Origin of the sequence: Paraburkholderia sp. 22098, assembly GCF_052045935.1 — a bacterium.
GTDB lineage: Bacteria > Pseudomonadota > Gammaproteobacteria > Burkholderiales > Burkholderiaceae > Paraburkholderia > Paraburkholderia caledonica.
Window position 1 is genome coordinate 56,615 of sequence record NZ_JBQEPV010000019.1, and the last position, 83,531, is coordinate 140,145.

69 protein-coding genes and 1 pseudogene (1 of these 70 cut by a window edge) are annotated in these 83,531 nt (G+C 61.4%); 41 read left to right on the forward strand and 29 right to left on the reverse strand.

Features of this window, described 5'->3' with window-relative positions; translation table 11 throughout:
* The 3 genes in view from folK to panB are tightly spaced (at most 33 nt apart) and all read left to right on the forward strand, a layout consistent with a single transcriptional unit that may run on beyond the window.
* A protein-coding gene (gene folK, locus ACTJLB_RS29075; protein WP_020069715.1) for a 2-amino-4-hydroxy-6-hydroxymethyldihydropteridine diphosphokinase crosses the window boundary here: on the forward strand, positions 1 to 184 show its end. Its footprint begins 350 nt before the window's first position; 184 of the gene's 534 nt are visible here — the last part of the coding sequence; the start codon falls outside the window, past its left edge; it ends in the stop codon at positions 182 to 184.
* Positions 181 to 861 (forward strand): deoxynucleoside kinase, encoded by a 681-nt coding sequence (locus ACTJLB_RS29080; RefSeq protein ID WP_408127425.1) that lies wholly within the window; start codon positions 181 to 183, stop codon positions 859 to 861. Before folK ends, ACTJLB_RS29080 begins: the two co-directional genes overlap by 4 nt.
* Before the next feature lie 33 nt (positions 862 to 894).
* Positions 895 to 1,710 (forward strand): 3-methyl-2-oxobutanoate hydroxymethyltransferase, encoded by an 816-nt coding sequence (gene panB / locus ACTJLB_RS29085; protein WP_020069713.1) that lies wholly within the window; start codon positions 895 to 897, stop codon positions 1,708 to 1,710.
* A 47-nt stretch (positions 1,711 to 1,757) separates the two neighbouring features.
* Here the strand turns inward: panB and pabB are convergent, their stop codons facing one another.
* The 5 genes from pabB to grpE all read right to left on the reverse strand — a co-directional run bounded on the left by pabB (position 1,758) and on the right by grpE (position 8,310).
* Entirely contained in the window at positions 1,758 to 3,647 is a 1,890-nt protein-coding gene (gene pabB, locus ACTJLB_RS29090; protein ID WP_440785310.1) for an aminodeoxychorismate synthase component I, read from the reverse strand.
* Positions 3,648 to 3,672: 25 nt separating this feature from the next.
* Entirely contained in the window at positions 3,673 to 4,815 is a 1,143-nt protein-coding gene (gene dnaJ / locus ACTJLB_RS29095; RefSeq protein ID WP_020069711.1) for a molecular chaperone DnaJ, read from the reverse strand.
* A gap of 269 nt (positions 4,816 to 5,084) precedes the next feature.
* Positions 5,085 to 7,043: a molecular chaperone DnaK gene (gene dnaK / locus ACTJLB_RS29100; RefSeq protein WP_088173103.1), complete on the reverse strand. Its 1,959-nt coding sequence runs from the start codon at positions 7,041 to 7,043 to the stop codon at positions 5,085 to 5,087.
* 152 nt (positions 7,044 to 7,195) lie between these two features.
* Positions 7,196 to 7,636 (reverse strand): thioredoxin family protein, encoded by a 441-nt coding sequence (locus ACTJLB_RS29105; protein WP_440785311.1) that lies wholly within the window; start codon positions 7,634 to 7,636, stop codon positions 7,196 to 7,198.
* 89 nt (positions 7,637 to 7,725) lie between these two features.
* Complete coding sequence (gene grpE, locus ACTJLB_RS29110; protein WP_027804896.1) at positions 7,726 to 8,310, reverse strand: nucleotide exchange factor GrpE; 585 nt, start codon at positions 8,308 to 8,310, stop codon at positions 7,726 to 7,728.
* 379 nt (positions 8,311 to 8,689) lie between these two features.
* On the opposite strand from grpE, the gene ACTJLB_RS29115 reads away from it, so the two are divergent.
* Complete coding sequence (locus ACTJLB_RS29115) at positions 8,690 to 8,851, forward strand: hypothetical protein (protein WP_006047884.1); 162 nt, start codon at positions 8,690 to 8,692, stop codon at positions 8,849 to 8,851.
* Here ACTJLB_RS29115 and ACTJLB_RS29120 read toward each other — a convergent pair.
* The 3 genes from ACTJLB_RS29120 to hrcA all read right to left on the reverse strand — a co-directional run bounded on the left by ACTJLB_RS29120 (position 8,823) and on the right by hrcA (position 11,502).
* On the reverse strand, positions 8,823 to 9,236 hold the full coding sequence (locus ACTJLB_RS29120) for an RNA-binding S4 domain-containing protein (RefSeq protein WP_440785313.1): 414 nt from the start codon (positions 9,234 to 9,236) through the stop codon (positions 8,823 to 8,825). The genes ACTJLB_RS29115 and ACTJLB_RS29120 overlap by 29 nt on opposite strands.
* A gap of 8 nt (positions 9,237 to 9,244) precedes the next feature.
* Positions 9,245 to 10,315: a ferrochelatase gene (gene hemH / locus ACTJLB_RS29125; protein ID WP_310354195.1), complete on the reverse strand. Its 1,071-nt coding sequence runs from the start codon at positions 10,313 to 10,315 to the stop codon at positions 9,245 to 9,247.
* A gap of 167 nt (positions 10,316 to 10,482) precedes the next feature.
* The gene (hrcA, locus tag ACTJLB_RS29130) at positions 10,483 to 11,502 is read right to left on the reverse strand and encodes a heat-inducible transcriptional repressor HrcA (RefSeq protein ID WP_020069705.1); all 1,020 of its coding nucleotides are present in this window, start codon (positions 11,500 to 11,502) and stop codon (positions 10,483 to 10,485) included.
* A gap of 330 nt (positions 11,503 to 11,832) precedes the next feature.
* On the opposite strand from hrcA, the gene ACTJLB_RS29135 reads away from it, so the two are divergent.
* Positions 11,833 to 12,735: an NAD kinase gene (locus ACTJLB_RS29135; RefSeq protein ID WP_027804895.1), complete on the forward strand. Its 903-nt coding sequence runs from the start codon at positions 11,833 to 11,835 to the stop codon at positions 12,733 to 12,735.
* A 66-nt stretch (positions 12,736 to 12,801) separates the two neighbouring features.
* Positions 12,802 to 14,472 carry a DNA repair protein RecN gene (gene recN, locus ACTJLB_RS29140; RefSeq protein ID WP_408193630.1) on the forward strand — a complete coding sequence of 557 codons (1,671 nt, stop codon included), beginning with the start codon at positions 12,802 to 12,804 and terminating at the stop codon, positions 14,470 to 14,472.
* 126 nt (positions 14,473 to 14,598) lie between these two features.
* Here the strand turns inward: recN and glnE are convergent, their stop codons facing one another.
* Complete coding sequence (glnE, locus tag ACTJLB_RS29145) at positions 14,599 to 17,451, reverse strand: bifunctional [glutamate--ammonia ligase]-adenylyl-L-tyrosine phosphorylase/[glutamate--ammonia-ligase] adenylyltransferase (RefSeq protein WP_440785314.1); 2,853 nt, start codon at positions 17,449 to 17,451, stop codon at positions 14,599 to 14,601.
* A 151-nt stretch (positions 17,452 to 17,602) separates the two neighbouring features.
* Here glnE and ACTJLB_RS29150 point away from each other — a divergent pair, with 151 nt between their 5' ends.
* The 4 genes from ACTJLB_RS29150 to aroG all read left to right on the forward strand — a co-directional run bounded on the left by ACTJLB_RS29150 (position 17,603) and on the right by aroG (position 25,815).
* A complete protein-coding gene (locus tag ACTJLB_RS29150) occupies positions 17,603 to 21,790 on the forward strand; it encodes a YhdP family protein (protein ID WP_440785315.1) in 4,188 nt (1,395 codons plus the stop codon).
* A 272-nt stretch (positions 21,791 to 22,062) separates the two neighbouring features.
* Positions 22,063 to 22,839 (forward strand): carbon-nitrogen hydrolase family protein, encoded by a 777-nt coding sequence (locus ACTJLB_RS29155; protein ID WP_374726832.1) that lies wholly within the window; start codon positions 22,063 to 22,065, stop codon positions 22,837 to 22,839.
* Positions 22,840 to 22,929: 90 nt separating this feature from the next.
* On the forward strand, positions 22,930 to 24,396 hold the full coding sequence (gene tldD / locus ACTJLB_RS29160) for a metalloprotease TldD (protein WP_088173110.1): 1,467 nt from the start codon (positions 22,930 to 22,932) through the stop codon (positions 24,394 to 24,396).
* 345 nt (positions 24,397 to 24,741) lie between these two features.
* A complete protein-coding gene (gene aroG / locus ACTJLB_RS29165) occupies positions 24,742 to 25,815 on the forward strand; it encodes a 3-deoxy-7-phosphoheptulonate synthase AroG (protein ID WP_020069697.1) in 1,074 nt (357 codons plus the stop codon).
* 237 nt (positions 25,816 to 26,052) lie between these two features.
* Here the strand turns inward: aroG and hmpA are convergent, their stop codons facing one another.
* Together hmpA and ACTJLB_RS29175 are read right to left on the reverse strand one after the other, a co-directional pair.
* Positions 26,053 to 27,258 carry an NO-inducible flavohemoprotein gene (gene hmpA, locus ACTJLB_RS29170; protein ID WP_440785316.1) on the reverse strand — a complete coding sequence of 402 codons (1,206 nt, stop codon included), beginning with the start codon at positions 27,256 to 27,258 and terminating at the stop codon, positions 26,053 to 26,055.
* Between the two features lie 103 nt (positions 27,259 to 27,361).
* The gene (locus tag ACTJLB_RS29175) at positions 27,362 to 27,916 is read right to left on the reverse strand and encodes a cob(I)yrinic acid a,c-diamide adenosyltransferase (RefSeq protein ID WP_440785317.1); all 555 of its coding nucleotides are present in this window, start codon (positions 27,914 to 27,916) and stop codon (positions 27,362 to 27,364) included.
* A gap of 506 nt (positions 27,917 to 28,422) precedes the next feature.
* On the opposite strand from ACTJLB_RS29175, the gene ACTJLB_RS29180 reads away from it, so the two are divergent.
* The 6 genes from ACTJLB_RS29180 to proC all read left to right on the forward strand — a co-directional run bounded on the left by ACTJLB_RS29180 (position 28,423) and on the right by proC (position 35,602).
* The gene (locus tag ACTJLB_RS29180; RefSeq protein WP_310354182.1) at positions 28,423 to 29,838 is read left to right on the forward strand and encodes an FAD-linked oxidase C-terminal domain-containing protein; all 1,416 of its coding nucleotides are present in this window, start codon (positions 28,423 to 28,425) and stop codon (positions 29,836 to 29,838) included.
* A 139-nt stretch (positions 29,839 to 29,977) separates the two neighbouring features.
* Positions 29,978 to 31,471, forward strand: a complete 1,494-nt coding sequence (locus ACTJLB_RS29185) for an FAD-linked oxidase C-terminal domain-containing protein (protein WP_020069693.1) — start codon at positions 29,978 to 29,980, stop codon at positions 31,469 to 31,471.
* A 136-nt stretch (positions 31,472 to 31,607) separates the two neighbouring features.
* Positions 31,608 to 32,696: a glycolate oxidase subunit GlcE gene (gene glcE, locus ACTJLB_RS29190; protein ID WP_020069692.1), complete on the forward strand. Its 1,089-nt coding sequence runs from the start codon at positions 31,608 to 31,610 to the stop codon at positions 32,694 to 32,696.
* Between the two features lie 7 nt (positions 32,697 to 32,703).
* The gene (gene glcF, locus ACTJLB_RS29195; RefSeq protein WP_020069691.1) at positions 32,704 to 33,930 is read left to right on the forward strand and encodes a glycolate oxidase subunit GlcF; all 1,227 of its coding nucleotides are present in this window, start codon (positions 32,704 to 32,706) and stop codon (positions 33,928 to 33,930) included.
* Positions 33,931 to 33,967: 37 nt separating this feature from the next.
* The gene (locus ACTJLB_RS29200; protein ID WP_440785318.1) at positions 33,968 to 34,666 is read left to right on the forward strand and encodes a YggS family pyridoxal phosphate-dependent enzyme; all 699 of its coding nucleotides are present in this window, start codon (positions 33,968 to 33,970) and stop codon (positions 34,664 to 34,666) included.
* A gap of 120 nt (positions 34,667 to 34,786) precedes the next feature.
* Positions 34,787 to 35,602 carry a pyrroline-5-carboxylate reductase gene (gene proC / locus ACTJLB_RS29205; protein WP_440785319.1) on the forward strand — a complete coding sequence of 272 codons (816 nt, stop codon included), beginning with the start codon at positions 34,787 to 34,789 and terminating at the stop codon, positions 35,600 to 35,602.
* A gap of 138 nt (positions 35,603 to 35,740) precedes the next feature.
* Here proC and ubiA read toward each other — a convergent pair whose 3' ends face one another.
* The 9 genes from ubiA to recG form a co-directional block, all read right to left on the reverse strand.
* Complete coding sequence (ubiA, locus tag ACTJLB_RS29210) at positions 35,741 to 36,604, reverse strand: 4-hydroxybenzoate octaprenyltransferase (protein WP_020069687.1); 864 nt, start codon at positions 36,602 to 36,604, stop codon at positions 35,741 to 35,743.
* 205 nt (positions 36,605 to 36,809) lie between these two features.
* The gene (locus ACTJLB_RS29215) at positions 36,810 to 37,019 is read right to left on the reverse strand and encodes a hypothetical protein (RefSeq protein WP_131317791.1); all 210 of its coding nucleotides are present in this window, start codon (positions 37,017 to 37,019) and stop codon (positions 36,810 to 36,812) included.
* Between the two features lie 179 nt (positions 37,020 to 37,198).
* Positions 37,199 to 38,221 (reverse strand): DUF6402 family protein, encoded by a 1,023-nt coding sequence (locus ACTJLB_RS29220; RefSeq protein ID WP_440785320.1) that lies wholly within the window; start codon positions 38,219 to 38,221, stop codon positions 37,199 to 37,201.
* A gap of 342 nt (positions 38,222 to 38,563) precedes the next feature.
* Positions 38,564 to 39,052: a Dps family protein gene (locus ACTJLB_RS29225; protein ID WP_006047907.1), complete on the reverse strand. Its 489-nt coding sequence runs from the start codon at positions 39,050 to 39,052 to the stop codon at positions 38,564 to 38,566.
* A gap of 264 nt (positions 39,053 to 39,316) precedes the next feature.
* A complete protein-coding gene (locus tag ACTJLB_RS29230) occupies positions 39,317 to 39,478 on the reverse strand; it encodes a hypothetical protein (RefSeq protein WP_440785321.1) in 162 nt (53 codons plus the stop codon).
* Positions 39,479 to 39,556: 78 nt separating this feature from the next.
* Positions 39,557 to 41,011 (reverse strand): catalase, encoded by a 1,455-nt coding sequence (locus ACTJLB_RS29235; RefSeq protein ID WP_440785322.1) that lies wholly within the window; start codon positions 41,009 to 41,011, stop codon positions 39,557 to 39,559.
* Between the two features lie 81 nt (positions 41,012 to 41,092).
* Entirely contained in the window at positions 41,093 to 41,230 is a 138-nt protein-coding gene (locus ACTJLB_RS29240; RefSeq protein WP_440785323.1) for a hypothetical protein, read from the reverse strand.
* Between the two features lie 195 nt (positions 41,231 to 41,425).
* Complete coding sequence (locus tag ACTJLB_RS29245) at positions 41,426 to 42,385, reverse strand: LysR substrate-binding domain-containing protein (protein ID WP_020069683.1); 960 nt, start codon at positions 42,383 to 42,385, stop codon at positions 41,426 to 41,428.
* A gap of 147 nt (positions 42,386 to 42,532) precedes the next feature.
* Complete coding sequence (gene recG / locus ACTJLB_RS29250; protein WP_440785324.1) at positions 42,533 to 44,923, reverse strand: ATP-dependent DNA helicase RecG; 2,391 nt, start codon at positions 44,921 to 44,923, stop codon at positions 42,533 to 42,535.
* 167 nt (positions 44,924 to 45,090) lie between these two features.
* On the opposite strand from recG, the gene queA reads away from it, so the two are divergent.
* From queA to secF, 5 genes are all read left to right on the forward strand, one after another.
* The gene (gene queA, locus ACTJLB_RS29255; protein WP_088173121.1) at positions 45,091 to 46,158 is read left to right on the forward strand and encodes a tRNA preQ1(34) S-adenosylmethionine ribosyltransferase-isomerase QueA; all 1,068 of its coding nucleotides are present in this window, start codon (positions 45,091 to 45,093) and stop codon (positions 46,156 to 46,158) included.
* A 103-nt stretch (positions 46,159 to 46,261) separates the two neighbouring features.
* Positions 46,262 to 47,452: a tRNA guanosine(34) transglycosylase Tgt gene (gene tgt, locus ACTJLB_RS29260; protein ID WP_020069680.1), complete on the forward strand. Its 1,191-nt coding sequence runs from the start codon at positions 46,262 to 46,264 to the stop codon at positions 47,450 to 47,452.
* Between the two features lie 198 nt (positions 47,453 to 47,650).
* Positions 47,651 to 47,980: a preprotein translocase subunit YajC gene (gene yajC / locus ACTJLB_RS29265; protein ID WP_020069679.1), complete on the forward strand. Its 330-nt coding sequence runs from the start codon at positions 47,651 to 47,653 to the stop codon at positions 47,978 to 47,980.
* Between the two features lie 117 nt (positions 47,981 to 48,097).
* On the forward strand, positions 48,098 to 50,158 hold the full coding sequence (gene secD / locus ACTJLB_RS29270; protein WP_087750842.1) for a protein translocase subunit SecD: 2,061 nt from the start codon (positions 48,098 to 48,100) through the stop codon (positions 50,156 to 50,158).
* An 18-nt stretch (positions 50,159 to 50,176) separates the two neighbouring features.
* The gene (gene secF / locus ACTJLB_RS29275; protein WP_020069677.1) at positions 50,177 to 51,127 is read left to right on the forward strand and encodes a protein translocase subunit SecF; all 951 of its coding nucleotides are present in this window, start codon (positions 50,177 to 50,179) and stop codon (positions 51,125 to 51,127) included.
* Positions 51,128 to 51,264: 137 nt separating this feature from the next.
* On the opposite strand, the gene ACTJLB_RS29280 is transcribed toward secF, so the two are convergent.
* The 4 genes from ACTJLB_RS29280 to ACTJLB_RS29295 all read right to left on the reverse strand — a co-directional run bounded on the left by ACTJLB_RS29280 (position 51,265) and on the right by ACTJLB_RS29295 (position 54,631).
* Positions 51,265 to 52,542: an MFS transporter gene (locus tag ACTJLB_RS29280; protein ID WP_440785326.1), complete on the reverse strand. Its 1,278-nt coding sequence runs from the start codon at positions 52,540 to 52,542 to the stop codon at positions 51,265 to 51,267.
* A 320-nt stretch (positions 52,543 to 52,862) separates the two neighbouring features.
* Positions 52,863 to 53,435 carry a YceI family protein gene (locus ACTJLB_RS29285; protein ID WP_020069675.1) on the reverse strand — a complete coding sequence of 191 codons (573 nt, stop codon included), beginning with the start codon at positions 53,433 to 53,435 and terminating at the stop codon, positions 52,863 to 52,865.
* Positions 53,436 to 53,498: 63 nt separating this feature from the next.
* Complete coding sequence (locus ACTJLB_RS29290; RefSeq protein WP_131317801.1) at positions 53,499 to 54,062, reverse strand: YceI family protein; 564 nt, start codon at positions 54,060 to 54,062, stop codon at positions 53,499 to 53,501.
* 8 nt (positions 54,063 to 54,070) lie between these two features.
* Complete coding sequence (locus tag ACTJLB_RS29295) at positions 54,071 to 54,631, reverse strand: cytochrome b (RefSeq protein WP_087750844.1); 561 nt, start codon at positions 54,629 to 54,631, stop codon at positions 54,071 to 54,073.
* A 374-nt stretch (positions 54,632 to 55,005) separates the two neighbouring features.
* On the opposite strand from ACTJLB_RS29295, the gene ACTJLB_RS29300 reads away from it, so the two are divergent.
* The 7 genes from ACTJLB_RS29300 (at position 55,006) to ACTJLB_RS29330 (ending at position 62,085) form a co-directional block, all read left to right on the forward strand.
* Positions 55,006 to 55,785 carry a paraquat-inducible protein A gene (locus tag ACTJLB_RS29300; protein ID WP_020069672.1) on the forward strand — a complete coding sequence of 260 codons (780 nt, stop codon included), beginning with the start codon at positions 55,006 to 55,008 and terminating at the stop codon, positions 55,783 to 55,785.
* A 7-nt stretch (positions 55,786 to 55,792) separates the two neighbouring features.
* Positions 55,793 to 56,443 (forward strand): paraquat-inducible protein A, encoded by a 651-nt coding sequence (locus ACTJLB_RS29305; protein ID WP_440785327.1) that lies wholly within the window; start codon positions 55,793 to 55,795, stop codon positions 56,441 to 56,443.
* Positions 56,436 to 58,094, forward strand: coding sequence for a PqiB family protein (locus tag ACTJLB_RS29310; protein ID WP_087750846.1), 1,659 nt, complete (start codon positions 56,436 to 56,438; stop codon positions 58,092 to 58,094). Before ACTJLB_RS29305 ends, ACTJLB_RS29310 begins: the two co-directional genes overlap by 8 nt.
* Entirely contained in the window at positions 58,091 to 58,873 is a 783-nt protein-coding gene (locus ACTJLB_RS29315; protein WP_408484381.1) for a PqiC family protein, read from the forward strand. The genes ACTJLB_RS29310 and ACTJLB_RS29315 overlap by 4 nt, the downstream gene beginning before the upstream one ends.
* A gap of 382 nt (positions 58,874 to 59,255) precedes the next feature.
* Entirely contained in the window at positions 59,256 to 60,545 is a 1,290-nt protein-coding gene (locus tag ACTJLB_RS29320; protein WP_020069668.1) for a THUMP domain-containing class I SAM-dependent RNA methyltransferase, read from the forward strand.
* Between the two features lie 333 nt (positions 60,546 to 60,878).
* Entirely contained in the window at positions 60,879 to 61,262 is a 384-nt protein-coding gene (locus ACTJLB_RS29325) for a VOC family protein (RefSeq protein WP_425181626.1), read from the forward strand.
* A gap of 82 nt (positions 61,263 to 61,344) precedes the next feature.
* Positions 61,345 to 62,085 carry a helix-turn-helix transcriptional regulator gene (locus ACTJLB_RS29330; RefSeq protein WP_087750849.1) on the forward strand — a complete coding sequence of 247 codons (741 nt, stop codon included), beginning with the start codon at positions 61,345 to 61,347 and terminating at the stop codon, positions 62,083 to 62,085.
* A 109-nt stretch (positions 62,086 to 62,194) separates the two neighbouring features.
* Here ACTJLB_RS29330 and ACTJLB_RS29335 read toward each other — a convergent pair whose 3' ends face one another.
* From ACTJLB_RS29335 to ACTJLB_RS29345, 3 genes are read right to left on the reverse strand one after another with little or no spacing between them, the layout of a single operon-like run.
* On the reverse strand, positions 62,195 to 63,649 hold the full coding sequence (locus ACTJLB_RS29335; RefSeq protein ID WP_087750850.1) for an NAD(P)(+) transhydrogenase (Re/Si-specific) subunit beta: 1,455 nt from the start codon (positions 63,647 to 63,649) through the stop codon (positions 62,195 to 62,197).
* Positions 63,649 to 63,978, reverse strand: coding sequence for an NAD(P) transhydrogenase subunit alpha (locus ACTJLB_RS29340; protein ID WP_006047931.1), 330 nt, complete (start codon positions 63,976 to 63,978; stop codon positions 63,649 to 63,651). Before ACTJLB_RS29340 ends, ACTJLB_RS29335 begins: the two co-directional genes overlap by 1 nt.
* Positions 63,979 to 64,004: 26 nt before the next feature.
* Positions 64,005 to 65,147: a Re/Si-specific NAD(P)(+) transhydrogenase subunit alpha gene (locus ACTJLB_RS29345; protein ID WP_020069664.1), complete on the reverse strand. Its 1,143-nt coding sequence runs from the start codon at positions 65,145 to 65,147 to the stop codon at positions 64,005 to 64,007.
* 292 nt (positions 65,148 to 65,439) lie between these two features.
* On the opposite strand from ACTJLB_RS29345, the gene ACTJLB_RS29350 reads away from it, so the two are divergent.
* The 10 genes and pseudogenes from ACTJLB_RS29350 to ACTJLB_RS29395 all read left to right on the forward strand — a co-directional run bounded on the left by ACTJLB_RS29350 (position 65,440) and on the right by ACTJLB_RS29395 (position 76,232).
* Positions 65,440 to 65,919 (forward strand): NUDIX hydrolase, encoded by a 480-nt coding sequence (locus ACTJLB_RS29350; RefSeq protein WP_440785328.1) that lies wholly within the window; start codon positions 65,440 to 65,442, stop codon positions 65,917 to 65,919.
* Between the two features lie 70 nt (positions 65,920 to 65,989).
* Complete coding sequence (gene mnmA, locus ACTJLB_RS29355) at positions 65,990 to 67,135, forward strand: tRNA 2-thiouridine(34) synthase MnmA (protein WP_440785329.1); 1,146 nt, start codon at positions 65,990 to 65,992, stop codon at positions 67,133 to 67,135.
* Positions 67,136 to 67,281: 146 nt separating this feature from the next.
* Positions 67,282 to 67,893: pseudogene (locus tag ACTJLB_RS29360) on the forward strand (glutamate synthase-related protein); the annotation flags it as partial.
* Between the two features lie 316 nt (positions 67,894 to 68,209).
* A complete protein-coding gene (locus ACTJLB_RS29365; protein ID WP_440785330.1) occupies positions 68,210 to 68,485 on the forward strand; it encodes a hypothetical protein in 276 nt (91 codons plus the stop codon).
* A gap of 767 nt (positions 68,486 to 69,252) precedes the next feature.
* A complete protein-coding gene (locus ACTJLB_RS29370) occupies positions 69,253 to 70,062 on the forward strand; it encodes a DNA adenine methylase (RefSeq protein WP_440785331.1) in 810 nt (269 codons plus the stop codon).
* Between the two features lie 13 nt (positions 70,063 to 70,075).
* Positions 70,076 to 71,257: a metallophosphoesterase family protein gene (locus ACTJLB_RS29375; RefSeq protein ID WP_440785332.1), complete on the forward strand. Its 1,182-nt coding sequence runs from the start codon at positions 70,076 to 70,078 to the stop codon at positions 71,255 to 71,257.
* A complete protein-coding gene (locus ACTJLB_RS29380; RefSeq protein WP_440785333.1) occupies positions 71,254 to 73,125 on the forward strand; it encodes an ORC-CDC6 family AAA ATPase in 1,872 nt (623 codons plus the stop codon). Before ACTJLB_RS29375 ends, ACTJLB_RS29380 begins: the two co-directional genes overlap by 4 nt.
* Position 73,126: 1 nt before the next feature.
* The gene (locus ACTJLB_RS29385; RefSeq protein WP_440785334.1) at positions 73,127 to 74,083 is read left to right on the forward strand and encodes a hypothetical protein; all 957 of its coding nucleotides are present in this window, start codon (positions 73,127 to 73,129) and stop codon (positions 74,081 to 74,083) included.
* Positions 74,084 to 74,217: 134 nt separating this feature from the next.
* Positions 74,218 to 74,706 carry a hypothetical protein gene (locus ACTJLB_RS29390; RefSeq protein ID WP_440785335.1) on the forward strand — a complete coding sequence of 163 codons (489 nt, stop codon included), beginning with the start codon at positions 74,218 to 74,220 and terminating at the stop codon, positions 74,704 to 74,706.
* A gap of 161 nt (positions 74,707 to 74,867) precedes the next feature.
* Complete coding sequence (locus ACTJLB_RS29395; protein WP_440785336.1) at positions 74,868 to 76,232, forward strand: FAD-binding protein; 1,365 nt, start codon at positions 74,868 to 74,870, stop codon at positions 76,230 to 76,232.
* Positions 76,233 to 76,386: 154 nt separating this feature from the next.
* Here ACTJLB_RS29395 and ACTJLB_RS29400 read toward each other — a convergent pair whose 3' ends face one another.
* Complete coding sequence (locus ACTJLB_RS29400) at positions 76,387 to 79,008, reverse strand: AAA family ATPase (protein WP_440785337.1); 2,622 nt, start codon at positions 79,006 to 79,008, stop codon at positions 76,387 to 76,389.
* A gap of 258 nt (positions 79,009 to 79,266) precedes the next feature.
* A complete protein-coding gene (locus ACTJLB_RS29405) occupies positions 79,267 to 79,902 on the reverse strand; it encodes a hypothetical protein (RefSeq protein ID WP_440785338.1) in 636 nt (211 codons plus the stop codon).
* Between the two features lie 201 nt (positions 79,903 to 80,103).
* On the opposite strand from ACTJLB_RS29405, the gene ACTJLB_RS29410 reads away from it, so the two are divergent.
* The 3 genes from ACTJLB_RS29410 to ACTJLB_RS29420 all read left to right on the forward strand — a co-directional run bounded on the left by ACTJLB_RS29410 (position 80,104) and on the right by ACTJLB_RS29420 (position 83,473).
* Positions 80,104 to 80,664 (forward strand): hypothetical protein, encoded by a 561-nt coding sequence (locus ACTJLB_RS29410; protein WP_440785339.1) that lies wholly within the window; start codon positions 80,104 to 80,106, stop codon positions 80,662 to 80,664.
* Positions 80,665 to 81,728: 1,064 nt separating this feature from the next.
* Entirely contained in the window at positions 81,729 to 82,457 is a 729-nt protein-coding gene (locus ACTJLB_RS29415; protein ID WP_440785340.1) for a haloacid dehalogenase type II, read from the forward strand.
* Positions 82,458 to 82,957: 500 nt separating this feature from the next.
* The gene (locus ACTJLB_RS29420; RefSeq protein ID WP_440785341.1) at positions 82,958 to 83,473 is read left to right on the forward strand and encodes a hypothetical protein; all 516 of its coding nucleotides are present in this window, start codon (positions 82,958 to 82,960) and stop codon (positions 83,471 to 83,473) included.
* Positions 83,474 to 83,531 lie beyond the last annotated feature (58 nt).

The following is an 83,531-nucleotide window of genomic DNA, read 5'->3' on the forward strand; positions in this document are numbered from 1 at the left end:
CGTCGAGCGTGCTTTCGCGCTGGTGCCGCTTGTCGAAATCGACGCTGCGCTGATCATTCCGCGACATGGGCGCGCCGACGCGCTGCTCGACGCCGTGCGCGATCAGCGCATCGAGAAAGTGAAAGGACCCTGCCAGTGCCCGATGCTGAACGCACTCGCCGCGGGCAAGGGCCGCTGCGAATGAATTCCACACCGCTTACCGTCACCGCGCCGCAATTGCGGCCTCCATTCGGCTATCTGGCGATCGAAGGACCTATTGGCGTCGGCAAGACCTCGCTCGCGCGGCGTCTTGCGCAACGCTGGTCGATGCAGGAACTGTTCGAGAGGCCGCAGGACAATCCTTTCCTCGAGCGCTTTTATCGCGACACCGCGCGTTATGCGTTGCCCGCGCAATTGCACTTCGCGTTGCAACGCGCGCAGCAGGCGCAGGAAGTGAACGCGGCGCAAGTGGCGGGCACGCCGCTCGTCGCCGATTTCATGACGCAAAAGAACGACATCTTCGCGCGCCTCACGCTGCAGGAAGACGAGTGGCATCTGTATCGCGCGCTCGCCGCGCGGCTGGAAGTGAGCGCGCCGTCACCGGACTTCGTCGTGTATCTGCAAGCGAGTCCCGAAGTGCTCTTCTCGCGCATTCAAAAGCGCGCAGTGCCGATGGAGTTGCAGATTTCCGATGCGTATCTGCATGCCCTTTGCGACGCCTACAACGAATTCTTCTATCACTACGACCGCACGCCGGTGCTGACGGTTAACGCCGAACATCTGAATCCGCTCGACTCCGACGCGGACCTTGCGCTGCTCGCCGAGCGCATCGAAACCATGCGCGGACGCAAGGAATTCTTTGTCAAGGGCACGTCGCTCTGAGCGGCGCGCGCCTCTCTCTTCAACGGATCGACCATGACCTATTTGCAGGAGACGAGCCGCAGCGCCGTCACCGTGCCGAAACTGCAGGCAATGCGCGATGCTGGCGAGAAAATCGCCATGCTCACCTGTTACGACGCAAGCTTCGCCGCGCTGCTGGATCGCGCGGGTGTCGACGTCATGCTGATCGGCGACTCGCTCGGCAACGTCCTGCAAGGACAGACGACCACACTGCCGGTTTCGCTCGCCGACATCGCCTATCACACGGCGAGCGTGGCGCGCGCACGACCGTCTGCGTTGATCGTCGCGGACCTGCCGTTCGGCACGTATGGCACGCCGGAAGAAGCGTATAGAAGCTCCGTCGAATTAATGCGCGCGGGCGCGCAGATGGTGAAGCTCGAAGGCGGTGAATGGCTCACGGATACTGTCCGTTTCCTCGTGGAGCGCTCAATTCCGGTGTGTGCGCATGTCGGGCTGACGCCGCAGTCGGTGCATGCTTTTGGCGGCTTCAAGGTGCAGGGCAAGACCGAGGAAGGCGCGAACCAGTTGCTGCGCGACTCGCTCGCCATGCAAACGGCCGGCGCGCAGCTCATCGTGATGGAAGCGATTCCGACGCTGCTCGCGAGCGAAGTCACGAAGCAGTTGCGGATTCCAACCATCGGCATCGGCGCGGGCCTCGACTGCTCAGGTCAGGTGCTGGTATTGCACGACATGCTGGGCATCTTTCCCGGTAAACGGCCGCGTTTCGTGAAGGATTTCATGGTCGGGCAGCCGAGCATTCTTGCTGCGGTGGAAGCGTATGTGCAGGCCGTGAAGGACGGGACTTTTCCTGGGCCTGAGCACTCGTTTTGAGAGTGCTTTCGCGGGGGCGATATTAGCGTGGCCGCGCTTCGGTGTTTCTAGCGGACGATCCGGGCCGGCAGCGCGCCGCGCAATGCATTGCAGATCAACAGCGCTTCGGCGTTCAGTACGTCAGCCTCTGTCAGCACCTTTTCAGCCGCTTGCAGATTAGCGTCGTCTTCAAGCAGGATGCTTCGCATCACACCGGGCAGCACGCCCGACGCAAGCGGCGGCGTCCACCACCGCCCCGCCAGCTTCACGAATACGTTTGAGCGCCCGCCTTCCGTCAACTCGCCCCGTTCGTTGAAGAACAACGTGTCGAAAGCGCCTTTTGCCTCGGCTTCGCGCCAGCCGCGATCGTACTGTGCTCGGTGCGTGGTCTTATGACGCAGCAGTAGATCGCCGGATTGGGTCGATGCAAAATCGTGATCCGTTGCGAGCAGAACGTTGACCGTCGAATCGGCCAACGGCACCAACACCGCCGCCGTGATTTGCGTCGCGCCGCTCTTGCCTAGCGCGACGCGCATGCGGTGCGGTGTGGCCGCGGGCAACGACGCGCATCGCTCCGCGGTCTGCGCGCGAATGCTTGCCGCATCGAATTGAAAGCCTAGCGTCGCTGCACTCGCCGACAGCCTCGCGAGATGGCGCGACACATGGCGCACGCCCTCTTCCCGCGTCGCGTACATGGTTTCGAACAGCTCGAAGCCGGGTTCCGCACCGGTCAGGAAACGCGCTTTCAATCGACACTCCGCATATTCGTCTTCGGCGACGCTGTCGAGCACGATGCCCGCGCCTATGCCCATCGTGCCGCGCAATTCTCCCGTGGACTCTAACGGCTTCAAGGTCAGCGTGCGAATCGCGACGGACATGCAGAAGTCGCCGCCGCTATCTTCATTCGCCGCCGGCTCGGGCGTGGGCGTGTCCAGCCAGCCGATCGCACCGGTGTAAAGGCCGCGCGGCGTGCTCTCCAGTTCGTCGATCAACTGCATCGTGCGATGCTTCGGCGCACCGGTGATCGAGCCGCAAGGAAAGAGCGCGCGCACTATCGCAGCGAACGACGTGCCGGGCCGCAAAGCGGCTTCAACCGTCGACGTCATCTGCCAAACTGATGCATACGGCTCGACGGAGAAGAGCGCGGGCACTTTGACGGAGCCCGTCTGAGCGACGCGCGACAGATCGTTCCTCAGCAGATCGACGATCATCACGTTTTCGGCGCGATTCTTGGGGTCGTTGCCGAGGAATTCAGCTGCGCCGCGATCCGCTGACGGATCGGCTGAACGTGGCGCGGTGCCTTTCATCGGGCGCGCGCGCAATGTTGCATTCTGCTTCTCGACGAAAAGCTCCGGGGAACACGACAGCACCCACCCGTTACCAGGCATCGCGATCAATGCGCCGTACCGAACGGGTTGACGCGCCCGCAACCGCCGATAAAGCGCGATAGGCGGGCCGAATACGTCGAAGCCGAGCCGGTATGTGTAGTTAACCTGATAGGACTCGCCGTCGCGCAGGGCGGCATGAATTGCGCCGATGGCCGCATTGAACTCCGCGGGTTCGACACTCTCGCGCACATTGGCCGTGCCCGCCACAGACGGCTCTGCGAGGTCGCCGTCTTGTTTTACGAGCCACGCGTCCGCTTCGTCGCGTGAGAGTTTCTCGCAACGCTCGAACAATAAAAAACGCAGCGTGGCGTCGCCATGCTGCGTTTTGAACGACGGATCTGATGCCCCGCCGAGAAGATGCCGACCGAACTCGTAGTCGGCGAGCACGATAGCGTGCAGGCCGCGCCGTGCATCCGATTCGGCGGCCTCGCAAACGGCTTCCAGCTGCGCGGGATCGGCGCATACCCGCTCATGCGCGAAATCGGTGTACAGCCTGCTCGAGCGGCGCGCCGCCGACGCGTCGCAATCATCGAGCAATGCAAACACAGCGCCGCGCTCATCTGCCGTCATGCGTACCGCCAACTTCTAACTGCCGTTAATCGAAGAAGCTCTTCACTCTATCGAACCAGCTCTTGCTTTGCGGGCTGTGCCGCGCGCCGCCTTCCACCAAAGCTTTTTCGAACTGCTTGAGCAGATCGCGTTGCGGTTCCGTGAGCTTGACCGGCGTTTCGACCTGCACATGCACGTACAGATCGCCGGCAATGCTCGAACGCAAGCCCTTGATACCCTTGCCGCGCAACCGGAACGTCTTGCCCGACTGCGTGCCTTCGGGCACCGTGAAGCTCGCGCGGCCCGCGAGCGTGGGCACCTCGATTTCGCCGCCCAACGCCGCCGTGGTAAACGGAATCGGCATCTGGCAATGCAAATCGTCGCCGTCGCGCTCGAATACCGAATGCTGCTTGATATGAATCTCGACGTACAGATCGCCTGACGGCCCGCCGTTGATGCCCGGTTCGCCGTTGCCGGCCGAACGGATGCGCATGCCGTCGTCGATACCTGCCGGGATCTTTACTTCGAGCGTCTTGGTTTCCTTTACCTTGCCCGCGCCGTGGCAGTGCGCGCACGGCTCAGGAATATAGGTGCCGGTGCCGTGACATTTCGGACAGGTTTGCTGGATGCTGAAAAAGCCTTGCGACATCCTCACAGCACCCGAACCGCTACAGGTCGGGCAGGTTTCCGGCTTGGTGCCGGGCTTCGCGCCCGAACCGTGACAGACTTCGCACGAGACCCAGCTCGGCACGCGAATCTGCGTGTCGTAACCATGCGCCGCCTGTTCCAGCGTGATTTCCATGCTGTAGCGCAGATCGGCGCCGCGATACACCTGCGGGCCTGCACGTCCGCCGCCGCCTCGCGCCGCGCCGCCGGCCGCCTGGCCGAAGATGTCGCCGAAAATATCGCCGAACGCATCGGCAAAGCCGCCGAAGCCTTGCGCACCGGCGCCGCCCATGTTCGGATCGACGCCCGCGTGACCATACTGGTCATATGCCGCACGCTTTTGCGAGTCCGAGAGCATTTCATAGGCTTCCTTCACCTCCTTGAAATGCTCTTCCGCATCCTTGTTGCCCGGATTGCGGTCGGGGTGGTGCTTCATCGCCAGCTTGCGATAAGCCTTCTTGATTTCGTCGTCGCTCGCGTTCTTTGCGACGCCCAGAACCTCGTAGTAATCCCGTTTCGCCATATCGGTTCAACGCCCCTCGCGAGAGTGCCGCGCGGTGGCTCCTCTTGAATGCTGGAGTCTCACGACTCGTCCGGTCGTGTTTCGTGCCGCGTGAATGCGGTTCAAAACAACGGCCTCCATAAAACAAATGTGCCCGGAGAGCCTAAAAGGCTCGCCAGGCGTGATAACCGCTCTTGCACGTTCCCGCGTTCAGATGCCCGCAGTACTTCGTGCAGCCGGGCCGCACACATGACCCGTGTGCGGCTTTACGGTCGGAATGCGACCTGGCTTTAGTCTTTCTTGACTTCCTTGAAGTCGGCGTCGACCACGTCGTCCTGCTGCTGGCTCGCGCCACCAGCCGACGGGCCCGCGCTCGCGCCCGCCGCGCCTGCTGCCGCAGCTTCGGCACCTTGCGCAGCCTGCATGTCGGCGTACATCTTTTCGCCCATCTTCTGCGAGGCAGTCGCCACCGCTTCGATCTTGGCTTCGAGTGCAGCCTTGTCGGTCGAACCGCTCTTCAGTGCGTCTTCCAGGTCCTTCAGCGCGGTTTCGATCTTTTCCTTCTCGCCGGATTCCAGCTTGTCGCCGTACTCGGTGAGCGCCTTCTTCGTGCTGTGGACGAGCGCGTCGCCCTGGTTGCGGGCGTCCGCCAGCTCACGCAGCTTGTGATCTTCTTCCGCGTTCGCTTCGGCGTCCTTCACCATCTTCTCGATTTCGGCTTCGGACAGACCCGAGTTCGCCTTGATCGTGATGCGGTTTTCCTTGCCGGTCGCCTTGTCTTTCGCGCCGACGTGCAGAATGCCGTTCGCGTCGATGTCGAAGCTCACTTCGATCTGCGGCGTGCCGCGCGGTGCCGGCGGAATGCCTTCAAGGTTGAACTCGCCCAGCAGCTTGTTGCCCGCCGCCATTTCGCGTTCGCCCTGATACACCTTGATCGTCACGGCGCTCTGATTGTCGTCAGCCGTCGAGTAGACCTGCGAATGCTTGGTCGGGATCGTGGTGTTCTTGTTGATCATCTTCGTCATCACGCCGCCGAGCGTTTCAATGCCGAGCGACAACGGGGTCACGTCGAGCAGCAGAACGTCCTTGCGGTCACCGGACAACACCTGACCCTGGATCGCGGCGCCAACGGCCACGGCTTCGTCCGGGTTCACGTCGCGGCGCGGGTCCTTGCCGAAGAATTCCTTAACCTTTTCCTGCACCTTCGGCATGCGGGTCATACCGCCGACCAGAATCACGTCGTCGATTTCGCCGACCTTCACGCCTGCGTCCTTGATAGCGACGCGGCACGGTTCGATCGTGCGTTCGATCAGTTCTTCAACCAGCGCTTCGAGCTTGGCGCGCGTGATCTTCAGGTTCAAGTGCTTCGGACCCGACGCGTCGGCCGTGATGTACGGCAGGTTGATTTCGGTTTGCTGGCTCGACGACAGTTCGATCTTTGCCTTTTCAGCCGATTCCTTCAGGCGCTGCAACGCGAGCACGTCTTTCGAGAGATCGACGCCCTGCTCTTTCTTGAACTCGCCGATGATGTAGTCGATGATGCGCTGGTCGAAGTCTTCACCGCCGAGGAACGTATCACCGTTCGTGGACAGCACTTCGAACTGCTTTTCACCGTCGACATCGGCGATTTCGATGATCGACACGTCGAACGTACCGCCGCCCAGGTCATACACGGCGATCTTGCGGTCACCCTTCTCGTTCTTGTCGAGACCGAACGCGAGCGCGGCTGCGGTCGGTTCGTTGATGATGCGCTTGACTTCCAGACCGGCGATGCGGCCTGCATCTTTGGTTGCCTGACGCTGGCTGTCGTTGAAGTACGCGGGAACCGTGATCACAGCTTCGGTGACCGGCTCGCCGAGGTAGTCTTCAGCGGTCTTCTTCATCTTGCGCAGCACTTCCGCGGAGATCTGCGGCGGAGCGAGCTTCTGATCGCGTACTTCGACCCATGCGTCGCCGTTGTCGGCCTTCATGATCTTGTACGGCATCAGGCCGATATCTTTCTGAACTTCCTTCTCTTCGAAGCGGCGGCCGATCAGGCGCTTAACCGCGTACAGCGTGTTCTTCGGGTTCGTGACCGACTGACGCTTGGCAGGCGCGCCGACGAGAATCTCGCCGTCTTCCATGTAGGCGATGATCGACGGCGTGGTGCGTGCACCTTCCGAGTTCTCGATCACCTTGACCGAATTGCCTTCCATGATCGCCACGCACGAGTTGGTCGTGCCGAGGTCGATACCGATGATTTTGCCCATTTTTACTAATCTCCTGACTTTGATCGCTGCGGGAATCGCCCTGTTTGCCGTCCGGCGGCAAGGCAATCCGCCCTAAATTCATACCTGCACTCAACATAAGTGCGTCCGCATCGTTTTCAAGACCTCTTTTGCGATGCGGTCTTTAATTTTTTTCAATCGGCCGAACTTTTGCCCGAATCCGCTCCGTCGGTTTGCGTACCGCCTGCGGCATTGGCCGGGCGGATCTTCTCGCGCGCCGCGGCAACCGCCGCCTCGAACTGCGCGAGGCCGTGCCAGCCTGTCGCCCTACCCAGCCGTTTGCCGCGGTGGAAAAAGAACCACGTCGGCACACCATGAAGCATGAAACGCCGGCCAAGCTCGCGGTGCTCGTAGACATTGCTGTGAAACCACCGCAGGCCGAGCGCGCGGATCGCGTCCGGTTGCGCAAGCATGGCCTTCTTGGCGATCTCGCAGTTGAAGCAGTCGAGTCCCCAGAAGAACACCACCGCGAGTTGGTCACCCGCTTCGGCGAGACTAGCGTCGAATGACTCGGCGCTTAGCTCCTGCATGTCAAACGCCGAAAACGCGGTTGCGTCGACGGGAATTTTGGCCATGACGATGCCTACTTGGTGCCTACTCGTTGTCTACGGCTGTGTCTAGCGAACGCCAGCGAAACCCGAACGGAATACGGAGCAAACCGGCCTTACTTCGGTGCGGCGACAGTGACGAGCGCCGGGCGCAGTACGCGATCCGCGATCACAAAGCCCTTTTGCAACACGGCGACAACCGTGTTCGGCTCCTGGTCGGCCGGCACCATGGAGATAGCCTGATGGCGGTGCGGGTCGAACTTCTCGCCCACCGGATTCAGCGCGACGACGCGGCCCTTCTCCAGCGCGCCTGTGAGCTGACGCAGCGTGAGTTCGACACCTTCGCGCACTTTCTGCAGGTCGTCGGTCGAGTGAGCGACGGCTGCTTCCAGACTATCGATCACCGGCAGCAGATGCTCCGCGAAGCTCTCGATTGCAAACTTATGTGCCTTCGCAACGTCTTCTTGCGCGCGGCGGCGCACGTTTTCCGTCTCGGCTTTTGCGCGCAGGAAGCTTTCCTGCAATTCGGCGATCTTCGCCTGCGCTTCGGCCAGTGCAGCTTCCGCACCCGTTGCCGGCGTGTCCGTGGCGACGCTCGCAGCGGCTTCCTGCTCGGGCGTGACCGCCTCGGCGGCCTGGCGCGCGGTTTCGTCCGCGGGCGTGGGATTCTGGCTCGTCGGGTTCTCTTGCGTGTTTTCCATGTCGCTGAAAGTCGTTAAAAAATTAAAAGCCAACGGCAGCAACGGCGCATGACACCAACGCGATTTGTGCGTTGCAAAATCGCGACAGTTATCCAGGCGCGCTACCACGTATCGAAGCGGCAGTTGGGGCCGCAAATGCGCCATTTCAAGCGCCTTCGCCGAAATTTTCAAACCGGCAGCAGCCGGCCGAAACGCGCGGTTACAACCATGAGTGCGCGGCGATCAGATTCAGATTGAGCGCGGCGTGCAAGTGACCTATGCTCCAGTTACGCGGCGGAAAAACAGCGTTAACCCTAATCTGACATAAACCTTTCCGCCTTTTTGCAATTTCCACCTGGCTAGCTCGTTTCTTTTCCGCACCATCCCAAAAGGGGGTACCGTGAAACTGACCTTTGCAATCTCGGTGGTCGCACTGGTACTCGTTGCGGGCACCACGACCATCTGTATGTCTGGGGCGGTCAACGATCACACAACCGAATACGGCGGCGTGAACGCGACCATGGAACAACTGTTCAATCCCCACCTGAAAATCTGTCGATAGTCCGGCGGTCGCGCTTGGTCGGGCGGCCGTGTAGTGCCTCGGCCGGCTCGCGATAGGTCTTGCGGCGCTCGTGCTCGGCCTGCCGCTTCTGCCGGCTTTCGTCCGTCTCCGCGTAAAGCGTCTGCGCTACGCTCGCTGGGCCACGCACGTCGCATACGCCCAGCACCTGCACCTGCACCTGCCATACGAACCGCTCAATTTCGATCTCGACGAGATCGCCGACCCGCACGTCCTTGGCCGGCTTCACGTTGGCTCCGCCTATGCGCACACGTCCCTTCTCGACCGCGTCCGCGGCAAGCGAGCGCGTCTTGAAGAAGCGTGCCGCCCAAAGCCACTTGTCGATGCGCAGCTTCGCGCCCGGTTCCGTCGAAATTCGGTAGTTCATAAGCGTGCTCAAGCCGGAGTGTGATGCGGTACGGGGACCGCCTGCACCGGCCAGCCTTGCAGATTCTGCGCGACGATTTCGCCAAGCGCGGCAATCCACGCCTGCGACGCGTTCACGCAAGGAATGCGATGGAACTCCTTGCCGCCGGCATGCAGGAACTCGTCACGCACTTCCATGCCGATCTCTTCGATCGTCTCGAGGCAATCAGCGGTGAAGCCGGGACAAAATACGTCAGCACGCCGCACGCCTGCTGCCCCGAGCTCCTTCAGCGTGGGTGCCGTATACGGCTGCAACCACTCCGCCTTGCCGAAACGCGACTGGAACGTGATCCGGCACTCCACCGGCGTGAGGCCGAGCGCCTGCATCAGCAGCGCGCCTGTCGTCTGGCACTGCTCGTGGTACGGATCGCCAAGATCCAGTGTTCGCTTGGGCACGCCATGAAAACTGAGAACGAGCTTGTCGCCGGCCGCGAAATCCGGACGACCATGGAGATGCCAGTAGTGGTGCACCTGCGCAGCAAGCGCTGAAATGTACGCGGGATGATCGGCGTACTGGCGAACCGTGCGGATCTCGGGCTGGTTACGCATGCGCTTCAGGGCGGAGAACGCGTCGTCGAACGCGGTCGCCGTGGTCGACGACGAGTATTGCGGATACATCGGCACCAGCAGCACCCGTTCAGCACCGGCGAGCTTCAGCTGATTGAGCATGGCGGGAATGCCTGGCGTGCCGTAGCGCATGGCGTACTCGACGAGCACCGTGTAGTCATTCAATTGCAGCAGGTGGCGCAAACCTTCCACCTGCTTTTCCGTGTAGACGCGCAGCGGCGAGCCTTCGGGCATCCACACGGCCGCATATTTCTTCGCGGATGCGCGACCCCGGAACGGCAGGATCAGAAGCCGCAAAATGATTTGCCACAGCAGCGCCGGAATTTCTACCACGCGAGGATCGGAAAGGAACTGCGCGAGATAGCGGCGAACCGCTCGAGGCGTTGGCGCGTCGGGCGTGCCGAGATTGATCAGCAGCACGGCAACGCGGTGCGACGTGGCGTTCTGCGAGGGCCGCTCGAGGTCGAAGCGCATAGGCAGCAGGAATAACCGCTCAAGGCGGGAAGTGGAATCAGGTGAGATTCATTATAGCGGCGCGCCTCGTGGCCGCGCGCCCTGGAGACCCCTGGCCGTTCGGCCAATTGGCAGGCGGCGCCGGCTCGCGCATCATGTACTGGACGAAACGCCGCAGCGGCGACGCGCTACTGCTGACTGAGCGTCAGCGAGAGCAGTCTCGCGGTGATGTCCACGATCGGGATCACGCGGTTGTAGGCCATTCGCGTGGGTCCGATCACGCCAAGTGTGCCGACGATCTTGCCATTCACCTCGTACGGCGCGGTAACGACGCTCATTTCCTCGATAGGCACGAGGTTCGACTCGCCGCCTATGAAGATCTGCACGCCAGCCGCATGACTCGACACATCCAGCAACTGAAGGAGACTGGTCTTTTGATCGAACACATCGAAGAGCTTGCGCAAGCGCGCCATGTCCGAGGAAAGATCCGCGACCTCGAGCAGATTGCGCTCGCCCGAAATGAGCACGGTCTCGCCAGTGTCCGATTCGTCGGTGCTCGCGGTGACGGCCGCGTGCATGAGCGTGGTCATGTCGCCGCGCAACTGGTCGATCTCTTCGCGCAGGCGGCGGCGCACTTCGTCGAACGAAAGACCGGCGAAGTGGGCGTTGATGTAGTTGGACGCTTCGACCAGTTCGGACGGCGTGAAGTCGCGTTGGGTCGCCATCATGCGGTTCTGCACGTCGCCTTCGGGCGTAACGATGATCAGCAGAATGCGCTTGTCGGACAGGCGCATGAATTCGATCTGCTTGAACACGTGGCTGCGTCGCGGCGTGAGCACGACCCCGGCAAACTGCGACAGATTCGAGAGCACGCTCGCCGCCGCGGCGACGATTTTCTGCGGCTCACCGGCCTGCAGCGTAGTCTTGACGGTACGCGTGACTGCTTCTTCGTCTGCGGCCGACTCGACAGTCAACATTGTGTCGACAAAAAGCCGGTAGCCGCGCGGCGTGGGAATGCGTCCAGCCGAAGTATGCGGGCTGATCACAAGGCCCAGATCCTCGAGGTCCGACATGACGTTGCGGATGGTCGCCGGACTCAGCTCCAGGCCGGAATAGCGCGACAACGTGCGCGAGCCGACCGGCTGACCTTCGGCAATGTAGCGCTCGATCAGAGTTTTTAGGAGGGTTTGTGCGCGAGGATCTAGCATGACGGAAAATTTTAGCTCAATGGTGCGACTACCGCGAGCGCTAACGGCGCCCAACACCGGCGGATCAACCGCCGCTCGCCAGGACTGCGTCTTGCGCTGGTTTCAGCGCCGGTCTCAACGCCCGGTGCCGCGTTCGGTCCGGTGCGCCGCCAGCCCTGTTGCCGACGGCCCCGCCCGCAGCGCGCCGTTGCAGTTTGCAGGGCGCGCATGTCATCAAGGCTTCACCATTCTAACGATAATCCCTAACTGCGCTGGCGGCCTGCGCGTGCCGGCGGGCCACCGGGTCCGCGCGCGGTTCTTTTCGGGCCTTACCTATGGTGTAATGCCGGCATGCAAGTAACCAGCCAGTTCAAGACCGTGGCGCTCGTCGGGCGCAACAACACCCCGGGCATTCGCGAGCCCCTGACGGCGCTCGCCTCCTGCATCGCGAAGCGCGGCTTCGAAGTCTTTTTCGAAGCCGACACCGCCGCGGAAATCGGCGTCACCGAGTATCCGGCGCTGCGTCCGGCCGAGATCGGCGCGCGTGCAGATGTGGCGATCGTGCTGGGCGGCGACGGCACGATGCTGGGCATCGGGCGGCAACTGGCGCCTTACCGCACTCCGCTCATCGGCATCAATCACGGCCGGCTGGGTTTCATTACCGACATCCCGATCTCGGACATGAGCGAGATCGTGCCGCAAATGCTGGCGGGCAACTTCGAACGCGAGGAGCGCGTGCTGCTTGAGGCGCGCATCATGCGCCAGGGCAATCCGATCTATCACGCGCTTGCCTTCAACGACGTGGTGGTCAATCGCAGCGGCTTCTCCGGCATGGCGGAACTGCACGTTTCGGTGGACGGGCGCTTCATGTACAACCAGCGCTCGGACGGCCTGATCGTAGCAACGCCCACCGGCTCGACGGCTTATGCGCTGTCGTCGCAAGGGCCGATTCTTCATCCGCAGCTGCAGGGCATCGTACTCGTGCCGATCGCGCCGCACGCGCTGTCAAACCGGCCCATCGTGTTGCCGGACGATTCGAAGGTCAGTATCCAGATCGTTTCGGGGCGCGAGGTCAACGTCAATTTCGACATGCAGTCGTTCACATCGCTCGAACTGGGCGACGCGATCGAAGTGCGCCGCTCGCGTCATACGGTGCCCATGCTGCATCCGGTCGGCTACAGCTATTTCGCGACGCTGCGCAAGAAGCTGCACTGGAACGAATACCCGTCGCACGAAGAAGACGGCAAGCTCTGACCGGCGGAATGCCCGGATACAAGCGCCGCCAGAGAAACCCGAATATCAGGCTCACAGACCACCTTCATGCTTCGCCACCTCTCGATACGCGACTTCGTCATCGTCGCCGCGCTCGATCTTGAATTCGACAGCGGCTTTACCGTTTTTTCCGGCGAGACCGGCGCCGGCAAGTCGATCCTCATCGACGCGCTGGCACTCGCGCTCGGCGCGCGCGCCGACGCGAGCGTCGTTCGCACCGGCGAGAGCCGCGCCGACATCACCGCGGAATTCGACACGCACGCGCAGGTGGATCAGTGGCTCGACGAGCAGGCGTTCAGCGCGTCGGCAGCCGACGGCCAGAACGGCGGCACGGTGATGCTGCGCCGCGTAGTGGATGCAAATGGGCGCTCGCGCGCTTTCATCAACGGCACGGCCGCGACACTGGCGCAACTGCGCGAGGTCGGCGAAATGCTGGTGGATATTCATGGCCAGCACGCGCACCAGTTGCTGATGCGTCCCGACGCCCAGCGCGAACTGTTCGATACCCACGCGGGCCTGAGCGAACTTTCCGCGGGCGTCACGCGCGCGTGGCGCACATGGCGCGAGAAGGTTCAGGCGGTCGAGCATGCGCATACGCGCGACCGCGAGTTGCAACTGGAACGCGAGCGGCTTGCCTGGCAGCTTGCGGAGCTGGACAAGCTGTCGCCCCAGCCGGGCGAATGGGAAGAAGTTAACACGGAGCATCGGCGGCTGTCGCATTCGGCGAATTTGATCGACGGCGTGCAAGGCGCGCTGACTGCGTTATCCGAATCGGACGAAGCCATGATCACGCATCTTGCGTCGATCGTGTCGAAGGTGCGCGACCTCGCGGAAATCGATCCGGCCTTGAACGACGTGCTGGCCGCGCTCGAACCCGCCGAGATTCAACTTCAGGAAGCTGCGTACTCGCTGAGCCACTACGCACAAAAGCTCGAACTCGATCCCGACCGGCTTGCCCAGGTCGAAAAGCGCCTCGACGCATTGCATTCGGCGGCGCGCAAGTTCCGCTTGCAGCCCGAAACGCTGCCCGACGAACACGAAACACGCCGTGCGCAGCTTGCCGCGCTTGACGCTGCCGCCGACCTCGATAGCCTGCATGCAGCAGAAGCGAAGGCGCGTGAGGTATTCGTCGCGGAAGCTAAAAAGCTGTCCAAGGCACGCGCAAAGGCCGGCAAGGCCCTCGGCGCGGCGGTCACCACGGGCATGCAGGAACTGTCGATGAAAGGCGGCAGCTTCGAAGTAGCGCTCGTGCCGCTGCCGGAAGGCGGCGCGCATGGGCTGGAGCAGGTCGAATTCCGCGTTGCCGGGCATGCAGGTGTGCCGCTGCGGCCGCTTGCTAAAGTCGCATCGGGCGGCGAACTCGCGCGGATCAGCCTTGCGCTGGCCGTGATTGCCAGCGCCGCAAGCCCGACGCCCACGCTGATCTTCGACGAAGTGGATACGGGCATTGGCGGCGGCGTCGCCGAAGTGGTCGGACGGCTATTGCATCAACTCGGAGAAGCGCGCCAGGTGCTCTGCGTGACGCATTTGCCGCAGGTCGCCGCACGGGGCGATCATCATTTCCAGGTCGCGAAGACCGGCAATGGCAAGGGCGGTACGGTAAGCAGCGTCGTTTCCCTCGACAAGGCGAGCCGCGTGGAAGAAGTCGCGCGAATGCTGGGCGGGCTCGAAATCACGCCGACCACTCGCAAGCACGCGAAGGAAATGCTGGCGGCTTAGTCGTCCCAAGGCTGCGGCGAACGCCCGGACTTCAGCGCGGGCAGAGGTCTTTACCGTAGAAGCGGCACCAGACAAAGCGCCGGCAACACGCGCTTGTGCCGCGGCCCGCCATAACGCACGTCTCCTTCAACGCTCGCCAAACACCCGCTCCCAAAGTCCGAGCACGGCATCGCGTTCCGTCGCGACGAGAGCCGGCTCCACGCGCGCCTTCTCCATCCCGTCCAGTCGCAGCTTGTGCTGCAGCTTCCGGTACGTGCGATAAGCCGCGCCGACCGTCTCGGCTTCGGCCTCGCTCATCAGCCCGAGGCGCGACACTTCGCGCAGCAAAGCAATGTTCCCGGTATTGCGGATCAATTCGGGATCGCGCGCCGCGTGCAGCAAGACCCAGTACTGCACAGTGAATTCGATATCCACCATGCCGCCCCGATCATGCTTGAGGTCGAACAGCGTCGTATGGTTAGGGTGCCCGGCTATCACCCGCTCGCGCATCTCGACAATCTCGGCGGCAAGCTGCGCGGCGTCGCGCGGCGTGGTCAGCACCTGTTCACGGATCGCCTCGAACTGCGCGCCGATCTGCGCGTCGCCCGCACAGTAACGCGCGCGGGTCAGTGCCTGGTGCTCCCAGACCCATGCGGTGTTGGCTGCGTCGCCCTCGCGCAACTGATAGCGGCGGAACGCGTCCAGATCGGTGACGAGCAAACCCGACTCGCCGTTCGGCCGCAAGCGCAGGTCGATATCGAACAATGTGCCTGCGCCGGTCGCCGTGGTCAGCCACGTAATGAGCCGGCGGGTGTACGTGGAATAAATATCGGCTGCGGCGTCGTCGGGATCGTCGTAGAGGAAGATGACGTCGAGGTCGGACGCATAGCCCAACTCTTTGCCACCCAGCTTGCCGTATGCGATCACCGCGAAACGCGGCACCTCGCGGTGGCGCTTCGGCAACTGATTCCACACGGCTTCGAGCGTTACATCGAGCACAGCATCGGCGAGTTCGGACAGGCGGTCGCTCACATGTTCGACGCTCAGCTTGCCTGCAAGGTCGATCAGCAGAATCCGGAACACTTCGGCCTGGTGCGCATGGCGCAGCAAGTCCATTTGCTGCTCGACGCCGTCCGCGGCTGCAAGCCGCAAGCGCAACGTGCGCTTGAACTCGGACCAGTCGAATGGACTATTGATCGCTTCGTCGTCGAGCAGTTCGTCGAGCAATTGCGGATGGCGGATCAGATAGCCGGCCGCCCAGCGCGAGGCGCCCAGCACCGACAACACCCGATGCAGCGCTTGCGGATATTCCGTCAGCAGCGCCAGGTACGCACCGCGCCGGCTCACCGCTTCGAGCAGATCGAAAAGACGCGCGAGCGTATCGCCGCGCCGCTCGGGCGGCTCCAGCGTGCGTGCGGCTTCGAGTGCGCGCTGCGCGACAATGTCGAAACGCTGCCGGCTGCGCTCCGCGAGCCCCGCATAGCGCGACGATTGCCACACGCCGCGCAGCCGCGCCAGCAGATCGCCCGGCTCCGCCACACCCAGTTCGACGATACGCGCGCGCAACGCATCTTCGGCGCTGTCGTCCGAGAGTGCGCTGCTCCAGACCCAAGCCGCCGCGCCGTCTTCGGGGGCGCCGCAGCCATCGCGGCCGCTTACCTTGTCGGCAAATATCTGATCGAACTGCTGTTCGACAAACTCGCGATGCGCGTCGAGCCGAGCCATCAACGTCGAATAGTCGTCGCAGCCCATGGCACGGGCGAGCGCCGCACGGTCCTCGGGATCGACGGGCATCGCGTGAGTTTGCGCGTCGTTGCGATATTGCAGCCGGTGTTCCAGTTCGCGCAGGAACCGATACGCCTGCGAAAGCTTCACGCAGACCGACGTGTCGATCAACCCATGCGTCGCGGCGTGCCGCAACACGGCGAGCGTCGGACGCACACGAAAACCGGCGTCCTGGCCGCCGCGGATCAACTGGAACACCTGCGCGCTAAATTCGATTTCGCGGATGCCACCGCGCCCTAGCTTGATGTCGTCGGCCTTGTCAGGACGCATCGACGCGCGGCGCTGCGCCTCCTGGCGAATCTGCAGATGCAACGCGCGAATCGCACTGATCACGCCGAAGTCGAGATAACGGCGATAGACGAACGGCGTGACAATCGCATCAAGCTGTTTCGAGAGACGCCGCGCCGCCTCGCTCGTGGCTTCGGAAACGAGCCGGCCCTTGATCCACGCATAGCGTTCCCACTCGCGGCCCTGCACATAGAAATACTCTTCGAGCATGCCGAGACTGCATACGAGCGGCCCCGAATCGCCGTTCGGGCGCAAACGCATGTCGACGCGAAATACATAGCTGTCGGCGGTGACTTCAGCGAGAGCGCCGATCAACCGCTTGCCGAGCCTTGTGAAAAAGTCTTGGGTGGCGATCGCCGCGCGCTGCCCGCCGGCGGTCTCGCCGTCCTCTTCATAAATGAAGATGAGATCGATGTCCGACGACACGTTCAGTTCCCGACCGCCGAGCTTGCCCATGCCGACCACGCCCAGAGTAAGCCGCTCGCCTTGCGGGCCGCGCGGCTCGCCAAAGAGCGCCTCGAGTTCGGCGGAAAGCACGGCAAGCGCGCGCTGGATCGTCGTCTCGGCCAGATCGGTCATCGCTCCGGTGACTTCGGCGACGTCCGCCTCGCCAGCCAGGTCGCGCTCCATCACGGCGCAAAACACCTCGGTGCGCAACCGGCGCAGCGCCCGTTTCAGTGCCTCTTCGGTCAAGGGAACGGAAGCGCCGCCGGCGGCCTCCGCGCAAAGCATGTCAAAGCGGGCGTCGATGCGCTCGCGGGTCAGCGGCGCGGACGCAAGCTCCGCCACCTGCACGGCGAGTTTGGGATGCGCCGCGGCGGCGCGCGCCGCATAGTGCGAATAGTCGGAACTCAGAAGAGTAGCGTGAGTCATCAAAGGTCTGGCTCGCTCGTTGCTTGATTGTCGGGGACTGTGCGCCAGAGGCATGACCGCTTCGTCGCACCACGACTTCCCGCACGCGGATGAAGCTCGCGCGGCGGCGTGCTGACAGGGCTTGCACGAAGTCCTGCCGACGCTTTCCCGTGTGTTACATTTCGTCGTTAAATCGCAAAACTACCATACGCCCACCCGCCGCAGCATGTCCGAGCGAAACGAATCCGCCGACCCGCAGGAAACCGGGCAGGCCCGGCCTCTGAGCGGAAGCGACCACGTCGTGCTGCGCCGGACTCTTCACGTCGTTCTGGCGCTGGCGCTCGTCCTCTATTTCATCGCGGCGGGACTGTACCTCGGCTTGCGCTATGTGGTGTTGCCGCGCGCCGACGCTTTCCGCCCGCGCATTGAAGCCGCCGTCTCCGAAAAGCTGCACGCGCAGTTCACCATCGGCAAGCTGGCGCCGCATTGGAGCGGGTTCCAGCCAGGGCTCGACATCACTAACCTGGTGATTCGAGATCGTGAAGGCAAACCCGCGCTCACCATACCGCACGCCACCGCGAGCTTGTCGTGGCGCTCGCTCTGGCAGTTCTATCCGACGCTCTCCAGCCTGATCGTCGATCAACCGGATGTGCTGATTGCGCGCGGCGGCGACGGAGAACTGTCGGTCGCCGGCGTGCCGGTGCCAACACGTCACAGCGGCAACGATACGTTGTCGACCTGGCTCGTGCGACAACAGGCGATCGTCGTGCGCGGTGGTGTGCTGCGCTGGCGCGACGTCCAGCGTGACGAACCGGAACTCGCGCTGCGCGACATCCGCATAGCGATTTTGAACGACGGCTACGATCACCGTCTTGCGCTGCAGGCGCCGCCGGACGGCCGGTTGCTACACGGCCCGATCGATTTCCGCACGCATTTCCGGCACGCGCCGCTCGCGGCGATCGGCAAGCCGATTAACTGGAAGGGACAGGCCTATGTGTCGACGGGGCCGGTCGATCTGCCGACGCTTGCGCGTTACGTCAGGTTCCCGATTGAAACGTTCGCCGGCCGCATCGACAACGCAATCTGGGTCGATTTCGCCGACGGCCGCATGAAGTCGGCCAGCGGCCAGATGGCCGGCGCAGATGTCGCGTTACGCGTGCGGCCCACGCAGCCGAAGCTGCTTGTGCCGGTCGCCCATTTCGGGTGGCGCATGGAAGCCGATCAGGGCGACTACAAGCTTCAACTGAGTGACATGCGCGCCGAACTCGGCCAGCCGCCGCTCGACGACGGCACGCCGCTTACGCGCACACTGACGTTCAACACGCTCGACGGACGCTATCGCAAAGCTTCGCAGCAAAACGGACAGCTCATGAGCGTGTCGGGCGACCGCGTGGACCTGGGCATTCTCGCGGAATTCAGCCGCGCGTTGCCGCTGCCGCGGCCCCTTCTGAACGGGCTGGTGCGGTTCAACCCGCGCGGCATCGTTGCCAACTATCTGATCGAAGTGGAACGCGGCAAGCCGGAATCGGGCGAGCCTGGCGGCGACCGTCACGCGACAGGCGCCGAGCCAGTCGAGCGTTATCGCTTCAAGGGCGATCTGCAAGGCATCAGCTTCGCTGCACAAGAACCGCCGCCTGGGCTCACCGCGCGCAATCACCCGCGTGCGGGCATTCCGGGTATCGAGAATCTTTGGGGCACTGTCGACGCCGATCAACGTCACGGTACGGCTTTGCTCGACACGTCCAACGTGGCGATCACGCTGCCAGGCGTCTTCGACGATCCGCGCCTCAAGCTCGACCATCTGCACGGTCGCGCCGACTGGACCATCGGCAAGAAAGCACCCGGCGACAACCACCCGGCGTTCACAGTGAAACTGGCCGATTTCGGCGTCTCGAATGCAGACGTCGCGGCGAGCGCCACCGCCGACTACAGCAACCCCGGCCACGGCCGCGGCTCGCTTGATCTGAAAGCGGACTTCGAGCGCGCGCAGGTCTCGCGCATCGCCCGCTATCTTCCGACCAGCATCAGCGAAAAGCTGCGCATCTATCTCGGTCACGGCTTGCAGGCCGGCATGTCGCGCGGCGCGACGATCGAGATACATGGCGATCTGACGAAATTCCCCTACTCGCGCGATCCCGACGCGGGCGTCTTTCACATTGTCGCGCCGTTCAAGGGCGGCAAATTCGATCCTTCGCCATACCCGCCGCGCAAGATGAGGAACGGCACGCCGAACGTGTGGCCGCCGCTCGACGGCATCGACGGCGTGTTCGAACTCAAAGAGAAGATGTTGCGCTTCGACATCGACCGCGCACGCTATAAACGCGTGGCGCTGCATGGCGTGAACGGCAGAATCGAGGACCTCGGCACGCGCGAGTCGAACCTCGTGATCAAGGGCGACGGGCTCGGGCCGCTCGCCGACATGCTCGACTACGTGAACGAAAGCTCGCTCGGCATCATGGCGCGGCACCAGACCGAGAAGATCCACGCCGAAGGGCCGGCCTCGCTCGCGTTGAAGCTGACGGTGCCGCGCACGCCCAAGCCGCATATCGGCGTGGAAGGCGCGATTGGCTTCGAGAATAATCGACTGACGGTAGAAAACGTGCCGCCGCTGTCGCAGGTAAGGGGCAAAGTGCACTTTACTGAACGCAGCGCGCAGACCGACCGGCTCACCGCGCAGTTTCTTGGCGGCGACTTGCGGGCAAGCGGCGGACTGAAGCAGGACGGCACGTACGCGCTCGACCTGGACGGCCATCTTGCCGTCGATGCGGCGCGCGGTCTCGGCCTGCATGGTCCGGCGGCTCAGGTGCTCTCGCGCATGAGCGGCAGCGCCCCTTACGCGCTCAATGTGAGCGGCGCAAAAGGCAGGCTGCCGCAACTCACCATGAACTCGGACCTGACCGGCCTCGCGCTCGACTTTCCGGCGCCGTTCAACAAGCCGGTCGGCGCACCGATGCCGCTACGGCTCGCCGCCGGGCCGTCCACGGTTGCCGGCGAAAGCGGGCTGGAGCGCGCGGAACTCAACTTCGGTCCGATCGCCGCGCGCTACTTGCTGGACTACAAGCCGAAAAGCCCGCCGACGGTGCTGCGCGGCGCAATCGGCGTGAACCGGCCGGCCGACCTGCCTTCGGAAGGGGTAATCGCCGCGGTCGACCTCGAAGCATTCGATGCCGACGCATGGCGCGCGCTCGTTACACAGATGCGCAATAAGGAAGCGCCCGCTGCATCGGCCACGCCTTCCACCCCCAACCCGACTGTCGCGCAATTCCTGCCGAGCCGCTTCGCGCTCCACATCGGCACCTTGACGCTGCTCAAACGCCATTGGGACAGCGTGATCGTCGGCGCTTCGCACGCGGACGGCAAATGGCAGGCGAATATCGCGTCCAATCAGGTGTCGGGTCACGTTTCGTGGCTGCCGGGCGCCGACAAGGCGTCGCCGGGCACGCTGCAGGCGCGCTTTGCGCGCGTCGTGATTCCGTCGGTGGCCGACAAGGATCTGCTCGGTCAAGCTATCTCTGCTCCAGCGCAGAACATGCCGTCGATCGATCTGGTCGTGAACGAACTGATCGTGCGCGACCGCGATATCGGCCGGCTCGAAGTGCTGGCGCACAATTTCAACGAAGACGGCGTGCCCGTCTGGCAACTCGACAAGCTGGACATTGCAAACCCCTCGGCGACGCTCACCGCGACGGCGAACTGGCGCACGTCGGCGGAACTGGCCAACTCCGCCGACGACACCACGTCGCGGCGCACCGTGTTCGATTTCAAGCTCGACATCAAGGACGCGGGCGGATTGCTCCAGCGCTTCGGCCAGCCGCGCACGCTGAAGGCGGGCAGCGGCACGCTATCGGGCAAGATGGTGTGGCGCGGTGGCCCGACCGCGATCGACTACCCGACGCTAAACGGCAACATGGCCGTGGATCTCCGTCACGGCCAGATTCTCAAGGTCGATCCGGGCGTCGCCAAGCTGCTCGGCGTGCTCAGTCTGCAGAGCCTGGCGCGCTTCGCGACGCTGAACTTTCGCGACGTGATCGGCGAAGGTCTGCCGTTCGAGCACGTCACGGGAACCGCGCAGATTCACAACGGCATCGGCCACACCGATAACTTCGAAATGGTGACCGCGCCGGCCCGCGCCGAAATGAAAGGCTCCGTCGATCTGGCTCAGGAAACGCAGGATCTGCATGTCCAGATCGTGCCGACGGTGAGCGCCGGCGCAGCGGTCGTCGCGGCCGCGGTAATCAATCCATTGCTCGGCCTGGGCGCGCTGGTGGCGGATCTGGCGTTCAGCCAGTCGATCTCGCACGCGTTCGCGCGGGAGTACGCGATCACCGGCTCGTGGTCGAAACCGCACATCGAGCGGGTCAAGAACGATCGGGGTAAGATGGACGCTCCAGCTTCGACCGCGGTCGCGCAGTAAGTGTCTTCGGTTGAAGCGTTGGCTCGAGCTTCAAGTCGGCGGCGGATTCGACGCTGTCGGTGGGTTACGGAGTGCCCGAGCCAGCTACAAACGACGTACGCGGCGCCACCATTTCGCGCCGCCGCCTTTGCCGGGAGTTTCTCGAAACGCTCATGAGCGAAACACACGTCTCTTCATCTTCGTCCCCTGCTTTGTCGGCCGCAGCACCTGGCGATTCACAGCTTGGGCAGGCAAACGGCACACAGAGCACGTTCCGCGTCGCGGCGCTGCAGATGGTGAGCACGCCGGATCGCGATCGAAATCTGGCCGACGCCGAGCGCCTGATTGCTGAAGCCGCGGCCGATGGCGCGCAGCTGGTCCTCCTGCCGGAATACTTCTGCTTCATGGGCTTCAAGGACACGGACAAGCTCGCCGTGCGCGAGGCTTACCGCGACGGCCCGATTCAGCGCTTTCTCGCGGATGCCGCGCGCCGTCACAAGCTGTGGGTGATCGGCGGCACGCTGCCGGTCACGGCGCCCGAACCGTCGCGAGTGTTGAACACCACACTCGTATTCGACCCGCAAGGACACGAGGCGGCCCGCTACGACAAGATTCATCTGTTCAACTTCGAAAAAGGCGAGGAATCGTTCGACGAGGCGCGCACCATCTGCCCCGGTGACGAGGTCCGCACCTTCCAGTCGCCCTTCGGCCGTGTCGGTCTGTCGGTCTGCTACGATTTGCGCTTTCCCGAGCTGTACCGGCGCATGGGCGATTGCGCGCTGATCGTGGTGCCATCGGCGTTTACCTACACGACCGGCCGCGCGCATTGGGAGATGCTGCTACGCGCCCGCGCCGTCGAAAACCAGTGCTATGTGCTGGCTGCGGCGCAAGGCGGCAAGCACGAGAATGGCCGCCGTACGTGGGGCCACAGCATGTTGATCGACCCGTGGGGCGAAATCGTGGCAGTGCGTGACGAAGGCGCCGGCGTGGTCGCCGGCACGCTGGAGCGCACGCGTATCGACGAAGTGCGGCAGAGCCTGCCCGCCTGGCGTCACCGGGTGCTGAGCTAGACTCATTGACATTGAAACTGCGGCGCCCCTCACCCATATAGTGTTGGTGGCGCTAACCGAATCCTTCGTATCGAGCAGAACATACTTCGCATGAATATCATCGAACCCGGTATCCGTAATCTCGCCACCGCCAAGGACATCCTCCTGACGCCCTACGGTCTCGACGAGTCCCTGCTCACCCGCACGCTGGCTGAGATCTTCACGCATCGCGTCGACTACGCGGACCTGTACTTCCAGGCAACCCGCAGCGAAGCATGGAGTCTGGAAGAAGGCATCGTGAAGTCGGGCAGTTTCAGCATCGACCAGGGCGTCGGCGTGCGTGCCGTGTCGGGCGACCGCACGGCTTTCGCGTATTCGGACGACCTGTCGCCCGAAGCAATCCGCCAGGCGGCCATTGCCACGCGTGCAATTGCCAAGGCCGGCGGCGGCAAGCAGAAGATCAAGGTAGCGTCGTCGTTGACCGGCATTGCCGGGCGCGATCTGTACCTGCCCGCCGATCCTCTGCATTCGCTCGACGCGACCGCAAAGGTCAAGCTGCTCGAACGCATCGAACACATGGCGCGCGGTCGCGACCGGCGCATCCAGCAAGTCATGGCGGGCCTCGCCGGTGAATACGACGTCGTGCTGGTCGCGCGCAGCGACGGTGGGTTCGCCGCGGATATCCGTCCGCTCGTGCGGGTGTCGGTCACGGTGATCGCCGAGCAGAACGGTCGCCGCGAGATCGGCAGCGGCGGCGGCGGTGGCCGCTTCGACTACAGCTACTTCACCGACGAAGTGCTGTCGCGTTACGTCGACGACGCGGTGCACGCAGCGCTCGTGAACCTCGAAGCGCGCCCGGCTCCGGCCGGCGCGATGACTGTCGTGCTCGGACCGGGCTGGCCCGGCGTGTTGCTGCACGAAGCGATCGGCCACGGTCTGGAAGGCGACTTCAATCGCAAGGGATCGTCGGCGTTCGCGGGACGCATCGGCGAGCAGGTCGCGGCCAAGGGCGTGACCGTCGTCGACGACGGCACGCTGCCGAACCGGCGCGGCTCGCTCAACATAGACGACGAAGGCAATCCGACGCAGTGCACGACGCTGATCGAAGACGGCATTCTCAAGGGCTATATTCAGGACACGCTCAACGCGCGTCTGATGAAGATGCCGGTCACGGGCAATGCACGCCGTGAGTCGTACGCGGCGCTGCCCATGCCGCGCATGACCAACACGTACATGCTCAACGGCGACAAGGACCCGCAGGAAATCATCGAATCGGTGAAAAACGGTTTGTACGCGGTGAATTTCGGCGGCGGCCAGGTCGACATCACCAACGGGAAGTTCGTGTTCTCGGCCTCCGAGGCGTACATGATCGAAGACGGCAAGATCACGTACCCGGTCAAGGGCGCGACGCTGATCGGCAGCGGTCCGGAATCGCTGAAATACGTCAGCATGATCGGCAACGACATGAAGCTCGATTCAGGCGTTGGCGTGTGCGGCAAAGAAGGCCAGAGCGTGCCGGTCGGGGTCGGGCAGCCGACGTTGCGCATCGACCGGATGACGGTTGGCGGCACGGCTTAAAACTGAACTCGCTGCATGATTCGTGCATCGATTGCATGAATCATGCGGGTCTTCCGCATTTTCTCGCGCTACGGCTTGTCAGTCGAGCTTAGCCGGGTTATAAAGTCACTCACCCTTTTTGACCAGCGACTCCATTTCGCCATGTCCGCCAAGTTTTATTTTTACTTTTTCTGGTATCTCAGACCGCTGGCGGATCGAGAGGGGTGTTAGTGCACGTAGAACACCGAGAATTCCCGAAAAACCGCCAGCGAGTCTGGCGGTTTTTTTTCGCCTTCCGTCTTTGAACTTTATGTTTTGCACGCACCGCCTGCGCGAACACGCTACGAACCGATTCAGGAGAACAACATGCCCCCGCACAACACCGACGATGTCCGCATTCGCGAATTGAAAGAGCTCACTCCTCCCGCGCACCTGATCCGCGAATTTGCCTGCGACGAAGCGGTGTCCGACCTGATCTACAACTCACGCACCGCCATGCATCGCATTCTGCACGGCATGGACGACCGCTTGATCGTGATCGTCGGGCCGTGCTCGATTCACGACACGAAGGCGGCGCTGGAATACGCGGGGCGCCTCGTCGAACAGCGCAAGCGCTTCGCGGGCGAACTCGAAGTCGTGATGCGCGTGTACTTCGAAAAGCCACGCACGACGGTCGGCTGGAAGGGTCTTATCAACGACCCGCATATGGACAACAGCTTCAAGATCAACGAAGGGCTGCGCACGGCGCGCGAGCTGCTGTTACGCATCAACGAACTGGGTCTGCCGGCCGCCACCGAGTATCTCGACATGATCAGCCCGCAGTACATCGCCGATCTGATCTCGTGGGGCGCGATCGGCGCGCGGACCACCGAGTCGCAAGTGCACCGCGAACTCGCTTCGGGACTGTCGTGCCCGGTCGGCTTCAAGAACGGCACCGACGGCAATGTGAAGATCGCCGTCGACGCGATCAAAGCCGCGTCGCAGCCGCACCATTTCCTGTCGGTCACCAAGGGCGGTCACTCGGCGATCGTATCGACGGCGGGCAACGAGGATTGCCATATCATCCTGCGCGGCGGCAAGACGCCGAACTATGACGCGGACAGCGTCAACGCGGCGTGTTCGGACATCGGCAAATCAGGTCTCGCCGCGCGCCTCATGATCGACGCGAGCCACGCGAACAGTTCGAAGAAGCATGAGAACCAGATTCCGGTGTGCGCGGACATCGGCCGGCAAGTTGCTTCGGGTGACGAACGAATTATCGGCGTGATGCTGGAATCGCATCTGGTGGCCGGCCGCCAGGACTTGCAGGAAGGCTGCGCACTCACGTACGGGCAGAGCGTGACCGATGCATGCATCGGCTGGGACGAAAGCGTTGCCGTACTCGAAGGTCTCGCCGACGCCGTCAAGCAACGGCGCGTGGCGCGCGGAAGCGGCAATTGATTGCTATTCGGCCGCGTCGTGTGACGCAATCGGCAGATGAAAAACCCGGCGCGACGAGCCGGGTTTTTTGTTTGGGTGGCCAAACGGATGAGTGGTGCTGGATGGGCCGCCTCGGTACCATGGCAAGCCATGGTCGCTCTCAGCATGACTTGCGTTAGGCCGAAGCCGTCCGTTACGTGGACTTTGCCTCGCATGACTCGCTTCTTCTTTTTGGAGCTTGCCATGCACGGCTACGTTTCACTCGACCACGCCCGAACCGAAGACCTCAGTGTGAATCCGCGCCGGGTCCACGCCGAGCGCCGCCAGTGCATCGCACTGCGCGCGCATGAACGGCACCGGTCCGCAGATGTAGTAGTCGGCATCCGGCACGATGACCTGACCGGCAATTCCTGCTACGTCGAGACGACCGTCGAAATCGTAGTCGACGCCCTGCCGGTCGCCCTCGCCGATCGCTTCGTAGAACACCACGCGCTTCACGTTCGAATGCGACGCGACCGTCTCGTTGAGCCACTGACGGAACGCGTGCACGCGGCCGTTGCGGCATGCGTGAACGAAAGTCACGCTCCGCTCGCTGCCGTCGGCGAGGATGGTTGACAGCATCGAGGTCATGGGCGTCACGCCCACGCCGCCGCTCATCAGCACCACAGGCGTGGTTTTCTTGCGATCGAGCGTGAAGTCGCCCATCGGCGCGCTTACATGCACGACGGTGCCCGCTTCGACATCTGCGTGCAGCAGATTCGACACGTGGCCGGGCGCTGTGTCTTCACGGCCGTCCTCCCGCTTCACGGAGATGCGCAGCCACTTGCCATGCGGCGCGTCCGACAAGCTGTACTGACGCGGCTGATCGACACCCAGCTTGTCGACGAAACGTTTCACGCTCACGTATTGACCCGGTTGGAAATCACACGCGGCCGAGCCGTCGGCTGGCGTCAGATAGAACGACGTGATTTCGTCGCTCTCCACCTGTTTGCGCGCCACCTTGAACGGACGGAAGCCACTCCACGCCGCGCCTTCATACAGCTTCGCCTCGGTGCCCACAAAGATGTTCGCGAGCTGACCATACGCGACTTGCCAGGCGTCGAGCGTGGGTTGATCGACCGCGTCGCCGAGCACGTCGACGATCGCACCCAGCAGGTGGCGGCCCACAATCGGGTAATGCTCGGGCCGTATGTTCAGGCTCGCGTGCTTGTTGGCGATCCGCGAGACAGTCGGGCCGAGCGCGCCCAGATTGTCGATGTTGGCTGCGTACGCATAGACCGCGCGCGCCAGCGTTTCGGGCTGATTGCCGCTTTGCTGATGCGTCTGGTTGAACAGATTCTTCAGTTCCGGATGATGCGCAAACATGCGCTTGTAGAAGTGCTTCGTGATGGTCGTGCCATGTTCAGCAAGCACGGGCACCGTGGCTTTGACGCGGGCAATCTGTTCGGCGGTCAGGGCGGTCATTTGTACTTCTCCTTAAAGATGCAAACACGATACATCTTTAAGCCGCGACTTGCTCTGACAGATTGTCGCAGAGCACTGCCGACTGCTGAAAGCGGCCGTGCGCCTAGTTTTGCCCGCGATCGTGCTGCCAGAGCACGTCCGCGCCGCCGTCAGCGCGATTGAGCACGCGTGCGAGGACAAACAGAAGGTCCGACAGACGGTTCACATACTGACGCGGCGCGGCGTTGACGGCCTCCTCGTCACCGAGGGCGACGATGGAGCGTTCGGCGCGGCGGCAAACCGTACGGCAAACGTGGGCGAGAGACGCCGCGCGCGAGCCGCCCGGCAAGATGAACTCCTTCAGCGGCGGAAGCGCAGAGTTGTAGTCGGCAAGCCAGCCGTCGAGTTGCGCGAGATGGCGGTCGGTAATCATTGCGTGACCGGGAATGCAAAGTTCGCCGCCCAGATCGAACAAGTCGTGCTGGATCGAGATCAGCGCCGCTCGCACGTCATCTGGCAGGCGCTCGCACAGCAGCACGCCAAGATTCGAATTGAGTTCGTCGACGTCGCCGATCGCCGCAATGCGCGCGCTGTCCTTGCGGACGCGCCGGCCGTCGCCGAGACCGGTGGTGCCGTCGTCGCCGGTACGAGTGGCAATCTTGCTCAGACGGTTACCCATGATTTCTCCCTGCGTTTCAATGATGAAGCCCGCGTCGATAGCGCATCGGTCGCCGACTAACGTCCCGGTTTCTTGCACTGTGGTGGCGGCAGATCGGTTAGCGCGTCATCTGCCGCGTTATCTCTGTCTTGTCACCGCGTTAACCATGTTGCGCGGAGCCACTAGCCGCCGCCATTATAGGAGCGATAGCCGGCGCGACGCCTCCGAAGCAATGGAAGCGGCCCACCCCCGGCAGAAAGCGATCGGCGTAAAATGAAGTGCCTGCTGCAAAAAGCAGCTTCGCCTGACAACTACTAACAAACCTTTTCATGCGGCTGACCGGCGTAAGTGTTAAGCGCTAACGGTCGACATCGTTGATGGGACCGGCGTAAGTGCTGAAGCACTAACGTGAATACACATTATTGATGGGACCGGCGTAAGTGCTGAAGCACTAACGTGAATACACATTATTGATGGGACCGGCGTAAGTGCTGAAGCACTAACGCCGGTCGACACAGGAGACATGCGTGAATCATTCCGTTTCGCCGGCCACGCTGCGCCGGCCATTCCCTGCCGAATTGCTGAGCGCGCTCACCAACGCCTTCGGTGAGCGCGTGTCGATCGCGCAAGCCGTACGCGAACACCACGGCCGCGACGAATCACCGTTCGATCCCCAACTGCCCGACGCCGTCGTCTTCGCACGCAACACCGAAGACGTGCAGACCGCCGTCAAGCTGTGCGGCCAGTACAACGTACCGATCATTCCGTACGGCAACGGCTCGTCGCTGGAAGGGCATCTGCTTGCGGTGCAGGGCGGCGTGTCGATCGATCTGTCCGAAATGAACCGCGTGCTGTCCATCAACGCCGAAGATCTCACGGTCACCGTCGAGCCAGGCATTTCGCGCAAGCAGTTGAACGAAGCGCTACGCGACACCGGCCTCTTTTTCCCGATCGATCCGGGCGCGGACGCGAGCATCGGCGGCATGTCGGCCACGCGTGCGTCAGGTACCAACGCCGTGCGCTACGGCACGATGCGCGAGAACGTACTCGGGCTCACCGTGGTGCTGGCCGACGGCCGTGTGATCAAGACGGGCACGCGGGCGCGAAAATCGTCCGCAGGCTACGACCTCACGCGTCTGTTCGTCGGTTCGGAAGGCACGCTCGGCGTGATCACCGAAGTCACCGTGCGCCTTTATCCGCAGCCGGAGGCCGTGTCCGCCGCGGTCTGCGCATTTCCGTCGATGGGCGACGCGGTTCGCGCCGTCATCGAAACAATTCAGATCGGCGTGCCGATCGCGCGCGTGGAATTCGTCGACGCGCTCGCGATCCGCTCGATTAACCGGCATTCGAACCTCACGCTGCGCGAGGCGCCCACACTGTTCTTCGAATTCCATGGCACCGAGGCCAGCGTCAAGGAACAAGCCGAACTCGTGCAGGAACTTGCCGCGCAGAACGGTGGCGAAGGATTCGAATGGGCGACCCGTCCGGAAGACCGCAGCCGTCTGTGGAACGCGCGTCACAATGCCTATTTCGCCATGTTGCAACTGAAGCCCGGTTGCCGCGCCGTCACGACCGACGTCTGCGTGCCGATCTCGCGACTCGCCGAATGCGTCGTCGAAACGGAGCAGGACTTGAAGGCGTCGCCGCTGCCCTGCCCGATTGTCGGCCATGTCGGCGACGGCAATTTCCACGTCGCGATCCTGATCGATCCGAACAAGCCGGAAGAACTCGCGGAAGCCGAGCGATTGAACCATCGCATCGTGCAGCGCGCGCTGCGCATGGACGGCACCTGCACCGGTGAGCATGGAGTCGGTCTGCACAAGATGGGTTTTCTGCTGGAAGAACATGGCGACGTTGCAGTAGACACCATGCGCTCTATCAAACATGCGCTCGATCCGCAAAATCTGATGAACCCCGGCAAGATTTTTAGCTGGGCCGCCTGACGCGTCGTTTCAAGGCGCGTTGCCGGGAACGATTGGGCAGGACTGAACGCGGCTGAGCGTTATCGAGCCGCGGCGGCCGCAAACGGGCCGCCACGCAAGCGCCGGATAGCGCTGGGTGAAACAGGAGGAGACGACTCACATGAATGCACCCGCCGAACTGTCAGCAGAGGTTCTCGCCCAGCGCCAGCGCGAAGTCGTGCAGGCGCTGATGGCGGTGTTGCCGAACCACTGTCTGCTATATCGCGACGAAGATACCGTCGCGTACGACTGCGACGGCCTCGCCGCCTATCGTCGTCTGCCGCTCGCCGTCGCATTGCCGGAGACGGAGTCGCAAGTGCAGCGCATCGTGCAGATCTGCCATCGTCTCGGGGTGCCCATCGTGCCGCGCGGCGCGGGCACGGGCCTGTCCGGCGGTGCAATGCCGATTCGCCACGGCGTGGTGGTATCGCTCGCACGCTTCAGGAAGATCATCGAGGTGGACTCGTACGCGCGAACCGCCACGGTGCAACCGGGCGTGCGCAATCTGTCGATTTCCGAAGCTGCCGCGCCTTACGGTTTGTACTATGCGCCGGACCCGTCGTCGCAGATCGCCTGCACGATCGGCGGCAACGTGTCGGAGAACTCGGGCGGCGTGCATTGCCTCAAGTACGGCCTCACCGTGCACAACGTGCTGCGCGTGCGGGCCGTGACAATGGAAGGCGAAATCGTCGAATTCGGCTCGCTCGCGCCCGACGCGCCCGGCCTCGATCTGCTTGCGGTGCTGATCGGCAGCGAAGGCATGTTCGCGATCGTCACCGAGGTCACCGTCAAGCTGATTCCCAAACCGCAAACGGCGCAGGTCATCATGGCCAGTTTCGACGACGTCGTAAAAGGCGGCGATGCGGTCGCCGGCATCGTTGCCGCGGGCATCATTCCGGCCGGCCTCGAGATGATGGACAAGCCGGCCACGCGCGCGGTCGAGGAATTCGTCCACGCGGGCTACGATCTCGACGCAGCGGCAATCTTGCTGTGCGAATCCGACGGCACACCCGAGGAAGTCGCCGACGAAATCGTCCGCATGACCGCGGTGCTGCGCGAGCACGGCGCAACCCGCATCCAGATTTCGCGCACGGAAAACGAGCGGCTGCGCTTCTGGTCCGGTCGCAAAAACGCGTTTCCGGCTGCGGGCCGGATTTCGCCGGACTACTACTGCATGGACGGAACTGTGCCGCGCCGCAGTATCGGACCGCTGCTTTCCCGCATCGAGGAGATGGAGAAGAAGTACGCGCTGCGTTGCATCAACGTCTTTCATGCGGGCGACGGCAACATGCATCCTCTGATTCTCTTTAACGGCAATGACCAGGATGAATGGCACAGAGCCGAGGCGTTCGGCTGCGACATCCTGGAAGCATGCGTCGAACTGGGCGGCACGGTGACGGGCGAGCATGGCGTCGGCATCGAGAAGATCAACTCGATGTGCGTGCAATTCTCGCCGGAAGAGCGCGATGCATTTCACGCGGTCAAACGTGCGTTCGATCCGCCCGGTCTGCTGAACCCGGACAAGGGCATTCCCACGAGAGCGCGGTGCGCCGAGTACGGCAAGATGCATGTGCGCGGCGGTCTGCTGCCGCATCCGGAGCTACCGCGCTTCTAACACCACGCAATACGCATAGCCCGCCGCGGCGGCGTTTGCCGCCATCCCACCCTGATTACCCGATGCGGGTCCGCTCCGGGTTGTCAGCGAGCCCCCGCCCGGTACAATCGATCGAAACATAACGAAGCAGGGCATCATGGAAGAGGACGACATCGTCGCCATGTGGTCGGAACGCGTGCGTTCCGCCAGCGCCGCAGGCCGCGCGTTGCGCGTTCGCGGCGGCGGTACGAAAGACTGGTACGGTCAGACGCTGGAAGGCGAGATCCTCGACACGCGCGCTTATCGCGGCATCATCGCTTACGACCCGGCGGAGCTGGTCATCACCGCGCGCGCCGGCACGCCGCTACTCGAAATCGAAGCCGCGCTCGCCGAACACCATCAGATGCTCGCTTTCGAGCCGCCGCACTTCGGACCGCAAGCCACGTTCGGCGGCTGCATCGCTGCGGGCATCGCCGGCCCGCGCCGTCCGTCGGCCGGTGCGGCGCGCGACTTCGTACTAGGTGCCGTCGTCATGAACGGCCAGGGACAAGCGCTGCATTTCGGCGGCCAGGTGGTGAAAAACGTCGCCGGCTATGACGTCTCACGCTTGATGGCGGGCTCGCTCGGCACGCTGGGGCTCATCCTCGAACTCTCCGTCAAGGTGCTGCCGCAGCCGCAGGCCGAAGCCACGCTCAAGTTCGACGTGAACGGCACCGACGCTGTCCGTAAGCTCAACGAATGGGGCGGCCGCCCATTGCCGATCACCGCGAGCGCGTGGCGTCACGGCACGCTTGCCGTGCGTCTCGCGGGCGCGGAGAGCGCGGTCAAGTCGGCGCGTGCGTCGCTGGGCGGCGAGGTTGTCGATGCGGTCGAGGCAGAACGCTTCTGGGCAGGCCTGCGCGAGCAGACCGACACGTTCTTCGCCGCAATTCCGCCGAAAGCCGCGCTGTGGCGGCTCGCGCTGCCGTCCATCACCGAGCCGCTTCAATTGCCCGGTGCTCAATTGATGGAATGGGGCGGCGCGCAGCGCTGGTGGATCACGGACACCGACGCGCAAACCGTGCGCATCAGCGCGAAGCAAGCCGGCGGTCACGCGACCATCTTCCGCACCGGCCACGGCTATGACCGCGGAGCCGGGGTGTTCACACCGCTGCCCGCGCCGCTGATGAAAATCCATCGCGGCCTGAAAACCGCTTTCGACCCGGCCCGCATCTTCAATCGCGGCCGTCTCTACCCCGACTTCTGAGCGCGCGATGCAAACCAATCTCGCGGACTTCATTCGCAACACACCCGACGGCGACGAAGCCGACGCTATCCTGCGCAATTGCGTTCACTGCGGCTTTTGCACGGCCACGTGCCCGACTTATCAACTGCTCGGCGACGAACTCGACGGCCCGCGCGGTCGCATCTATCTGATCAAGCAGATGGTGGAAGGCGCCGAAGTCACGCGTAGCACGCAGGTTCACCTCGACCGCTGCCTTACTTGCCGCAATTGCGAATCGACCTGCCCGTCCGGCGTGCAGTACGGCAAGCTGGTAGAGATTGGCCGCAAGATCACCGAGAAAAAAGTGACGCGTCCGCTCGGTCAGCGTCTTACGCGCCGATTCCTTGCGAGCTTCGTGCCGAACAGCGCGCTATTCACACCGGCCATGCGTCTCGGCCAGCATTTCCGGGCGCTGCTGCCGCGAAAACTGCGCGACAAGGTGCCCGCGCGGCAGCGTCCGCTCGAGTGGCCGACCGCAAGACACACGCGCAAGATGCTGATGCTCGCGGGCTGCGTGCAACCTTCGATGATGCCCAACGTCAACGTCGCCACCGCGCGCGTGCTCGATGCGCTCGGTGTGGAAACGCTCGTCGCGCCCGACGCCGGCTGCTGCGGTGCCGTGCGCCTGCACCTCGGCTATAACGACGAAGCGCTCGTGGACATGCGCGCCAACATCGACGCATGGTGGCCGTATGTCGAACAGGGCGTCGAGGCGATCGTGATGAACGCATCGGGCTGCGGCGCGACCGTCAAGGAATACGCGCATCTGTTGCGCCATGACCCGGCGTATGCGGAGAAAGCGCGCCGCATCGTCGAATTGACACGCGACATTGCCGAGATCCTGCCGGACTTCGAGGAACAACTCGCGTCGATCACGCGCCGCCGCGCGATCCACACGGTCGCTTTTCATCCGCCCTGCACGTTGCAGCACGGACAGCAGGTGCGCGGCACAGTGGAACATCTGCTGACGCGACTCGGCGTCGAAGTGCGCCTGCCCGCCGACAACCACCTTTGCTGCGGTTCCGCCGGCACTTACTCGCTCACGCAGCCGAGGCTCTCGTATGCGTTGCGCGATCAGAAGCTCGAGCGGCTGCACGCGCAGGAGCCGCAAATGATCGTGTCCGCGAATGTGGGCTGTATTTCTCACCTGCAGAGCGGCACGTCGACACCGGTCGCGCACTGGATCGAACTGGTGGAGCACATGCTGTCCGTATAATCGGGGCATCGACTTCCGTCCGTTCCCCGTTCGCTCCATGCCAGATCTGATTCATAACCTCGAAGCGGTTAAGCAGCGCATCGCAATGGCCGCACACGTGGCCGGGCGCGACGCGCGTTCCATCGCGCTGCTCGCGGTCTCGAAAACTTTCCCCGCCGAAGACGTGCGCGCGGCGCACGCCGCCGGTCAACGCGCATTCGGTGAAAACTACGTGCAGGAAGCCCTCACGAAGATCGAAGCGCTCGCCGATTTGCGCCGCTCGCTCGAATGGCATTTCATCGGGCCGTTGCAGTCGAACAAGACCCGTCCGGTGGCCGAGCAGTTCGACTGGGTGCATTCGGTCGATCGCCTGAAGATCGCGCAGCGGCTTTCCGAACAGCGGCCCGATAACCTACCGGCGCTGAATGTCTGCCTGCAGGTCAACATTAGCGGCGAGACCTCAAAAAGCGGCGTGAGCGTCGAGGAAGCCGCCGAAGTCGCCCGGGAAATCGCCACGCTGCCCAAGCTGAAATTGCGCGGCCTGATGGCAATTCCCGAACCGGTGGGCAGCATCGACGAACAGCGCGTGCCGCATCGCCGGTTGCGCGAATTGTTCGAGCGTCTGCGCGACGAAGGTCTCGCGCTCGATACGCTCTCGATCGGCATGTCAGGCGACCTGGAGGCTGCTGTGCTCGAAGGCGCGACCATCGTGCGCGTGGGCACCGCCATTTTCGGTGCGCGCGACTACTCGAACTAGCGGCTGCAAACGTGGTTGCAAGCGCGGTTGCAAGCGCGGCTGCAAGCGCAGTGTCAACTGCGGCTGCAAGCTCATTTGTAAGCGCGGATTCATACGCTCAATCAAACCTTCCGGACCATCATGAAAATTGCTTTTATCGGCGGCGGCAACATGGCTGCGGCGTTGATCGGCGGCCTTATCAAGCGTGGCGTCGCGCCCGCCGATCTCTATGCGATCGATCCTAACGAAGACGCGCGAAAGCGTAACGAAGCACAGTTCGGCATTAAAACCGGCGCCGCCGCCGACGCGGCGCTCGCTGCGTATGACGCCGTCGTGCTCGCGGTGAAGCCGCAAATTCTGAGGAGCGTTGCCGAATCGCTCGCGCCGCATCTCAAGGCGTCGCAACTGGCAATCAGCATTGTCGCCGGCATTCGCATGGACGACATGTCGCGCTGGCTGAACGGCCATACGCGGATCGTGCGCGTCATGCCGAATACGCCGGCGTTGATCGGCATGGGCGTTGCCGGATTAGCCGCAACCGCGAGTGTCGACGAAGCGGGCCGCGCGCTTGCATCGCAGGTGCTAGGCGCCGTCGGCGAAACGGTATGGTTCGACGACGAAGCGAAAATCGACGCCGTCACCGCCATTTCGGGAAGCGGCCCGGCCTACGTGTTCTATTTCATCGAAGCGCTGCAGGAAGCCGCGCGTCAGCTCGGCATGAATGAAGCGCAAGGCCGCGCGCTCGCCGTGGCGACCTTCACGGGAGCCGCGCAACTGGCTGCGAATTCGGACGAGCCGCCGAGCCTGTTGCGCGAACGCGTGACGTCGAAGGGCGGCACGACTGCGGCAGCGCTTGCCTCGTTTGACGCAAGCGGCGTGAAGGAAGCAATCGTTCGCGGCGCGCTCGCCGCCGATGCGCGCGCGAAAGAAATGGGCGACGAGTTCGGTAAGCAATAAGCGCGGTTATCGCTGGTTACTGTCTATCGCTTACTGCCTGCTGCAATGGGATAAGCCGTGCGACGCGGAGTCGGGTCAACCCGCTCCGCGTCCAGCGCAAGAAGAGACACGCGGGCAATGGACAGACCGCACCAAAACTCAGAACGACGCCACCGCATAGTGCGCGGCAATGCCCACGAATAACGCGCCGCCCAGCCAGTTGTTGTGCCGGAACGCCGCGAAGCACGCCATCCGGTCACGGTTGCGAATGAGCGTGTAGTGATAGACCGCGCAGCCCGCCGCAGCAACCCAGCCTAACCAGTACAGAACGCCGAAACCCAGCATCACGCCGATGCCGACGTAGATGCCAAGCGTCACCGCATAGCAGAGCATGATCGCGGCCACGTCGAAGCGGCCAAAAGTGAGCGCCGAAGTACGGATGCCGATTTTGATGTCGTCGTCGCGATCGACCATTGCGTATTCGGTGTCGTAAGCGACCGACCAGAACACGTTCGCCAGCAGCATGACCCAGGCGAGCATCGGCACATGGTTCTGCACGGCGGCGAACGCCATCGGAATGCCGAATCCGAATGCGATACCCAGGTACGCCTGCGGAATCGCGAAGAAACGCTTGGTGAACGGATACGAGCCGGCAACGAACAGCGCGGCCACCGACAACTCCTTCGTCAACGCATTGAGCGGCAGAATCAGCAGAAAAGCCAGCAAGGACAAGCCGGCGGCGAGCGCCACCGCTTCCCATGCTTTGACCTTGCCTGAGGTGATCGGACGATTTTCAGTGCGCTTGACGTAGCGGTCGAAATCGCGATCAGCGTAGTCGTTGATCGCACATCCCGCCGAGCGCATCAGCACCGTGCCTACCGTGAAGATGACGAGAAGCGGCCACGACGGACGACCGTCGGACGCGATCCACAGCGCGTTGAGCGTCGGCCACAGCAGCAGCAAACTGCCGATAGGCTTGTCCATACGCACAAGGCGCAGATAGAGCGGAAGTCGGGCAAACATGGCGGACTCTGTAAAAGCGGGCGGAATGCGGAAACAGTGCCGACATTTTACGGGATGCAGCCGGCGTCCAGCGTCGTCCGGCCCGCGCGGTGAACGCTCATGCCGCAACAGCGGTTGCGAAAGCGGCGTCGGAAAAAACAAAGCCTCCCGCGAGGCAAGCCTGTCGCTTAATCTGTTGACGATTTGCCGATTGGCCGGCAGCATCTCAGGGAACATTTGCGCGCAACCGGTCAAGCCAGTTCGGCGGAATATCGATAACGCCATGGCCAGAGCCATTACCTTCGCCGCGCCTGAAAATTACCGCGCTTTCATCAGGCATGAACTCAGGAATCCCGCCGTCCATTGAATCGAAGTCGGTTCGCGCAAGAAGCTTCCCGCTGTGGCCGTCATAGAGTCTGCCAACGTAATCATCCACGTTGCCATTTCCGCCCTTGACGCAAGATTGGGCGCGATACGAACCGCTCTTTGAAGTCACGCTGTAACATTCTTGCGCCGATATACGCACTCGCGCGTCAAGCATGTATTGAACGACCGCAACCCCAACGACCCCAACCGCGACAGCCACTCCGATACGGCGTAGACGCGACAGAGCCATCATTTCTTTACCCTGAACTTGATTGGGTCTATTTTCACAACCCGGCAATCAGAGAACAGAACCATATCGCCGCCCGCGTTGTGCGTGTCTTGCCATCGCCGGAAATCGCTATTGTGGACTGGCCAGAATGTACGGCCATAGGGGCCTTCTGGTTTGATGACATAGTTACTCCAACTCCCCCAATTCTCGCGCTGTGCGACATACCCCTCGGGAACCAGACAAATCCCATCCTTGTTCCAGTGTCCGAGATATTGCGACCCACCTTCGCGCGAGTCATCGAAAAAGGAATACGGGTTCTTGATATAAATCGCGACCTTTGTAATTTCAACGTCTATGCCGCCAATGAATGCTGGAACGAACCGTGCCTCCGCAACAGCCGCATACATGGCGAAGCCGCCTAACGCCCCTGCTAGGTCATCAGGCTTGCCGTGGTGAAGCATTGCGCCGAAGAACTGTTCAGCCTTTTCGAGTGCCGTGGTGTCGATTCTGAATAGCTGGAATTGAAACCTGTTGTGCAGCGCATGAACATTGCCGTCGACCAGTTCCAGCGTATCAATTCGCCTGCGGTCGCGGTACGGATAGACCGCGTTGATTAACGATTCAGCCGTACCGGCATTCAAATATCCAGACTTCTGCAATTTATTAAAACCGGCCTGTGTGCGCGGATACGACAGCACCCAATCCAACTTTATCGTGCCCATGTCAAAGCGGTCGTCCGGGTATGCTCCCGTGGCCCAATCCGCGTTGATACCGCTCCTCTTTTGGGTAGTGTTCATGGCCTGATTTTTTGGCGAATAGGCGAACCATTTTCTGAGCAATGCTGCCGCGCGATGCCATCCCATTTTTGACATCGCCCCGGGAATCTCGGTGACTTCAAACTGCTCCTCAGTCACAAGAAGTTGTGCGTCGCGCGTGACACCCGGAGAATTTCCGCTCTTTCTGTTCACATACCAAATGTCACCAAGCTGTTCTCTCCACTCTCCATTGCTCGGCGAATACACAGATATGTCTTGTGCGCTCATTCGGAGTCACTCGCGAATAAAGGGCTTCTTGTACCATGGAAGTACCGCTGCATTTGACAAAGATTGTCAAGGCTCGATTGCTGCGCACTGCCCGACAGGTGTCACCTCGCGGTGCGGTGCCACGGCCGCGTCGACATCCTCTAGGGACGCCTTTCGATGAGCGTCCCGATGGGGGCAGGCAGACCCCACATAAAGAAGCCCCTGTAGGTCATTGACTAACAGGGGCTATTTTGAAGAATCAAAGCCGTTTTCAACAGATTAAGCGATAGGCTTCTCCGCGAGGGGAGGCTTTGATATGTCCGGCTGTATCTGAGCGCGTCTGGACGTTTTCGCAGCGCGAAATCAGGCCAGCATCGAGCGCAACATCCACGCGGTCTTTTCGTGCGTCTGCATACGCTGCGTCAGCAGGTCGGCGGTCGGCTCGTCGTTCGCGGCTTCCGTCGACGGGAAAATTGCGCGCGCGGTACGCACCACGGCTTCCTGACCTTCCACCAGCTGGCGGATCATTTCCTCTGCAGCCGGCACGCCGTCCGCTTCGGGAATCGACGACAGCTTCGCGAAATCCTTGTAGCTGCCCGGGGCATGCACGCCAAGCGCGCGAATCCGTTCAGCGATCGAATCGACGGCGAGTGCCAGTTCGTTGTATTGCGTTTCGAACATCAGATGCAGCGTGTTGAACATCGGACCCGTCACGTTCCAGTGGAAGTTGTGGGTCTTCAGGTACAGCGTATAGGTGTCAGCGAGCAAACGCGACAGACCTTCCGCAATCTTCTTGCGGTCCTTGTCGCTGATTCCGATATTGACGTGTTGTACAGCTTCTTTTTTGGCCATGATGACTCCTTTGAAGAGTGATACGAACCGGTGGCAAAGTAACGGCGTGCTATGGACTGACTGACGACGAAGCCGTTAAAACGGGCGCTCGACAGTTTATCGTAGAAAAGTGCCTGACTCGTGTGACGCGTGGTCACTACGGCGCGCACTAGCGGGCGCGCGGTGTTGCGCAACTGGCAACGGTGGCTTGCCCTACCTGCCCTTCACACATTGCTACGCGCCCACCCGCGCCCGCTGTTGCATGTCGCTGCCTGCCATCGCCCTCTACCCGCCCACTGCATGCTGCAGCACCTGCGTCGCGATAACCGCGAGCCCACTCGTCACGATCGCGAAACCCACGGCTCTGCGCAATCCCAGCGCGTAGTGCAGCTGCGCGCGGTGAGCAACCCGTGATTTGCCCGCAGTGGCTTTCATCATCTCGATCATCAGCGTGCTCCTCGGTTAGCGCCGTTCACTCCGTTCACCCATCGCGGGACGCCTTTGCGTCCCGCTCGTGCTGCCTCGTTACTTCTTGCCGCCTTCCGCGAGTTCTGCCATCGCGGCGATCACGCCTTCGGCATAAGCGGGATCGATGCGGCGGAAATGTTCAACCGCGCGCGCAACGATGTCTTGCGGTACGCCGTTGATGTGACGCGCGATGTTGCCGAACAACCGCTCGCGTTGCGCCGCGTCAAAGAGCGCAAACAGCATGCCCGGCTGCGTGTAATAGTCGTCGTCCGCGCGATGGTCGTAGCGATCGACCGCACCTGCTGCGAGCGCGGGCTCCAATGCGTTGGTGTCCTGCGCGAAGTCGCCGAAGCGGTTCGGCTCGTAGTTCACGTTGCCGCCGAGGTTGCCGTCCGTACGCATTGCCCCGTCGCGATGGAACGAGTGCGGGTTCGGCACGCGCGACGCATTCACCGGAATCTGGTGGTGATTGATGCCGAGACGATAGCGCTGCGTGTCGCCGTACGAGAAGAGACGCCCCTGCAACAGCCGGTCCGGCGAGAAGCCAATGCCTGGCACCACGTTGGCCGGCGTGAACGCTGCCTGCTCCACATCCGAGAAATAGTTGGCCGCGTTGCGGTTCAACTCGATCGTGCCAACGTCGATCAGCGGATAGTCTTTCTGCGACCACACCTTCGTGATGTCGAACGGGTTGAACCGATACGCAGCGGCTTCCGCCTCCGGCATCACCTGGATCGCAAAGCGCCATTTGGGGAAGTTGCCCGCGTCGATGTTGCCCACCAGATCGCGCTGCGCACTTTCACGGTCTTCCGCGACCACTTGCGACGCTTCGCCATCGGTGAAATTTTCAATGCCTTGCTGCGATTTGAAGTGGAACTTCACCCAGAAGCGCTCGTTATTCGCGTTGATGAACGAGTACGTGTGCGAACCGAACCCGTGCATCTGACGGTAGTTTTTCGGAATGCCGCGGTCGCTCATCAGGATCGTGACCTGATGCATCGACTCCGGATGGTGCGTCCAGAAATCCCACGCGGCGATGTTGCTGCGCAGGTTGGTGTACGGGTCACGCTTTTGCGTGTGGATGAAGTCCGGAAACTTCAGCGGATCGCGAATGAAGAACACCGGCGTGTTGTTGCCCACCACGTCCCAGTTGCCTTCTTCGGTGTAGAACTTGATCGAGAAGCCGCGCACGTCGCGTTCCGCATCGGCCGCGCCGCGTTCGCCCGCGACCGTCGAAAACCGCATGAACAACGGCGTTTCCTTGCCCACTTCGGCAAACACTTTGGCCTTCGTGTAGCGCGAAATATCGTGGGTCACCTTCAGCGTGCCGAACGCGCCCGAGCCTTTTGCATGAACGCGGCGCTCGGGAATCACTTCGCGGTCGAAGTGAGCGAGTTTTTCGATCAGCCATACGTCTTGCAGGACGACCGGGCCGCGCACGCCGGCTGTCATCGAATTCTGGTTATCGGCGACGGGTGCGCCGGCGGCATTGGTGAGCTTCTGTTCTGACATGCGGAACTCCTGGATGGTTTTCGTTGGAAAGGAATGTGGGGAGAAGCGCGGCAAAGCAATGCCGAAGGCTTATGCGAACAATCAGGCCGACAGAGCGCGGTCGACGAGGAGAGAAAGCGCGACCGTGCGCATACCGAGCAAGGCGGCGGCAAAACCCGTGCTGGCGCCGGCTGGGTCGGCGGCCAATGTCTGCGTTTGCGGCGAGTCTGATTGAGTCATGGTGTTCTCCGGGCCTTGGCGATCTTGCGATCCATGGAGAACACTATATCAATACTATTGGAATCGCGTATTTTATAAATTTAATCTATCCAATAGGCGCGCCCCGGCGCACCGCGGCGAAGATTGGCGCGCCGCCGCCAGGCGAAGCGGGGGCTGCGGCGCGAAGCCGTCAGCGCCCGTGCGCCTTGCCGCCGTTCAGTTCACGGCGACCGGCAAATCCAGCTTTTTGACGCCCGGCAGGTCGCAGGCGCTGATTGCGTCGCAAATCGCGTCGATGGCAGGCATCCGCGTAAAACTCTTTCGCCACGCGAGCACGACGCGGCGGTCGGGCACCGGTTCGCCGAACGGGACATACGACAAAAGCCCCGAGTCGATGCCGCCCGCGTGCGGCTTCACCTCGTGCACGGACATGCGCGGCAACACGGTGATGCCCACGCCGCTTGCGACCATGTGGCGAATTGTTTCCAGCGACGATCCTTCGAACGTTTTCTGGATGCCGTCGGCGTTCTGCGAGAAACGCATCAATTCCGGACAAACACCCAGCACATGATCGCGGAAGCAATGGCCGCTGCCGAGCAGGAGCATGGTTTCCTGCTTGAGATCGTCGGCGTCGATCTTCTGACGGTTTTCCCACGCGTGACCCGACGGCAGCGCGACGACGAACGGCTCGTCGTAGAGCGGACGCAGCATCAGTCCGGTTTCGGGAAACGGCAGCGCCATGATTGCAACGTCGATCTCGCCCTGCTTGAGCAGTTCGATCAGCTTTAGCGTGTAGTTTTCCTGCAGCATCAACGGCATTTGCGGAACGCGCTTGATCATCTGCTTGACGAGCGTGGGCAGCAGATACGGTCCGATCGTGTAGATCACGCCAAGGCGCAGCGGTCCGACGAGCGGATCTTTGCCCTGCTTCGCGATTTCCTTGATGGCGAGCGTCTGTTCCAGCACCCGCTGAGCTTGCGTGACGATCTGCTCGCCGATCGGCGTGACGCTCACTTCACTGGTACCGCGCTCGAAAATCTGTACGTTGAGCTCGTCTTCAAGCTTCTTGATGGCTACCGACAAGGTCGGCTGGCTGACGAAACACGCTTCGGCGGCCCGGCCGAAGTGCCGTTCGCGGGCAACGGCAACGATGTACTTCAATTCGGTGAGCGTCATTGGGGGACCAATCAGTGCAGTGGATTCGATAGGTTTCAGTTATACACCCATAGGGTCGGTTCGCCAACCCGGTACGCGGGCTTTCAATATCCGCGAAACGCGCCACGGGTGCGGCACCAGGCGAAGGCCGACGGCCGGTGCGTTCGTTTATGCCTTCAGATACTGCTCGCGAGCCCCCAGCCAGCGCGCCAGATGCTGCGTGACGACATCCGGATAAGTCTCCAGCAAAGCCGCAGCCGCTTCGCGCGCGGGCTCGATCAGCCATTGATCGTTCTGCAGATCGGCAAAACGAAGCATCGCCGCGCCCGATTGCCGTGCGCCGAGGAACTCGCCCGGACCACGAATTTCGAGGTCCCGGCGCGCGATTTCAAAGCCGTCCGTCGTTTCGCGCATGGTCTGCAAGCGCGCGCGCGCCGTCATCGACAACGGTCCGGTGTACAGCAGCACGCACACCGACGCCGCGCTGCCGCGTCCGACACGCCCGCGCAACTGGTGCAACTGTGCGAGGCCGAAGCGCTCGGCGTGCTCGATCACCATCAACGACGCATTCGGCACGTCGACGCCCACTTCGATCACCGTCGTCGCGACCAGCAACTGCACTTCGTTGCGGGTAAAGGCGTCCATGACAGCCGCTTTTTCAGCCGGTGCGAGCCGTCCGTGCACGAGTCCGACGTTCAGTTCAGGCAGCGCCGCGACCAGCGTTTCGTAGGTCTCGACCGCGGTCTGCAGTTGCAGCGTTTCGCTTTCCTCGATCAGCGGACAGACCCAGTAGACCTGACGCCCGGTCAGCGCGGCCTCGCGCACCCGGCCGATCACTTCTTCACGGCGCGCGTCGGACACGAGCTTGGTCAGGATCGGCGTGCGCCCGGGCGGCAATTCGTCGATGGTCGATACGTCCAGATCCGCGTAGTAGGTCATGGCGAGCGTGCGCGGAATCGGTGTGGCGGACATCATCAGTTGATGCGGCTGGAAATCGCGCGCGCCGTCGGCAGCGTTCTTCGCTTTTGCGCGCAACGCGAGCCGCTGCGCGACGCCGAAACGGTGCTGTTCGTCGACGATCACGAGCCCGAGGCGCGCGAACTCCACGGCGTCCTGAATGATCGCGTGCGTGCCGATCACGAGTTGGGCAGTGCCGAGCGCCGCGGCTTCGATCGCGGCGCGTTTTTCCTTGGCCTTCAGACTGCCGGCGAGCCACGCGACGTTCACGCCGAGCGGCTCCAGCCAGCCGCGCAACTTACGCGCGTGCTGTTCGGCGAGGATTTCGGTCGGCGCCATCAGCGCGGCCTGATAACCGGCGTCGATAGCCTGCGCGGCGGCCAGCGCGGCGACAATTGTCTTGCCGCTGCCGACGTCGCCTTGCAAGAGCCGCTGCATGGGATGCGGCTGCGTCAGATCGAGCGCGATCTCGCCGCCGACGCGCTCCTGCGCGCGGGTCAACGAAAACGGCAAAGCCCGGAGCAGACGTGCGACCAAGGCGGATTCGTCGCCCAGCTTGCGGCGCGGCATGGGCGGCGCGGAGCGCGTGCGGCGCTCTTCGTGCGCGCGCTTGAGCGACATCTGCTGCGCGAGCAATTCCTCGAATTTGATGCGCACCCATGCCGGATGCGTGCCGTCGATCAACGCGGTTTCATCGGATTGCGCGCCGGGATGATGCAGCGTGCGCACCGCGTCCATCAGCGAGGGCACGCCGAGCGGCTGCAACCATTGCCGCGCGACAGCTTCGGGCAGCAGTTCCGGCAAAGACGTGCGCGACAACGCGTTGTCGATCGACTTGCGCAAATACGCCTGCGTCACGCCGGCTGTACTGGGATAGACCGGCGTGAGCGCTTGCGGCAGCGGTGTGTCTTCGTCGACCACACGCACCGCCGGGTGCACCATCTCCATGCCGAAGAAGCCGCCGCGCACGTCGCCGCGCACGCGCAGCCGCGCGCCGATCGCCATCTGCTTGACCTGCGAACCGTAGAAGTTCAGAAAGCGCAGCACAAGTTCGTCGCCCGCGTCGTCGCGCAATTTGACGAGCAACTGCCGACGCGGTCGATAGGCGATCTCGTTGTCGAACACGACGCCCTCGGTCTGCGCAATGCCGCCTGGCAGCAGGTGGCCGATCGGCGTCAACGAGGTTTCGTCTTCGTAGCGCATCGGCAGATGCAGCACCAGGTCGATGTCGCGCGTGAGGCCGAGTTTGGCGAGCTTGTCGACGGGCTTGGCGGCGGGCTTGGCGGACGATTTCGCCGATGACTTCGCCGCCGATTTCGCCGACGCGCTCGCTTTTCCAGCCGCCGCCTGCGGTGCGGGGGCGGTCATTCCGTCTGGTGTTTGCTGACGCGCCTGCTGCGTTGTTCGCCGGGACGCTTCATCAGGCTCGTCACCAGATGTCTGGTCCGCTCGCTTCACAGCGCGCGCCGTCCGCCCGGGTTGCGCCGCGCCGTCGGCCTGCCCGTCTGCACCCGCCGCCGTGCCGCCTCGCGCGACCGGGGCTGCCGGTTCGGCGCTGACTTCATCGGTAGCGGAGGGCAATCGGCGGTCGGACAAAGGCATGGGCTGCTTCGCAAGTACAATATCGGCTGTCAAAAGTATCGAAGGGCGCGTCGCTATCTGGCTGGCGCGCAAGCGCGGGCTCGCGGCACGCTGCGGCGCCCCGCAATCATAGCCGCCCGGCTCGGCCTTCGGCTCAATTCAGTCTCCATTCGCTTCCAGTCGTTCGCATGTTCAAGCTTTCCGATTTCGATTTCGATCTGCCGCCTGAGCTGATCGCGCAAGTCGCACTACCCGAGCGCAGCGCCAGTCGCCTGCTCCAGGTGGACAACGCGGCCGATGCCGACGGCGCCGCGCGTCTCGTCGACCGCCGCTTCGCCGAACTGCCCGAATGCATTTCGGCCGGCGACCTGCTGGTCTTCAACGATACCAAAGTCCTGAAGGCGCGCTTCCTCGGCCAGAAGGCCAGTGGCGGAAAGATCGAAGTTCTGGTCGAACGCCTCACCGGCGAGCGCACGGCGCTCGCGCAGATCCGCGCGAGCAAGAGCCCGCAGGAGGGTACGACGATTCGTCTCGCCGATGCGTTCGACGTGACCGTCGGCGAGCGCGTCGAGCCGTTCTACACGCTGCATTTCCCCGACGACTGCCTGACGCTGATCGAGCAGTTCGGGCGTTTGCCGCTGCCGCCGTACATCGAGCACGACCCCGACTCGACGGACGAAACACGCTATCAGACCGTTTTCGCGCAAAATCCCGGCGCGGTCGCGGCGCCCACGGCGGGCCTTCACTTCGACGACGCACTGCTCGCGCGGCTCGACGCCGCCGGCGTTGAGCGAGCCACACTGACGCTGCACGTCGGCGCCGGTACGTTCCAGCCGGTGCGCGTCGAGAACCTGGCCGAGCACAAGATGCACAGCGAGTGGTATCACTTGCCGCAGTCTCTGGCCGACAAAATCGCGGCGACGAAGGCGCGCGGCAACCGCGTGATAGCAGTGGGCACGACGTCGATGCGCGCACTGGAAGCCGCCGCGCGCGACGCCGAAGCGGCCGGCCGCCCGCTTGCTGCGGCGAGCACCGAGACAGACATTTTCATCACGCCGGGCTACCGGTTTCGCGTCGTCGACCGGCTGGTGACGAACTTTCATTTGCCAAAGTCGACGCTGCTGATGCTGGTGTCGGCATTCGCGGGCGTCGAGACAATTCGCGCCGCGTATCGCCATGCGATCGAGGAGCGTTACCGCTTTTTCAGTTACGGCGACGCGATGCTGTTGACGCGGCGCGACGACCGAGCCGTCTGACGCGCCGTCCACGAGTTTGCAGTTTCCTCAGCCGCCGAACATCTTCGGCGGCGTTTCATTGTTTGCGCCGGACTGTTTTCCGGTTGCCCATGGAGTTACCTCAATGACCTCCGGTCACCACTCGCAACAGACAACCACCGAGCGCCCCGCCAACGGCCTCCACTTCGAATTGCTCGGCACCGACGGCCAGGCGCGCCGCGGCCGCGTCACGCTGAATCACGGCGTCGTCGAAACGCCGATCTTCATGCCCGTCGGCACTTACGGCACCGTGAAAGCCGTCCAGCCGCGCGAACTCGAGGAAATGCATGCGCAGATCATCCTCGGTAATACGTTTCACCTTTGGCTGCGCCCGGGCCTCGAAACGATCGGCGCGCACGGCGGCCTGCACGGTTTCATGGGCTGGAAGAAGCCGATCCTGACCGACTCCGGCGGCTTCCAGGTGTTTTCGCTCGGCGACCTGCGCAAGATCACCGAAGACGGCGTCACGTTCGCGTCGCCGATCAACGGCGACAAGCTGTTCCTGTCGCCGGAAGTGTCGATGCAGATCCAGAAGGTGCTGAACTCGGACATCGTCATGCAGTTCGACGAATGCACGCCCTACGCAACGAACAACGTGCCGACTTCGCACAAGGAAGCGGCCGACTCCATGCGTATGTCGATGCGCTGGGCGCAGCGCTCGATCGACGAATTCCAGCGGCTCGGCAATCCGAACGCGCTCTTCGGTATCGTCCAGGGCGGCATGTTCGAGGATCTGCGCGACGAATCGCTCGCGGGTCTCGCGGAGAAAGACTTCCACGGCCTCGCGATCGGCGGCCTGTCGGTCGGCGAGCCGAAAGAAGACATGATGCGCGTGCTGAATCACATCGGCCCGAAGCTGCCGGCCGACAAGCCGCACTATCTGATGGGCGTCGGCACGCCCGAAGATCTGGTGGCCGGCGTGGCTGCAGGCGTCGATATGTTCGATTGCGTAATGCCTACCCGCAACGCGCGCAACGGCTGGCTCTTCACGCGCTTCGGCGACATCAAGATCCGCAACGCCACGCACAAGAATTCGCTGCGTCCGCTCGATGAGCAATGCGGTTGTTACACGTGCCGAAATTTCACTCGCGGCTACCTGCATCATCTGCATCGCGTGGGGGAAATTCTCGGCGCGCAACTGAATACGATTCACAACCTGCACTACTACCTGGAACTGATGCAGGAAATGCGCGACGCCATCGACGCAAAAATGTTCGAACCGTTCCGCAAGCGCTTTCACGAGAACCGCGCGCGCGGCATCGACGAGGCGCCTTGATCGCCTCGTTCGTCGGATTCGGCGGAAGAATCCGTCAGATGCTTGCGGAAAACCTTACAATCTACTTTCGCGGGCGGCGAAAAACGGCTTTAAACGATTGATCCCAAAGCCGAATCGCCGCGCCGACGCGCGCAATGCCGGTGGTAGAATAACCGGCTGATTTTTTTGATTGAATTGATCTATAACGGAGAGACCAACGTGTCGTTCATTTCCAATGCCTTCGCCCAAGGCACAGCCGCAGGTGGCATCGAATCGAACTTGATGAGCTTCCTGCCGCTGATCCTGATGTTCGGCGTGCTGTACTTCATCATGATTCGCCCGCAAATGAAGCGCCAGAAAGAACATCGCAACATGCTCGCCGCCATGGCCAAGGGCGACGAAGTTGTGACGAACGGCGGCATCGTCGGCAAGGTGACCAAGGTGGGCGAGGCTTACGTCGGCGTCGAAATCTCGGAAGGCACGGAAATCACCGTGCAAAAAGCGTCGGTCACGACGATTCTCCCGAAGGGCACGATCAAGTCGCTGTAAAGGCCTGCTCTCTCGCGTCCGGCGCGGCCTCGCCGGCGATCAGGCAAGCAGACGCCGGATCGCCCGCGCTCATCGCCGGGCGCATCGCTTTCAAGCCAACCTTCCGTTGGACTACTCATGAATCGTTACCCCCTCTGGAAATATGCCGTGATGCTGGTGGCTCTCGTCATCGGCCTCGTGTACACGCTGCCCAACCTGTTCGGCGAAGCGCCGGCGGTGCAGGTGTCGAGCGGCAAGGCAACGGTCAAGCTCGACTCGACCACGCTGTCGGCAGTCGAAGCCGCGCTCGCAGCCAATCAGATCAAAGCAGACGACGTCACGTTCGACAACACGTCGGCCAACGCAAACATTCGCGTGCGCCTGCCGGACACCGACACGCAATTGCGCGTGAAAGACCTGCTGCAGAAGTCGCTGAACAGCGACCCCACCGACCCGCAGTTCATCGTGGCGCTCAACCTGCAAAGTGCGTCGCCGCGCTGGCTGACCGCATTGCACGCGCTGCCCATGTACCTCGGTCTCGACTTGCGCGGCGGTGTGCACTTCCTGCTGCAGGTCGACATGGCGGGCGCGCTGAACAAGAAGCTCGACTCCGACGCGTCGGACGCGCGCACGCTCCTGCGCGACAACAACATTCGCGACGGCGGCGTGAACCGCGTCAACCAGACGGTGGTGATCAATTTCGCCGACCAGGCCACGGCGGACAACGCAGCGAAACAATTGAGCCGCAGTATCAGCGAGCTCCAGTGGACGTCGCAGAACGGCACTGACGGCTCCGTGCAGCTCGTCGGCACCTTCACGCCGGCTGTGCAAAGAGCCGTGCAGGACGCCGCGCTCAAGCAGAACATCACCACGTTGCATAACCGCGTGAACGAACTCGGCGTGGCTGAGCCGGTGATCCAGCAACAGGGCGCCGACCGCATCGTGGTCGAACTGCCCGGCGTGCAGGACACGGCGAAGGCGAAGGACATCATCGGTCGCACGGCAACGCTCGAAGCGCGCCTCGCCGACCCGGTCAACACGCATCCGAATCCGTCCGACCCGGTTCCGCCGGGCGACGAGTTGTTCACGCACGGCAACCAGACGCCGGTGCTGCTCAAGAAGCAGATCATTTTCACCGGCGACCGCATTATCGACGCGTCGGCGGGCTTCGACGAACATCAGCGTCCGTCCGTCAACATTCGCCTCGACTCGGCCGGCGGCCGCGCGGTGCGCAGCGTGTCGCGCGACAACATCGGCAAGCCGATGGCAATGGTGCTGTTCGAAAAGGGCAAGGGCGAAGTGCTGACGGTCGCGACCATCCAGTCGGAACTCGGCGATCGCTTCCAGATCACCGGCCAGGCCACGCCGCAAGGCGCCGCCGACCTCGCGCTGCTGCTGCGCGCCGGTTCGCTGGCCGCGCCGATGGACATCATCGAGGAACGCACGATCGGCCCGAGCCTTGGCGCCGACAACATCAAGAAGGGCTTCCACTCGGTCGTGTGGGGCTTCGCGGCGATCGCCGTCTTCATGATTGCGTACTACATGCTGTTCGGCGTGATCTCGATGATCGGCCTGTCCGTGAACCTGTTGCTGCTGATCGCGGTGCTGTCGATGCTGCAGGCCACGCTCACGTTGCCCGGCATCGCCGCAATCGCGCTCGCGCTCGGTATGGCGATCGACGCGAACGTGCTGATCAACGAACGCGTGCGTGAAGAACTGCGCAACGGCGCGCCGCCGCAACTGGCCATCCAGAACGGCTACGCGCATGCATGGGCGACGATTCTCGACTCGAACGTCACCACGCTGATCGCCGGTATCGCGCTGCTCGCATTCGGCTCAGGCCCGGTGCGCGGTTTCGCGATCGTGCACTGTATCGGCATTCTGACGTCGATGTTCTCGGCAGTGTTCTTCTCGCGCGGCATCGTCAACCTTTGGTACGGCGGCAAGAAGAAGCTGAAGTCGCTGGCAATCGGCCAGGTGTGGCGTCCGGAAACGGCGCCTGCGGGCTCCGCTGCTTACCTCGGCACCGACGACGCAGCGACCGACACGGCGCAGGCCATGCGTGCCGCGTCGGCCGCCGCCGTGAAGCCAAAGGCGCCGGCCGCTGCCGCGCAGTCGCGCGCGGGCAAGCCGACCGTACGCCGCCGCAATGCACAGGGCACGCCGAACACGCCGCAGAAACCGGGTTCATCCCGCTGAGTCCCGGAGAACAAGACCATGGAATTTTTCCGCTTTCGTAAAGACATTCCGTTCATGCAGCGTGCGTTGATCTTCAACGCAATTTCGCTGCTGACGTTCCTCGCCGCGGTGTTTTTTCTCGTGCACCGGGGACTGCATCTGTCGGTGGAGTTCACCGGCGGTACCGTGATCGAAGTCCAGTATCCGGGCGCCGCGCCGCTCGATCCGGTGCGTGGCACGCTGAGCAAGCTCGGCTACGCCGACGCGCAGGTGCAGAACTTCGGCACCTCACGCGACGTGCTGATCCGTTTGCCGCTCAAGCAGGGTTTGACGTCCGCGCAGCAAAGCGATCAGGTCATGAGCGCGCTGAAAACCGAAACGCCGCAGGTGCAGTTGCAGCGCGTCGAATTCGTCGGCCCGCAGGTCGGCAAGGAACTCGCCACCGACGGCTTGCTAGCGCTCGCCTGCGTGGTCGCGGGCATCGTGATCTATCTGTCGTTCCGCTTCGAATGGAAGTACGCGGTGGCGGGCGTGATCGCGAACTTGCACGACGTCGTGATCATTCTCGGCTTTTTCGCGTTTTTCCAGTGGGAGTTCTCGCTGTCGGTGCTGGCGGCCGTGCTTGCGGTGCTCGGCTATTCGGTGAACGAATCGGTGGTTATCTTCGACCGGATTCGTGAGACGTTCCGCCGCGAGCGCAAGATGACCGTGATCGAAGTGATCAACCACGCAATCACCAGCACCATGTCGCGAACCGTCATCACGCACGGATGTACGCAGATGATGGTGCTGTCGATGTTCCTGTTCGGCGGCCCGACACTGCACTACTTCGCTCTGGCACTGACGGTCGGTATCCTGTTCGGTATCTACTCGTCGGTGTTCGTTGCCGCGGCGCTTGCCATGTGGTTCGGCGTGAAGCGCGACGATCTGATCAAAGACAAGAAAGATCGCGTCGATCCGAACGATCCGAACGCGGGCGCTCAGGTTTGATCGCGTTGAAGTAAGTAACGCATTGGCAACAAAAAAGGCCGGTTCATCGCGAACCGGCCTTTTTCATTCGTGGCGTTGTCCTCAGCGCTTTATTGCCCGGCTCGCCGGGTCCGCCGACTGACTGAAACCGTCGACATCTACCGAAAGCCCAATTTGCGCCGCGCCGCAATCAGCGCCGCGACACTCAAAAGCGCGGCAAAAATCAGGTAGTAACTGGGCGCGGCCTTCGACCCCGTAAAGCCGATCAACCACGCGATGATGAAGGGCCCAAAGCCGCCGAAAACCGTCACGGCGATGTTATAGGCAAGCGACATGCCGGTCGTGCGTGTCTGCACCGGAAACATCTCCGACAGCAAACCCGGCAGCGCAGCGAAATAGCCTGTCATGAGAAAGCCGAGCACCACCTGGAGTGCGATCAGCGTGCCAAAGGTTGGATGCGCGACGAGATACACGAACGCCGGATAAATCAGCGCGAGAAGCAGCACTGCCGAAATCAGCATGATCGTGGTGCGCCCATGCCGGTCCGACAGATGCCCGACCACCGGCGCAAACACCATCTGAATCAGGCCCGTCAGCGCGATGGCGGAAAACGCGACCGAAGGTGCGAGCCCCAGTTGCTTCACGCCGAACGTCGGCATGAACAGCACGAGGTAAGTGGATACGGTGCCAAGCACCACCGCGCCGATTGCGATCAGTAGCCGCAGTTTCTGACTCGTGAACGTGTCGCGCAGCGGCGTGCTCGTCGTTTCGGCAGCGAGAAACTCCGGCGTTTCATCAAGCTTCGTGCGGATGTACCAGGCGACTGGTCCGATCAGGAGCCCGAAGAAGAACGGCACGCGCCATCCCCAAGATGCCATCTGGTCCGGCGTCAGATTGCCCGTCAGTGCGACGCCGAAACCCGCGGCAAGCAGCGTAGTGAGCCCCTGGCTTGCGACCTGCCAGCTTGCGAAAAAGCCGCGCCGCCCCGGCACATGTTCCGCGAGGAAGGCGGTGGCGCTGCCGAACTCACCGCCCGCCGAAAAACCCTGCATCAATCGCGCGATGACGAGAATCACGGGCGCGGCAATGCCAATGCTCCTGTAAGTCGGCAAGACCGCGATGATCAGCGTGCCGCCCATCATCAGCAGAATGGACAGCGTGAGCGCGGCCTTGCGCCCGGCGCGATCCGCATATGCGCCAATCACGATCGCACCGAGCGGACGCATGAAGAACGACACGCCGAACGTGCCGAGCGTGAGCAGCAGCGAAACGGTGTCGTTGCCGGCTGGAAAGAACAGCTTGGCGATGACCACGGCGAAAAAGCCGTAGACGACCAGATCGAACCACTCCAGCGCGTTGCCGATCGATGCGGCGATCACCGCCCGCCACGAATTTCGCCGGCTTCCCGCAAGGCTTGCTGCTGTCGTTGCGTTCATGCAGATCTCCAGTTTGCGCGAATATTATGGATGCGGACTCAGGTCCCATCTCGCCGTATTGGATGCGCGCACAACCAACGCGGTGCCAGCGCTCTATGTACCCGAAAAATTAAACCGAGGCGAGCGGCAAATTACGCGCCCGCGCCGCATAACGCTCGCACGGCGCGATGCGCGGGCCGCTCCATGAAAAAACCGCTTCGTCGCGGAAGCGAACGAAGCGGTCATATATTCAGCGAGACGCGAAGCGCTATTCGTGCTGCGCCGCAACGGCGGCGTCATCGCGTCATTGTGAATCGGTGCGCATGCACGCACCTCGGCAGTTACTGTTGCTTGATGCCTTCAGCCTGAATGTGCAGCTTGGTGTCCATATTGAAACCGTACTTTGTGCCGAAGTCGATACCGTAGTCCGCACGGTCGAAATGACCGCTCGCTTCCACGCCGCACACTTCGCGCTTGAGCACCGGGTGCTGCATGCACTTGAACGACTCGACCTTCAGGTTCAGCGGCTTCGTCACGCCGTGCAACGTCAAGGTACCGATCACTTCCGAAGGCTTGTCGCCGTCGAACTTGATGTCCGTGCCTTTGTAGGTCGCGGCGGGAAACTTCGACACGTCGAAGAATTCAGCCGACTTCAGATGGTCGTCGAGCTTGCCGTTCCCGGTGGCGATCGAAGCGGGATCCACGTTCACTTCGACGGTACCCGTTTTTGCGGTGCGGTCCAGCGTGACCGTGCCTGAACTCTTCGTGAACTTGCCGCGCCACACGGACAGGCCGCCGAAGTGGTCTGCTTCGAAGCTCGGATAGGTGTGAGTCGGGTCGAGCTGATAAGTGTCCGCGGCGGCGAATGCGCTGAGCGAAACACAGGAGGCCAATGCACCGGCGGCGATCAACATGGATGTCTTCAATTCATGCTCCCAGTCAGTTAAAAACGGCTGCACTGAACCGCGCAGCGCAAGTTATTTATGTGCGGCGACGATATGAAACTTGATGACCACGTCATCGGCAACAACCGACGTGTCTTTCCATTCGCCCGTGCCGATGTCGAATTGCGAGCGCTTGATCGGCAACGAACCGTCGAACGTTTGCGTCGCGCCTTGCTGCGTGACGGTGACCGGCACCACCACCGTCTGCGATTTGCCCTTGATGGTCAGCTTGCCAGTCACTTTGTACTGGTTGCCGCCGGCCGGCGCAATGGCGCTGGAAACGAACGTGGCGCTGGGATAGGTCTTTGCGTCGAACCATTCCTTGCCGCGCACCTGATCGTTGTAGCTCTCGTCGCCGAGATCGTAGCTGCCGACGTCGATGTTCAGCTGAGCGCTGCCCTCGGTCGGCTTGGCCGGGTCGAACTTGATCTGCGCGCTGAATTTGCCGAACTTGCCTTCCACCGGCACGTTCATCTGCTTGGAGGTGGCCGTCACCGAACTCTTTGCGACATCGACCTGGGCCAGCGCGCTGCCAGTTGCGGTCAGCGAAACCGCGGCAAATGCGGCGAGCATATAGCGATAAAACGAGACCTTCATGGTTGTCCTTATTTGAGGAAGGGAAGCATGCGCGACAGCAAGCCGTCGCGGTCCAGCCACTGATGCTTGAGCGCCGCCGCTACATGCAGCCCGACCAGCACCAGCAATGTGTAATTCAGCACGATATGGACGTTCTTGAGCAATTCCTTCAGATGCGGGTCCGGCGCGATCAGACGCGGCAGCGGAATCAACCCGAGATAGACAACCGGCACATTTGCCGCCGAGCTGTACAGATAGCCGGAAACGGGAATCGCGATCATCAATACATAGAGCAGCACATGCACGAAGTGCGCGGCGCCGCGCTGCCAGGCGGGCATGCGGCGCGGCATCGCCGGAGCGCCATGCGTTGCGCGCCAGAGGATGCGCACGATGGCCAGCGCAAATACCGTCACGCCAATCCATTTATGCCACGAGAAATAGCGCAGTTTGGTCGGCGTAAAGCCAGGGATGTCGGTCATCACCCAGCCGAGCGCAAAGCCGCAGACGATCAGCAATGCGATCAGCCAATGAAAGGCAATGGCAGTCCGCGTGTACGACTCCCGGCCACCGAATGAAGGGTTGTGTGCCATGACAGGTGAACGCTTGCTAAGAGAGGTTAACGGTGCGGCAGGCCCGGCTATTCCGTGCCGATGCAAAGTCTATCGGCGGATAACCCGGTGCCGCGGCCTTCGAGACACGCCAGGCCGCCATGCTACCCGAAGCGGAAAAAGCTGGCTGCGGCAACGCGAAATTTACCGAAAGGCGACTTGGGGCGCGCCTCGCCACGCCGTTGAACAATTGGGGACGGACGCTGTCAGAGCTTTCATTCACAAGGCGCAGCGCCCACGCGCGCGCCTGCAACGCGTTTGGTACTATTGCTGCACAAATTTTTCGAACTGCGTTATTCGCCCACACTTGCGACCGGCATTGCACGCTTACTCACATATCGTTGGCCCGCTGCCGTATGGAAAATGACAACCTGATTGCGTGCCACGAGTGCGATACGCTATTCCGCAAGCCGCGGCTTGCCGGGCGCAAACTCGCGCGCTGTCCGCGTTGCCGTGCGACGCTCTACAGCGGCGTGTCGCGCAAGCTGGAGGGCATCAGCGCCATGACGCTCGCCGCGCTGATCACATTCCTGATCGCGCAGGGATTTCCCATCGTCGAACTCGAAACCAATGGCATTACCTCGCAGACCACGCTGTTCGGCGCGCTCGTCGCCCTCTGGAACGAGGACATGCAGATCGTCGCGGTCATGGTGTTCTGTTCGACCATTCTCTTTCCGCTCACCGAACTCGTCGCGCTGCTCTACGTTCTGATCCCGCTGCGCTCCGGCTATGTGCCTGCGGGCTTCAACCGCGTCTTGCGCGCAATCCAGTTCGTGCGTCCCTGGGGGATGATCGAAGTGTTCATGCTCGGTGTGCTGATCACCATTGTGAAGATGGTCAGTCTCGCGCGCGTGATACCCGAGGCGGCGCTTTTCGCGTTCGGCGCGCTGACACTGATGTTCGCCGTGGTCGTCACCTTCGACCCGCGCATTCTGTGGGATCTCGCGGACGAACTCGGCGCGCGCAGCCAGCGGCCGCTGCCGCGCAGTTCGGCCGATAGCGCGGCGCTCGCCGTCGGCGCGGTTGCCGGCCCGCCCGCTCCGCCCGCGCTGCAAGTCGACGCGGAGCCCGGCGTAGACCGCGGCCAGGCCCCCGACGCAAGCCCCGGCGTACCGCCGGCGCCGCATCGAGGGTGACCCGCGCATGAAATACGTCACCGCAAGACGCGCGGGCCTCGTCGCCTGCCACGCGTGTGGACGCGTCGAACCGCGCATCCGCTCGATCACGCCGCAGCATTGCTCACGGTGCGGCTCGCGCCTGCACTCACGCAATCCGGACAGCCTCATGCGCACGTGGGCGCTGCTGATCGCGGCGGCGTTGCTGTATATTCCGGCAAATTTGTTGCCGGTCATGCATACCTCGTCACTGCTGGGTTCGGAGGACGACACCATCATGAGCGGCGTCGTGTACTTCTGGACGTCCGGCGACTGGCCGCTTGCGGTAATCGTGTTCGTCGCCAGCATCATGGTGCCCATGCTCAAGCTGACCGTGCTCGCGCTCCTCACCATTACCGCGCAGCGCCGCTCGCGCTGGCGTCCGGAGCAACGCACCACGCTTTACCGGATGGTCGAACGGATCGGCCGCTGGTCGATGCTCGACGTGTTCGTGGTCACATTGACGGTCGCGCTGGTGCGCTTCAAGTCGCTTGCAGTCATCACGGCTGGACCGGGCGCGATCGCGTTCGGCTCGGTGGTGATCCTCACGATGATGGCATCCATGCAATTCGATCCACGGCTCATCTGGGACGACGTGGACGGCAGTACTCAAAAACCTCAGGATCTCGAACATGACTAGCCCGCCAGGACCGACGCCCGCCCCCGATGCGCCGCGCAACGATTCGAACGGACCGCAGTTGCCGCCCCAACTCCCAGACCCCCAGATCGAGCCGCGCAGCCGCTGGCTGCCGTCGCTCGTGTGGGTGATTCCCTTGATCGCCGCGCTGATCGGTATTGCGCTCGTCATCAAGTCGGCGACGGAAAAAGGCCCGACCATCACGATCAGTTTCGTCAGCGCCGAAGGGCTCGAGCCCGGCAAAACCAAGGTCAAGTACAAGGACGTCGACGTCGGCGCGGTGAAGTCGATCACGTTGTCGAAAGATCTTTCTCACGTGCTCGTGCAGGTGCAGTTGACGAAGGAAGGCGAAGACTTCGCGGTCAAGGACTCGCGCTTCTGGGTCGTGCGCCCACGGGTGGGCGCAAGCGGCGTGTCCGGGCTCACCACGCTCCTTTCGGGCGCCTATATCGGCGCGGACGCCGGCCATTCGCCCGACAGCGAGAAAAATTTTGTCGGCCTCGAAACGCCCCCGCCTATTACCGGCGACCAGAAGGGCCACCAGTTCATCCTGCACGGCGATTCGCTGGGCTCGATCGACATCGGTTCGCCGATTTTCTACCGTCGCGTGCAGGTCGGCCAGGTGGTGGGCTTCTCGCTCGATAAGGACGGCACCGGCGTGACGATGCAGGTGTTCGTGTCCGCACCGTTCGACCAGTACGTCGGCACCAATTCACGCTGGTGGCATGCGAGTGGCGTCGATCTGCGGCTCGATTCGAGCGGTTTCAAGCTGAATACGCAGTCGCTCGCGACGGTGATCGTCGGCGGTTTGTCGTTCCAGTCGCCGCCCGGCCAGGGCGTGGGCGCGCAGGCGCCGAACAACATGACGTTCCGCCTCGGTTCGGACGAAGGCGACGCAATGCGCGAGCCGGACGGCGAGCCGCTACGCGTCGTGATGAACTTCAACCAGTCGCTGCGTGGGCTGTCGGTCGGCGCTACGGTGGACTTCCGCGGCATCGTGCTAGGTCAGGTGACGAACATCGGCATCGACTACGATCCGAAAACGCGCAGCTTCACGATGCCCGTGACCATGAACATCTACCCGGACCGCCTCGGCAAGCGCTTCCGCGAAACGGCTCCGGCGCCGGGCAGCCTTGCTGGTCAGAACCTGTTGCAACAGCTGGTCAAACACGGTCTGCGCGGCCAGTTGCGCACGGGCAATCTGATCACGAGCCAGCTCTACGTTGCGCTCGATATCTTCCCGAAGGCGCCGCCGGCCACCGTCGACGTAGCAAGCGATCCGCTCGAATTGCCGACCATTCCGAACACGCTCGACGAGTTGCAGCTTCAGGTGGCGGACATCGCGAAGAAGCTCGACAAGGTACCGTTCGACCAGATCGGCAACAACCTGAACAGCGCGCTGAAGAATGCCGATCAGCTCTTCAAGCGCCTCGACACGGAAGTCGTGCCGCAAGCCCGCGACACGCTGGCGGCGGCGAAGCAGACCTTCGGCTCGGCGGAGGCGACGTTGCAGCAGGACTCGCCGTTGCAGTCGGACGTGCATCAGGCGTTGCAGGAATTGACGCGGACGTTGCAGTCGCTGAATGCGCTGTCGGATTATCTGGAGCGCCACCCCGAATCGTTGTTGCGCGGTAAAGCAGGAGATAAACCATGATGTTTGCCCGCCTTTCCAGACTGTCCCGGCTTTCGCGCCTGCCGGGCGGGCCCGCGCGCAGCGCTTTCCAAGCCGGGGCACTCGTCGCCGTGCTCGCACTGGCGGCGTGTGCATCGCCGAGTAGCCGGTTCTATACGCTCGGCGGCGCAAGTGTGGGCGCTTCAGGGAGCACGCCAGCGGGCGCGTCGAGCGTGCGTACGGCGGCGGCGCCGGCGTGGCTGATCGAAGTCGCACCGATCGACGTGCCGCCGCAAGTTGCCAAGACGCAGTTGGTCGTGCAAACAGGCCCGACGCAGGTGAAGGTGCTGGAAGAGGAGCGTTGGGCGTCGTTGCCAGGCGACGAACTGCGCCGGGCGTTGTCGACAAGTCTCACGCAGCAGTTGAATACGATCGATGTGTATGGCACCGCTTATTCGGATACGACGCCTGTGTATCGGGTCAGCGTGAATGTGCAGCGGTTCGAATCGTGGCCGGGGTCGCATGCGCTGATCGACGCGGTGTGGAGTGTGCGGGCTGTTCGGAGTACTGCTGTGATGACTTGTCGCAGTGTCGTGAGCGAGCAGGTCGGGAGTGGGTACGATTCGCTCGTCGATGGGCATCGGAGGGCTTTGCAGCGGGTTTCCGAGCAGGTGGCGGGGGCGTTGCGGGCGATGGCTGCTGCTTCTTCTGCTTCTGCCGGTGCAGCTGCTGCTGGCGCTTCTTCTTCGCAGGCAAAGGGGGCGGCGCGGGTCAATGTGCCGGCTTGTCCTTCCGACGGGGCAGCTGTTGCTGCGGGGTAGGTTTCGAAGGTGCGTGGGTTCCTTCGCCGTTTGAATCCCTTGGCCTTTCCTTGATTTCACGGTGGTCTATTGGCACTGCCCCTGTGCGGGGCGGCACTTACTTTCTTTGCATGCCGCAAAGAAAGTAAGCAAAGAAAGCGGCTTTGCACCGCTAACTCATAAGCGGGTCCCCTGGCTTAGAAGGGGTAGTGGTGCATCTGGAATCTGTGCCCTCGCACACTCCGCGCCAGTGACAAGGCAGTCATACCTCCCGCCTCGCACTGCGTGCTCGTCGGAAAGGTCTGCTCTCGAACCGCTCGCTTTCGTTCCGTCAGCGAAAAAACGCGCCAGCCAACCGCGTACAATACGCCCTTACCCAACGCCCACCGGCTCGCCCCACCCCATGTCCTTTGATTTCTTCCTCCCCTGCCCGCGCGGCCTCGAAGCCTCGCTCGCCACTGAACTCGCCGAAATCGCCGCGAAACATCTGAACGGCGCGCCATTCTCGGCGGGGTCGCAAGTCCCCGGCGGCGTGCACTTCCGCGGCGGTTGGGCGGCCGGCATGGCGGCCAATCTGCATTCGCGCATCGCGAGCCGCGTGTTGCTGAAAATCGCGCATCGCCCGTATCGCAGTGAACAGGACATCTACGCGCTCGCCGTCGAACAACGTTGGGAGCAGTGGTTCTCCGCGAACGAAACTTTGCGCGTCGACGTTACCGCGATCAAGTCGCCGCTGCGCAGCCTCGAGTTCACGACGCTGCGCGTAAAGGACGCCATCTGCGATCGGCTGCGCGAAGTCAGCGGCGCGCGCCCGAACATCGACACCGCGACGCCCGACGTCCGCGTGTTCGCGTTTCTCACGGCGACCGACTGCACGCTCTACCTCGACACATCCGGCGACCCGCTCTTCAAGCGCGGCTGGCGCCTCGACAAGGGCGCCGCGCCGCTGCGCGAGAATCTCGCGGCGGGCATCCTGCGTCTGACGGGCTGGAATGCAGGCACGCCGCTGTACGACCCGATGTGCGGCAGCGGCACGTTCCTCGCCGAAGCCGCGCAAGTCGCGCTGAACATCGCGCCAGGCGCGGAACGCCGCTTCGGCTTCGAAAAGCTCAAGCAATACGACAGCAAAACCTGGCAAACACTGAAGGCCGCCGCGCTCGACGCCAAGCACGCCGCTCGTACCTCGCGCGCCGATCTGCAAATATTCGGCAGCGATATTTCCGGCGACATGCTCGACAAAGCGCGTGCGAATTTCCAGCGCGCAGGCTTGCCGTCGATCCCGCTCAAACAGGTCGACGCTCGCGGCATGACGCCGCCGAGCTCCGAGCCGGGCATTCTCGTCGCGAATCCCCCGTACGGCGAACGGATCGAAGTGCGCGGACGTAACGCGCGCGGCGAAATCCGCGAGCCGCGCAACCGCGATAATCGCGATGACGACAGCTTCCGCCGCGCCCAGGAAGAAACGCCGGACAGCGAATTTTTCCAGTCGCTCGGCGACGCGCTCAAGCAGCGCTTCACCGGCTGGCACGCGTTCATCCTGACTTCGGATCGCAAGCTGCCCGGCCAGTTGCGTCTGCGCGAATCGACCAAGACGCCGCTTTTCAACGGCGCGCTCGAATGCCGACTGTTCCGCTTCGACCTCATCGCAGGCAGCGTGCGCCAGCGGCCGCAAAACGACACGCCCGCCGATTGACGCTAGCTGCTCGCCACGCATCGTTTCCGGCGTAGAGGCGCGGCTTGCGCACCTCATAAACGCAAGCACAGACCGAAGCACAAGTAAAAGCAGAAGCAGGCCAAAGAAACCGCGGAACCGACTCCCGCGGTTTTTTTTCGCGTCGCCGAAACCGCACGCCCGACTCCTCCTTCTCGCACCCTACTGACACCACGCTGTCAGCAGCACACCCGCACACTTCTCCTCACGCCATCCGGCGCTTTACACGGCTTATCCGCCGTCCATCCACCGAACCATCTTGCATGGGACCAGAGCAAGCGCTGAAGCACTGGCTCGGGTCAACAGGAGAGTGTCATGTCTGCATCGTCGAAAGTTGTTGCATGGTTTGAGATCCCGTCCGTCGATTTCGATCGCGCCGTCCGCTTCTATGAAACCGCGCTCGACGTCAAATTGAATCGCCAGGAAATCGGTGGCCAGCCGATCGCCGTGTTCGGCTACGAAGAACCGGCCACGGGCGGCGCGATCGTCCATAGTCCGTCTATGACGCCGAACGGCGACGGCTTGCTCGTCTATCTGAACGCGCAGCCGACCGTGGACGCCGCCCTCGCCCGCATCGAAGAAGCCGGCGGCAAGACCGACGGGCCGGTCGTCAAACTGCCGCAGGACATCGGCTATATCGCGTTCTTCACCGATACCGAAGGCAACCGCCTCGGCCTGCACTCGCGGACCAACGGCTAGGTCGCAAAGCGGCGAGCAGAGCGCGGCAGCGCAGCGCTAAACACCACGCGCACAGCGCCCGAAACGCTGACCGGAGCGCGGCATGCGGCGCTATCATCGCGGGACTGTCCCTGTCCTCTTCTACAAGACGCCCACGATGACGCGCCGCGCCGACCGCCTGTTCCAGATCGCCGAACTGCTGCGCGGCCGGCGTCTGACCACCGCGCAACAACTCGCCGACTGGCTCAACATCTCGCTGCGCACGGTCTATCGCGATGTGCGCGATCTGCAATTGTCGGGCGTGCCGATCGAGGGCGAGGCCGGCATTGGCTACCGGCTGAGCCGCGCGGCGAGTTTGCCGCCGCTCACCTTCACCGCCGACGAACTCGCGGCACTCGCCGCCGGCGCGCGCATGCTGGAATCCTGGGGCGGCGCCGACTTTGCAAGCGGAGCGCGCGGCGCGCTCGCCAAGATTGCCTCTGCGATGCCGGCGGACAAGCGCGCGTCGCTCGAAAGACTCGCTGTCTTCGCGCCGTCGTTCCATATCAGGAGTGATTTCTCGGCACAGCTCGACACGCTGCATCGAGCGATCGACACCCGGCAAGTGGTGAGCTTTTCGTACACCGATGCAAACGGCGCGGCAACCGAGCGCCGCGTGTGGCCGCTCGCGCTCGCGTATTGGGGCGCGCGATGGACGCTAGGCGCGTGGTGTGAATTGCGCGGCGACTTCCGCAACTTTGGACTGGAGCGGATTCAGGAACTGGAAGTGCGCGAACCTTATCCGGACCAGCAAGGCAGGCGGCTCGCGGACCTGTTGCGGCACGTCAACGCAAAGCCGCGCTAGCGCGACAACGCGAGACATGCGTCGCGGCTGCCGGATTTTAAAAATACAGACTTCAGTGTGGATGGAGTCCCGCGTCAACGGTCAAAAATCCGCGAGACTCCACACGCTTCTAGTCGACCGCCTTCACCATATCTTCGATCACCTTCTTGGCGTCGCCGAACACCATCATCGTCTTGTCCATGTAGAACAGGTCATTGTCGAGGCCGGCATAACCGGCCGCCATCGAGCGCTTGTTCACAATGACAGTGCGTGCCTTGTAAGCCTCAATGATCGGCATGCCCGCAATCGGCGACTTGGGATCGTTCTTCGCGGCCGGGTTCACCACGTCGTTCGCGCCGAGCACGAGCACCACATCGACCTGGCCGAACTCGCCGTTGATGTCGTCCATTTCGAAGACCATGTCGTACGGCACTTCGGCTTCGGCAAGCAGCACGTTCATATGGCCGGGCATCCGTCCCGCCACCGGGTGAATCGCGTACTTCACTTCAATGCCCTTCTCGACGAGCTTGTCGGTCAGCTCCTTCAACGCATGCTGCGCGCGCGCCACCGCAAGGCCATAACCCGGCACGATCACGACCGTTTCGGCGTTGCCGAGCATGAACGACGCATCGTCGGCGGAACCGGATTTCACCGGACGCTGCTCGGCCGAGCCGCCCGCTGCCGCCGCGCCCGCCTCATTGCCGAAGCCGCCCAGAATCACATTGAAGAACGAGCGGTTCATCGCGCGGCACATGATGTACGACAGAATCGCACCCGAGGAGCCGACCAGCGAGCCCGCGATGATCAGCATCGGATTGTTGAGCGAGAAGCCGATCCCCGCCGCCGCCCAGCCCGAGTACGAGTTGAGCATGGACACGACGACCGGCATATCCGCGCCGCCGATCGGAATGATGATCAGCACGCCGAGCACGAACGCGATCGCCGTCATGACGATGAACGGCAGCCACGACTGCGTAAAAAAGAAGATGATGCCGAAGCCGAGCATCGCGATGGCGAGCATCAGGTTGATCAGGTGCTGGCCTGCATACACAACCGGCGCGCCCTGAAAGAGGCGAAACTTGTATTTGCCCGAGAGCTTGCCAAACGCGATCACCGAACCGCTAAAAGTAATTGCGCCGACGAACGTGCCGATGAACAGCTCAACGCGATTGCCGTAAGGCAGAAAGCCCGGCACCGGATACTCGGGATCGACGAGACCGAACGCAGCCGGCTCCGACACCACCGCATACGCAATGCAGACCGCCGCGAGACCGATCAGCGAGTGCATGGCCGCGACGAGTTCCGGCATCTTGGTCATCTCGACGCGCGCGGCGACAAACGCGCCGATAGCGCCGCCAATGATCAAAGCGACCAGCAGCAGCCCAAGCCCCAGGCCAAGATTCGATCCGAGCGCGGTGGCCTGCTTGGCAATCAAGGCAATGGTCGTGAGAATCGCGATTGCCATCCCGACCATGCCGAACGTATTGCCGATGCGCGCGGTCTTCGGATTCGACAGCCCCTTGAGCGCCTGAATGAAGCAGACGGACGCGACCAGATAAAGCAGCGTGACGACGTTCAGGCTCATTACGCGTTCTCCTTGCTCTTGTCGGCGATCAGCTTCTTCGGCTCTTTCTTGCGGAACATCTCCAGCATTCGCCGCGTGACGAGAAAGCCGCCGAACACATTGACCGCCGCGAGCGCGACGGCGAGCGTGCCAAAGAACTTGCCCGGCGTGCCGAGCGTGAGGCCGGTTGCCAGCATCGCGCCGACAATCACGATCGCCGAAATGGCATTCGTCACGGCCATGAGCGGCGTGTGCAGAGCCGGCGTGACGTTCCAGACCACGTGGTAGCCGACGTAAATCGCCAGCACGAAAATGATCAGGTTGATGACGGTGTGGTTGAGCACTTCCATCGCCGTTTCTCCTCGGTGGATTCGTTTTATGCCTTGCGCGCGACTTCGCCGTCGCGGGCAAGCAGCGTAGCGGCGACGATGTCGTCGGCGAGGTCGATATTCAGCGCGCCTTCCTTCGTCACGATCAGCTTCAGGAAGTCGAGCAGATTGCGCGCATAGAGCGACGAAGCGTCGGCGGGCACCATCGATGCCAGATTCGTGTAGCCGACAATCGTCACGCCATGCTTGACGACCACCTTGTCAGCTTCGGTCAGCGGACAGTTGCCGCCGCGCTGCCCTTCGTAGTCCGCGCCGCGGCCCGCGGCAAGGTCGACCAGCACGGAGCCGGGTTTCATCGCCTGCACGGTTTCGACTGAGATCAGCGTCGGCGCCGCGCGGCCTGGAATCAATGCTGTGGAGATCACCACGTCGGCCTGCTTCGCGCGCTCGTGGACGAGCGCCGACTGCCGCTGCAGCCACGAGGGCGGCATGGGACGCGCATAGCCGCCGACGCCTTGGGCGGCTTCGCGCTCTTCATCGGTTTCATAAGGCACGTCGAGAAACTTCGCGCCAAGCGATTCGATCTGCTCTTTCACAGCCGGACGGACGTCGGACGCTTCGATCACGGCACCGAGGCGCTTGGCCGTCGCGATTGCCTGCAGGCCCGCCACGCCCGCGCCGAGAATCAGCACGCGCGCGGCTTTTACGGTGCCGGCCGCGGTCATCAGCATCGGCATGAAGCGCGGGTACAGCGTCGCCGCGAGCAGCACGGCCTTGTATCCGGCGATGTTCGCCTGCGACGACAGCACGTCGAGGCTTTGCGCGCGGGTCGTTCTGGGCGCGGCTTCGAGCGCGAACGCGGTAACGCCGGCAGCAGCCAGTTTTAGCGCATTCTCTGCGTTGAACGGATCGAGCATGCCGACCAGCACTGCGCCGCGCTTGAGAAGCGGCAGTTCGGCTTCGGTTGGAGACTGCACTTTGAGGACGAGCTCGGCGCCAAACGCGCTGGCGGCGTCGACGATTTCCGCTCCGGCGGCCGTGAAGGCGTCGTCGGGAAAGCTGGCGCCAGCACCGGCGCCGCTCTGGATGGTGACCCGATGGCCCTGGCTCACGTACTTCTTGACCGTTTCGGGCGTCGCGGCGACGCGGGTTTCGTGCGCGCGCGTCTCGGCTGGCACTCCGATGTGCATCGTGCTTCCTCCTCGACTTACTGTTTGACGACAGATCGGCCGACGAGGCACGCCGGCTTGCAAATGCAACGGCTAACGCCTCACTTTACCCGAAACATGGGGGGCGGCAGAAATCGGGGACAATCCGGGGGTGCCGGTGGGCTGGCGCGCCCGGGACCGTGCGTGTCGGGGTTCGGCGGCCGTTCTGGGTCGCGTCCGAGCCGCGCGCCCCGCAGCCTGCGATCCAACCGCCCGGCGTGCCGGCCGCCCGCTTCCCGGCAGCGAGTGCCTATAAACGGTAAAATGCGCACCCATGAAACCGGAAACCTGGCTGCCGCACGTGACCGTCGCGGCCATCGTCGAGCGTGACGGGCGCTTTCTCGTGGTCGAGGAACACACGGCGGCCGGTCTGCGCCTGAATCAGCCGGCCGGTCATCTGGAAACCGGCGAAACGCTGCTGGAAGCAGTGGTCCGCGAAACGCTCGAAGAAACCGCGCACCCGTTCACGCCCGAGGCGCTGGTCGGCATGTACATGACGCATTTCGAGCGGCCGGACAGCGAAGGCGTAACGTATTTGCGCTTCACTTATTGCGGCACCGGCGGCGAACGCGAGGCAACCCGCGCGCTCGATCCCGACATTGTGCGAACGTTGTGGATGAGCGCCGACGAATTGCGCGCCTGCCCCGAACGGCACCGCACGCCGCTCGTCATGCAATGCATCGACGATTACCTGGCAGGCCGGCGTTTCCCGCTCGACTTCGTGCATACGCATTCGGTCGGGCCGAAAAGGTAACCGCGGATAAAACCGCGCGTCAGCATCGACCCACGATCCATGAAGTTTCGCAGTACCCAGTGAGCATCTTATGAGCAAGCAGAAAGTCGTAGTAGGCATGTCGGGCGGCGTCGATTCGTCGGTTACCGCGTGGCTGCTGAAGGAACAGGGCTACGACGTGGTCGGCCTGTTCATGAAGAACTGGGAAGACGACGACGACAGCGAGTACTGCTCGACGCGCCAGGACTGGATCGACGTGGTGTCGGTCGCGGACCTGATCGGCATCGACGTGGAAGCGGTCAACTTCGCGTCCGAATACAAAGACCGCGTGTTCGCCGAGTTCCTGCGCGAATATTCCGCGGGACGCACGCCGAACCCGGACGTGCTGTGCAACGCCGAAATCAAATTCAAGGCCTTTCTCGACCACGCAATGTCGCTCGGCGCGGAAACCATCGCGACCGGCCACTATGCGCGCGTGCGTGAGAACAATGGCCGCTTCGAACTGCTGAAGGCGTTCGACCATACAAAAGATCAGTCGTACTTTCTTCATAGGTTGAACCAGGCGCAGTTGTCGAAGACGCTGTTTCCGCTCGGCGAAATTCCCAAAACGAAGGTGCGCGAAATCGCCGAACAGATCGCGCTGCCCAATGCGAAGAAGAAAGATTCCACCGGCATCTGCTTTATCGGCGAACGGCCGTTCCGCGACTTCCTGAACCGCTATCTGCCGACCAGGCCGGGCCCGATGAAAACCACCGACGGCAAAACGGTCGGCGAACACATCGGACTCGCGTTTTACACGTTCGGACAGCGCAAGGGCATCGGTCTCGGCGGCAGCAAGGAAGGCAGCGGCGAGCCGTGGTTCGTGGCGGGCAAGGACATCGCGTCGAATACGCTGTACGTCGCGCAAGGTCACGATCATCCGTGGCTCCTGAGTCATACGCTCAGCGCAGGCAACACGAGCTGGGTCGCGGGCGAACCGCCGGCGGAAGGCTTCGCCTGCGGCGCGAAGACCCGCTACCGGCAGGCAGATGCACGCTGCACGTTCACCACAGCGAACTACGGCGAAAGCCTCTTCGAACTCAATTTCGACGATGCGCAATGGGCTGTCACACCGGGGCAATCGGCGGTGCTCTACGATGGCGACGTGTGCCTCGGCGGCGGCATCATCGAACATGCTGCGACTGCGCAGCCAACCGCGAGCGAGCCGCAACAAGCGGCGTTGCTGAGCGTGCGTTAAAGCCGCTCGCGTCTACCGGCAATCTGCTTTTCCCGGCAGTCCGCTTTTCCCGACGGGCAGTCGCTCGTTTTCCTTCGCGGTGGATCCGTCCGCGCCGCCGGCGCCGGCGATCCCTCCGCGACGATCTTCACTGCACCGGAGTCCCCATGTTTGCTCGACGTTATCTGGCCATGTGGAGCGCAGTCGCGCTCCTCGCCGTTTGCGCGGCGCTCGCCGCGACGCATCATATGTCGTGGCTGTGGATCGCCGTGCCGCTCGCACTCGTCGCGCTCGGCCTCTTCGATCTGGGTCAGCAGCGGCACGCAATTCTTCGCAACTATCCACTGTGGGGCCATTTCCGTTTTCTGTTCGAGTTCATTCGCCCGGAAATCCGCCAATATTTCGTCGAAGGCGATACCGACGAAAAGCCGTTTTCGCGCGCTCAACGCAGCATCGTCTATCAGCGTGCAAAAAACGACGTCGATAGCCGCCCATATGGAACCGAGGTCGACGTCAAGGCCGTCGCGCACGAATGGATCAGCCACTCGCTTGCGCCCACCACGCTCGATAGTCACGATTTCCGCATCGTCGTCGGCGCCGAACGCGCGCAGCCTTACTCGATGTCGATCTTCAACGTGTCGGCGATGAGCTTCGGCTCGCTGTCGGCGAACGCGATCATGGCGCTGAACCTCGGCGCGAAGAAAGGCAACTTCGCGCACGACACCGGCGAAGGCTCGATGTCGAAGTATCACCGCGAGCACGGCGGCGACATCATCTGGTTTTGCGCCGTGCGCCTAATCGCCCATATTTGTTATCCGCGCAGCCAGCGAAAATTCGCGCACTAACGGGAGCGTGCTTCGAAGACGCCCCGTCGTTGGTTTACAGACTACTGAACTATCCAAATCCGGCGGAGCTCCAGCAGGAGCGCCGCCGCTCCGGTCGGCAGCGTGCACGCTGTCGACCCGGTCGCCGAAGCCAGCAGGCGAAGGCGACCGCCTCTCGCCTTCGGCACTTCACTGCACCGGCAATATCGAGCTTCCAAGCGATTCTGGGGGCACCTATCATTGACGAACCGAAGCATGGCGGAGGCGTGTCATGGACGTCGAGCGTTTTGCAATCGAAGTTGACATATTGGTCGAGACGCCACGCGACCGCCGGGCGCTATGTTATTTGCTCTCTGAGTTCGGAGAGGCCGCTGTTTGCTCGGCGCGACAGCAGCTTGCTGGAAGTCGACGCCCGTATGTATCGAACGTCGCCAAAGTGATGGGCGTCAAAATTCCCGTTATTGTGGAAACAACGAACAGCCCTTTGGCAGAAGATGAACTCGCGAAGATGTCCTCAATCCTTAAACGACATGAAGTCAAGAAATAGCGAGCGTGTTTGGAACGCACACTACGAAGCGCCTGGCTTTTAAAGGGGCGCCTTTGTAGCATTGCGGTGCCATAGGCGCCACGAGACCTCCCGCTGATTTCGCAACCCGGCGCAGCGGTCGGGCTTCAGGACACGCAGACGAAATCCGGTATGCCGATTGAACTCGCGACCAACCACTCCACCGCCCCGGCCGGATACTCCTCCGGCCACTCCCTTGCCAGCAATTCCACCGCTTCCCGCACCCGCAACTTGGACGTTGCCCCCTCCGTTCCTGCCTCTGCGCCATCTGGCCCGGTAGTTTCCAACACTCTCTGTGCGCAGGCTATCCGGTCGAGTGCGCGCCTAAGGCGTCCACCCATCTCTTCTCGCAGGCCAAGTTCTCGCGTGACGACCTCGACGTCGGTGACGGCGTCTGATATCAGAAGCACCAACAGCTGTTGAAGCTGCGGTTTACGGGCAGGCGCGTGCGGCCAACCCGCGTCGGTGTAGACAGATAGCTCATCCATCCGCCGTGTAGTCGCGGAGTTTAAACGGCTGTTCAAGTTGTCGATAAGCTTCCGTTACCCCAGCAGGGGACAAGATTTCGTCGCTGACAGACCGAGCGGACTGACGTTCGGAATTCACATCCGGCGAAGTACAACGGATGTTCTGCGTCCTGCATCGGTTTCTAATAAGTAGCGACAATTGATATGAGTGGACGCGCGCGGCATCGCCACACAGTGTGACGTAGTCTAAAATTGCGTGGACGCACACGACCTGAAATTTAGATGACGACCAGCGCCGCGGTTAAGCCCGTCTTACGTTGGGCAGGGAGCAAGCGGCAAATTCTGCCCAAGCTGACCGGCCTTGCCCCCGAAATAAAGGGGCGTTACATCGAACCGTTTTGCGGTTCCGCCTGCCTTTTTCTGGCTTTAGACCCGGCCCGTGCGGTGCTCGGTGACGTCAATCCGCATCTGGTCGCGACCTATTCGACCTTACGTCGCAATCCGGAAGCCGTTTCCGCCGTGTTGTCGACCTGGTCTCCAGATAAGGAAACCTACTTGCATCTGCGCGCCCTGTCGCCCGGCCAGGATGCCGCCTTCAACGCCGCCAGGTTTTTGTATCTGAATAGATACTGCTTCAACGGCGTCTACCGGGAGAACTTGCGCGGACAATTCAACGTGCCGTACGGCGGATATCGCACCGGGATGATGCCGGGCGTCGAAGACCTGCGCAATTTTTCGAGACGTCTTCGACACGCGGAGTTGTATTGCGGTGATTTCGCTGAAGCAGTCCGACAGGCCAAGCCCGATGATTTCATTTACCTTGACCCACCATACTACTACGGCGTCGCAAGAAATCGCGGCGAGTATGGTTGGAATGCCTTTTCCGACGATGACGTCGAACGGCTCGTCGCGGAAGTCCAGGCGGCATCGGACCGCGGCGTTCGAATTCTGATTTCATATAATCAGGCTCATACCCTGAAGCGGGCGCTGCCTGGCTGGAACTTGACCTATGCCCCTGTCCGGCGCAGCGTCGCGGGTTTCGCGAACGGCCGTCGGTCTGTGCGGGAGTATCAGCTCCGGAACTACAAGTGAAAGAGCTGCGACCGTGAAACCCGTTAAGTTCGCAATCTTGAGCGACCTGCACGCCGCTCCTCGAAGCAGTGACCCAAAAAAGACCGAGGTCAAGCTGTACTCTGACGGCGACGACTTCGGGCGGCATGGCAATCCGCTTGCGTCCCTGCGGGAGTTGATATCGCAGGAGCGGCTTACTGCGGACTTCGTGGTATGCCCCGGTGACATGACGAATCGGGCGGACCCGGGCGCGCTGCGTTTCGTTTGGGCCCAATTGCACCAGCTGCGCGACATGCTCGGGGCAAAAGATGTGATTGCGACGGTAGGAAACCATGACGTCGATTCGCGCACCCACGAAGTCGGAACGATTCCGCGCGAAGCGCTGATGCGCTTGATTCCCCGGTTCCCGGTTGCAGATTCGACGCTTGCCGACCACTTCTGGGCGCACGGGTATTACCTGACGACAATTTCAGACGTTCGGTTTCTGGTCTTGAACTCGTCCTGGCTTCACGAGCATCGCGACGACTTAGATAAAGGTGCCGTCACCGGTTACACGCTCGAGAAGATACGGCTTGACCTCGAACAGATGTCTGACGCGATGCTGAACATCGCGGTCTGTCACCATCACCCCCACGTTCACAGCGAATTGGGTCTCGGTCCGGACATCATGATAAACGGCAAGGAACTGCTAGACGTGTTGTCGAACAACGGCTCGTGGCTGGTGATTCACGGCCACAAGCATCACCCGAAAATCGAGTACGCCCAAGGCGAATTCCGTCAGCCGGTGGTACTTGCGTGCGGCAGTTTCTCCGGTCGGATTGAAGGCGAAAACGCAACGGTGTCACACAACTACTTTCACCTGCTCGAAGCGCGAAGCATTGGCGAGGACCATGAGTTGCGCGGTGAAATTCAGTCCTACAGTTGGATGTCCGGATACGGTTGGCAGGACTATGGCACCGCCAACAAATTTTTCCCCAGCCGGTTGGGTTTCGGGTGCAACGCTCCGGTTCCTCAACTTGCGCGTGACATTGACCGCATCATGGGGCAACGTCCCTTCATGCAATGGTCCGAGGTGGTGGAGGCGGTTCCTGACTTGGCCCACCTGCTACCCCATGCCTTAAAGGCCGTACATGACCAGTTGAGTTCCCGGCATCAAATCGGCGTCACTTGCGCCAACAATGGGCTGCCTGCTCAACTTGGGAGGAGGTCGGAATGAATCACCCTGGCCGAGTCGAACTGTCGGTGAATGCAGAAGCATTCAACGCTAAATATCTCGGAGCTGCCGAGGTAGCCGACGGTTTTGTTTATTCGTCGCATTTTGAACGGTTGGCGGGTGACTATCACGCGGTTCTCGTGGGGCCGCGTGGTAGCGGGAAGACGACGCTCCTCAAAATGCTACAACCTGCGGCGCTAGCGGCCTGGACAGGCTCGAAGTCAGAGATGTTCCGCAGGACCATTCGATATACCGGCGTATTCATCGCCTCCGATATCAGTTGGTCCAAACAGCTGAATTCTCTGGGCTACGGGAAGCTGAGCGAGGAAAACAAACGAGTTCTTGTGTTGGCTTGCTTTACGACTCATGTCATTCATGCTGTCCTGGAAGCAATGGCCGACCGCGCTAATTCGAAATACGAATACCGCGGGGTTTCGCTCAACGGCGACCAAGAGAGTCATTTGGTTCGCGAGCTCTCGGTTGTACTACGTGTCAGGCCAGAGATTCCCAGTCTTCTCTCTGTACGTCAGGCAATACGTAACCGACTTTCAGACATCAGGGTATTAGCGAACGCATGCAGCTTGCTATCGGATGCTCAATGCGCCGAGCGGCTTGCCTCGGAACAGTATCTGCATCTTGATTTTCTGGACGTATGCTCGAACATCTGTACCATTTTCAATGACGCAGTGAGTGAGAAAGGTGCGAATTGGAGCTTGCTTTTCGACGAATTGGAGACTGCTCCCGACTGGATTATTGAGCAATTGTTTTCAGCAATCCGGTCGTCTGACCCGAAGCTTTTTTTAAAGCTTGCTATCAGTCCCGTATCAGCAACCGCATTCCGTGCACTGTTCAAGGAGGACGGTGCGGTTCATCGAAACGACCATGAGCAAATCAGATTGTGGTACTCCGACCGTGGAGATTCGAAGGCGTTCTGTCGTGCTCTTTGGGACACGCTTACTCATAAGCATGGACTCCATGTCACTGCGGAGGAAGCATTAGGCAGGTCGGTGTTCGAGCCAAGAGACAATCGGTCGGTGCGCAGACGTAGCCCCTACAGTGCCGGTGAGCCTTGGCACAAGATATTCACGCGCTTGGAAAAGAAAGACAGGTCGTTTGCTAACTTTCTTAAGTCCAAGAACATCGACCTCGCCTCCACGGAAAGTCTCTGGCTAAATAAGCGGGACGCCGTATTGCGCAAAGCCGCTCCTGTTGCTGCTGTTCGGGACTTTTACCTGCACGAATCGAAGCGGGGGGAAATCACATCTCGGCAGAGAAAGACGTTAGAACTGTATGCAGGTGCTGATTCTATTTTCGCTATCACCGAAGGAAACCCGCGCTGGTTCATCGGCCTTGCATCTCCGTTGATAAACTTTCTGGTTGCGAGTCACGGAAAGAAGAAAGTGCCCAACTCCGAGCAAGCGAAAGAAATTGACGCCGCTGCCGACCGCCTTCTCGCGCTGATGAAGACAATACCGGTCGAGCGCGAACATCTGCGTGGAGATGAGGTAGCGCTCGACTCATTGCTGGAGCAGATTGGCACGAAGCTGCACACGGATATTGTTGAAGACGCCTTCAGCATTGACCCAGCGCTGACGTTCATCGTCGATGAAGATGTGCCTCCAGGCACTCGTGAGCTATTGGCATCTGCAGTGAATCGGGGTGCGGTAGTGCTTGTTGATGAATCGTCGACTAAAGCGATTGTGGGTGGAATGCTGAACGCAAAACTGAGATTGAGCTTCTTGCTCGCCGCAAAATATGGGCTCTTACTCCGGAAAGGAAAAGCGGTACGTCTATCAAGCCTTTTGAAACACCAGTCCTCTGGTTCATCGGGACGTACAGTGCAGAGCCAACTTTCGTTTGATGCGGAATGAGATGCTGAAGCTAACATTTATCCACGGCGCTGGAGTAGATGCCGGCTCGACTGCGGATGTGTTTATCGCCGCCTGTGGCTACGAGGGGCGAGCACGAGCTTGGGCTGAAGGTTTTGAGACGGCGGCGACTACGAAGCTCGCCTTTGGGTTTGCCTCCCAACTCGAGTTTGAGTACCAGGCGAACAAGACGTGGTTCAGAGAGAACAACTTCGAAATTATTGAAGTAGGGGACGGTGATTTCCGAGAATCACTCGAGCACAGGTTGGAGAGACTCAACTTTATAGACAGCAGCGCGCACTTTGAAATCGATATCTCCTGTTTCAACAGGTTTCGCCTAGCGCATATTATCGACATATTGAGGACTCTCCCATTGCGGAGAGTTAGCGCGACCTTTCGATATTCTATTGCCAAGTTCACCGCACCGGTTGAAGACTCCGCTCCGACTATTACGGTACAGCCTGTCATCCCTCAATTCGCTGGGTGGACAACTAGACCGGACCGTCCGCCTGCCGCGGTAGTCGGACTCGGATACGAACCAAACAAGGCTATAGGGATAGTCGACCTCCTTGAAATCAACAACGCGACATGGGCCTACTATCCATTGGGCCCAATCGACGAGTATCACGACGAGGTCTTACGTTCGAACGACTCTCTGCTCAAGATGATTCGTCTGGACGGGCGGTGTTTGCCATACGACCTACAGGAACCCGTGCAGCTCTTTCACGAGATGAACTCTCTCGTAGACATGCTGCGAGGGCACTTCAATCCAGTCCTGATTCCGTTCGGACCGAAGCTCTTCGCCTTGGTCTCGTTGCTTGTTGCGACAGTTCACGACGACGTGGGAGTTTGGCGAGTCAGTAGCGGCAACTTGGAGAAACCGGTTAACAGGGAATCTTCGGGACACTTCATCTCGATGCATGTTGGGTTCGAGGAAGTTGTTCGCACGGACGAGCTTTGAACATTGGGTGACGTTGGAGTGGCGTGGTAGTTGCCGCTACTTACGGTCATCCGCTAACATGCAAAGCTTGAACGCAAGTGACCGACGAGAAGTGGGCCGCCGATAACGCTGAAAACAAAAAGGAGATTGCTTAAGTGCCTATCCTTGGCTCCGGAAATAGTCTTGTTCTTGATATGTTGAGGTTCTTTCGCGACCGTATTGAAAGCAAAAATGTGTGGACGCTGCCTGAAATTCGTGAAAGTCTTTTCGGTGATTGGTCGCAATGGCCGTTTATTGACGAATACGGAACCCTACCGGAGCCATTTTTCGATGACGGGGTGGATGAAGTCATTGGAAACGTCCTCGACTCGCTATCAGAACTAGGGCTAGTAGCCATCGATTCGGATTATGAAGCGACCAGTGGATTTCCTCGCTGGAGGTTAGCCGATTCGTGGCAGCCTCCTAAGCCGCCAAAGAACGACGACGGTGGACGACGGGGCAATTCGGAACCGCCGGGTGGCGGAGACGATGGCGATGGAGGTGGCGGGCTGCGAGAAGTGCTGGGCCATCCGGTCTTGTTCGCTCTCGACGAGGGTGACTTCGACCGCCTCATTGGTGACCTCTTCGATGAGGTGCGCTTGTGAGGACTTATACAGTTGACGTAGTCGATTGCCTGTCTCTCCTGTCGCTAAAGGTCGCCTCAAATGTGTTTGACCTTTCCAGCGGACTTCACCACGTTAGCATCCGAGACCAGATAGTTCGCGCTCAGCTCGTCGTCCGAGACTTGACGAAAGGTGACCCCGACTTGGACTCGCTGCTGATAGTCGGTGCCGGAGTCGCAGGGATTGCTGCAGCGCTCGAAGCCGCGCATCGGGGTGTGAAGCACGTAACAGTCGTCGAAACGCGCGAAGCTCCATTCTCAATTCTGCGAGGCATTAAGTCACGTTTCATTGGGCCGTTCATGTATGAATGGCCTAGCATCTTCTCGCAGAACCAGTCATACCCGGACCATGAAAGGGCGCCCTGGGGAGCCCTGTCGTCAGCGCCCCTCCAATGGACCGCGAAAAAGCCCATACCGGCGAATGATTTGGCCGAGAAGCTGGAAGAAGACCTTCTTAGGCGACTCGGAGACGTAGCCAAGGCAGGCAAGTCGGTCCTGACAATCTGCGTAGGCGTGAAAAAACATCGCATTCAGAATTTCGTTCGGGAATTTGCTCAAAATGAGTCGTCGAGAGCAATGAGCCGACTTCAGCGCCGCATCCCTTCGGCGGGGGTGGCGTTCAACTGCCGGAACGAACTGACATGGCCCCACGGCACGGCCGCTCGCGTGGAGTCTTCGCCCCAGTACGTGCTGCTGGCCGCCGGGATGGGTCAAGAAGCCGTTGTCTTGGTGAAGGAAGACGCTTCTGGGAACTTCTATACCGGTCCAAACCTTGAAGGTCCATTCTTTTGGGCGGACGATACGTTAAAGAAAGTCAACGCCCCTAATCGGCAAATCGGGGTCTTTGGTGGAGGCGATGGAGCTTTGCAGGATGTGCTGCGGGCGCTGACTCGCTTCGACCATCCGCTCGAATTTGTCGAATTTCTCGAAAAAGATGCTGTCACGAAGGACGCACTAAGCCGAATCGCTCCGAATCTACTTGCTGCCGACAGACAAGGACGTCAGTTCGGTACGTGGACGGTGCGACGCGGCGAGTACAAGTCCGTCGACACGGTGTGCAAGGAAGTTGCATCCAAGCTGGCCTCGAACCCTCGCGTTGCACGGCGGGTAAGTCAAGGTATCGCCTTTGGAACGGGAAAGGTCTTTCTCTTCGTACGCGGAACGAATTTCGATAAGGCTTATCTGTTGAACCGCTTCCTCGTCCACCTGGTCTCCGCCTGCCGCCTTGCACACAAAACCATGTGGTCAGGCCGCGTAGATTTTGAGGTGCGTTTCCAGCACCATGCTGTTGGCTACCAGGGATTGGTATCCGGCAAGCATGAGGTATCAATCAAACGGAATGATACAAACTCTGTCTATCACAAGCTTTTCGATACCATCGCAGTGCGGTACGGCATTACGCCGGGGAGCATTCCAGGCGCACAAATGATTCAAGTAAGCACAAAGATGTCGAGGCAGCGAACGAGCCTTTCCCGTATCGAACTTCCATTTGTCGCTGAGAAAGATTGAAACAACGCGTGCGGCGTAGATGTGCGCTCAGCGAGGAGGGTTTGTGTGAGACGCTGCCAAACGGCTAGCGAAACACCACCTTCTAGCGCCTAGATTGAACTCGCCAAGGCGGTGCGCAGGCCGCCGCGGCCTGCGCATCAGAGATATTTCTGTCCTATTGAACTGGTCTGTCCGAGAACTCCTTAACCCAACCAATTAACATGTCGACGTCCTTTTCGAGGACATCGACGTCCGGACATTCGGCCGGAAGCTCTGTAGATTGCGAGTGCTCGAATACGGAATAGCGGGTCATCAGGTCGTCAATCAACGAGCAATCGTCCGGGCGAATCTTCGATAGCATGCCGATTCTGCCTTGCGTGGTGACGCTGCGTCGGAACCGCACCAAGACGTCGTTGAGTAGCACCGTCTCAACACATCTCTCGACAACAATGCGGATATCGCTACATATCGACTTTGCACGCTCTTCATAGGCAGTAACATCGGCCTCGTCGTGAAGCTTCCGCAGTTGCATTATCGACTCGTTGCGGATTCGGTTCAGCGCCTTCTCTGGCTTGACGTCTCTTATGTTGATGTCAACCACAAGACCTACTGTCTTGCCAAGGCGTCGGAGCGATGTCGATGCCAGCTCCACAGGGGGCGGTTGTTTTGCTAGCTTGGCCTTATCATGCAGCCTCTTCACTATTGACTCAACCTGGGCGACCAGTGACAAGCGGTGCGTAAAGATAATCACCTGCCGCTCCCGCGCCAAGTCGACTAGTCGCTTGACTACGTGCTCTTCAAAGTCTTGGTCGAGAGAGGAGATAGGGTCGTCGAAAACGAACGGTGTGGGCTGACCCGACCCGGAAATGTCAGCGAGAAACGCAGCCAACGCGATAATTCGTCGCTCTCCCTCGCTTAAGACGGATTCTGCGTTCACGCCCGCACCGGCGTCCTTCAACGTCAAAGAGAACGTCACCTTGCCTTTGCCTTGCTGCTTGCTTCTTGGCTCGATAGGAATCCGCGAACCGTTGAGTGCTTTTAGCTCCTGTTCAAAGCGTTCCTGATAGCCACTCCGCAACTCTCGCTCTGCGAGCTCATTGTTTTTCTTGGTCAATGCGGCTGTTGAAGCGAGCGAACTTGCCTTTTGTAGCGTCGCAACGTCATGCAGCCGCTTTACCTCGACTCGAATCGCTTCCTGCTCTCGATTCAACCATTGAGACGCAACAAGCTCGGCGACGCGAGCTGCGAGCTCCGTACGCTTTCCTTCTTTCAAGAGTTCCTCGAGCGCCTTCTGCTCCGCGAGAAGCGCTTCCGAAACGGCGGTCATCGGTCCTTCGACCAGAGACCAGTCAACAGCAGAGATTGCATCGGTCGCCACAGCAGTGCGCGCCGCGGCGTGCCTCTCTGCTAAGAGCCTGAGCCAATCCGTCGCTGTCTGGTGCTCCAATTTGATGGGGGCCGAGGTGGCAATCCATGTCTCAGCGTTGGGCAAGATTGGCAGAGACTGCTCCTGCTTCTTAAGAGCTTGCTCGGCCTCTTGCGCTTCCTTCTCAAGTTCGCCTTTGACGAACCGCTCAAAATGCGAAAGGCGTTCCTTTGCATCGTCGGGCAGAGTCTGCTGACAAAGTACGCACCTGGCCCCAGACTCCGTGTTTGGGAAACTAGTCTGCGGATAAGCATGAAGAATCGAGAAGGCACGGGCCTTCTCCCATAGCTCAAGCCAAGAGTCTTGGCCCACCCCATCCAACGGCGAGCCGGCAAACACCTTCGCAGCGTCTTCGCTCGCAGCTTTCCGTTTCCGCAGCGCTGTCGCACGGGCGTTGACAAGCCCGGTGAGCTTCTCATCGCTTAGGGCGGTCTTCCAAGACTGCACCAAGCTTTTCACGATATTGAGCGCCGAAATCTCGCGTCCGATAACCTTTAACCTTCCCGGAATATCTCGCTCTGCAAGTGAAGCTTCCCCAGCAATACGCTCACGGTCCATGTCTTCCGTGTAGATGCATGCTGTAGCAACCGCAGCCTCCGTGGTGCCCGCTTTCAGCCTCAAGAGGAACTTTGACGCTGCAGTATTCGCGAGCTCGACCGGCATAGTCGGTAGCTTCGATTGGAGTTTATCCTTTCGCGCATCGAGCTCCGTGGATACCTGGTCGCAAATCTTGATGAGAGAAGTCACGAACCGCATGCGCGACGGCTCATAGGTGGCTTCGTTTTTCTGACCGAAATACAGGTCAGCCACGGTTGAGTCAAAAACATGCACATGACGAAGTTGCGTGATGGAACCCTTCGACAAAGTCCACGAGCCGTCCTTTTCTTTCTCGTCGACCGAGAGAGTGACGCGTGCAGATGGTTCAAGCTGCTCGCCGCTAAAGACGTTCCCGAGGAGGTGTTCAGTCGCTCGGGAACCACAAATCTGCTTTAAAAGCCGCGCGAAGCCGCTCTTTCCGGACCCGTTTGGCCCGTACACAACAAAGATGTCGCACGTCCCGAAATCGATTGCCGCGCCCGTCTTAATTGCATTGACGCCGGAAACTTCACTGATTCGCCGTAGGCGAATCGGCGATTGCCCAGTCGCGTTCGCCAGCGCTCCCGGCGGGACGGATTCGAATTTTTCGGCGGCCTCTTTAGACGCTTCCGCTACGGACAAATCCGCCAGCTCGGTGATGCCAACTGCGTCGGGAAACCCCCGGGTGCTTATCATCTTGGAGGCCGCTGTTTGCAACCATTTGTGACGCTCGGCTAACCATTGCTCAAAAGGGTCCAGCGCGGGGCCAGTTGCAACGTCATTGTTATCGCTCATTTATCTCTCTTTGTTCTTATTCAGAGGGTCCGACTCGGTGGTCACGCGTATCTATACCTTGGCTTCGAAAGGAATGCGTTAAGTTTAAGCCGAGCGTGTGCAAGTCAACCTCAGAGTTGCGACGGTGAGGCGCGCCACTCCCTCGGAAGACGCCATCCGTTTCAGGCGTGGTCCACCTGTATGAGCGTCCGGCATCCTGACGTTGATACGGCAATGTCTGCTCACCCAGGCCGCCGCAGCCGCATGCCCATCGGGCAATCAACCGCCCTTGCTCTTGAACAATCGTTCGTGCATCCACCCCTCATTGGTTGCAACCAGCACTGCCTTGTCTCCGGGGGACCCAGTCACATCACGTTGGACTGACGGGTAAGCGGCTTGAATTGCAGGCTGCTTCGCCCAAGCCGGTGCATCATCGACCTCGTAGAGGTAGTTGACCTGCGAAATCTTGGTGCCGAACATATCCGCCGGCTGCGTGAAGTTCTCGATGTCCTTCACTTTGTATTTGCCACCGCAGAAGGCATCCCATTTGCCCATATTGTCGGCGCCACCTTTGACCAGATACTTCTTGCCTTCATCAGTGAGCGAGTATTCGACGCCTGCGACCATCTGATTACCAAATGCGGCCTTCACTTGCGTATCTTTGGCCGAAAGCAAGCCGGCGCTTACTAACGCCGCAGCCTTTTCTGGCTCGTTGATAAAGTTCATACCGCCCGACTTCTGCAGCGTGAAGGGCAAGTCCTTCGCGGGCACCATGACGCACACGCCTCTCTTGGTATCAAGATAGTCTTGAATAGCCGCCTGGAAATTGCTCTTGTTTGCATCCTGCTTGCTACCGCAGCCAGCCAAAGCCAAAAGAGTACAAGTAGCGGCTGCAATAACACTTGCCTTCAACATTGAATCACCCCTATGCGCTATGAATATATATTTAGTCACGTTGCGAGAACGCGCGGCAACAATTATCTCCGCGTTATGTTCTTGCTCCAAGTCGATTGTGAGTATTTCGCCTCAGTATGTTTTATGTGTTCGACAGGCCTAAAGACTTTCGACGCGGAAGCCGATAACCAGAGGTCACAACACGTTGAACAGGAATAACTCGTGAAGTTGCATCTTGCTTTGACCGCAATCGCGGTCGCATGCGCCGGTTGCGCAGAGACAGGCGCTGCCTTGCAAAGCCTCAACAACGGACTCGCTCAGGTCAATCAGGCGATGGCGACAAACGGCAGCGGCACGCCTGCGATGTTTGGACCATCGCTGTCCGCCGAGCAGCAAGGACAGTTGCGCAGTGCGCTGACGGCTTCGCTGTCCTCGCGCGATGCCGCATTCCGCAATGCCGTTGGCACGGCGCAACCGGTGATGCTCTCAGTCATGTCCAAGGCCGCGTGCTATCAGGACTCGAATGATTCTCGCGTCCTGAGCATGTATACCTCAGCCCGCATTGGCAACGGATATATCCCGAGCCCATGGGTATCGATGAAATATGCTCCAAAGAACCGCTGCCTCAGCATTTTGCGCACGGACTCGTGGACGCAAAAGTCGCTCAACGCTTTCCAGTATCGGACCGTCTACTATAGCCCGGAGAGCGGCGAGAGCCAGGCTCTGTTCTATGAGTTCATCAATCAGGACGGTTCGTGGCTATTGAATAACGCGTACTACTGACCGGGCCAAGACGGTGCCGACTCCATATTCAGAGCACGCTGCAGCTGGTCGGCGCGACAGCGACATTGTTGTCATATTGGACTCATACCCGTTACCAGCGCCTGGTGCAACAGAGCCATTCGTTGTTGGCAATGAAAGCCAGGTTGCTTTGGCATATCGAGTCGCGCCAGTCGACGTCGAGCGATTCGGATTTACCGTCAATAATAATGAACCATTCTGCGTTCTGCTCTTCTCAAGGGCGGCGTTTCATCGACTTGGCCCTCCGAATGATGAAGGGTTAGGTAGGCATCCGTTGGCGGCTGCGGGGCTGCAGTGGTACTCGATACATGAGGTACTTAACTCGTCGTTTATGAGGAACCATTGGAAGTTTGCATCTCCCCATCACCTAGGTCGCCATTTTGTTTTGACGTTTCAGGACAGCACGTTTGAGTGCGTCGCGGCCGACTGCGTTATTGCCGGAGTGTATGGCTCCGGGAACATCGCTGCCCGGGAAGCGTGCGGTCACTTCTGCTGACGGCACGCGCGATGAGCACCCGCAGAGCACATCCTCGACTGAGACTCCACGACACGAAGTCGTGCGTCGTAACCACGTGCGTAGGAACTTAGAAAGGAGTTTGCATTGGCGGTTATCGCCAGTGCAAACATGAGAAGGCAGCGAAAACCTTCCCCCGCAGCCAGAAGGAATTCGATTTCCTGGGGCCGTCTTCCGTCTGGCCTCTGGATGCCAATAAAAAGACGTGGAGGCGCAGTCATTTGCGCCTTCTAGGCGCTAGTGCTATCGCCTCATCCGAGAACAAACACTGAGAGCCATCCCTTCCAGAAATTGCCCCAAAAGAAACTGTCGCTGTTAGCGGGCGACGGCACCATGAATGCACTCGTGCGTAGGGGCGACCATCGAATGCCCGAATTCGCGGTATTTACGCTATTGATTGCCTGAGCGAGCGCTTTCGGCATAGGCCCTGTCCAAAGCGCTTGACCTTCAACAGTCGACGCAATCACCGCGGCTCGCCTGGCAATCTTTCCGGGTAGACTTGTTCCAGTGCGCCGAAGGAGAGGTTCAGGAAATGACCACGGATTCCCCAATCAAGGCTCTCTTATTCGATGTCTTTGGCACCATCGTGGATTGGCGAGGTGGTGTTGCGCGAGAGGCAGCCCAGTTTCTCAGCCGTCACAATTTGGCAGTCGGCGCCACCGAGTTCGCAGATGCATGGCGACGCGAATATTCGCCCGCCATGGAAGAAACTCGGAGCGGACGACGGCCGTTTGTCCGTCTTGACGTTCTTCACAGAGAGAATCTGCTCAAAGTCTTGCGCAGCTTCGGCATCGATGTCGGCTCGGTGACCGCCGGCGAACTTGACGAACTGAACCTTGCCTGGCATCGGCTAGACCCGTGGCCTGATTCTGTAGATGGGCTCCTGAGACTCAAGCGTCGGTTCATCATCGCGCCCCTTTCAAACGGAAATATCAGACTGATGGTGGACATGGCGAAGCGTGCCGCGCTTCCTTGGGACGCCATTCTCGGCGCGGAGGTTGTCAGAGCCTACAAACCATCGCCGCAGGTCTATGCTGAGACTGCCGAAATTCTCGGGTTTAGCCCGGCCGAGGTTTGCATGGTCGCGGCCCATAACGGCGATTTGGCGGCCGCGCGTCAATGCGGTCTGAAGACCGCGTTCGTCCTTAGGCCTCTCGAACATGGCCCCGGGCAACAGAGCGACTTACGCGCTGAACAATCATGGGATTATGAGGCGGCAGACTTGAACCACCTAGCGACGCTACTAGGTTGCCCGACTTAACGGTTCGGGACGCTGAGCCGCTGCCACGCTTTCTCCGAGATACCGGTGAAGCCCAGCTAACTTGGTCGATACAAATCCCGCCTGGCCATTCAGTATTTCCTTTCGCTGGGCGGCATGCATTTGCTGAATAATGTCTTTTTGGGGACCGTCCAGCGTTCGACTGAATCCAGGACTTCCAAGGTACCGACGCAGCCGCCGCTTTGGAAGCGCCTCCCTCGTGCTGACCTGAGCTATTTCTGCGGTTGCTTTGCGTGGCATACGACAAGGACGTGAATGTCGGGGGTCGGGCGCGGGCGGCGAAATTGTAAAATGAAAATCCGACGCTTCCGTCGCGGTTCGTGTTGGTGGAGCGCCTATCTCGGCGCTTCGCTCTCAAGCGCCATCGCCAGCTAACAGTACGCGGGCTGCGGGCCACCCAGACACGGCTATCATGAGCAACCATCGGCGATGGCGCCCCCCGCAACGGTGGTCCGGTTCGACGCTATACGAGGTTTTTTATCATGGAACGCATGCCCGCCCATGACCAGCAGAAGCTAGAGGAATTCTTTGCGCTGTCTAGAGACTACGAGGGAGCGTACGCCCACGCAAATTTGGGCTTCATTGCCGTGCACGGCCCGGAGGGGCTGCAGCTCGCTCAGGGCCACGTTATCCTGCCGGTCGGCAATCAGGTCCCGCCCAGGATTGAGGTGCAGACGCCCTCCATCTGCGGATGTTCCGTTCGCCTGTCGGAACTGGGCGTCAACAGCCGTGACATGGTGAAAGCACTGCTGGACGAAGGTTTGGAAACACCGGTCGGAAGACTCACCTTCGGCCGTCATGCCGGGACCACTGATGCGGCGTCCGCACACCTCGAGCAATTTCCATCAAACTTTTACACGCCGGAGGTCCATCCGCTCCGACTGACGGTCTCGGCCAGCTCGCACCTCTTCACAAACCGTCAGGCCGAATTCCAGAGTGCGTATTCCGGCGAACGTGATCACGCATTTCGGCGGATCGTGATCATGGATTCCGAATGATCGTGATCACCCGTTTCGGTTGATCGTGATCGCTGATCACAGGTTTCCGAAACGCGTG

What these genes read in the sequence shown, in the direction of transcription:
- ACTJLB_RS29080 (WP_408127425.1), top strand. Translation starts at nt 181, where the DNA reads ATGAATTCCACACCGCTTACCGTCACCGCGCCGCAATTGCGGCCTCCA.
- panB (WP_020069713.1), top strand. Translation starts at nt 895, where the DNA reads ATGACCTATTTGCAGGAGACGAGCCGCAGCGCCGTCACCGTGCCGAAA.
- pabB (WP_440785310.1), bottom strand. Translation starts at nt 3,647, where the DNA reads ATGACGGCAGATGAGCGCGGCGCTGTGTTTGCATTGCTCGATGATTGC.
- dnaJ (WP_020069711.1), bottom strand. Translation starts at nt 4,815, where the DNA reads ATGGCGAAACGGGATTACTACGAGGTTCTGGGCGTCGCAAAGAACGCG.
- dnaK (WP_088173103.1), bottom strand. Translation starts at nt 7,043, where the DNA reads ATGGGCAAAATCATCGGTATCGACCTCGGCACGACCAACTCGTGCGTG.
- ACTJLB_RS29105 (WP_440785311.1), bottom strand. Translation starts at nt 7,636, where the DNA reads ATGGCCAAAATTCCCGTCGACGCAACCGCGTTTTCGGCGTTTGACATG.
- grpE (WP_027804896.1), bottom strand. Translation starts at nt 8,310, where the DNA reads ATGGAAAACACGCAAGAGAACCCGACGAGCCAGAATCCCACGCCCGCG.
- ACTJLB_RS29120 (WP_440785313.1), bottom strand. Translation starts at nt 9,236, where the DNA reads ATGAACTACCGAATTTCGACGGAACCGGGCGCGAAGCTGCGCATCGAC.
- hemH (WP_310354195.1), bottom strand. Translation starts at nt 10,315, where the DNA reads ATGCGCTTCGACCTCGAGCGGCCCTCGCAGAACGCCACGTCGCACCGC.
- hrcA (WP_020069705.1), bottom strand. Translation starts at nt 11,502, where the DNA reads ATGCTAGATCCTCGCGCACAAACCCTCCTAAAAACTCTGATCGAGCGC.
- ACTJLB_RS29135 (WP_027804895.1), top strand. Translation starts at nt 11,833, where the DNA reads ATGCAAGTAACCAGCCAGTTCAAGACCGTGGCGCTCGTCGGGCGCAAC.
- recN (WP_408193630.1), top strand. Translation starts at nt 12,802, where the DNA reads ATGCTTCGCCACCTCTCGATACGCGACTTCGTCATCGTCGCCGCGCTC.
- glnE (WP_440785314.1), bottom strand. Translation starts at nt 17,451, where the DNA reads ATGCCTCTGGCGCACAGTCCCCGACAATCAAGCAACGAGCGAGCCAGA.
- ACTJLB_RS29150 (WP_440785315.1), top strand. Translation starts at nt 17,603, where the DNA reads ATGTCCGAGCGAAACGAATCCGCCGACCCGCAGGAAACCGGGCAGGCC.
- ACTJLB_RS29155 (WP_374726832.1), top strand. Translation starts at nt 22,063, where the DNA reads ATGGTGAGCACGCCGGATCGCGATCGAAATCTGGCCGACGCCGAGCGC.
- tldD (WP_088173110.1), top strand. Translation starts at nt 22,930, where the DNA reads ATGAATATCATCGAACCCGGTATCCGTAATCTCGCCACCGCCAAGGAC.
- aroG (WP_020069697.1), top strand. Translation starts at nt 24,742, where the DNA reads ATGCCCCCGCACAACACCGACGATGTCCGCATTCGCGAATTGAAAGAG.
- hmpA (WP_440785316.1), bottom strand. Translation starts at nt 27,258, where the DNA reads ATGACCGCCCTGACCGCCGAACAGATTGCCCGCGTCAAAGCCACGGTG.
- ACTJLB_RS29175 (WP_440785317.1), bottom strand. Translation starts at nt 27,916, where the DNA reads ATGGGTAACCGTCTGAGCAAGATTGCCACTCGTACCGGCGACGACGGC.
- ACTJLB_RS29185 (WP_020069693.1), top strand. Translation starts at nt 29,978, where the DNA reads ATGAATGCACCCGCCGAACTGTCAGCAGAGGTTCTCGCCCAGCGCCAG.
- glcE (WP_020069692.1), top strand. Translation starts at nt 31,608, where the DNA reads ATGGAAGAGGACGACATCGTCGCCATGTGGTCGGAACGCGTGCGTTCC.
- glcF (WP_020069691.1), top strand. Translation starts at nt 32,704, where the DNA reads ATGCAAACCAATCTCGCGGACTTCATTCGCAACACACCCGACGGCGAC.
- ACTJLB_RS29200 (WP_440785318.1), top strand. Translation starts at nt 33,968, where the DNA reads ATGCCAGATCTGATTCATAACCTCGAAGCGGTTAAGCAGCGCATCGCA.
- proC (WP_440785319.1), top strand. Translation starts at nt 34,787, where the DNA reads ATGAAAATTGCTTTTATCGGCGGCGGCAACATGGCTGCGGCGTTGATC.
- ubiA (WP_020069687.1), bottom strand. Translation starts at nt 36,604, where the DNA reads ATGTTTGCCCGACTTCCGCTCTATCTGCGCCTTGTGCGTATGGACAAG.
- ACTJLB_RS29220 (WP_440785320.1), bottom strand. Translation starts at nt 38,221, where the DNA reads ATGAGCGCACAAGACATATCTGTGTATTCGCCGAGCAATGGAGAGTGG.
- ACTJLB_RS29225 (WP_006047907.1), bottom strand. Translation starts at nt 39,052, where the DNA reads ATGGCCAAAAAAGAAGCTGTACAACACGTCAATATCGGAATCAGCGAC.
- ACTJLB_RS29230 (WP_440785321.1), bottom strand. Translation starts at nt 39,478, where the DNA reads ATGATCGAGATGATGAAAGCCACTGCGGGCAAATCACGGGTTGCTCAC.
- ACTJLB_RS29235 (WP_440785322.1), bottom strand. Translation starts at nt 41,011, where the DNA reads ATGTCAGAACAGAAGCTCACCAATGCCGCCGGCGCACCCGTCGCCGAT.
- ACTJLB_RS29240 (WP_440785323.1), bottom strand. Translation starts at nt 41,230, where the DNA reads ATGACTCAATCAGACTCGCCGCAAACGCAGACATTGGCCGCCGACCCA.
- ACTJLB_RS29245 (WP_020069683.1), bottom strand. Translation starts at nt 42,385, where the DNA reads ATGACGCTCACCGAATTGAAGTACATCGTTGCCGTTGCCCGCGAACGG.
- recG (WP_440785324.1), bottom strand. Translation starts at nt 44,923, where the DNA reads ATGCCTTTGTCCGACCGCCGATTGCCCTCCGCTACCGATGAAGTCAGC.
- queA (WP_088173121.1), top strand. Translation starts at nt 45,091, where the DNA reads ATGTTCAAGCTTTCCGATTTCGATTTCGATCTGCCGCCTGAGCTGATC.
- tgt (WP_020069680.1), top strand. Translation starts at nt 46,262, where the DNA reads ATGACCTCCGGTCACCACTCGCAACAGACAACCACCGAGCGCCCCGCC.
- secD (WP_087750842.1), top strand. Translation starts at nt 48,098, where the DNA reads ATGAATCGTTACCCCCTCTGGAAATATGCCGTGATGCTGGTGGCTCTC.
- secF (WP_020069677.1), top strand. Translation starts at nt 50,177, where the DNA reads ATGGAATTTTTCCGCTTTCGTAAAGACATTCCGTTCATGCAGCGTGCG.
- ACTJLB_RS29280 (WP_440785326.1), bottom strand. Translation starts at nt 52,542, where the DNA reads ATGAACGCAACGACAGCAGCAAGCCTTGCGGGAAGCCGGCGAAATTCG.
- ACTJLB_RS29285 (WP_020069675.1), bottom strand. Translation starts at nt 53,435, where the DNA reads ATGTTGATCGCCGCCGGTGCATTGGCCTCCTGTGTTTCGCTCAGCGCA.
- ACTJLB_RS29290 (WP_131317801.1), bottom strand. Translation starts at nt 54,062, where the DNA reads ATGAAGGTCTCGTTTTATCGCTATATGCTCGCCGCATTTGCCGCGGTT.
- ACTJLB_RS29295 (WP_087750844.1), bottom strand. Translation starts at nt 54,631, where the DNA reads ATGGCACACAACCCTTCATTCGGTGGCCGGGAGTCGTACACGCGGACT.
- ACTJLB_RS29300 (WP_020069672.1), top strand. Translation starts at nt 55,006, where the DNA reads ATGGAAAATGACAACCTGATTGCGTGCCACGAGTGCGATACGCTATTC.
- ACTJLB_RS29305 (WP_440785327.1), top strand. Translation starts at nt 55,793, where the DNA reads ATGAAATACGTCACCGCAAGACGCGCGGGCCTCGTCGCCTGCCACGCG.
- ACTJLB_RS29310 (WP_087750846.1), top strand. Translation starts at nt 56,436, where the DNA reads ATGACTAGCCCGCCAGGACCGACGCCCGCCCCCGATGCGCCGCGCAAC.
- ACTJLB_RS29315 (WP_408484381.1), top strand. Translation starts at nt 58,091, where the DNA reads ATGATGTTTGCCCGCCTTTCCAGACTGTCCCGGCTTTCGCGCCTGCCG.
- ACTJLB_RS29320 (WP_020069668.1), top strand. Translation starts at nt 59,256, where the DNA reads ATGTCCTTTGATTTCTTCCTCCCCTGCCCGCGCGGCCTCGAAGCCTCG.
- ACTJLB_RS29325 (WP_425181626.1), top strand. Translation starts at nt 60,879, where the DNA reads ATGTCTGCATCGTCGAAAGTTGTTGCATGGTTTGAGATCCCGTCCGTC.
- ACTJLB_RS29330 (WP_087750849.1), top strand. Translation starts at nt 61,345, where the DNA reads ATGCGGCGCTATCATCGCGGGACTGTCCCTGTCCTCTTCTACAAGACG.
- ACTJLB_RS29335 (WP_087750850.1), bottom strand. Translation starts at nt 63,649, where the DNA reads ATGAGCCTGAACGTCGTCACGCTGCTTTATCTGGTCGCGTCCGTCTGC.
- ACTJLB_RS29340 (WP_006047931.1), bottom strand. Translation starts at nt 63,978, where the DNA reads ATGGAAGTGCTCAACCACACCGTCATCAACCTGATCATTTTCGTGCTG.
- ACTJLB_RS29345 (WP_020069664.1), bottom strand. Translation starts at nt 65,147, where the DNA reads ATGCACATCGGAGTGCCAGCCGAGACGCGCGCGCACGAAACCCGCGTC.
- ACTJLB_RS29350 (WP_440785328.1), top strand. Translation starts at nt 65,440, where the DNA reads ATGAAACCGGAAACCTGGCTGCCGCACGTGACCGTCGCGGCCATCGTC.
- mnmA (WP_440785329.1), top strand. Translation starts at nt 65,990, where the DNA reads ATGAGCAAGCAGAAAGTCGTAGTAGGCATGTCGGGCGGCGTCGATTCG.
- ACTJLB_RS29365 (WP_440785330.1), top strand. Translation starts at nt 68,210, where the DNA reads ATGGACGTCGAGCGTTTTGCAATCGAAGTTGACATATTGGTCGAGACG.
- ACTJLB_RS29370 (WP_440785331.1), top strand. Translation starts at nt 69,253, where the DNA reads ATGACGACCAGCGCCGCGGTTAAGCCCGTCTTACGTTGGGCAGGGAGC.
- ACTJLB_RS29380 (WP_440785333.1), top strand. Translation starts at nt 71,254, where the DNA reads ATGAATCACCCTGGCCGAGTCGAACTGTCGGTGAATGCAGAAGCATTC.
- ACTJLB_RS29385 (WP_440785334.1), top strand. Translation starts at nt 73,127, where the DNA reads ATGCTGAAGCTAACATTTATCCACGGCGCTGGAGTAGATGCCGGCTCG.
- ACTJLB_RS29400 (WP_440785337.1), bottom strand. Translation starts at nt 79,008, where the DNA reads ATGAGCGATAACAATGACGTTGCAACTGGCCCCGCGCTGGACCCTTTT.
- ACTJLB_RS29405 (WP_440785338.1), bottom strand. Translation starts at nt 79,902, where the DNA reads ATGTTGAAGGCAAGTGTTATTGCAGCCGCTACTTGTACTCTTTTGGCT.
- ACTJLB_RS29415 (WP_440785340.1), top strand. Translation starts at nt 81,729, where the DNA reads ATGACCACGGATTCCCCAATCAAGGCTCTCTTATTCGATGTCTTTGGC.
- ACTJLB_RS29420 (WP_440785341.1), top strand. Translation starts at nt 82,958, where the DNA reads ATGGAACGCATGCCCGCCCATGACCAGCAGAAGCTAGAGGAATTCTTT.